Origin of the sequence: Rhizobium sp. BR 317, from assembly GCF_047445835.1 — a bacterium.
GTDB classification, from domain to species: domain Bacteria; phylum Pseudomonadota; class Alphaproteobacteria; order Rhizobiales; family Rhizobiaceae; genus Rhizobium; species Rhizobium paranaense.
This window is the reverse complement of record NZ_JARWLB010000008.1, coordinates 171,239-278,194: the sequence shown is the minus strand read 5'-3', so window position 1 is coordinate 278,194 and position 106,956 is coordinate 171,239. Positions and strand designations below refer to the sequence as shown.

105 protein-coding genes and 7 pseudogenes (1 of these 112 running past the window's edge) are annotated in these 106,956 nt (G+C 59.0%); 63 read left to right on the top strand and 49 right to left on the bottom strand.

Annotated elements, in window-relative coordinates; translation table 11 throughout:
- Positions 1–15 precede the first annotated feature (15 nt).
- The 5 genes from QD357_RS15665 to QD357_RS15645 all read left to right on the top strand — a co-directional run bounded on the left by QD357_RS15665 (position 16) and on the right by QD357_RS15645 (position 3,944).
- Complete coding sequence (locus QD357_RS15665; RefSeq protein ID WP_414124591.1) at positions 16–795, top strand: NAD-dependent epimerase/dehydratase family protein; 780 nt, start codon at positions 16–18, stop codon at positions 793–795.
- Between the two features lie 350 nt (positions 796–1,145).
- Entirely contained in the window at positions 1,146–2,165 is a 1,020-nt protein-coding gene (locus QD357_RS15660; RefSeq protein WP_414124590.1) for a PAS domain S-box protein, read from the top strand.
- A gap of 131 nt (positions 2,166–2,296) precedes the next feature.
- The gene (locus QD357_RS15655; protein ID WP_414124589.1) at positions 2,297–2,782 is read left to right on the top strand and encodes a sensor histidine kinase; all 486 of its coding nucleotides are present in this window, start codon (positions 2,297–2,299) and stop codon (positions 2,780–2,782) included.
- 51 nt (positions 2,783–2,833) lie between these two features.
- Positions 2,834–3,460: a response regulator transcription factor gene (locus tag QD357_RS15650; RefSeq protein ID WP_414124587.1), complete on the top strand. Its 627-nt coding sequence runs from the start codon at positions 2,834–2,836 to the stop codon at positions 3,458–3,460.
- A gap of 268 nt (positions 3,461–3,728) precedes the next feature.
- The gene (locus tag QD357_RS15645) at positions 3,729–3,944 is read left to right on the top strand and encodes a hypothetical protein (RefSeq protein ID WP_414124586.1); all 216 of its coding nucleotides are present in this window, start codon (positions 3,729–3,731) and stop codon (positions 3,942–3,944) included.
- Between the two features lie 195 nt (positions 3,945–4,139).
- Here QD357_RS15645 and QD357_RS15640 read toward each other — a convergent pair whose 3' ends face one another.
- Both QD357_RS15640 and QD357_RS15635 read right to left on the bottom strand, forming a co-directional pair.
- Positions 4,140–4,568 (bottom strand): type II toxin-antitoxin system VapC family toxin, encoded by a 429-nt coding sequence (locus tag QD357_RS15640; RefSeq protein ID WP_414124585.1) that lies wholly within the window; start codon positions 4,566–4,568, stop codon positions 4,140–4,142.
- Positions 4,568–4,822 carry a type II toxin-antitoxin system Phd/YefM family antitoxin gene (locus QD357_RS15635; protein WP_012490196.1) on the bottom strand — a complete coding sequence of 85 codons (255 nt, stop codon included), beginning with the start codon at positions 4,820–4,822 and terminating at the stop codon, positions 4,568–4,570. The genes QD357_RS15640 and QD357_RS15635 overlap by 1 nt, the downstream gene beginning before the upstream one ends.
- Positions 4,823–5,119: 297 nt before the next feature.
- Here QD357_RS15635 and QD357_RS15630 point away from each other — a divergent pair.
- Positions 5,120–5,665, top strand: a pseudogene (locus QD357_RS15630) (IS21 family transposase); the annotation flags it as partial.
- Between the two features lie 9 nt (positions 5,666–5,674).
- On the opposite strand, the gene QD357_RS15625 reads toward QD357_RS15630, so the two are convergent.
- Entirely contained in the window at positions 5,675–6,817 is a 1,143-nt protein-coding gene (locus QD357_RS15625; RefSeq protein WP_414124584.1) for an ISAs1 family transposase, read from the bottom strand.
- Between QD357_RS15625 and QD357_RS15620 the strand changes: the two genes are divergently transcribed.
- From QD357_RS15620 to QD357_RS15590, 7 genes and pseudogenes are all read left to right on the top strand, one after another.
- Positions 6,816–6,974, top strand: coding sequence for a hypothetical protein (locus QD357_RS15620; protein WP_414124583.1), 159 nt, complete (start codon positions 6,816–6,818; stop codon positions 6,972–6,974). The genes QD357_RS15625 and QD357_RS15620 overlap by 2 nt on opposite strands.
- Positions 6,953–7,099: pseudogene (locus tag QD357_RS15615) on the top strand (ATP-binding protein); the annotation flags it as partial. The gene QD357_RS15620 and the pseudogene QD357_RS15615, both read left to right, overlap by 22 nt.
- 89 nt (positions 7,100–7,188) lie before the next feature.
- A pseudogene (locus QD357_RS15610) lies at positions 7,189–7,482 on the top strand (DUF433 domain-containing protein); the annotation flags it as partial.
- A complete protein-coding gene (locus tag QD357_RS15605; protein ID WP_414124582.1) occupies positions 7,479–7,769 on the top strand; it encodes a DUF5615 family PIN-like protein in 291 nt (96 codons plus the stop codon). The pseudogene QD357_RS15610 and the gene QD357_RS15605, both read left to right, overlap by 4 nt.
- A pseudogene (locus tag QD357_RS15600) lies at positions 7,759–9,198 on the top strand (ISKra4 family transposase). Before QD357_RS15605 ends, QD357_RS15600 begins: the two are co-directional and overlap by 11 nt.
- A gap of 174 nt (positions 9,199–9,372) precedes the next feature.
- Complete coding sequence (locus QD357_RS15595) at positions 9,373–10,014, top strand: DUF47 family protein (RefSeq protein ID WP_414124581.1); 642 nt, start codon at positions 9,373–9,375, stop codon at positions 10,012–10,014.
- Complete coding sequence (locus tag QD357_RS15590; RefSeq protein WP_414124580.1) at positions 10,014–11,033, top strand: anion permease; 1,020 nt, start codon at positions 10,014–10,016, stop codon at positions 11,031–11,033. The genes QD357_RS15595 and QD357_RS15590 overlap by 1 nt, the downstream gene beginning before the upstream one ends.
- Before the next feature lie 126 nt (positions 11,034–11,159).
- On the opposite strand, the pseudogene QD357_RS15585 reads toward QD357_RS15590, so the two are convergent.
- The 8 genes and pseudogenes from QD357_RS15585 to QD357_RS15550 all read right to left on the bottom strand — a co-directional run.
- Positions 11,160–12,784: pseudogene (locus QD357_RS15585) on the bottom strand (methyl-accepting chemotaxis protein); the annotation flags it as partial.
- 17 nt (positions 12,785–12,801) lie between these two features.
- Positions 12,802–14,160, bottom strand: a complete 1,359-nt coding sequence (locus QD357_RS15580; protein ID WP_414124579.1) for an ISKra4 family transposase — start codon at positions 14,158–14,160, stop codon at positions 12,802–12,804.
- A 108-nt stretch (positions 14,161–14,268) separates the two neighbouring features.
- Positions 14,269–15,477 carry an FAD-dependent oxidoreductase gene (locus QD357_RS15575; RefSeq protein WP_414124578.1) on the bottom strand — a complete coding sequence of 403 codons (1,209 nt, stop codon included), beginning with the start codon at positions 15,475–15,477 and terminating at the stop codon, positions 14,269–14,271.
- Between the two features lie 3 nt (positions 15,478–15,480).
- Positions 15,481–16,194, bottom strand: a complete 714-nt coding sequence (locus tag QD357_RS15570; protein ID WP_183938362.1) for a gamma-glutamyl-gamma-aminobutyrate hydrolase family protein — start codon at positions 16,192–16,194, stop codon at positions 15,481–15,483.
- 25 nt (positions 16,195–16,219) lie between these two features.
- Complete coding sequence (locus QD357_RS15565; protein WP_183938363.1) at positions 16,220–16,882, bottom strand: amino acid ABC transporter permease; 663 nt, start codon at positions 16,880–16,882, stop codon at positions 16,220–16,222.
- Complete coding sequence (locus tag QD357_RS15560; RefSeq protein ID WP_414124576.1) at positions 16,879–17,538, bottom strand: amino acid ABC transporter permease; 660 nt, start codon at positions 17,536–17,538, stop codon at positions 16,879–16,881. Before QD357_RS15560 ends, QD357_RS15565 begins: the two co-directional genes overlap by 4 nt.
- A 10-nt stretch (positions 17,539–17,548) precedes the next feature.
- Complete coding sequence (locus tag QD357_RS15555) at positions 17,549–18,301, bottom strand: amino acid ABC transporter ATP-binding protein (RefSeq protein WP_414124575.1); 753 nt, start codon at positions 18,299–18,301, stop codon at positions 17,549–17,551.
- A gap of 65 nt (positions 18,302–18,366) precedes the next feature.
- Positions 18,367–19,248: an ABC transporter substrate-binding protein gene (locus QD357_RS15550; protein ID WP_183938366.1), complete on the bottom strand. Its 882-nt coding sequence runs from the start codon at positions 19,246–19,248 to the stop codon at positions 18,367–18,369.
- A gap of 167 nt (positions 19,249–19,415) precedes the next feature.
- Here QD357_RS15550 and QD357_RS15545 point away from each other — a divergent pair, with 167 nt between their 5' ends.
- The 7 genes from QD357_RS15545 (at position 19,416) to QD357_RS15515 (ending at position 25,239) form a co-directional block, all read left to right on the top strand.
- The gene (locus QD357_RS15545) at positions 19,416–20,474 is read left to right on the top strand and encodes a GlxA family transcriptional regulator (protein ID WP_414124574.1); all 1,059 of its coding nucleotides are present in this window, start codon (positions 19,416–19,418) and stop codon (positions 20,472–20,474) included.
- 541 nt (positions 20,475–21,015) lie between these two features.
- Positions 21,016–21,585, top strand: coding sequence for a hypothetical protein (locus QD357_RS15540; RefSeq protein ID WP_414124573.1), 570 nt, complete (start codon positions 21,016–21,018; stop codon positions 21,583–21,585).
- 30 nt (positions 21,586–21,615) lie between these two features.
- Positions 21,616–22,296 carry a hypothetical protein gene (locus tag QD357_RS15535; protein ID WP_414124572.1) on the top strand — a complete coding sequence of 227 codons (681 nt, stop codon included), beginning with the start codon at positions 21,616–21,618 and terminating at the stop codon, positions 22,294–22,296.
- Entirely contained in the window at positions 22,293–23,024 is a 732-nt protein-coding gene (locus QD357_RS15530) for a PP2C family protein-serine/threonine phosphatase (protein ID WP_414124571.1), read from the top strand. Before QD357_RS15535 ends, QD357_RS15530 begins: the two co-directional genes overlap by 4 nt.
- 17 nt (positions 23,025–23,041) lie before the next feature.
- Positions 23,042–23,794 (top strand): phage exclusion protein Lit family protein, encoded by a 753-nt coding sequence (locus tag QD357_RS15525; protein WP_414124570.1) that lies wholly within the window; start codon positions 23,042–23,044, stop codon positions 23,792–23,794.
- Positions 23,795–24,296: 502 nt separating this feature from the next.
- A complete protein-coding gene (locus tag QD357_RS15520) occupies positions 24,297–24,533 on the top strand; it encodes a hypothetical protein (RefSeq protein ID WP_414124569.1) in 237 nt (78 codons plus the stop codon).
- Positions 24,534–24,573: 40 nt separating this feature from the next.
- Positions 24,574–25,239, top strand: coding sequence for a hypothetical protein (locus tag QD357_RS15515; RefSeq protein ID WP_414124568.1), 666 nt, complete (start codon positions 24,574–24,576; stop codon positions 25,237–25,239).
- 188 nt (positions 25,240–25,427) lie between these two features.
- On the opposite strand, the pseudogene QD357_RS15510 reads toward QD357_RS15515, so the two are convergent.
- Positions 25,428–26,432 (bottom strand): annotated as a pseudogene (locus tag QD357_RS15510) (ISNCY-like element ISRtr6 family transposase); the annotation flags it as partial.
- A 202-nt stretch (positions 26,433–26,634) separates the two neighbouring features.
- Between QD357_RS15510 and QD357_RS15505 the strand changes: the two are divergent.
- The 7 genes from QD357_RS15505 to QD357_RS15475 all read left to right on the top strand — a co-directional run bounded on the left by QD357_RS15505 (position 26,635) and on the right by QD357_RS15475 (position 30,629).
- Positions 26,635–26,889, top strand: coding sequence for a type II toxin-antitoxin system VapB family antitoxin (locus tag QD357_RS15505; RefSeq protein ID WP_414124567.1), 255 nt, complete (start codon positions 26,635–26,637; stop codon positions 26,887–26,889).
- Entirely contained in the window at positions 26,889–27,275 is a 387-nt protein-coding gene (locus tag QD357_RS15500; RefSeq protein ID WP_414124566.1) for a type II toxin-antitoxin system VapC family toxin, read from the top strand. Before QD357_RS15505 ends, QD357_RS15500 begins: the two co-directional genes overlap by 1 nt.
- The gene (locus QD357_RS15495; protein WP_183938376.1) at positions 27,272–28,342 is read left to right on the top strand and encodes a site-specific integrase; all 1,071 of its coding nucleotides are present in this window, start codon (positions 27,272–27,274) and stop codon (positions 28,340–28,342) included. The genes QD357_RS15500 and QD357_RS15495 overlap by 4 nt, the downstream gene beginning before the upstream one ends.
- 372 nt (positions 28,343–28,714) lie before the next feature.
- Entirely contained in the window at positions 28,715–28,954 is a 240-nt protein-coding gene (locus tag QD357_RS15490) for a type II toxin-antitoxin system Phd/YefM family antitoxin (protein ID WP_183938377.1), read from the top strand.
- Positions 28,930–29,373, top strand: coding sequence for a type II toxin-antitoxin system VapC family toxin (locus QD357_RS15485; RefSeq protein WP_414124565.1), 444 nt, complete (start codon positions 28,930–28,932; stop codon positions 29,371–29,373). The genes QD357_RS15490 and QD357_RS15485 overlap by 25 nt, the downstream gene beginning before the upstream one ends.
- Entirely contained in the window at positions 29,363–29,497 is a 135-nt protein-coding gene (locus QD357_RS15480) for a hypothetical protein (RefSeq protein ID WP_281397173.1), read from the top strand. Before QD357_RS15485 ends, QD357_RS15480 begins: the two co-directional genes overlap by 11 nt.
- Positions 29,487–30,629 (top strand): site-specific integrase, encoded by a 1,143-nt coding sequence (locus tag QD357_RS15475; protein ID WP_414124564.1) that lies wholly within the window; start codon positions 29,487–29,489, stop codon positions 30,627–30,629. The genes QD357_RS15480 and QD357_RS15475 overlap by 11 nt, the downstream gene beginning before the upstream one ends.
- Before the next feature lie 80 nt (positions 30,630–30,709).
- Here QD357_RS15475 and QD357_RS15470 read toward each other — a convergent pair whose 3' ends face one another.
- The 6 genes and pseudogenes from QD357_RS15470 to QD357_RS15445 all read right to left on the bottom strand — a co-directional run bounded on the left by QD357_RS15470 (position 30,710) and on the right by QD357_RS15445 (position 33,665).
- A complete protein-coding gene (locus QD357_RS15470; RefSeq protein WP_183938379.1) occupies positions 30,710–31,036 on the bottom strand; it encodes a helix-turn-helix domain-containing protein in 327 nt (108 codons plus the stop codon).
- Between the two features lie 18 nt (positions 31,037–31,054).
- Positions 31,055–31,393: a type II toxin-antitoxin system RelE/ParE family toxin gene (locus QD357_RS15465; RefSeq protein ID WP_414124563.1), complete on the bottom strand. Its 339-nt coding sequence runs from the start codon at positions 31,391–31,393 to the stop codon at positions 31,055–31,057.
- 580 nt (positions 31,394–31,973) lie between these two features.
- A pseudogene (locus QD357_RS15460) lies at positions 31,974–32,099 on the bottom strand (DUF932 domain-containing protein); the annotation flags it as partial.
- Between the two features lie 79 nt (positions 32,100–32,178).
- Positions 32,179–32,454, bottom strand: a complete 276-nt coding sequence (locus tag QD357_RS15455; RefSeq protein WP_414124562.1) for a hypothetical protein — start codon at positions 32,452–32,454, stop codon at positions 32,179–32,181.
- 203 nt (positions 32,455–32,657) lie between these two features.
- Entirely contained in the window at positions 32,658–33,239 is a 582-nt protein-coding gene (locus QD357_RS15450; RefSeq protein WP_414124561.1) for a hypothetical protein, read from the bottom strand.
- Positions 33,240–33,269: 30 nt separating this feature from the next.
- Positions 33,270–33,665, bottom strand: coding sequence for a transposase (locus QD357_RS15445; protein ID WP_183938382.1), 396 nt, complete (start codon positions 33,663–33,665; stop codon positions 33,270–33,272).
- Between the two features lie 545 nt (positions 33,666–34,210).
- Here QD357_RS15445 and QD357_RS15440 point away from each other — a divergent pair.
- Positions 34,211–34,372: a hypothetical protein gene (locus tag QD357_RS15440; RefSeq protein WP_246451236.1), complete on the top strand. Its 162-nt coding sequence runs from the start codon at positions 34,211–34,213 to the stop codon at positions 34,370–34,372.
- Positions 34,373–34,446: 74 nt separating this feature from the next.
- Here the strand turns inward: QD357_RS15440 and QD357_RS15435 are convergent, their stop codons facing one another.
- The 7 genes from QD357_RS15435 to QD357_RS15405 all read right to left on the bottom strand — a co-directional run bounded on the left by QD357_RS15435 (position 34,447) and on the right by QD357_RS15405 (position 39,452).
- The gene (locus QD357_RS15435) at positions 34,447–34,806 is read right to left on the bottom strand and encodes a hypothetical protein (RefSeq protein WP_414124560.1); all 360 of its coding nucleotides are present in this window, start codon (positions 34,804–34,806) and stop codon (positions 34,447–34,449) included.
- 210 nt (positions 34,807–35,016) lie between these two features.
- Positions 35,017–35,286, bottom strand: coding sequence for a hypothetical protein (locus QD357_RS15430; RefSeq protein ID WP_183938383.1), 270 nt, complete (start codon positions 35,284–35,286; stop codon positions 35,017–35,019).
- Between the two features lie 60 nt (positions 35,287–35,346).
- Positions 35,347–36,255, bottom strand: a complete 909-nt coding sequence (locus QD357_RS15425) for a homocysteine S-methyltransferase family protein (protein WP_183938384.1) — start codon at positions 36,253–36,255, stop codon at positions 35,347–35,349.
- Positions 36,256–36,414: 159 nt separating this feature from the next.
- Positions 36,415–37,104, bottom strand: a complete 690-nt coding sequence (locus QD357_RS15420) for an ABC transporter permease (protein ID WP_183938385.1) — start codon at positions 37,102–37,104, stop codon at positions 36,415–36,417.
- Between the two features lie 12 nt (positions 37,105–37,116).
- Positions 37,117–37,842, bottom strand: coding sequence for an ABC transporter permease (locus QD357_RS15415; RefSeq protein ID WP_414124559.1), 726 nt, complete (start codon positions 37,840–37,842; stop codon positions 37,117–37,119).
- 12 nt (positions 37,843–37,854) lie between these two features.
- The gene (locus tag QD357_RS15410; RefSeq protein ID WP_414124558.1) at positions 37,855–38,628 is read right to left on the bottom strand and encodes a transporter substrate-binding domain-containing protein; all 774 of its coding nucleotides are present in this window, start codon (positions 38,626–38,628) and stop codon (positions 37,855–37,857) included.
- Positions 38,629–38,672: 44 nt separating this feature from the next.
- Complete coding sequence (locus QD357_RS15405) at positions 38,673–39,452, bottom strand: ABC transporter ATP-binding protein (protein ID WP_183938388.1); 780 nt, start codon at positions 39,450–39,452, stop codon at positions 38,673–38,675.
- Positions 39,453–39,643: 191 nt separating this feature from the next.
- On the opposite strand from QD357_RS15405, the gene QD357_RS15400 reads away from it, so the two are divergent.
- From QD357_RS15400 to repC, 5 genes are all read left to right on the top strand, one after another.
- Positions 39,644–40,126 carry an Lrp/AsnC family transcriptional regulator gene (locus QD357_RS15400; protein WP_414124557.1) on the top strand — a complete coding sequence of 161 codons (483 nt, stop codon included), beginning with the start codon at positions 39,644–39,646 and terminating at the stop codon, positions 40,124–40,126.
- A 484-nt stretch (positions 40,127–40,610) separates the two neighbouring features.
- A complete protein-coding gene (locus tag QD357_RS15395) occupies positions 40,611–41,009 on the top strand; it encodes a DUF488 domain-containing protein (protein ID WP_246451238.1) in 399 nt (132 codons plus the stop codon).
- Positions 41,010–41,320: 311 nt separating this feature from the next.
- Positions 41,321–42,544 (top strand): plasmid partitioning protein RepA, encoded by a 1,224-nt coding sequence (gene repA / locus QD357_RS15390; protein ID WP_183938390.1) that lies wholly within the window; start codon positions 41,321–41,323, stop codon positions 42,542–42,544.
- Positions 42,541–43,569 (top strand): plasmid partitioning protein RepB, encoded by a 1,029-nt coding sequence (gene repB / locus QD357_RS15385; RefSeq protein ID WP_183938391.1) that lies wholly within the window; start codon positions 42,541–42,543, stop codon positions 43,567–43,569. The genes repA (QD357_RS15390) and repB (QD357_RS15385) overlap by 4 nt, the downstream gene beginning before the upstream one ends.
- Positions 43,570–43,952: 383 nt before the next feature.
- A complete protein-coding gene (repC, locus tag QD357_RS15380; protein ID WP_183938392.1) occupies positions 43,953–45,263 on the top strand; it encodes a plasmid replication protein RepC in 1,311 nt (436 codons plus the stop codon).
- A gap of 675 nt (positions 45,264–45,938) precedes the next feature.
- Here repC and QD357_RS15375 read toward each other — a convergent pair.
- The gene (locus tag QD357_RS15375; RefSeq protein WP_414124556.1) at positions 45,939–46,070 is read right to left on the bottom strand and encodes a hypothetical protein; all 132 of its coding nucleotides are present in this window, start codon (positions 46,068–46,070) and stop codon (positions 45,939–45,941) included.
- A 35-nt stretch (positions 46,071–46,105) separates the two neighbouring features.
- Entirely contained in the window at positions 46,106–46,330 is a 225-nt protein-coding gene (locus QD357_RS15370; protein WP_246451241.1) for an IS66 family transposase, read from the bottom strand.
- 676 nt (positions 46,331–47,006) lie between these two features.
- Here QD357_RS15370 and QD357_RS15365 point away from each other — a divergent pair.
- Together QD357_RS15365 and QD357_RS15360 are read left to right on the top strand one after the other, a co-directional pair.
- Positions 47,007–47,915: a GGDEF domain-containing protein gene (locus QD357_RS15365; protein WP_183938393.1), complete on the top strand. Its 909-nt coding sequence runs from the start codon at positions 47,007–47,009 to the stop codon at positions 47,913–47,915.
- A 178-nt stretch (positions 47,916–48,093) separates the two neighbouring features.
- Positions 48,094–49,194 (top strand): heparin lyase I family protein, encoded by a 1,101-nt coding sequence (locus tag QD357_RS15360; RefSeq protein ID WP_414124555.1) that lies wholly within the window; start codon positions 48,094–48,096, stop codon positions 49,192–49,194.
- Positions 49,195–49,234: 40 nt separating this feature from the next.
- Here QD357_RS15360 and QD357_RS15355 read toward each other — a convergent pair whose 3' ends face one another.
- Positions 49,235–50,401, bottom strand: coding sequence for a M20 aminoacylase family protein (locus QD357_RS15355; RefSeq protein ID WP_414124554.1), 1,167 nt, complete (start codon positions 50,399–50,401; stop codon positions 49,235–49,237).
- Between the two features lie 326 nt (positions 50,402–50,727).
- Here QD357_RS15355 and QD357_RS15350 point away from each other — a divergent pair, with 326 nt between their 5' ends.
- The 4 genes from QD357_RS15350 to pepT all read left to right on the top strand — a co-directional run bounded on the left by QD357_RS15350 (position 50,728) and on the right by pepT (position 56,705).
- On the top strand, positions 50,728–52,833 hold the full coding sequence (locus tag QD357_RS15350; RefSeq protein ID WP_414124553.1) for a putative bifunctional diguanylate cyclase/phosphodiesterase: 2,106 nt from the start codon (positions 50,728–50,730) through the stop codon (positions 52,831–52,833).
- A gap of 253 nt (positions 52,834–53,086) precedes the next feature.
- Positions 53,087–54,349, top strand: a complete 1,263-nt coding sequence (locus QD357_RS15345; protein WP_183938397.1) for an adenylate/guanylate cyclase domain-containing protein — start codon at positions 53,087–53,089, stop codon at positions 54,347–54,349.
- A gap of 246 nt (positions 54,350–54,595) precedes the next feature.
- Positions 54,596–55,114, top strand: coding sequence for a DUF992 domain-containing protein (locus tag QD357_RS15340; protein ID WP_183938398.1), 519 nt, complete (start codon positions 54,596–54,598; stop codon positions 55,112–55,114).
- Between the two features lie 358 nt (positions 55,115–55,472).
- Positions 55,473–56,705, top strand: a complete 1,233-nt coding sequence (pepT, locus tag QD357_RS15335; protein WP_414124552.1) for a peptidase T — start codon at positions 55,473–55,475, stop codon at positions 56,703–56,705.
- A gap of 71 nt (positions 56,706–56,776) precedes the next feature.
- Here pepT and QD357_RS15330 read toward each other — a convergent pair whose 3' ends face one another.
- From QD357_RS15330 to QD357_RS15280, 11 genes are all read right to left on the bottom strand, one after another.
- Complete coding sequence (locus QD357_RS15330; RefSeq protein WP_414124551.1) at positions 56,777–57,871, bottom strand: LLM class flavin-dependent oxidoreductase; 1,095 nt, start codon at positions 57,869–57,871, stop codon at positions 56,777–56,779.
- Positions 57,872–57,960: 89 nt separating this feature from the next.
- Positions 57,961–59,844: an MFS transporter gene (locus tag QD357_RS15325; RefSeq protein WP_183938401.1), complete on the bottom strand. Its 1,884-nt coding sequence runs from the start codon at positions 59,842–59,844 to the stop codon at positions 57,961–57,963.
- A gap of 527 nt (positions 59,845–60,371) precedes the next feature.
- Positions 60,372–61,571: an MFS transporter gene (locus tag QD357_RS15320; protein ID WP_183938402.1), complete on the bottom strand. Its 1,200-nt coding sequence runs from the start codon at positions 61,569–61,571 to the stop codon at positions 60,372–60,374.
- Positions 61,572–61,869: 298 nt separating this feature from the next.
- Positions 61,870–62,241: a hypothetical protein gene (locus QD357_RS15315; protein ID WP_183938403.1), complete on the bottom strand. Its 372-nt coding sequence runs from the start codon at positions 62,239–62,241 to the stop codon at positions 61,870–61,872.
- 93 nt (positions 62,242–62,334) lie between these two features.
- Positions 62,335–63,459, bottom strand: a complete 1,125-nt coding sequence (locus QD357_RS15310) for an NADH:flavin oxidoreductase/NADH oxidase (protein ID WP_414124550.1) — start codon at positions 63,457–63,459, stop codon at positions 62,335–62,337.
- 135 nt (positions 63,460–63,594) lie between these two features.
- Positions 63,595–64,551, bottom strand: coding sequence for a S1C family serine protease (locus tag QD357_RS15305; protein WP_183938405.1), 957 nt, complete (start codon positions 64,549–64,551; stop codon positions 63,595–63,597).
- Positions 64,552–64,794: 243 nt separating this feature from the next.
- The gene (locus QD357_RS15300) at positions 64,795–65,211 is read right to left on the bottom strand and encodes an organic hydroperoxide resistance protein (protein WP_183938635.1); all 417 of its coding nucleotides are present in this window, start codon (positions 65,209–65,211) and stop codon (positions 64,795–64,797) included.
- 239 nt (positions 65,212–65,450) lie between these two features.
- Positions 65,451–67,217 carry a cytochrome c biogenesis protein DipZ gene (locus QD357_RS15295; RefSeq protein ID WP_414124549.1) on the bottom strand — a complete coding sequence of 589 codons (1,767 nt, stop codon included), beginning with the start codon at positions 67,215–67,217 and terminating at the stop codon, positions 65,451–65,453.
- 182 nt (positions 67,218–67,399) lie between these two features.
- Positions 67,400–68,722 carry an ATP-binding protein gene (locus tag QD357_RS15290; protein ID WP_414124548.1) on the bottom strand — a complete coding sequence of 441 codons (1,323 nt, stop codon included), beginning with the start codon at positions 68,720–68,722 and terminating at the stop codon, positions 67,400–67,402.
- Positions 68,719–69,459: a response regulator gene (locus QD357_RS15285; RefSeq protein WP_414124547.1), complete on the bottom strand. Its 741-nt coding sequence runs from the start codon at positions 69,457–69,459 to the stop codon at positions 68,719–68,721. The genes QD357_RS15290 and QD357_RS15285 overlap by 4 nt, the downstream gene beginning before the upstream one ends.
- Positions 69,460–69,548: 89 nt before the next feature.
- Positions 69,549–70,601 (bottom strand): alpha/beta fold hydrolase, encoded by a 1,053-nt coding sequence (locus tag QD357_RS15280; RefSeq protein ID WP_414124546.1) that lies wholly within the window; start codon positions 70,599–70,601, stop codon positions 69,549–69,551.
- A gap of 426 nt (positions 70,602–71,027) precedes the next feature.
- Between QD357_RS15280 and repA (QD357_RS15275) the strand changes: the two genes are divergently transcribed.
- From repA (QD357_RS15275) to QD357_RS15265, 3 genes are all read left to right on the top strand, one after another.
- Entirely contained in the window at positions 71,028–72,203 is a 1,176-nt protein-coding gene (gene repA / locus QD357_RS15275; protein WP_183938410.1) for a plasmid partitioning protein RepA, read from the top strand.
- Positions 72,200–73,225 carry a plasmid partitioning protein RepB gene (gene repB, locus QD357_RS15270; protein ID WP_414124545.1) on the top strand — a complete coding sequence of 342 codons (1,026 nt, stop codon included), beginning with the start codon at positions 72,200–72,202 and terminating at the stop codon, positions 73,223–73,225. Before repA (QD357_RS15275) ends, repB (QD357_RS15270) begins: the two co-directional genes overlap by 4 nt.
- A 143-nt stretch (positions 73,226–73,368) precedes the next feature.
- Positions 73,369–73,719, top strand: coding sequence for a hypothetical protein (locus QD357_RS15265; protein WP_183938412.1), 351 nt, complete (start codon positions 73,369–73,371; stop codon positions 73,717–73,719).
- Between the two features lie 55 nt (positions 73,720–73,774).
- Here the strand turns inward: QD357_RS15265 and QD357_RS15260 are convergent, their stop codons facing one another.
- Complete coding sequence (locus QD357_RS15260; protein WP_183938413.1) at positions 73,775–74,281, bottom strand: hypothetical protein; 507 nt, start codon at positions 74,279–74,281, stop codon at positions 73,775–73,777.
- Positions 74,282–74,641: 360 nt separating this feature from the next.
- Here QD357_RS15260 and QD357_RS15255 point away from each other — a divergent pair, with 360 nt between their 5' ends.
- Positions 74,642–76,201, top strand: coding sequence for a B12-binding domain-containing radical SAM protein (locus QD357_RS15255; protein WP_414124544.1), 1,560 nt, complete (start codon positions 74,642–74,644; stop codon positions 76,199–76,201).
- Positions 76,202–76,262: 61 nt separating this feature from the next.
- Here QD357_RS15255 and QD357_RS15250 read toward each other — a convergent pair whose 3' ends face one another.
- Complete coding sequence (locus QD357_RS15250) at positions 76,263–77,303, bottom strand: LacI family DNA-binding transcriptional regulator (protein WP_183938415.1); 1,041 nt, start codon at positions 77,301–77,303, stop codon at positions 76,263–76,265.
- 152 nt (positions 77,304–77,455) lie between these two features.
- Here QD357_RS15250 and QD357_RS15245 point away from each other — a divergent pair, with 152 nt between their 5' ends.
- The 11 genes from QD357_RS15245 to QD357_RS15195 all read left to right on the top strand — a co-directional run bounded on the left by QD357_RS15245 (position 77,456) and on the right by QD357_RS15195 (position 89,031).
- Positions 77,456–78,430, top strand: coding sequence for a sugar ABC transporter substrate-binding protein (locus QD357_RS15245; RefSeq protein WP_414124543.1), 975 nt, complete (start codon positions 77,456–77,458; stop codon positions 78,428–78,430).
- Between the two features lie 118 nt (positions 78,431–78,548).
- The gene (locus QD357_RS15240) at positions 78,549–79,595 is read left to right on the top strand and encodes an ABC transporter permease (RefSeq protein WP_183938417.1); all 1,047 of its coding nucleotides are present in this window, start codon (positions 78,549–78,551) and stop codon (positions 79,593–79,595) included.
- 10 nt (positions 79,596–79,605) lie between these two features.
- Entirely contained in the window at positions 79,606–80,610 is a 1,005-nt protein-coding gene (locus QD357_RS15235; protein WP_414124542.1) for an ABC transporter permease, read from the top strand.
- A 3-nt stretch (positions 80,611–80,613) separates the two neighbouring features.
- Positions 80,614–81,420: an ATP-binding cassette domain-containing protein gene (locus tag QD357_RS15230; protein WP_183938419.1), complete on the top strand. Its 807-nt coding sequence runs from the start codon at positions 80,614–80,616 to the stop codon at positions 81,418–81,420.
- Positions 81,421–81,516: 96 nt separating this feature from the next.
- The gene (locus QD357_RS15225; protein WP_183938420.1) at positions 81,517–82,422 is read left to right on the top strand and encodes a sugar phosphate isomerase/epimerase family protein; all 906 of its coding nucleotides are present in this window, start codon (positions 81,517–81,519) and stop codon (positions 82,420–82,422) included.
- Positions 82,419–83,444, top strand: a complete 1,026-nt coding sequence (locus tag QD357_RS15220; RefSeq protein WP_183938421.1) for a Gfo/Idh/MocA family oxidoreductase — start codon at positions 82,419–82,421, stop codon at positions 83,442–83,444. Before QD357_RS15225 ends, QD357_RS15220 begins: the two co-directional genes overlap by 4 nt.
- Positions 83,445–83,474: 30 nt before the next feature.
- Positions 83,475–84,647, top strand: coding sequence for a Gfo/Idh/MocA family protein (locus tag QD357_RS15215; RefSeq protein ID WP_183938422.1), 1,173 nt, complete (start codon positions 83,475–83,477; stop codon positions 84,645–84,647).
- 81 nt (positions 84,648–84,728) lie between these two features.
- Positions 84,729–85,670, top strand: coding sequence for a sugar phosphate isomerase/epimerase family protein (locus QD357_RS15210; protein ID WP_183938423.1), 942 nt, complete (start codon positions 84,729–84,731; stop codon positions 85,668–85,670).
- Positions 85,667–85,960, top strand: a complete 294-nt coding sequence (locus tag QD357_RS15205) for a putative quinol monooxygenase (RefSeq protein WP_183938424.1) — start codon at positions 85,667–85,669, stop codon at positions 85,958–85,960. Before QD357_RS15210 ends, QD357_RS15205 begins: the two co-directional genes overlap by 4 nt.
- Positions 85,961–86,890 (top strand): TIM barrel protein, encoded by a 930-nt coding sequence (locus QD357_RS15200; protein ID WP_414124541.1) that lies wholly within the window; start codon positions 85,961–85,963, stop codon positions 86,888–86,890.
- Between the two features lie 179 nt (positions 86,891–87,069).
- Entirely contained in the window at positions 87,070–89,031 is a 1,962-nt protein-coding gene (locus tag QD357_RS15195) for an elongation factor G (protein ID WP_183938426.1), read from the top strand.
- Between the two features lie 537 nt (positions 89,032–89,568).
- Here QD357_RS15195 and QD357_RS15190 read toward each other — a convergent pair.
- Positions 89,569–90,462, bottom strand: coding sequence for a LysR family transcriptional regulator (locus QD357_RS15190; protein ID WP_183938427.1), 894 nt, complete (start codon positions 90,460–90,462; stop codon positions 89,569–89,571).
- Positions 90,463–90,567: 105 nt separating this feature from the next.
- Between QD357_RS15190 and QD357_RS15185 the strand changes: the two genes are divergently transcribed.
- Genes QD357_RS15185 through QD357_RS15165 form a run of 5 tightly spaced genes read left to right on the top strand, consistent with a single transcriptional unit; the run spans position 90,568 to position 97,515 of the window.
- Entirely contained in the window at positions 90,568–91,968 is a 1,401-nt protein-coding gene (locus QD357_RS15185; RefSeq protein WP_414124540.1) for a VOC family protein, read from the top strand.
- 10 nt (positions 91,969–91,978) lie between these two features.
- On the top strand, positions 91,979–93,397 hold the full coding sequence (locus QD357_RS15180) for an FAD-binding oxidoreductase (protein WP_183938429.1): 1,419 nt from the start codon (positions 91,979–91,981) through the stop codon (positions 93,395–93,397).
- A gap of 49 nt (positions 93,398–93,446) precedes the next feature.
- Positions 93,447–94,967: an aldehyde dehydrogenase family protein gene (locus QD357_RS15175; RefSeq protein ID WP_183938430.1), complete on the top strand. Its 1,521-nt coding sequence runs from the start codon at positions 93,447–93,449 to the stop codon at positions 94,965–94,967.
- Between the two features lie 17 nt (positions 94,968–94,984).
- Entirely contained in the window at positions 94,985–96,223 is a 1,239-nt protein-coding gene (locus QD357_RS15170; protein ID WP_414124539.1) for a pyridoxal phosphate-dependent aminotransferase, read from the top strand.
- A gap of 17 nt (positions 96,224–96,240) precedes the next feature.
- A complete protein-coding gene (locus QD357_RS15165) occupies positions 96,241–97,515 on the top strand; it encodes an NAD(P)/FAD-dependent oxidoreductase (protein ID WP_183938432.1) in 1,275 nt (424 codons plus the stop codon).
- A gap of 29 nt (positions 97,516–97,544) precedes the next feature.
- On the opposite strand, the gene QD357_RS15160 is transcribed toward QD357_RS15165, so the two are convergent.
- The gene (locus QD357_RS15160; protein ID WP_183938433.1) at positions 97,545–97,790 is read right to left on the bottom strand and encodes a hypothetical protein; all 246 of its coding nucleotides are present in this window, start codon (positions 97,788–97,790) and stop codon (positions 97,545–97,547) included.
- 464 nt (positions 97,791–98,254) lie between these two features.
- Positions 98,255–98,536 (bottom strand): hypothetical protein, encoded by a 282-nt coding sequence (locus QD357_RS15155; RefSeq protein WP_183938434.1) that lies wholly within the window; start codon positions 98,534–98,536, stop codon positions 98,255–98,257.
- A 177-nt stretch (positions 98,537–98,713) separates the two neighbouring features.
- Here QD357_RS15155 and QD357_RS15150 point away from each other — a divergent pair, with 177 nt between their 5' ends.
- Positions 98,714–99,184 carry a MarR family winged helix-turn-helix transcriptional regulator gene (locus QD357_RS15150; protein WP_183938435.1) on the top strand — a complete coding sequence of 157 codons (471 nt, stop codon included), beginning with the start codon at positions 98,714–98,716 and terminating at the stop codon, positions 99,182–99,184.
- Here QD357_RS15150 and QD357_RS15145 read toward each other — a convergent pair.
- The 4 genes from QD357_RS15145 to QD357_RS15130 are packed head-to-tail and all read right to left on the bottom strand — an operon-like array spanning position 99,150 to position 103,748.
- Positions 99,150–99,632 carry a response regulator gene (locus QD357_RS15145; RefSeq protein ID WP_414124538.1) on the bottom strand — a complete coding sequence of 161 codons (483 nt, stop codon included), beginning with the start codon at positions 99,630–99,632 and terminating at the stop codon, positions 99,150–99,152. The genes QD357_RS15150 and QD357_RS15145 overlap by 35 nt on opposite strands.
- A complete protein-coding gene (locus tag QD357_RS15140) occupies positions 99,623–101,968 on the bottom strand; it encodes an ATP-binding protein (RefSeq protein ID WP_414124537.1) in 2,346 nt (781 codons plus the stop codon). Before QD357_RS15140 ends, QD357_RS15145 begins: the two co-directional genes overlap by 10 nt.
- Positions 101,965–102,618 carry a response regulator gene (locus tag QD357_RS15135; RefSeq protein ID WP_183938438.1) on the bottom strand — a complete coding sequence of 218 codons (654 nt, stop codon included), beginning with the start codon at positions 102,616–102,618 and terminating at the stop codon, positions 101,965–101,967. Before QD357_RS15135 ends, QD357_RS15140 begins: the two co-directional genes overlap by 4 nt.
- Positions 102,615–103,748, bottom strand: coding sequence for an ATP-binding protein (locus tag QD357_RS15130; protein ID WP_183938439.1), 1,134 nt, complete (start codon positions 103,746–103,748; stop codon positions 102,615–102,617). The genes QD357_RS15135 and QD357_RS15130 overlap by 4 nt, the downstream gene beginning before the upstream one ends.
- A gap of 185 nt (positions 103,749–103,933) precedes the next feature.
- On the opposite strand from QD357_RS15130, the gene QD357_RS15125 reads away from it, so the two are divergent.
- A complete protein-coding gene (locus QD357_RS15125) occupies positions 103,934–104,386 on the top strand; it encodes an SgcJ/EcaC family oxidoreductase (protein ID WP_414124536.1) in 453 nt (150 codons plus the stop codon).
- A gap of 51 nt (positions 104,387–104,437) precedes the next feature.
- On the opposite strand, the gene greA is transcribed toward QD357_RS15125, so the two are convergent.
- Positions 104,438–104,920, bottom strand: a complete 483-nt coding sequence (gene greA, locus QD357_RS15120; protein ID WP_183938441.1) for a transcription elongation factor GreA — start codon at positions 104,918–104,920, stop codon at positions 104,438–104,440.
- Between the two features lie 369 nt (positions 104,921–105,289).
- On the opposite strand from greA, the gene QD357_RS15115 reads away from it, so the two are divergent.
- Together QD357_RS15115 and QD357_RS15110 are read left to right on the top strand one after the other, a co-directional pair.
- Positions 105,290–106,636: an LLM class flavin-dependent oxidoreductase gene (locus QD357_RS15115; RefSeq protein ID WP_183938442.1), complete on the top strand. Its 1,347-nt coding sequence runs from the start codon at positions 105,290–105,292 to the stop codon at positions 106,634–106,636.
- A 25-nt stretch (positions 106,637–106,661) separates the two neighbouring features.
- On the top strand, positions 106,662–106,956 hold the start of the coding sequence (locus tag QD357_RS15110) for an ABC transporter permease (RefSeq protein ID WP_183938443.1). The gene runs 551 nt beyond the window's last position; the window shows 295 of its 846 coding nt (coding positions 1–295); it begins with the start codon at positions 106,662–106,664; its stop codon lies off the right edge, out of view.

Here is a 106,956-nt window from a genome sequence, read left to right as displayed (position 1 = left end):
CTGGTCGGAGGCCGCGTGACGCTGGAGGCGCGCACGCTGGACGTTGCCGAGGATCTGGCGGTAGATACGGAATTGTGGAAATGGGCGGCACGCGCCAAGCCTGGCTGTGTCGTGTTCTTCAGCTCCAGTGCGGCCTATCCCGTCTCGCTGCAGACGGTCGCCAACCACCGGCTGCTTTCGGAAGACATGATTTCTTTCGAGGCCGCCATCGGCGTGCCTGACCTCAGCTACGGATGGGCGAAACTGACCGGCGAATATCTGATGAAGCTGTATGTCGAGCGCTACGGCCATCGGGCGGTCGCATATCGGCCGTTCAGTGGCTATGGCGAGGATCAGGATCTGGCCTATCCATTCCCGGCCATTTGTCGCCGCTTGCTTAATGAAAGAGGCGCTCCGGAAGTGTTCGTCTGGGGTTCGGGCCGGCAATGCCGGGACTTCATCCATATTGATGATTGCATCGATTTTATCTGGCAAACCAAGGAACTATTGCCGGATGGCGCAAGCCTCAACCTTTCGACCGGCCGGGCTACCTCCTTTATGGAGCTGGCGGAAACCATTGCCCGACAAATTGGCTGGAATCCTGTCGTGAGCGGTCTCTGCGATCGCCCTGAAGGCGTCTTCTATCGCTGCGGCGATACGGCCTTGCAGCGCTCCTACGGACTCTCGCCGCGCGTCAGCCTGGAAGAGGGAATTGCGCGGATGCTCAATCATCTGCGCATGGAGCAGGAGCAGTACGACATCGCGGGTCGATTGTTCCATGCCCCGGGCTTTCACCCCCCCGGTTCGACACACTAATTTGCTTTAGCCTCTTTGGTTGGAATGGCGGTCAAATTAATGGGTGCAAAAAAGTTCTGCCTAAGCGGTTCCGGCTTATAGGCTCCCCGCTTCGCGCACCGATTCTCGACGGACAGGTAGCTCGGATTGACCAAGGGCCCGCCGATGGGCACGCGCGCTGCCAAGAATGGGTTCTTTCAGAAGGCCGATCGGAAGGTGGCGGAGCTGCCCAACCAATTCGGAAAGTGATTCCGCTCAAGCTATTCCGTCACAGGAGACATCATCACGCGCAAAGAGAGTGATGGCCTTCGTTAATTTCGACAAGGGCGACGAGCTGTTGCGCGTCGTGGATCCCTTCTTGAAAGAGCTCGATGATGATGGCTGCCAGTTGCTCGCCTTCTTCGCAATCGCGCGCAACATTCCTTTTGAGCAAAATGGCCACTCTGGCGGGCTGTGTCTTCGCGCCGGGGCGCATTCCGGTGTTGAAGCTGATTGCCTCGCAAGCCGCCAGCACGCTCGAAATCACCGGACTTTACCGCGACCTGGCAGAACGTGAAGCGCGAATAGGCCGGCTTGTCGAAGCGAACATCATCGGAATTTTTATCCGAGAAATCGGAGGTCGCATTGTCGAGGCCAACGAGGCATTTCTTCGGATCGTGGGCTACAGCCGTGACGAACTCTTGGCCGGTCGCCTGCTCGATAAAGAGCTGACACCGCCGGAATGGCGCGAGCGCGACGCCGAAGCCGAGGCCGAACTGAGAGTGACCGGCAGCGCCCGCCCCTTTGAAAAGGTGTACCTGCGGAAGGATGGCGGTCACGTACCCGTGATGATCGGTGAGGCAAGTTTCGAGGAGGCCGGGAGCCAGGCCGTGGCCTTCGTGCTCGACCTGTCCGAGAGCAAGCGAGCCGAGGAGAGGCTGCGAGCAAGCGAAACTCGCTTTCGGACCTTCGTCGACCATGCCACCGATGCCTTTTTCCTCCATACCGACGATCTGACCGTCATAGACGTCAACCGCCAGGCCTGTGAAAGCCTCGGTTACAGCCGCGAGGAATTGATCGGCATGCACCCGCGCAACTTTGACGGAGCTATCGACGAAAAGGCGCTTGTGACATTGGTGGATCGCGTCGACGCAGGACAGCCAATGACTTTCGAAACGCTCCACAGGCGTAAGGACGGAACAACGTTTCCGGTCGAGGTTCACGTCGGTAAATTCCGACAGGAAGAGCAATGGTTTCGTCTTTCGCTGGCGCGTGACATCACCGGCCGCAGGCAAGCCGAGGATGCTATTCAGCTTGCGCGAGCAGAACTTGCCCACGTAAGCAGGCTGACCACAATGGGAGAACTTGTACCCTCCATCGCCCACGAGGTCAGACAGCCGCTCACCGGCTAGTCAGCAGCGGCAATGCCTGCCTTCGCTATCTCGACGCGGATCCCCGTGACATCGTATCCGCCCGTCGCGCCATCGAGCGCATGATCAGCGACGCTTTTCGCGCATCCGAGGTCATCGACCGGATTCGGGCAATGGCGAAGAAATCGCCCGAGCGCAGGGGCCGGCTGAATATCAACGATATCGTGTCCGAGACGATTGCGCTGGTGTCCACGGACCTCGAACGCAGTGCGGTGTCGCTTCGTACAAACCTCTCCGACGGCTTGCCCCTGATCGTAGGGGACCAAGTGCAAATTCAGCAGGTGATCCTGAACCTTATAATGAACGCCAACGACGCGATGGCGGCGATGCCAAAGGGAGCGCGCGAACTCATCGTAAGCACCGAAAAGGCAGCACCCAATGCCATTTTGGTGGCAGTCCGCGATAGCGGCCCTATCCTCGAGCCGGCGAAGATCGCCGATATATTTGAGGCGTTCTACAGTACCAAGCCCAAGGGTATGGGCATGGGCCTGACGATCAGTCGTTCGATCATAGAGGCTCATAAAGGCCAACTCTGGGCCACCGCAAACGCGCCCCAGGGTGCCATTTTTCAGTTTACATTACCAACCGCGGAGAAATAATGGATCCATGTCCGGGGCGCCGCCTGACCGGCGCAAACATTGGGGACTTGGATGAAGGAGATTGTCTACATCATTGATGATGACACATCTGTCCGTGAAGATCTCGGCGATCTCCTGCGCTCGGTTGGACTTGAGGTACTGACATTCGCTTCCAGTCAGGAGTTTTTGGATAGCAAGCGCCCTGACGTTCCGGGCTGCATCATTCTCGATGTAAGGTTGCCGGGGCGTAGCGGCCTGGAATTTCAGAGCATGCTCACTTCCCTTGGAATTGAGCTTCCGGTCATTTTTATCAGTGCCCACAGCGACATTCCGATCTCTGTGCGGGCGATGAAAGCCGGCGCTATCGAATTCCTGACGAAGCCGCTGCGCGAGCAGGAATTGCTCGATGCCGCTTATGCCGGAATCGAACGCGATTGCGCTCGGAGGCAGGAAGTCGCGCTCATTGCCGAGCTTCGGTCCCGCTACGATTCCTTGACGCCGCGCGAGCGCGAGATCATGAACCTGGTGGTCGCGGGCAGCGTCAACAAGCAAATCGCTGCCCAAGTGGGCCTGAGCGAGGTGACTGTCAAAGTTCATCGCGGTCACGTCATGCAGAAGATGCAGGCGAGATCTCTCGTTGACCTGGTCCGGATGGCGGACGGCCTCGGATTGTCGACGAAGCCGTCGTGGGTCAGGTAGGCTCACGCATCTAGACCAAAGTATCGGGCGTCCGCCACGGGTGGATAGTCGGGGCGCCAATTCGGCTGGTCGCTTATCTCATTGGGCAATACGCTCCGAAGGCCGTCGGCTCTATCCTCTTATCAGCTGAAAACTTGCAGAGACAGGACGGACGTTATCGGGTCTCGGTGCAAGAATCTGCACCGGTCCGCGGGTCCCTACCATTGGACGGACGCTCATCATGTTGACGCAACGCGAGTAACCGAAAGACCGAGGAAAGGTATCGTTCATGCAAAACCAGAGATACGCTCTGCAGAAGAACCTCAACATCTACTGGACGGTAATCGATACCGTTTCAGACCGAAAAGCTCTCGTCAATGGCTTCGTTATGGACATGCTTACCGCCGATGAGGCCGAAGAATTGGTCAACACCGTGAACCGTGCAGAATCCCATGCTATCCTTGCGCCCGCCCAGAGGGGGCACCACGATCAAAGACGACAGTAACTCCTCGATCGCCATTCAGCCGACCGCTCGTCCTATAGACTGTGACGAGAGGACGATAGAGGGCGCTCGCACTCTTAAGGTCCCTCGCAGCGAAATGATGTTGAGCACACTGGGCGGAACTGCTCTTCTACATAGTTAGTCCGGGAATTGATGGGCGGATCGAGACTGAAACGATCCGACCCATCAATTCCCGGACTAACCATGCGGCACATCCCACGGATTCACGAGTGCAACTCCCATGCCCTCGAAATCCTTGATATTGCGCGTCACCAGCGTCATGCGACGGGTGAAGGCTGTCGCCGCAATATAGGCGTCATTAATCGGCTTCGGATTTGGCACATGCCATCGGGCCGCCTGGACCGCGGCCCCCTCGTCCAGAGGCAGGATGCGGCCGGAAAACGCGGTGAGAACGATATTCTCCAACCAGTTGCGCAGCACCTCGCCGGCGGCGACATCATTATGCTCCACCAGCCGGACGCCAATCTCCAGCTCATGCAAGACGACGGAGGAAATGAAGGTCTCGGCCGGATCGACGGTTTCGTTCCAGACCACGACGTTGCGATCAGCCCTTCCGCTCGCGACCTTGCGCAGTTCGGACACGACATTGGTATCGAGCAACCACATCAGGACAGGTCGACGGGCTGGGCATGTTCCGTGCGCTGCGGCAGCGGCAAGTCGATATCTTCCGCCCCCGGTGCGGCGAGCATATCACCAAGCGTCCGCATTTTGCCTGTCAGCCGCTTGTACTCGTCGAACGACAAAAGGACATGCGCAGGCCGACCCCTGTCGGTGATGATCACTGGTCCGTCCTTGGTGGCTCGCTTTGCGCGGCCAAGATCCTGATTGAGCTCCCGGCCTGACAGCGTGGTGACGGTCATGACAAGCCTCCAACATTCGTGGTTACGTAACCACATTTAGCCCGCATAGCCCGGAATTGCAAGATGTAGCAGCTCGTCCCCTTTCGGGTTCCTCGAAAGGGGATACGAATATGTTGTCCTGCCCCGCGCGCGTTGCAATCACAATCCAGTCTGTTGTGATTGGCTGCGTGACTGCGGGTTTCACAAAGTGCGGGACAGCGATTTCAGTAAGTCGCGGACAAAATATGCGGCGGATTTACATCGATTTTCGTGAGCGCCGATCTGGCAATTTGTCCTCGTGTTTTAAGCGAGGACCTGATGCGCAGACGGAAGCAAGCGAGACATACTGACGTGAAGGACATCCGATCGATACTGCGGCTGACGTTTGAGCAGGAATTGTCGATACGTGCCGTTTCTGAACGGCTGAAGATGAGCAAGACGTCGGTCTCGACGTATTTGCTGCGGGCTCGAGAAGCTGGGCTTGCCGTGTGGCCGCTGCCGCCTGGCCTGGACGACGACGACGTTCTCGAGCAGCGACTGTTCCGCCGGATGGGACGACCTCCGCGCGACACCGATGAGCCGAATTGGCCGAAGGTTGCCAGCGAACTGAAGCGCAAAGGCGTGACGCTCAATTTACTGTGGCAAGAATACCGTGAGACCCATCCGGACGGATATGGCTACGCCTGGTTTTGCTGCCGCTTTGCCGAATATGAAAGCCGCGTCAAACCCACCTATCGCAGCCGGCACGTTGCTGGTGTTGCGATGGAATGTGATTATGCCGGCCATACGATTCCGATCGTCGACCCGCTGACGGGCGAGATACACACGGCGCAGATTTACGTTGCGGTGCTGAGCCAGGGGAATCGCTTCAGGTTAATTTTGCTCTTGGGTGATGAGGCTTTCGAGATAGTCGTCGTTCAGGTTTGCCTTTTTGCGTCGGACTTTGAGGCTGTGTTTGTCTTTTGGATTTCGCACGAGGTTCATGGCGATGTGTTTGACGAGGGCCATGTTGTGCGGCCCTGAGGCGGTTCGCAATCTGGAGAGGTCGTCGTGGAAGACGACGTCGAGCACCCAATGCAATCGGTTCTCGATGCCCCAGTGAGCGCGGACGGCGGCAGCGAAGGTTTTCGGGTTGAGTTTGGCCGACGACAGATAATAACGCCTCTCGGTCTCGACCTTGCCTGCCCGCTCGGTGCGGCTTTCCACCATGGCGATCATGGCAAGATGGGGAAAGCGCGGCTCGTCGGGATAGCGGCGGTCGGAGATCAGCCAATCGACGTCATGGCAGACGGTGTGCCGGCGCTGCTCGATCCGGCCGTGATCGTTCTCGACGGTTGCCGTGTCCGTTTCGATCATATCGGCGGGCGGATCGGCGAAGAAGCGTGCGACGTCGTCATGGGTGGCGGGCCGGTTGGCCTTGAGGGCAAGCAGATAATCACCGCCGCGCCGCACGATCGTCTCGGCAATGGCCGTCTGCGTGCCCATGGCATCGATAGTGACGATGGCGCCGGTCAGTTCGAGCCGTTCCAGCAGCAGCGGCATAGCCGTGATCTCGTTCGATTTGACGTCGGTCGCTTCTTGACCGAGAACCAGCCGCTGCCGGGTTGCCCAGGCCGAGACCATATTCAGCGGTTCGCGTCCTCGGCTGCGCGCATGCGTCCGACGGGAGGTCTTGCCATCGATGGCGATGACGTCGGGATCGCCATCCCGCAACGCCTCGACCCACGATGTGAAGCAGGATTTGAACAATTCGGGATCAAGGGCGTTGATGACGTCGTTCAACGTGTCGTGGGAGGGCAGACCGCGCTCGAAGGCAAGGAAGCGCCGCAGAAAGTCCATACGTTCCTCGCCCCAAAGCCGGATCTCGACGAAATCCTCCATACCGCTCAGCGTCGCACACAGCACGAGCAGCAGAACCTCCGGCAGCGGGTAAACCACCCGCCAACACTGCCGTGGATCGGAAAGTGCTGAAAAATGATCAAGAATGGCCCGTGAAGAAGTAGGAGAGACTGGCATGAACGGCTCCGTCGATTCGAAGCTCCTCATGAATCACAATCCGACCTACCGGCGCCACAACCAATCAAAGCTGAAGCGATTGCCCTGGGTGCTGAGCGCGTCGCAATTGACGATCGAGGAAAAAGGCATCATGAAATCATTGGTGATGCCAAGATGACCACGGCTCTCCTCGACCGCCTAACTCACCGTTGTCATATCCTGGAAACCGGAAACGACAGCTTCCGCTTCAAAGCCAGGTCGGCCGCAGCAGCCCAAAAGAGAGGAGAAAAACTAATCCCTTGACCAAATCCTGATCCGAAAACCATACTCAGAAGTGGCTCACTTCTCGGTGGAAAAACCGGCTCAGTTCCGCGTGGAAACCAACAGAACGAATGATTGAAAGCGTGAAAGGGGTCGTGGGTGGCGAGCCGGTATTCAAGCGAACCCGTGTTCCTGTGCGAACGATTGCCGCGATGAAGACCCAAGGCGCAAGTACAGCGGAAATCGTTGAGGGCTATCCTTCGCTCACCGAGCGCATGGTGGAACTTGCCGAGATCTGGGTTGCGGCCCATCCCGCCAGAGGACGTCCGAGGAAGCTTTCAGAGCAGGGCCTGAAGGTGAAATCCGTGAAGCGCCTGGTCCTTCGCAACGAGAACGTCCCCAAGACGTCTGGCTCAACCTCGTGAAGTTTCTTATCGATGAATGCCTTCACACGTCTCTCGTGGCCGTGGCTCAAGAGCACGGTCACGATTGTTTCCATGTGAACTGGCTGGGACTGAGTGGCGAGACCGATTGGGACCTGATGCCTCGGATCATCGAGGAAGATTTCACGTTCGTGACGAACCACGCCCGCGACTTCCGGAAGCTCTATGCCAAAGAAGAGCTGCATGCGGGTCTGGTGATTATCGTCCCGCAGGCACTGCCTGTGCTGCAACGAGAATTGTTTGCCCTCATACTGCAGGATCACGATTAAGGGGAAGAACGAGTTCGGTGATGTTTGCCGAAAGGCGGTTCGTATCGACAAGAGTTGGGAGCGTCTGTTTGACGGCGACATTGGTCTGTCGATTGAGGACGGCAAGACAATTATGACGGCGCTGCAAAGCGCAGTCGGAGCCCATGAGGCTGAGACCTACTCCCTCTTCCGTCGGGTTTGCCCGGACTGCCACGCGTTCCGGTCGGTCAAGGACTACACATGACGCCGGATCCGAACCGTCTTCGGCACTGTGGAGGTCCGCAATCCTCGCTGGATGTTGTGCACGGATTGCTTTCCGGGCATGGACGGCGCCTTCGCGCCGCTGAAGGAAATCTGCCCCGATCGAGCGATGCCCGAACTGATGGAGCTGACAGCCCGTTTGGGAAGCATGATGCCCTACCGGCAGGCAGCCAAAGTGCTGGCCGAGTTCCTGCCGATTGAACCCACAGAGACATACGCGACCGTACGCAAGCGGACCATCAGGATCGGCGAACGGCTCAACGACCTGATTGAACGGGAAACATGGAAGGCGAGAGCTCAGACGGATGACCGTCGCCAGCTTGAGATGCAGCTTCCCGGCGATCGTCGCAAGGAATTCGTCATCAGCATCGATACCGCTCATGTTCGCAGCGCCGAGCCCAATGCAGCGCGAAACTTCGAGCTCGTCGTTGCCCGATGCGGTCGCGGAGGACGAGGCGAACCAGGTGGCCGCTATTTCGTCGCCGGCAGCACCGCCCAGCAAGCAATTCGCGATCGCGCCCTCCACGCGCTTGAAGGAGTCGGATATCGCGGCTTTGGCGATGTGACGGTGATTTCGGACGGCGCAGAAGTTCTCAAGCGGGTGCCCCGTGCCATGCCGAAACCTACGACCCATATCATCGACTGGTTCCACATCGCCATGAAGATCCAGCCCATGCAGCAGATTGCCGATCACATCGCGCGATCGCAGCCCAGCCCCATTGAAGCGCTTCCAACCATCGACAGAGATATCAGAGCTGTGAAATGGCGCTTGTGGCACGGCCGCGTGGATCGCGCGATCCGGGATCTGGAGCGGCTCCTGGCGCAGCTGCAGGGATCACGGCAAGTAAGCGAGTTCTCGATCGCACGGCTGCACAGCCTCGGCGTTCAACTCCTCACCTATATCCGCTCGAACTGTGGTGCGATTGTCGACTATGGAAAGCGTCACCGAGCTGGGCTTCGCGTCGCCACAACTCTCGCCGAGTCGACAGTGAATTCCCTCGTCGGCAAGCGGATGGTGAAGAAGCAGCAGATGCGGTGATCGCTCCACGGCGCGAATATGCTCATGCAGGTTCGAACTGCGGAGGCAAATGGTGAACTTCGCGATCGATTGCGGGCACCTTTCCGACAGCCTGAAGCGAACTTGCCACCACTCTTCAAACCAAAACCGCCCCTCCTGCGTGCAGTTTAACCCCAGTGAAATTACCGGTCTCACAGGCGTTACGCGCACACCCTCACCCGTCACAAATCTGTCATAAACCGAAATTCGGCCCTATCTCCTCAAGCAGATAATGGTTACGACACGGTGTCCCGGATAACGGCCGACATCGTTTTTTTTACGCACACCAAAAATCGCGAGGTGCTTATGCTGGGTTGGTTTCGAAGGTTGATGCCACGCGAGGACCGGTTTTTCGACCTCTTCGAACAACATTCCAAGACGATCGTCGGCGCCGCACAAGCACTAGATAGGTTGCTGTCGGGAATAGAGGTCGAGCAGCAATGCGAAGCGATCGTGCGACTGGAAGACCAGGCGGACAATATCACCCACGAAGTCATGCTGGCCGTGCGGCGAAGCTTCATCACCCCTTTCGATCGCGGAGACATCAAGGACCTCATCCAATCCATGGATGATGCGATCGACATGATGCACAAGACGGTGAAGACTATCCGTCTCTTTGAGCAGGGTAGCTTTGATCTCGGCATGCAGGAGATGGGCAAGACGGTCGTCGAAGCCGCCAATCTTATTGCCGAGGCAATCCCATTGCTTGATCGCATTAACGCCAACGCACCGCGACTTTCGGTGATCGTCGAGCAGGTGACCCGTGTTGAGGGCCGATCCGACGAGCTTCACGATCGGGGGCTCAAAGATCTGTTTCGACGGCACGGCGCTAATAATCCGATGGCGTATATGATCGGCAGTCAGATCTACGGCGAGCTGGAAAAGGTGGTCGACCGTTTCGAGGATGTCGCCAACGAGATCAGCGGTATTGTGATCGAGAATGTCTGATGGATGCCACCCTCGCCTTTCCGCTTCTCGTCGGCCTGATCGCAGTCGCCTTGCTGTTCGATTTTCTCAATGGCCTGCATGATGCGGCCAATTCGATTGCAACAATCGTATCGACGCGGGTTCTGAGGCCACAATACGCTGTCTTCTGGGCAGCCTTCTTCAATTTCATTGCCTTCCTGTTCTTTGGCCTCCACGTGGCCGAAACGCTCGGCACCGGCATCATCGATCCGGCGATCGTCACACCGCAGGTGATCTTCGCAGCTTTGATTGGCGCCATCGTTTGGAACGTCGTCACTTGGATATTTGGCATTCCCTCCAGTTCCTCGCATGCTCTGGTCGGCGGCTTGGTCGGAGCGGGTCTCGCCAAAACCGGACTTAGTTCGATCGTCTGGAACGGCCTGCTAAAGACCGCGTCAGCGATCGTCTTGTCACCGATGATCGGCTTCCTTTTGGCGCTATTTCTCATCCTGGCGGTGACATGGATATTCATCCGCCAGACGCCGTTCGCGGTCGATCGATCGTTTCGCTTCCTGCAATTTGTGTCAGCGTCCCTGTATTCGCTCGGCCACGGGGGCAATGATGCCCAGAAGACCATGGGCATCATTGCTGTGCTTCTCTATTCGCAGGGCTACGGCGGCGGCAGCTTTCATGTGCCACTCTGGGTAGTGCTTTCCTGCCAGGCTGCAATGGCCCTTGGCACGTTGTTGGGCGGCTGGCGCATCGTTCATACGATGGGCTCGAAGATCACCAAACTAAACCCGATGCAAGGTTTCTGCGCCGAAACGGGCGGCGCTTTGACGCTCTTCGGTGCCACGTGGCTCGGCATACCCGTTTCAACCACCCACACCATCACCGGCGCCATCATCGGCGTCGGCGCCGCAAAGCGCGTGTCAGCAGTGCGATGGGGTTTGGCGGGCAATATCGTCGTCGCCTGGGTTGTTACCCTGCCGGCGGCGGCGATCATTTCGGCACTGTCGTTTTGGCTGGTAACGGCCGTGGACCAGTTCTTTTTTCTTTGATCCGGGTCGGGCGGTCCGGCAACGCATCGCTATCGGCAACCAGATTTGCTGGGATGAGGACAGGCACGTCGGTCCCGATGAAAGAGTTGCCCTCGCATTGATTGCCAGGCGAGCGTCAACGCTTTCTCAAAACTCCTCCCATGACGAAGCGGCAGTCCCGGTTGCAGCGCGTCCGCCAAAGGCGCCCGCGAGCTTCTGGCTGAGCGCACGCGCCGGCGAGGCGACCGGTTTATTCTGGGGGGTGACAGCGCGTGGCGCCATCTGTGTGGCATCCAGTTTGAAGCGGGCGATCAGCCGGGCAAGATTGGCCGCCTCGTCAGCAAGGCGGTTGGTGGCGGCCGTCGATTCCTCGACCATTGCCGCGTTCTGCTGCGTGACCTGATCCATTTGATTGACGGCGGTGCTGACCTCCGAGAGACCGGTCGACTGCTCTTTTGCCGCCTTTGCAATCGAACGCACATGCTCGTCGACCTTGACAACATGGCCCTGGATCTGCCCAAGCGCTTCGCCGGTCGCCGTCACCAGCTTCACCCCGGACTGGACCTCTGTGCTGGAGCGGGTGACCAGCGCCTTGATGACCTTGGCCGCGTTGGCTGAACGTTGCGCGAGTTCACGCACTTCCTGTGCCACGACGGCAAAGCCCTTGCCGGCTTCACCGGCGCGCGCCGCCTCGACACCGGCATTGAGCGCCAGAAGATTGGTCTGGAAGGCGTCGATGACGTTGATGATCTGGACGATCTCGCCGGAGGCCTGCTCGATCCGCCCCATTGCCGAAACGGCTTGGGCGACGACATGGCTGGACTGCCCGGTTCCCTTCTTCGCCTCGTCAACCATGTGGCTGGCTTCAACTGCCCGCTCGGTCGAGTGCTTCACGGCAACGGTGATCTCCTCCAGGGCGGAGGAGGTTTCCTCGAGCGACGCCGCCTGCTGCTCGGTGCGCTGCGACAAATTTCCGGAGGCGATCCTCATCTCTCCGGCGCCGCCATTTATGGTGTCGACGGCCGCTCGTACCTCACCCAGCACAGTGCGCAAATTGGTCATCGTTGCGTTGACGTTTTCCTTCAGTTCGCCGAATGCGCCTTGGAATTCGCCGCGCATCTTGTCGTTCAGATCACCCTCCGCCAGCGCCGACACGATGCGGCGAGTCTCGGCAACGCCTTGGTCGACGGAGGTGACGAGCTTGTTGACCTGCCCGGCAAAGCGATTGAGGTCAGCATTGTCGTGGTCCTTGGTGATGCGCTGCGTGAAATCGCCTGCAACCGCGGCCGAGACGACCGTGCCGATGCTCGACTGCACGTCGGCGCTCTTTGCCTGAAGCGCTGCCTCCTGCGCAGCCATCTCGCGGATCTTGATGCCGTTTTGTTTGAAGACTTCGACAGCCCGGGCCATCTGGCCGATTTCGTCGGTACGGTCGGCGAACGGTATGTTCGTATCAAGGTTGCCTTGGCGAGATCTCCCATTTTTGCGGTAATCTTGCCGATCGGCCTTGCGATCGCCCGGGAGCCAAATACAGCCGCGCCGATCAGCGTAACGATGGTCAAGAGCCCGATGCCAAGATTGAGGGAGAGGACCAAAGTTGTGGTCGAATTCGCTTCCGCATCGGCATTTGTCGCCATCGCCTTTGCCGCATCCACCCCTTCATCGATCAGCTTGGCCGTCTCATCGGAAATGGACAGCAGCTTGGCCTGAACGTCCTTTTCCTTTGCTTCGAGCGAAGGATCGGTGGCTTTGAGGGCAACCTCCGCCGGGAGTGGAAAAAAGATGGGGGTTAGGCTGCAAGGCTGAGCTTTGCCTGCTTGAGACGACCATCGGCGACGGCGGCTCGGACCTGTAGAACCCGATGAGCGCCAATCGGCGACCAACGCATCTGACGCTTCTTGTTCATGCGGGCATTGACGAGGCTGTTGGCGGCGCTTTCGGCCGGCGAGCTGGATATCGGCAGGCCGGACCAGTATCGCCGACAGTAGTTGGCGATCGAAGCTGCGTTCTGCACCAGGTAGGTGCCAAGATTGTTGATCAGTTCGCATAGACGCCTGAGCCTCCCGGCAGCGTCGCGAAGTCCGGGATGCTGATCCAATTGGGCGAGCATCTGCGTTACGGCTTCGCTTGCCTCCCGGACATATCCGCTCCAGAGGAGATGCCGAAGCCTGGGCACATGGACCGCGACGTTTTGTAGATAGACATCCAGATTTCGCAGATGTCTGATGCCCTCCCAGGCCTGTTCGATGTGCCGCAGCCGCATCGATAGATGAAACCAGTCGAGAATATGCGTGACGGGCTGGCGTGTTGCGCTGAGGACGATACTCTGCAGCCCGACCTCTCCGTCGCTAAAGACAGTGACGTCTCTGCCAGGCAGCCATCCTTGCGCGCGCATCGCCGCGCGAACGATATGGTGTTTGCCGGTAGCGATATTCGGCGCGCCGGCAAACTGACGCGGTGCTCGGCCCTGCGAAATAACCCGTCCCATGGCGACCTCGAAATGCCGGCTTTGATAGCCGGGAGCCGCGCGAATATAGGCGCCATCAATGAAAACGGAAACGGGAGATTTGCCGGCGCGACTGATACGATAGGGGCCTGCGATGTCCCACTTTTCGATCTGATCGGCAACCTTGCCGAGCCGGTTGCTCACGGTTCGATGATTATGGGGCCTTGCGGCCGGCACAAAGATATCAAGCATACGAGCGGCTTCTCGAAAGGACAGACGGGAACCCAGTTCGGCTTGGATGCGCTCCAACTCCGGGGTAGCTCGGCCATTCAACAGGGTCTCGACGCTTCCCGTGCCCAACCTCGCGGTCGATCCGCAGGCACAGCTGCGCCACCGCGGCACACGCACTTGGCAAGATCCAAAGAGTGAATGGATCGTACGGTACCTACGATCATGCACCGAGCGACGGCGGTTACAGTCTTGGCACTTCCGATCTCGCTGGGCGGCTTGATCCGTCTGAAACTGCGTCAGTTCCTGTTGTAGGCGCCGCTGTATCTCCTTGGCTTCTTCGAGGGAGAGGCCAAAATCGTTGAGACGGGCCCCATCGAAAGACCGGTCGACCTTGGCTATTTCGCAACACTGCGACACGCCATCACTACCAACAAGCTCGACCGAGATGATCATCTTTAATTGCGACGCCAAACAAATGTCCCTTCAGAAAAGGCACCTGCTTACCCGGAATTTCTTACCCCCACCTTTTTCCCACTTCCGCAGAACGGGCGCATTCTTACAATTAAATGCCAAACGACATCAGTCTAGGAAGCCAGCAATCCTGCGAGCGGAGCCAAGCGCCAAAGTCCAACCAAGCATGCCGTGACCAACGTTAATGTAGAGCCCGGCCAAGTTGCGCGACGGACCTATCATAGGCCTCGATGAGGGCGTCATCGGCCGCTCGCCGGACCAACGCATGAATTCCCGTCTGTCATCGAAACATCCCGGTAGCACCGATCGGGCGGCGGCATGGAGCACATCGAAGCGCCCGGCATCGAAACCCGCACCCCGACGCTCGATATCGGCCAGTCCGGCGACACGAAAGCGGTCGCCGATCGCCACGAAGGCAAGCTTGCGCTTCACGTCCGTGAGGCTGACGAGCGGTGTATCGGCACATCTGGCCACGGTGAGCGAATAGCCACGTACCGGCTGGATGCCGGCTGCCTCAGGCAGATCGGCCATGAGGCCATGGATCAAAGGGCCGGCGGTGACGACGGCGCGCTCAATCCCGAGAGGTTCGCGGTCTGCAAAGCGCAGAGCCCTAAGCTTTCCTTGCCTCTGTTCGAAACCTGTGACCAGTCGGTTAAAGCAGGTGACGACACCGAGATGATCGACCATATGACGCGTCAGCTGCCGGCAAAAGGCCGCGGCATCGCCCATGGCATCGCCGGGCGTGTAGACCGCACCGCCGATTTCACCTTGATAGTTCCTCAATGCAGGCTCAACCGCCAGGGTCTCCGGCATCGAGAGGACCGATTGTTCGAAGCCGAGCTGCCGTTTGCGTTCCACACCCGGTCTCGCCGCGACAAGGCTGGCTTCATCGGGATAAAGATGCAGCTTGCCCGCCACCCTATAGTCGAAATCGATATCGACTTCGGCCAACAGTTTTGTCATTTCCTCCCGGGACTCCCCGGCAAGCCGGAGGATCGCATCCGTATTTCCGCGCCAGCGCCACCCCGGCGTGTTGGCCAGGAACCGCAAACCCCAGAGAAGAAAATCGGGATCTAGCCGCCACCGGACACGAAAGGCCGGGTCCCGACCGCCTATGATCGTCGGCAGATGGCGCAGCAGGGCGGGGGACGCCATGGCATCGGCATAGGCCCAGGACAGCTGCGCCGCATTGCCGGCGCTTGCTCCCCTGCCCGGCTCGCAAGCGCCATCGATCAACGTTACCTCATGGCCCTCACGGGCCAGAAGATAAGCCGTTGCGACACCCACGACACCCGCCCCGATGACTGCGATCCGCATGGGTCAGAGCCTCTCATGCCGGGCCGTGGAGCGCGCGACGAAATCCTGCAGGATTGCCTGGTCGAAGCGCGTCAGCCCGTATTCCGGATGCCATTGCACCCCGAGGCAGAATGTCGGTGTCAGCCCCTCGAATGCCTCGATAACCCCATCCGGCGCGCGTGCAACAACGCGAAAGCGCCCCTCTCCGCTCAGTCGGTGCAGATGCAGGCTGTTGACCGATGTCTTGGTCTCTCCGAGTAACAAGGCGAGTTCGCTCTTTGGATCGAGCAGCACCGCATGCGCAAGATGATCGGGGATTTCACTCGGCTTGTGTGAAATGACCTCGGCATCCGTCTTCGGCAGAGCGGCGACGAAGGTGCCCCCCAAGAGTTCCCCGATCAGCTGCATGCCGTGGCAGATGCCGAGCAGCGGCTTGCCCGCGTCAAGAACCCGGCCGACCAGCGTCCTCTCGAAGTCCCGCCTCTGGGGCTCGACTTCCACGCCCGGCGTCGTGCCCGTGATCACTACGCCATCGGCAAGGGCGAGCGCGGCGTCGATAGTCTCCTCCTCGTAGGGTAGGATTAGGGGCACCCCGCCAGCCTTGCGGATCGCTTCCATGTAATTGGCGCGGACGACATATTGGCGCTCGCTCCACGGGCCTGGCTGGATTGTCAGATCCGGCGTCATCAGGATCACGGGCAGGCGCGGTACGCCGGTATCTTGGGTCGAAACCGTCATTGTCTTGTCTCTTGCAAGGATGAATTCAGCGGGCGCTCGCAACGGCCAGGCGCCGGGAGAGCAGCGAAAAAGGCCAGGCGATGACGAAATAGCAGAGGCCGACCATCAGGAAGATCTGCAGCGGCAGGAAATACTCGGTCGACATAGCCCTTCCCGTCAGCATCAGCTCGTTGACCGTAATCAGCGATGTCAGGGACGAGTCCTTGAGTAGCGAAACGAAGGTGACGACCAGCGGCGAGAGGATGACCCGCACGACTTGCGGCAGGATGATGAAGACAAAGCTTTGCGCCGGTGTCATGCCGACGGCAAGGGCCGCCTCCCGCTGGCCTTTCGGGATCGCTGCCAGACCGGCGCGGAAAAGCTCGGCCACCTGGGCCGCGAAGGCCAGGGCCAGGCCGATGACGCCGGCGGTGAATGCGTCGAAGGTGATGCCGATCCCCGGCAGGCCGAAATAGAGCAGGAACAGCAACGCCAGCAGCGGGACGCCGCGCACGACCGTAACATAGAGCGCCGCGAACTGGCGCAGCAGTGGCGACCGGGCATTGCGGCACATGGCGAGGATGAGGCCGAGTACCAACGAAAGGACAAATGCACCGATGGACAGAAGCGTGGTAATGCGCATGGCATCCAGCAGCAGCGGAAGCCACTCGGCACCATATTCATCGAAGGGCTGGAAGAAACTGGTCATGCGCTCAATCTCCCGACGCGACGCTCGAGCAGGCGGATAGCCTGCATCAGGGGCAGACCAAGAAGTAGGTAAAGTCCGGCCGCCGTCACGTAGATCAGCGTGGTCTGAAATGACGAGGTCACCATGGAGCGCGCATAGAACATGACTTCGGGTGCGGCGATGGCAGACACGATCGACGTGTCCTTCAGGAGCTGCACGGCATAGTTTCCAAGGGAAGGCAGCGCGATGCGCAGCGCCTGTGGCGTGAGGATGGAAAAGATCGTCTGGTAGGGGCTTAAGCCGACGGCAAGGGCCGCCTCGCGCTGTCCCTTGGGCAGGGCTGCAAAGCCGGATCGGAAGAGGTCACAGGTCACCGCCCCGCCGATCAGGCCGAGCCCCGCGATCGCCGCCGTCATGGGAGACAGGCGGATGCCGATGCTGGCAAGGCCGAAATAGAGAATGAAGAGATGCGTCAGCGCAGGCACGTTGCGCATGATCTCGCAATAGGCATCGATGAAGGCATTGGCGGCGCGGATGTTCGAGAACTGGCGGATCAGCGCGAGCGCGAAGCCCAGCGTCACGCCCAACACCAATGATCCCAGAGTCACGGTGATCGTCACGCCGACGCCGAGCAGGAGACCCTCTAGCACCATGAGGAATGTCGCGATTGCCGTCATGATGCGGTCCTCAATGCCTGATCTTGCGCAGAAAAGCCTGGGTTCTGGCCTCCCTTGGGGAAAGGATCAGATCTCGCGCCGGCCCTTGCTCGACGATCGCCCCTCCATCCAGGAAAAGCACACGGTCGGCGATATCGCGGGCAAAGGCGATCTCATGGGTGACGATGATCATGGTGCGTCCTTCGGCCGCCAGCTCTTCCATCACCTTCAGCACCTCGTGCACCAGCTCGGGGTCGAGCGCGGATGTCGGCTCGTCGAAAAGCATGAGCTTCGGCTTCTGGGCGAGCGCCCGGGCGATTGCCACGCGCTGCTGCTGGCCGCCGGAAAGCTCCAAAGGGGAGGCATCGGCGCGGTGCGTCATGTGTACCTTCGCCAACATCTCCAGCGCCAGTTCGCGCGCGGCCTTGGCGGAGAGCTTGCGGACCTTGCGGGCGGCAATGGCCACATTCTCGGTGACCGACAGGTGAGGCCAGAGATTGAATAGCTGGAAGACCATGCCCATCTCGGCGCGCTGCGGCGCGAGATGGCGATCCCCCATGATCCGGCCGTTGTGTACACCGATCCGCTCGCCATCCAGGCGGATCTCGCCGTCCGATGGCTTCTCCAGGAAATTGAGACAGCGCAGGCAGGTGGACTTGCCGGAGCCCGAAGGGCCGATCAATGCGATCTTCTCCCCTGCCCTCACGTCGAAATCGATGCCTTTGAGGACCTCGACAGGTCCGAAATTCTTGCGCAGGCCCGTTACGCTCAGGAGCGGTGCCACGGTTCTTCCTTTCCGCGATGATGAAGCAGATGGGAGCCCGTCTCGGGCTCCCATCGAACCGGCTCTCAGCCCGAGGTCTTGCAGGAGGGCAGCTTGTAGTCGGCCGGGCGATCGACGCCGGCGCGGAAATTCTCGCCTGCAGGCGTGTACCAGACGTCGTCCGAGAGACCGTAGCGCTCGCCAATGGACTTCATCTCGCAGGTCTTCCACATGTCATTGATGATGGCGTCCACCTGCTTACGCAGATCGTCATTCTTCTTGTTGAAGCCGTAGACGACCTGCCCGAGCCCCGTCAGCAGTGGATAGTTCGGATTGCTGTCGGTGAAGGCCAGGAAGTGCATGTTCCATTGCGGGTTCTGCTTGATGGCATAGGAAACGACCGGCGGATCGCCGATGACGGCGTCAATGCGGCCGGCAATCAGGTCACGCACGGCGGCATCCGCCGTATCGTAGAGCGATAGCTGCAGGCCGTTGATTTTCTTCAGCTCCGGCACGAAGGAGAAGCCGGTGATCGTGCCGACCTTCCTGCCCTCCAGATCTGACAGCTTGTCCCAGCTGGTCTTCGTCGACTGCATGATGCCGTTCTTGAAATAATGGATCGGCTGCGAAAGCGACATGATCTCGGTACGCTTCTGCGTCCATCCCATGGTGCCAAGCATGACATCCACCCGGCCGGACTGCACCGAGGCGATGGTGCCGGACCATTCCATCAATGCCGGCTGGACTTTCAGCCCGAGCTTGTCGGCGATCCGCTGCATGATCTCGCCGTCGTAACCGATCAACTTGCCGTCCTGCCAGCCCGAGCCGGGCATGTCGCCGGTGAAGGCGACCGTGAGCTTGCCGGCTTCCGCCAGCTCTTCAGCCCGTACCATGGAGGAAAATGCGGAAAGGCTTCCGCCTGCCAGCAGCGCGCACACCACCAGCCTTCTCGAAAGAGAAAGTGCCATCTGTCTGATCCTTGATGTCTGAGTTCCCCGATCCGGTTGCGGTGTCCGCCCCGGATACTTGCTTCAACGAGGACAAGCTTGCCACCGCCGTCGCCGATAGAATTTTAAAAAACGGACTTTTTCTTTGAAAATTCGACACGTACAGTGGCAAGGTCCAGGGAGGCACCATGACGTCGAACACGCAGGATACCATAGCCCAGCCGGAGACCGACTATGTCAGCTGGCTCGATGGGCTCTGGGCACAACGGCTCCTGTCCGCGCGCGACCGAAAGCCGGATATTTCAGTGGGCATCCTGCTGTGGCCGACCTTTCCGATGATGTCGCTCACGGGGGTCATCGAGCCTCTGCGGCACGCCGCCGATTTCGGCGACAACTCCCGGCCCCTGCATTGCCGCTGGTCGATCATGGGAAAGCCGGGCCAGTCAGCCGTGGCGAGCTGTGGCATCCGGGTGCAATCCGACGGCGCCTATATCAACCCGACCGACTTCGACTACATCGTCGTCATCGGCGGCCTGCTGCCGCACCTTCGCACCGCGCCGACCTCACACAGGGATTATATCCGCGTGGCCGCTGCCGCCGGCGTGACGATCATCGGCGTCTGCACTGGCGCCTTCGTGCTGGCGCAGGAAGGACTGCTGACCAGCCGCAAAGCCGCGATCCATCCGTTTCATGCCGAGGATTTCCGGATCGCCTTTCCGAACCAGCCGCTCTCCATCCGTGATGATTTCCTGATCGACAACGGGCGCATCACCGTGCCCGGCGGCATATCGATCCTGTCGCTGATGACCGAGCTGATCCGCAGGCATTGCGGCCCCGACCGCGCGGCCAAGGCCGTCCACCAGCTCTCCCTGACCGAGCAGCGCAGCATGAGCGCCTTCGACCACGAGCGTGCCTCCTCCTTCCGCGATGCCGGCGACATCAGGATCCAGCGGGCAATCGTGCTGATCGAAAGCCGCAAGGGACGGGATGTCTCGCCGGAACTGGCGGCGGAAACGGCTGGGCTTTCGCCGCGCCAGTTCGCGCGGCTTTTCCAGGAGCATATCGGCATGACGCCCAAACGCTTCATCCTGGAGACCCGGCTGAGATATGCCCGCTTCCTCCTTGAAAGCAGCCTGATGCCGATCACCGAGATCGCCTTCGAGACAGGGTTTTCGGACTCTGCGCACCTCGCAACAGCATTCAAAAGCAAATACGGTTGCAGCCCGCGGAGCTTGAGAAAGACGTGATTGCTTTCGCTGAAGAGTTTCCACCCCCTACGGGTATACAATCTTCGCCTTGATGGGTTTCGAACCGTTGACCAGTAATTTTGGCAGACGAAACCTCGACAAAACAGCCACTTAGTTGAAATGTCGATATTGTATGATTTTCTTGTGTCGACATGTGGCGTCGTCATCCGACCTTTGTTCCATCATGCCATAATTGCGGTGGCAATCACCCTGGCCAAAGCCGCTAGATTCCTCGGGAAATGTACGCGGTATCTCCAGCTGAAGTGCATTCCGCTTTTCCCGAGATTGTAGATAGTATTTGAGGTTGTGCCAGCGAGAGATGACCAAGCGCATTGCTTCGGCTCAAAATCTGGTCTTAATAGATTCGAAAAAAATATCGCCCCCTCGATCATCACCAGCTTTCACCTTGGCGATGCATTGGTGTGAGTCATATCGAGCCCTTTGCTTCAAGACGATCAATCCTTGGCGCGGCGCCCACAGATTGACAGCACGCATTGCTTCGGGCTAACTGTCCTCAGTCCTAGGACAGAGGACAGTGTTTATGAAGAGCCAAGATATCGTCGTCCTGCTAAAGCTGGTAAGCCTGCAAGAGCAGGAACTCACCAAAGGCATTGATCAGTTGCGATCGGAATCCGTGGTGGGAGACCCGTATTCTGTTCGGAACCTAGAGGCGCTACTCGGGATCAGCAAGACCGAAATAGCGCAGTCGATCAAGCGCAGCGTCGCGTCAGGGATCGCTCGAAAAGACAATGCCAAGAACGAGCCTAGGCCGAGCCGAAGGAACCTGTTCGGCTTCATTACCACCGGGCTAAAGTTCGTCTTCCCCGCCCAAGTTGGGCCGATGCAGCGCGGCGTACCGACCGCTTTCGCCGCACCTATGCTCACGGAACTCCTGATCAGCGGCGGGACGTACAACTACGTTTGGCCCTATGCCAACGGAAGGGAGATGGGGCAGGCGGTGGAGCCGCTCTTCAAGACCGTGCCGGACGCAGTCCTGAAGGACGACGCACTCTATGAGTACCTCGCGTTGGTCGATGCGATCCGGCTCGGGAACCAGCGGGAAGTTGGTCTCGCGACCGACCACCTCAAGTCAAGGATCATGAGCAAATGACAGCGATCCGCGCTCCAACTGCTGGAAATGATGAAAGCCGTTGCCTCGGCCCTTGGCGAAGACCTCCGTTCGCGCCTGGTCCTCGTTGGCGGATGCACGACCGCGCTATTCATCACTGATCCGGTCACGCTCGAGGATGTGCGTGCCACAGACGACATCGACCTGATCGTTGACCTGGCGGGCCTTCCCGCCTGGGCACAGCTCCAGGAAGAGCTTCGACATCGGGGCTTCATGGAGGCCGCTGACGAGGCGGTGATCTGCCGCATGCGTCTCGGCAAGCTCACTGTCAACTTCATGCCGGATGATCCGGCTATCCTCGGATTCGGAAATCGATGGTACGCGGGTGGAATCGAGACGGCACAGCACTACCAGCTCTCGGAAGACCTCGCGATCCGGATCCTGACGCCGCCAATGTTTCTTGCGACGAAGCTCGAGGCCTATGCCGGAAGGGGAAACGGCGACTTGATCATGAGCCGTGACGCTGAAGACATCCTCCTTATTGTCGACGGCAGGGAGGAGCTCCTTGCCGAGGTCACGGCGGCCGACAACGACATTCGAAATTTCATCGCCGGACAGTTTCGTGCGCTCCTCGATCAAGGTGACTTCGACGATTTCCTCGATGGCAATATCCGCGGACCCGCCGGTCGTGTAGAAATCGTCCGGGACAGGTTTGTCTCGATAAGCCATTGTGCGGATGGCCCCGCACAATGAAAATCGAGGCCCGATGGTTGAGCCAAAAAGGAACGCGCACCGACGACAATCGCGACCATGCGGGGATCGCGGGGAGACATGGCGAATTCCTTGCTATCGTGGCTGATGGCGCCACGAACGGCTCGAACAACGGGGGATATGCACGGGCAATCGTCGAAGCTGTCGTCGACTGGTTTGCCGGAACCGACGATGCGTGCGGCCACGAGCTCATGCAAGCCAAGCTCCGGGAGATTCATCAAGCCCTTCGCAAATCGTTTCCAAGGGGTTCCGCCAGCATTATCCTCTTTCACGTAACGGACACAGGCTCCTTGACGGTTCTCCACTCAGGAGATTGCCTTCTTGGCAGGCACGACGGCCAGGTACACTGGCAAGTCACGCCACATACCCTTGCGAACGCCCTGGCGGACATGCCTCTCGATGCCATCGCAAGATCCCCCACGAGGCACCTTCTCACCCAGAGTTTTCGTTCCAGGGAGTTCATGGCCCCAGACGTCCTCGCAGAAAAGAAGGCCAGCGGCACGCTTCTTCTTGCCACCGATGGCTTCTGGGCGGAATTGACGGAAAGCGAGCAAGAAGCCTTCCTTTGCGGCGGCCAGTCAGCTGCTCCAGAGAGAGATGATCGCAGCGTGCTACGATTATGGCTTTCTGCCGAGGAGCCGTCCAAAATCTTGCTGGACGATGGTGGATCGACCAATTTTTACGTGCGGACTCAGGCGCACCAGAAATAACCCAGGAGCAGTAAGTCATGGAAGACGGGACATTTATGGGCGACACGCTGCCGAATTTTTCAGACCTCTTCATTGGCTACGAAGCAAGGATCCAAACGATCTTCGATAGAATTGTCGCAGCGTCGAGCGTTAATCCTCCTCCCAAGCTGGAGTTCACCGAGGAGCACTCGTCGATGCTTTTCAAGTGCAAGCCAAGCGAGGCCTCGGTAACGGCGGACTGGCACGGAATTGCCAGCCTCTGGGCCATGTCGCAGGGCGTTGGCCGCTTGTGTGCAGCGATGTTCAACGCCCGTCGCTCCGGGCAGGCTCGCTTGGATTTCGTGGAAGGTTCGGAGGCGGAACTCGGTTACCATTTCATCCACGAGGCGAGGGCGCTGGTCAAGCCGCGGGGCCACCGATGGAACACCTATTTCCCGAAACCCGACCTCGGGTCAGATAGGTTAATCGCCGGCGACATATTCTTCTTCCGAGCGATCGAATGGATTCTTGCACATGAAGTCGGTCATATCGTTTCGGGCCATGATGATCGTGCCTGGACGGCGCAACAAAGCCGCGATGAGGAGAGGGAAGCGGACCGCTTTGCAACGTGCTACGTGATGGGCGAGCTCGCCGCCGATCCTGGGCGCCAACCAGTGAAAGGCCCTCGCAAGACGAGATCGAGCTCGAGCGTCGGGCGATTGCCGCGGGACTGGGCTTGGTCTGGGTGGCAATTTACGAGGACACGCGAACCCAAGATACTGATATGTATCCCGCAGTGGCCGCGCGAATAGACGACGCCATAACGGGATTCGGCTTGACCGACGATAGCGCGGCATTGGAAATCCTCTCCGACTTCATCAAGGCCTGGATAGATCCAGAGGGGCAATGGCCAGTCGCGCCGCCATCGGACGCAACCGCGAGGTCGGCCATGGATGAGGCTTGCGCGCGGTTGTACGACCATGCACGCGAGGCACGGCAATAATCGCCAGCCGAGCGGCCTTGGCGTCCGGGGAACTATCTTGCTCACGACAAATTCGGCCGCGAGGATCATGTTCGAGACCCATCGGGCTAACGCGCTGAAATTGCTCAACCGCAGAGATATACCAGTCTTTAAAGTAACGGCTGAATTGAGGCCCGCCACAGAATTCCGCACTGCGAAAGTTTCGATCAAATTTTACCGGCTTTCCCGATGTCGCAGAATAGTGCACAGCACCGCCAGCTTCAGCTTTGTTAACAAGCAAGTTGTCGAGTTCTCTCCGGCAGCGATCAGATCACTTAGTCAAGAGTAACGGCATGTCCCCATCGTACTTGTTAAAAAGCCAGCTTTCGGAAAAGCAGATCGAAGCGGATGTGTCGTTTTATCTAGGTTGGTGCTCAAACGAGATGCCCTTTCGGCTTCTTGATATCGACGAGCAAGAAACGGGTGCCGACAAGCTTTTCGACGGTCACCGTACCAATCTACATACAATTCAAAAAGTCGCAGGGTCTGCAGCCGCTTCCTCCGCAACAGCTAAAGCGCCGCGTAGTTGAGGACAAGATGCAATCTGTCCGTCGATTTCGTCGAGACCATATGCTGTCAGACGATCCCACACTCTTTTTTGGTCTTCGCGCTATGGCCGAGCACGCCAGCGATTTTCAGCACAACATACTTCTGGATCATCACAGACCTGAAAGCAGTCACGCGATCTACGTCGCGCCACTACACTTGGACAAGGAGCGCTACTTTGTCGATTTGCTGACCGGCAAGAAGCACCTTGATGACCCCTGGATATGGAAACGCGCCGAACTATTGTCTGATGTCGGGCATCGCGCATGGTTGAGCCGCTACGCCTTCCAGCCTTTTCTAAGGAACCATATTTCGATCGCTCCGCACGAGAGAGTAAGCACACACCGCCACTTCTACGCCTTTAGCGCCTCCGGCGATGAAGTCAGCTGGCATTCGCCCTCTGTAGTTCCAGGGGGGCCCTTCAGGCTATCTGACTTCATGACAAGCAGGGTCCGACAGATGATTGCCGGTACTGGCGATCTCCCCTCGCCCGAACAAGCTCTTGGCGTGTGCGAGTATGTCGCTGAGCAGTACAACTTCGACATTCCCGGTCTGAGCTCTTCAGGGACGGCCTTCGATCGCCTTCGACACTACGGTCGCTGGCTGCATAAAGCGCATGATATCCGCCAAATCCTTCTTTGTGCAGACAGGGAGAAAATCGAGGCAATCCGGGAACGGGTGCATAGCTAGTTTCCGTCCACAAACACGCGTATTTAGGCGCGTTTACAAGGGTTTGTCCTTGGCGGTGAGAGTGGTTTTGGGGCGACGGACAGGATCATGAACGCTTGTGATTGGGCAGTATACAGTTGGCGGCGCTGAGGCGTACGCCACGAGGCCGGCATTGTAGCGACGGCGCAATTCTAAAAGCTGGTCGGAGTTCAGGTCGGTTTGAGGCGGATGAAGAGGACGAGGTTGTAAGCCACGACGGAGGACCAGACGTAGGTCTTGAAGTGGTCAAGGCCCCGCCAGGTGCAGCGTGCCAGGCCGTAGGCACGCTTGAGGCATGATATTCCGGCTTCGATACCGGCGCGGAAGCTGCGCAACTTGCGATAGACCCAATTGCTTCTGACCATGTCCTCGACCTTGAGGCCAGCTTTCTTGTGGAATGCCATGTCGCGAACGCCCCAGGTCTTGGCTGTGGCCAGGTTGCCGCGACTGGCAAAGCCGCCGTCGGCCGCCGCCTGCCGCGGCGCGTTTCCATAGACGGCGATGTGGCGCTCCAGCATCGGCAGCAGCCGCTCGCTGTCGGGCGGATTACCTGCCTCGATCACCAGATCGAGGATCATGCCGCTTCTGCCGGTGGTCAGGTTGAGCTTGTGGCCGTATTCGGTCTCGCGGCTACCTTTGACGATGATATCGGCATGGGGTTCGAACAGGCTTACCAGCTTCTCGCCCGCCGGCAGCTTCTCGCCCGCCAGTACTCGCCGCTCGCTCTGTTTGATGATGCGTTCGATCAGCGGTCGATAGCGGCAAACCTGGGCCTGCCAGAGTTGGACGAGCGGATTGCTCGCCGCTGCCAGTCGCTCGGTTGCCTGCTTCAGGTATGCCAAGGTCGCGCAGGCGATCGCGATCAGCTCACGGTAGAGCCGGACCCGATTGGGCTGACCGCGTGTGAACTGGATCTCGCGGGCACGCTTCTTGGCCGCGCGGCAATGATCGCGCCATGCCAGGCCGGCGCCGACCAAGGTATCTGCCTTCTTCAGCAGGCGCACCATGACCCGCACGGCATCCCACAGCAGGCTGCTGTCGCTCGGTTCGTGCATGAGTGCCGAGGTCACTGTACTGTCCAGCCGCACGACCGTGCCGTCTTCCAGCTTCGCCTGCCGAGCGCTCGACAGCAGCGCCCGATTGATCGCTTCCCAGGTCTCGGGTCGGATCGCAGCTCGTCGACAGGGAATAATGTCCAATAATCTTGCCTTATCGGACGTATTGTGTTTTATATAAGGAATGGCCGTTTTCGCGGTCCTCAACCCCGTTAGCGCATGCTTGCCGGGCTGAGCGTCGCCAGAATTCGCGTCCGCAGGTGTCGCCTGCGTCGCAGGTCATTAGGTAGATTATATATATCAAGGAACCCGGACACCTGCAATGGCGCTGAGCATCAAAGACCCCGAGACGGAGAAGCTCGCGCGCGCGCTCGCTGCGCGCACCGGCGAAACCATCACCATCGCGACGCGGCGCGCGCTGGAAGAGCGCCTCAAGCGTATGGGATCGCAAGCGAAGAAGGCTGCCCTCCTCGACGACATGGAGGCGATGCGGCGACGCTTGAGCGCTCTGCCGGTTCTCGATGATCGCAGTCCGGATGAAATCATCGGTTACGACGACAACGGTATTCCGAACTGATGGTGATCGATACGTCAGCGATCGTCGCGATCTTTTTCAATGAACCGGATGCCCTCTACTACAGCGAACGCGTTGCCGACGATCCCGTCCGGCTGATTTCGGCGGCAACGCTCGTCGAAGCCGCGATGGTCATCGAGGGACGCTTCGGCGAGGCAGGCGGAGCAGAACTCGATCTCTGGCTGCACAAGACCAATCTGGAGGTCGTTGCAGTGACCTCCGAGCATGCTGACCAGGCCCGCCGAGCCTGGCGCCGCTACGGCAAGGGTCGCCATCCTGCTGGCCTGAATTACGGCGACTGCTTCTCCTATGCCCTCGCCGCGCTGACCGGCGAGCCGCTGCTTTTCAAGGGGAACGACTTCAAACAGACAGATGTCGAGGCGGCATGAAGAATAGCGGCGAAATCGTTCTTGAGACGGAGCTGCTGAAGGCTCCGCCCTCCCCTGCCCCGCAGCCGGCGTCCAGCCTACCGGGTCATCTGCAAGATCTCACCGATCGCGCGCGCGGCTATGTCGAGGCGGCCAGCTCCGCCAACACACGCCGCGCCTATGCCAGCGACTGGAAGCATTTTTCCGCCTGGTGTCGGCACTCGAACCTGACGCCCCTTCCAGCCGATCCACAAATCGTCGGCCTCTACATCACCGCTTGTGCGTCCGGCACCGCCGAACGTGGTATGAAGGCCAACTCTGTGTCGACCATCGAACGGCGGCTGTCCGCCCTCACCTGGAACTACACGCAACGCGGCATGCCGATCGATCGAAAGGATCGCCATATTGCCACCGTTCTTGCCGGTATCCGCAACACCCACGCCACCCCACCCCGCCAGAAGGAAGCGGTGCTGCCGGAGCAACTGATCGCCATGCTCGAAACCCTGGATCGCGGCAGCCTGCGCGGCCTGCGCAACCGCGCCATGCTGCTGATCGGCTTTGCCGGCGGCCTGCGCCGCTCGGAGATCGTTGGCCTTGATCTCGGCCGCGACCAGACCGAGGACGGGCGCGGCTGGCTCGAGATCCTTGACAAGGGCCTGCTCGTCACCCTGCGCGGCAAGACCGGATGGCGCGAGGTCGAGATCGGCCGCGGCTCGTCCGATGCAACCTGCCCGGTTATCGCGGTCGAGACCTGGATCAGGTTCGCGCGGATTGCCAAGGGTCCTCTCTTCCGCAGGGTGACGGGTGAAGGTAAGGATGTTGGGCCGGATCGGCTGAACGATCGCGAGGTCGCTCGTCTTGTCAAGAAGACGGCGCTCGCGGCCGGCGTCAGGGGCGACCTCAGCGAAGCGGAGCGCGCCGAAAAATTCTCGGGTCACTCGCTGCGCGCCGGTCTGGCATCCTCCGCGGAGGTCGACGAGCGCTATGTCCAGAAGCAGCTCGGCCATGCCAGTGCTGAAATGACGCGGAAATACCAGCGCCGGCGTGACCGCTTTCGCGTCAACCTCACCAAAGCCTCAGGGCTTTGAGGCCCCCGCCCTGCCTTGCCGTGAAAGCGTTAGGTCAAAATCGGGTGTCCGATTTTTAGCTTACCGCCTCAATTGAAATTGTTAGCTAAAAGCCACAACCGGCGCGAAAAGCCGGCTCAATCAGGGCTGTCATGCTGATTTTTGCAAGATTGTAAGCCATTGAATTCATGGTAAATGATTTGCTAAACGAACTCTATCTTAAAGTTAGTGTTCCATACTTGGTATGACAGCAAGTTATTCGCATCACTTCCGATAAGTATCAATTATCGGAAGTGAGATAGCCAACCCCTTGACCAGATGCCGGCGTGCACCTAATCTCTAGCAGTGGCGGATGGCAAGCGCCGCAAGCCAATATCATCTGGGAACCCACCAATGACCGTCACCGTCAAGGTCGCCGAGGCCAAAACGCATTTGTCCGAACTGCTGGCGCGTGTCGAGGCCGGCGAGGACATCGTCATTGCGCGCGGCAACGATCCGGTCGCCCGCCTCGTCGCCATCGACGAGCGTCGTCAGCGCCTGGCCGCCATCGAGGCGGTTCGTGCGCTACGCGCGCAGGCCAAGCCCGTCACGCAAGAGGAAATTCAGGTGTGGAAGCAGGAAGGCCGCCGCTGATGGCCTTCATCGTCGATGCCTCGATCGCCGGCGCCTGGCTGCTGCCGGACGAGGAAAACACGGTCGCCGAACGGGCGATGGCACGCATGGCCGATGAGGATGCCTGGGCACCAGATCTGCTGCGCCACGAGATTCGCAGCATCCTGTTGAGCGCCGAACGACGTGGCCGGATTTCCGATGACCTCGTCCATTCTGCCTTGGCGCGATTCCGCGGGCTGCCGTTGAAGCTCGTAGGCCCGGGCGACGACATCGAGGTGGTGCGGCTGTCGCGCAAGTATCGTCTCAGTGCCTATGACGCGGCCTCTCTTGCGCTGGCCCTGCTGGAGCATCTGCCGCTCGCCACGCTCGACCGCCGATTGGCGGAAGCCGCCGGCGCTGAAGGGATCCCCCTGTTAGGACCGATCGAGCATGAGCACTAGTCAGTCCTCCGGCCCTCGTTCGCCGCTAGCGGCAGCGACGCTGCCATCCCGCAATTCCAAACTTGCCACCGCTACCCGCAACGAAGGGGTAACGGTGCTCGGCCCGTCCGCCCATGGCGACTGACCGTCAGCGACAAGTTTCGACACGTATAGAGACGCTCGATACGATCGCCGCGGTGCTGCCGATCGACCGGCGCGACAAGCTCGCCGAGTTGTTGACAGACCAGGACGTCGAAACGCTCAAACACCTCGTCAACCGCGGGATGGGCGACAACACGCTCAGGGCGCTGACCTCCGACCTCGCCTATCTCGAAGCTTGGTCGCTGGCGTCGACCGCCGCCCCCCTGCCCTGGCCACCGCCGGAGGCGCTGCTGCTAAAATTCGTCGCCCATCATCTCTGGGATCCCGCGAAGCGGGAGAGCGATGCCGATCATGGCATGCCTGATGCTGTCAACCAGGCACTGAGAAGTGCCGGTTTTCTCAGGTCAACCGGGCCGCACGCGCCCGAAACCGTGCGCCGACGGCTCGCCAACTGGTCAACGCTGACGAAATGGCGCGGTCTCGACGGCGTCTTTGCCTCCCCTGCCCTCAAGACCGCCATTCGTCTCGCCGTGCGCGCCGTGCCGCGGCAACGCCGCCGCAAGAGCGCCAAGGCGGTGACCGGCGACGTGCTGGCCAAGCTATTGTCGACCTGTAGTGGCGACAGCCTGCGCGATATCCGCGACCGTGCGATCCTGATAGTTGCCTTCGCCTCCGGCGGCCGCCGGCGCAGCGAAGTCGCCGGCCTGCGCAACGAGCAGCTGACGGTCGAGCCTTCAGTGAAAAGTGACGATGATGTCCCCCTCCCCTCGCTCTCCATTCACCTCGGCCGCACAAAAAATTCCGGCGCCAGCCAGGACGAGGTCGTCTATCTCACCGGCCGGCCCGTCGACGCGTTGAACGCCTGGCTGGCGGCCGCGAAGATCGATAGCGGCAGTGTGTTTCGGGCGATCGACCGCTGGGGCAATATTTCTCGGCGCGCGCTCGACCCGAAGGCGGTCAATGATATCGTCAAGCAGCGGGTGAAGATGGCGGGGCTGGAGGCTGGGGAGTTTTCAGCGCACGGGTTGAGATCCGGCTATCTGACCGAGGCTGCCAATCGCGGCATCCCCCTACCCGAGGCAATGGAGCAGTCGCGCCATCGGTCGGTGCAGCAGGCATCGACCTACTATAACAACGCGACGCGTAGAAGCGGGCGGGCTACTCGAATGTTGTAGCTGTGGCTCTCTGACATGCACCTGCCCTTCCGGCGAAGATGGCGAGGCTATGGAGTCTCTGCTCTGGTGACGACGGCAGCTCAGACCTTTGAACCGTGCCGCGAGCGCTCCGCGATGCTGGACAGATCAACCTTCTTGCCCGCGACATCCGCAACGATTTTCAACGTGCCGCCGAGCGATTCGACATAATCTCGAAGCGTTGATAGCTTCATGTCGGCCCGCTTCTCCAGTCTTGAGACGTTAGTCTGCTTGAAACCGGTCGCAGCAGAAACGTCTTCTTGTGTTCGCCCAGCAAGTGCCCGCAATTCCCGCAGATTGTGCGCCGTGACGAGCTCGTCGGCACGTTTCGCAACGGCGCGCTGTTCATCCTCAGGCAGCGTCTGCATTAGCTTATCGAGATCATCCATGTCTCTTCTCCAACTCGCTCAAGTGCTCGTCGTACCGTTGTCCGCCAGATCGATCAGCCATTTATAGAAGAGCTTCTGGCTCACACCGCTCTTCGCACCACCGCAGCGAACCACAGCCTTTCGCTCCGGATCGAAGGCGAAAGCGAACCGCCATTGCGCCTTCAACACCTTAACGCGCAGTTCTTTCATGTTCGCGTGTCTGGAGCCGTCGAGGGTGTCGACCTCAGGTCGTCCCAGTCGAAAGCCCTTCTCGCGAAGCAGCACTAAATGCACTAGCAACTCCACCCGGACATCGGCTGGAAGGTCTGTGATCTCGCCTTTGAAGCGGTCATGAAATTCGACCTTCCATTCCGTCATTTCATATCCTGATTGATATAGATACTTTAGGATATATAGTCCACGTCTTCCCTCAAGGCAATAGTTGTTGGCATTTGCTCAGGAGACGTCAGTAACCGATCCTTTACAAGCGTATTTTATCGTTCACTCGCAGTAAAAGACACGCCACATGGCCCGGATTTCCGGGCCATTCGAGCGCCGCAGGAGACAGGCCGCCGGAGAATATCCCGACCTGGTTGTCTTTCGGTTCCCCCTCCAGACAGGGAAAACATCCATGCGACCGCCATTTCTGCTCAAGCGACAAGAGGGTGCGCTCAAGCTCATTCCTCTCGGCGTCCAAAGCCGCCAAGCGTTGCTTGATACGCCTAATCTCACGCTCAACTTCTTCGCCGCTCACCGGTCAAATCGACCGTGCCACACAACTCTCTTTGCGTAGCTTAGAGCAGAGAATGTCCAAAGATAACACGTTCTCGTTCGGTCGAACGAGCTCTTATCATGCCGACCAAATCAGTTGGATTTAATTGGCCTGACGGCAATTAGCACAGCGTGATCGGCACAATCATAAACTCCACATATTCGGTCTTGGCCGACGTCGGCATAGGACCGATTCCGGCGGTCGTCCCTCTTCGGACAAGACCATCTCGATCGCCTTGGCAGTTTCACCTTTCGAGAAGCCTTGGCGACGCGAGAAGGTTTCGCGATCTTCGTCCTTGCGGGCGACGATCCGCGCTCAGCCCTTCCAAACCAGGGCAGCGGCTGATTGCACCGGAGCGATTCTGCCTTCTGAATATCTGGCTTGTGCCGGATCAATCGGCGGGTGCGCCGAGATGAATGACGTCTCCCCTCGACCAGCCTTCGGCGAGGCTCATCAGAAACTCCATCTCCCGTCTTAGCGTGACGGTCCGACTGACATCGTCTGCATGTTCGGTTTCGGCGCGCACGTGATAAAATTCTCCGACCGCAATTCCGGCCAGCTTTCGTTTGTCCTCAAGCGCGGACTTCAAACCGACAAGCTCCTCCTTAACAGCAAAGTAGCGCCGCATAACGGCGATCAAACGCAGGTCGTTTTCTGCTCCATCCATATTAGCACCTTCCAAAATATCCTGATTAGGAAGGAGCAGATTCGCTCGCGTCTGTCACGCCCAAGCCGAGGCGAAGAGTGCCGTAACGGCCGCAGGCCACCCTCATCACGACAAAGGTTCGCTGGCTCAAGCCGTTTTGCATAAAGCGACGGGACGATCCGTGAAGAACGAACCAACGGCGATGATCCACGGAAAACGCCCGGCTAGGCGATGCCAAACCGTTGCAGCATCGCGATCAGCCTGGCGTTCTCAGCTCGGAGTTTCTCCGTCAACATTGCTCTGAGCCGTCTGTTCTCGGCCTCGAGGGTCGCTAGATCGGCCGGAGTGACGATATCCGCTCTGGCAAGGCCAACGTTGATGGCAGTCTCGGGCATCGAAGCGGTGGGACCTGCTGCAGCGATGACGTTCGGCCGGCGAGTGTTGTTTCCCTCAGCACGTGGAGGCTTTGATTTCGGCGCGGCGTCACCGGTCGGCCGCACCGACGGTTCGGTTGCCGGTGGCGCTTCCGCGGTGTCCTTGTTCTGAGACTTAGCTTGGTCTTGGCTGTCGGTTGGACCAACGTCGTCAAAGACCGGTACCGACGGAGCCGGTTCCAGCGGGATGTCAGGGCAGCCCACCGAAGGCGGTTCTAACGGCAATGGAGCGCCAGATGGGAAGGACGTTTCGCTCTCGATCTCCTCTACCAACGCTTTGAGATCCGTGTTGCCCCAGATTGAGTTGGTTTGGGTCTTGAGCGGCCGTCGATTTGTTTTGTATTCGACCACGAAATTGCGATTAGGTTTCATTCGGTGCTCGGCATGACCGTTTTGAGTTACTTAAAGGCCCAGCCGCCGGCGGAGCTCCGCATTCTCGGCACGCAACTTCTCGGCCAGCAGCTTTCGCAGACGAGCGTTCTCCGCCTCGAGCTCTGTGAATTCGGCCAGATCGTCGACTTCGCCAGCAGGCGTCGCCTCGACCTTATCTGCCGACTTGGCTGCCTTCTTCCATTGATAATAGGTCTGATCGGAAATCCCGAGGCTCTTTACGGCATCCTTCAGCGTCGTACCGTTTGCTAACTGAGCGTCGATCTGACCAAGCATCTCGACCTTGTCTTGGCCGCTGTACCGTTTGGATCTCGTTCGCGAGGCCTTGCCAACAGCAGGTGTCGGTTCAGCACTCGTCTTCTTGCGCCGAGATTTCGTCGAATTCGTCGAAGGCGCAGGTCCAGACATTGCTTGCGCGCTCGCCGTTTCGGCGCTCACAATCTGTTCTTCGTTAGCCAAGGGTATTTACTCCAGCAGTGGATGTCCTTGTCCGCTGTTACTCATCGCAAGTCAAGTGAAGCAATAGGCCAATCGATGATCCGCGCTCGATGTCGAAAATCGTACCACGCAATTCAATGCCGCTTGTACAGCTTCTGATTTATCTCTGCTTCGTCCCTATTAATTAAAAGCGGAGAAACGAACGGCTTTTCACGAAACAACTTCTTCTCGTGTATGCCGCTGCTTCTCAAGCCCCTGACTGACTTCGGCCGTTATGCTCGGCGGAAACGGGATATTGCCGCAAGAATCTAGGATATCCTCAGCTGCCTAACAGCCGCCATCCTCATTCCGTCATCCGGATGGCTATGGCGATATCCAAGGGCGTTCTGTTCAACCAACCGTCGTTCGTCGGTGATGGCAAAAATTGTATAAAACAGTTCATCTAATAATCGAACCCATCACGAAAATAAATCGATGGAAGTGAACCCAAATGTCTGGAACTGCATGCGGCCTTCGTGATCATCATCCCGCAGGTGCTTCCTTTCCTGCAGCGACAATTGTTTGCCCTCATTCTGCAGGATTTGGTTGGGGCGGAGGATATCGTCAACGAAGTCATCGAAGTGACAGATGGAAATGACAGTGCGATTCTCACTCGCTATTCGCTTCCCGACACATAGTCGCTCCTGCTGAGTAAAAACCCACTTTGCTTCGATCCTCGAAAGCGCAATTCGCATCTTTAGCGATCCGACGCTTAGGCTTTTCTCGAGCTTTCGGCGGCGCCCTCCTGAAGAGGGCTATCGCTCCTGCCTTCGTTCGTCGTCGAAGGACGGCCCGTTCCCTCCAGGCACAGCACCCCGGGGAGTCGTTTGGATAAACGCGAACTCGCTGCGCCAATGGCAAGCTGCCGCTCTTTGTCCAACTGGTCAGCCTGAAACGACGAACCCGTTGTTCTCCTCGGTTTCGCTACCGATGGATCAAGCGCCGCCTTGAGGTCAGCGAGCGCGGCCGCACCAGCCTTAGAATCATTCACTTGCCCGACGCCACCCGCATCAATCGCAACGCCGCCGACCTCAGCCACCATGTTTGCCGCAGCCGAAAATTCCAGATCCAATCGGTTCGTTTCGTCTTCCGGGAGATCGAAGCCGTCAGACCCGCTGCCAAATCACCGCTCGCCTGGATCTGCAGCTTCATGCCGCCGCCCAACGTGCCCCGGAAATCACCTTACGCAGCGACCCGACCCAGGCCAAAGCCTGCTCTCGTGACTGCAATCCCTTGCGGCCGAACAACCCCCGTGTGCTCCCCCCTGAGGTCAGCAACCGTCTCAGGTGCCACGCGCAGCCGAGACAGGATCGGCAATCGGCCGGTCCTCGGTGGCCGCGATTGCAGAGCTGTGCCGGTGCATGAACAAGGTAGGTTCAACAAAGACGGCTTTCGCATGCTCCAGGACGACCGGATCATAGTCGATGTCTTCGGTCTCCCCTTTCTCGACATGCGCCGCCGGCACTTCCGAAGCTGGTTCGAGAGGCTGCCGCGTGAACTGCGACCATTCCGGGCGTCCGTGTAGAAAGTTGAGCTTGTTCAGCACCGCCACGCTTTGCATCCTCGTCCCAATTCGGATCCACCCAGACGGACGCCTCAGGCCGTGCGCGTATCAGCCCAGCAATGCCTGTCTGAGCCGGTGAATATGGCCGGTGCCGATGCCGCAGCAGCCACCGACGATCGTTGCGCCTGCTTCAACCCATGAACAGGCGAAGCGCGAATAGACATCGTCATTCAGATCGTCGCGGGTGTCGTGCAGGCCCTCGTTGGCAGCAGAATCGCCTTGCTCGCCTTCGAAGGCGTTGGCATAGACGCCGATTTCGAGCGTAGCACCTTTACCTTTGAACACCCGGGCTGCGGTTTCGACTGCCGGCCGCATCACTTCCGGCTTACTACAATTGAACAGGAGCACGCTTGCTCCCGAAGAGGCAGCCCAGATCGCCGCATCCTCGACCCGTTCGCCGGAGCGCAGTTTCGGTTCGCTGCCGTTTCTCTGCGTCGCATTATCCGCGAGCGTAAACGAGATCCAGAACGGCTTGCCGGTCGCCGCAACCGCGGTGCGTACGGCTTCTCCTTCCGCGACCAGGCTGAGGGTTTCGCCGAGCCAGACATCGATATAGGGATTGAGATTTTCGACCAGTACCTTGAGATAATCCTGTACGCGCGAAGGATCGAAATTCTCCGGTTCATAGGAGCCGAAGATCGGCGGCAACGAACCGGCGACCAGCACCTTGCGATCGCTGCAGGCATCGGCTGCTTCACGCGCCAGTTGGCCCGAGCGCGCAATGAGCTCTGCACCTTCCTTCCGGAAGCGCTCGTCGCCGATATGGAAAGGCACGAGTGCGTAGCTGTTCGTCGTGACGACTTCCGAGCCGGCGGCGATGAATTCCTCATGCACCTTTCGGACGATGTCGGGCGAATTGATCAGCGCCAGCGCCGACCATTCCGGCTGCTTCAGTTCGGCGCCGAGGCGCATGAGTTCGCGGCTCATGCCGCCGTCAAGAATGCGGAGTTTGCTCATAAACGGATCTCCCAGAATGGATTAGGCGGGTATCAAAGTCTGGCCGCACGATTCCTGTATCGACGGCCGGCGGTTCCAGATCGGACGGTCGGTCTCTGCGAGTTCGGCAGAAGCCTTCAAGCAGCCGTGAGGGCATGGCCTTCCTTTTGCATTGTGGCGTTAGCGTCGCACCGGCACCTGCGCCTCCAGGCGGCGGAAGGTTCGGGCGATGATGGCCGTTAGAATGAGATAGAAGACCGTGACGACGATCAGCGGCTCATAGACGAGCAGCGTGTCCTGACGCACCTTGCTGGCGACGGCGTAGAGATCCATGACCGTGACGGTAAAGGCCAGCGGTGTCGCCTTGAGCTGCATGACGATCTCGCCACCGATTGTCGGCAGCGCAATACGAATGGCGCGTGGCAGCCAGATGCGCCGCGTCAGCGTGAAGGGACGCATGCCGAATGCGCGGCCGGCCTCCAGCTCGCCCTTCGGAACGGCAAGCAAGGCACCGCGGAGCACCTCCGCCTCATAGGCCGCATAGTTCAGCGTGAAGCTCACAGCCGCGAAGAAGAAGCCCTCACGCAGGATCGGCCAGAACAGGTTCTGACGGATGCCCGGGATCATCGGCAGCAGCGATCCGACGCCGTAATAGAGAAGCCAAAGCTGGATGAGCAGGGGCGTGCCGCGGAAGAAAGTGCAGTAGGCGCGAGCGGCATATCGCACAACTGGACCACCGCTGACCTGCGCGAAGGCAAGGCCGATTGCGAGGATGAAGCCGAAGACGACCGAGATTACCAGCAGCGATATCGTTTGCCCCGCGCCGGCCAATAGAAGCGGCCAATAGGAGACGATCCATGAAAAGGTCATGTCGTGCGCTCCTCAGGCGAGCTTCGGCTGACCGCGCCGCAGCCGGCGTTCGATCAGGTTGAAGACGACGTTGGAGGCGAGGGTGAGCGCGAGGTAAAGAAGGGCAGAGGCGAGAAAGAAGATGAAATAATGCTTCGTGCTCGCCCCGGCCAGGCGTGTGGCGAGCGCCAGCTCCTGGTAGCCGACGACGGCAACCAGCGCGCTGTCTTTGGTGATCGACATCCACAGATTGGCAAGGCCCGGCAGGGCGTTCGGCAGCAATGCGGGAAGCACGACACGGCGAAAACGTAGCGTGGGGCTCATGCCGAACGCCTTTGCCGCCTCGATCTGACCGACAGGGATGGCGAGGATCGCGCCTCGCAGCACTTCCGTCATGTAGGCACCCTGCACGAAGCCGAGCACTGCGACTGCGACCGCGAAGCCGTTCATCTCGAATGTGGGCAGATTGACGGCGGCCAGAAGCCGGTTGAGCCCATCCGTTCCGGCATAATAGAGACCGACGATCAGAATGAGCTCCGGAATGGCGCGGATCGCTGTCGTGTAGAGATCAAGTATCAGGCAAAGCGGCCTGTTGCCGGAAAGCTTGCCGAGAGCGCCTGCAGTGCCGAGCACCAGGCCGATCAGAAAAGCACCGGCGGAAATGGCAATCGTGGAGGCGGCACCCGACAACAGCACGCCCCCCCATCCTGGCGGATAGGGGGAAAGCAGCTCCAAAATGGTTTGCTGGGTGGCCACCATCGTTCGGTTCGCTTATTTCGCGCCATAGATGTCGAAGTCGAAATACTTCTTGGTGATTTCGTCGTACTTGCCGCTGGCGCGGACTGCCGCAATCGCCGCGTTGAGCTTCGCCTTCAGCTCTGTGTCTTCCTTGCGCAAACCACCGGAAACGCCGGCTCCAAGGATTTCCTTGTCGTCAGCCACATCGCCCATCTTGGCGCAGCAATCCTTGCCGCCATCGCTTTTCAGGAAGGCATCAAGAGCAAGAGAATCGCCGAAGACATAGTCGATGCGACCGGCTGCCAGATCCTGAAACGCCTCGTCGAGGGTTTGGTAGGTCTTCTGCTCTGCGACGTTGGCAAAATACTTCTTGTAATAATCCGACTGGATGGTGGACACCTGAATGCCGATGGTCTTGCCTTTCACGTCATCGGCAGTTGCACCGGGCTTTCCATCCTTCGGGCCGATCAGTGTGCTGGGTGTGTTGTAATATTTGTCGGTAAAGTCGATGACCTTGGATCGCTCTACGGTATTGGACATCGACGACCAGATCACGTCGAACTTCTTGCTCTGAAGGGCCGGAATGAGGCCATCCCAGGAGAGCTCCACGATCGAGCATTTCTCCTTCATCTGCTCGCAAACGGCGTCCATCAGATCGATTTCCCAGCCCTGCCACTTGCCCGAAGCGTCTTTGGCGAAGAAGGGCGGATAAGATTCGTTCATGATGCCGAAACGAACCTCGGCCTGCGCAGTGATAGTGGAAACGACAAGCGTGGCGCCGGCAAGAAGGATGGGCAGCAGTTTCATTGGCAGAAGTCTCCAGATGAGGTTGTTTGTGATGGCGGTGTGGATCAGTGGACGAGCATTCCGGTGAATTCCCGGCACCGGGCGCTGAGGGGAGTATCGAAGATCTGTTTCGGCGGCCCCTCCTCCTCGATCCGCCCCTGATGCAGGAAAAGAACGTGGCTGGAGACATCGCGGGCAAAGCGCATCTCATGCGTGACCAGCAGCATGGTTCGGCCCTCCTCGGCGAGGTCGCGGATGACCTTAAGCACTTCCCCGACCAATTCCGGGTCCAGCGCCGAGGTTGGTTCATCGAAGAGCATCACGGCGGGATCGACGCAAAGCGCACGGGCAATTGCGGCTCGCTGTTGCTGGCCTCCGGAGAGGAAGGCGGGGAAAGCATGGCGCTTTTCGTAGAGGCCGACCTTGTTGAGCAGAGCTTCCGCCTTCTCGACAGCCTCGCGGCGCGGAACGCCCAAGACATGCACCGGGGCTTCAATGACGTTTTCAAGCACGGTCCGATGTGCCCAGAGATTGAAGCTTTGGAAGACCATGCCAAGACCGCTGCGCAGCCTCTCGATCTGCCGCCAGCTCTTCGGCTGCATCTGTCCGCCGCGACTAGGTTTCCAGGCGATTTCCTCGCCATTCACAACGATGCGTCCACGATCCGGTATTTCCAGTAGGTTGATGCAGCGAAGAAAGGTGCTCTTGCCGGAGCCCGAGGAACCAATGATCGAAATGACATCGCCCTTGCTGGCTTTCGCCGAAACACCTTTAAGGACTTCATGCTGGCCAAAGCTCTTGTGGAGATTATCCACCTGAAGTGCTTGGAGGGACGGTTCTGTCATGCGTGGTTCCAGTGAAAAGCAATTTGCGGAGAATATCGCTAAGACACGCTGTTTTTGCGCGCAAATTCTGATCATTTTGGGTAAATTATGCAGAAATTCGTTTCTAACGCATCAAATATGACGCAATGCCTATCTCAGAGGGCAAATTAGCCACCAGCAAATTAGCCACCAGAAGGACCGAAGGAACAGATATGGAAAGACTGGATCGTTTCGATCGCGATATCCTCGACATCGTCCAGCGCGATTGCCAGCTCACAGCGGAAACCATCGCCGAAAAGGTCGGGCTTTCGACCTCGGCCGTGCAGCGGCGGCTGAAACGTCTCCGCGAAGACGGGCTTATCAAGGCGGAAGTCGCCATCGTCGACCGAAAGGCGACCGGCACGCCGATGGTGTTCATCGTCGGAATGGAAATCGAGCGCGACAATTACGACGCCTTGGCGAAGTTCCGCATTTGGGCGGAAAAACAGGATCACATTCAGCAGGTCTATTACGTGACCGGGGCGGTGGACCTGATTGCCATCGTCACCGCCTGCGACGTCGAGCACTATGACGACATCGCAGCTTTGATCATGGCGGAAAATCCGCAGATCCGCCGCATGCACACCAACGTCGTGTTGCGCGATGTTAAACTCGGCATGTTTGTGCCGCTGACGGAGGACGATCGCAGTCAGTAGAGTTTAGTCGGCTAATCATTGGCTCTTCGGCTGGGCGGTTCTAACCGCCTTTAGATCGTCGACATCAGCCTATCGTGGGACTCGCTGTGAGCTTCAATTTCGCTCAAATTCTCGACCACCCAGCCTGCTAGATGACATTGCGGACGAAATCTGGACCCTCGTCACCAAGCGGGATCGCCCGGAAGCGATTCTGCCGCCACTACCCCACGCCTAATGGCACGTTAAGGCGAATGCGAGCTTCTCCTGCGATAGTCTCCACAAGCAAATTTCGCCATCACCGTCAGCTTCTCGCCAGCGGGAAGCTGACCTTTCCTTCTTTTTGGGGCCGGGAGACCGCATTCGATAGATCGAACTTCACTGGAAGCAATAATCCTACTCGCAGACCTGGACTTACAGCCGATGGCAGAAAACGCGGATATATAGAATTCGATGGCGATTGCCGCGCGAATGGTCGCAGCCTATGTAATCAGGGATACGCTCTGAAATGGCGGTGGCTTTCGGAATGGCTCATGCGCTTCTAAAGCTGAAACGGGTATATGACGAACCCTCGAACGAAGATGGTCGAAGGGTGCTTGTCGATCGGTTGTGGCCGCGCGGCCTTTCCAAGAAAGATGCGAAACTGACCGACTGGATCAAGGACGTGGCTCCATCGCGGGAGCTCAGGAAGTGGTTTGGGCACAGGCCGGAACGGTTCACAGACTTTCGAGAAAAATACCGGCAAGAATTGGCGTCTAACCCGGCGGTGCAGGCACTGCTCCATTTCAACGATGAACCGGTGACATTGGTGTATGGCGCCAAGGATCCGGATCACAACCACGCGGTCGTGCTTTTGGAGTTTCTGAAGGGGCTGGAGGATCGTGGCTCGTTAGCCAGCGAAATTTGAACCGGAAAGAGGGAATGACACCTGGCGATCGAGTCGGAGACGAGTCGCGACTCAGCATAATATTGGAGACCAGTTCGAGCCGTTCGAACGCACGCGGTTCTACCTATGCGAAAGTTCTAACCCAAAAGGCAGTTTCATCGGGCGGAGCGTCTAACAGGCCGAGAACACAGCGAAAATCGTGATTCGTTTCTTAGCCGGGAAATGGCGTTAAGATGGCGCTAACCTGATTTTGCTGGACGAAAACACAGAATCATGTCCTTTGTTAGCGGGTGGTGGCCGATAGAACGAGTGTAGGCCGCCAAGAGGGACAAATGGCGCTAACAAAACAAACCGAGCAGGAGAATGCTTTTCCCGAGGATGCTGCGACGAAGATCGTCCGGCATGCCGGCATGCTTTCGAACCAGCTCCAGGCTTTGCGGGCCCGCATGTATCCGCCGAAGGCGGAAAAAAGCCTGCGACATTTCATGACGAATGAGGTCTCCAAATTGACCTCCATTCCCGACTCGACTCTGAAGCTATTGTCCAATGAAGGCCGCGGGCCGGTTCCGAGCCGGCTTGAAAACAATCATCGCGCCTATACGCTGCAGCAGATCAATCAGTTGCGCACTATGTTCGCCGAGCAGAAGCCCTCGGATGCACTGCGGTTCCTGCCTTATCGGCAAGGCAATGAGCATCTTCAAGTGCTCGCCGTCGCGAACTTCAAAGGCGGTAGCGCCAAGACGACGACCAGCGTCCACCTCGCACAATATCTCGCACTCCACGGCTATCGTGTTCTCGCGATCGATCTCGATCCGCAAGCCTCACTCTCTGCGATGTTCGGTTTCCAGCCCGAGATCGACGTGCAAGCCAACGAGACCATCTATGCCGCCTTGCGGTATGACGACGAACGTCGTCCGATGAAAGAGATTATCCATCGGACCTACTTCGATGGCATCGATCTCATTCCGAGCAATCTCGAGGTTATGGAATACGAGCACGAGACGCCTCGCATTCTGGCGCAGCGATTGGGCAGCCGCGAAGGCATGTTCTTCGAGCGGCTGAAACTCGCCTTGGACGAGGTCAAGCATCGTTACGATGTGGTTATTCTCGACACGCCCCCTTCCCTCGGCTTTCTGACGCTTGGCGCCATTCACGCTTCGACGGGTATGCTCGTCACTGTCCACCCGGCAATGCTGGACGTATCGTCGATGAGCCAGTTCCTGTTGATGATGGGCGACCTCATCCAGGTTCTCGGCGAAAGCGGTGCTGTGTTGAAGCAGGATTTTTTCCGCTACCTCATCACCCGCCATGATCCGAACGACCAGCCACAATCGCAGGTCGTGGCCATGCTTCGTCATCTTTTCGGCGACGATGTCATATTGCCGACGGTGGTTGAAAGCACGGCCGTTGAGGCCGCGGGGCTTGCCAAGCGAAGCCTGTATGAATTGGAGATGGGTCAGGTCGGCCGCGATACGCATCGCCGTGCGCGCGATGCTATGGATGCAGTCAACGATGCCATCCTGGACTTGATCAGAAGCAGTTGGGGACGGCGATGACGAAGTCCCCAAAAAGATCATCGCTAGCCGCGAGCTTTGGACTGCTCGCAGCTGATATCAATGCCGATACGCAGAAGCCCGCTGAACAACAGGCGCCTGCTTCGGCGCCTGCACGCGTGGGCGCCGGCGTCATTGGCGCCGCCCACAAGGCCATTAGTGACATTAGGGGCGAACGCGACCGGCTTCTTGCCTTGCTCGAGGCAGGCTCAGGGGGCTCGACCGAGATCGATCCGAGTTTGATCGATCCCTCGCCCTTTCCTGATCGGCTTCCTGACGACAATGACGGATCGTTTGCCGGATTCAAGAAGAGCATCGAGGAAGATGGGCAGAAGATTCCCATCCAGGTGCGCCTTCATCCGACGTTGACGGGTCGGTATCAGGTGATCTATGGGCACCGCCGTTTGCGTGCCGCGCGTGAGCTTCAGCGTCCCGTCAGGGCGTTGATTTTGGAAATGTCCGATCGAGACCTTGTTGTCGTTCAGGGTATCGAGAATGCTGCGCGCCAGGATTTGAGCTGGATCGAACGAGCGCTTTTTGCATGGCGCATGGACGAAGCCGGCATCCGCCCAAAAGACATTTATGCGGCGCTCGGGATAGACGATGCCGAGCTCGCGCGTATGCGATCCGTCTATCGTGTCGTCCCTCTCGACGTTATCGAGGCCATTGGCAGAGCGCCAAAAATCGGACGCCCACGATGGGTCGAATTCGGTGGGTCGTTAAAAGCCAGACCTGATGTACTTAGGGTAATCAGAGAAACCCTGTCATCTGACAGGGTTTTGCACTTGATGTCGAATGAGCGATTCAGCGAGGCCATGGGGATGTTGAAAACCCCCACGGCCCGCTCGACTGGTCGCGATATTCGTGATGGACACGGCAAGTCCCTGGCAAGGCTTCAGATTACGAAAAAGGAGCTTAAGCTTGTGCCCGAGACTAAGCGAGGCATCCGGTTTGCAGCCTTCTTGGAAGGTGAAATACCGGCGCTAATCGCAAAGTTCGAGGCGGCTGACAAACAGGATGATGCATAAACCCTGTCAACTGACAGGGTTTTATCAACGCGTTCGCGCGGACTTGGAAAAACTTATCAACGGAAGAAGCCCTCACGGCGAACCATTTGAGAGCCTTTGTATTCTTGTAGCGAAGATATCATTGCTCTTTTGCCGCGACCTTCGATCTGTTTGGTATCCGCTAACCAGCGGAAATAACTCGGCCAAACGCCGGGAAACCATGACTGAAACGAAGAGAGAAAGGTAAGCGACGGCAAAAAGAAAAGGCCCCCAAACGGCGAACCATTCGAGAGCCTTTGCATTCTTGTAGCGAAGATATCAATAGCTCCCCCCGAATCAGTTGTCAATGCATCGAAGTCGTTTCGGTGGCCGTATTCGCTTTGCCTGCGATCAGAGGCGAAGATATGAACAATACGAATTTCATAACGACGCCGTTTGGGCGGCGATCGATGACACTTGGCATGTTGTCAAATCAGTATGACGCCAAGGATATTGAGCCGGGGAAATCCATCGACAAATGGAAACTGTTTCGCGCCCTTTGCGAAGCCAGAAATGTTTACGGAATTTCCGATCGCGCTCTTGCGGTCTTAAACGCGCTGCTGAGCTTTTATCCGGAAAATGCCCTATCGGAAGAAAACGGTCTGGTGGTTTTCCCCTCCAATGCGCAGTTGTCTTTGCGGGCGCATGGCATTGCTCCGGCGACGCTCAGACGTCATCTCGCCGCTTTGGTGGCGGCAGGATTGTTGATCCGGAAAGACAGTCCGAACGGCAAGCGCTATGCACGGCGCGATCGCTCAGGTGAAATCGACGAGGCTTACGGCTTCAGCGTAGCGTCTCTCATCGCACGCGCCGATGAAATCTTTGCCCACGCCGCAGTCATCGTTGCGGATCGTCAGCGCTTGCGCATCACCAAGGAGCGTTTGTCGATTTGCCGCCGTGACATCACAAAGCTGATCGAGACCGCGCTCCAGGAACAGGCCCCGGGAGACTGGATGATGATCCAGGCGACATTCCAGTCGATGGTAGAAGCCATACCGCGCGCGCCGCATATCCGCGATTTAGACAGCGTTCTCGAAGAACTGGAGATGCTCCGCAGCGAAATCGTTATCCGTTTGGAAAAACAGCTGGAAACGCAAAAACAAAGCGCCATAGAATCCCAAACTGAGCGCCATATACAGAATACAGATCTTAAAAACATTCTTGAATCTGAACCAGCCACCAGCACGCAGCCGGTTCAGGACTTCATGCCAGACCACACCGACAATGGATCCAGCAGCGAGAAAGATTCATATCGCCCTTCCGCATCCATGGACGACAAACGTCGATTAACCGTCTCCGAAGGGTCTATCATCCCTTCTGTTCAACCGCTGAAGTCTTTCCCCCTCGATCTTGTGATCCAGGCTTGCCCCGAAGTCGTGTCCTACGGTTACGGCGGTAGGGTCCAGAGTTGGCGAGACCTCATGGCAGCGGCAACCGTCATCCGTACGATGTTGGGCATCAGTCCGTCCGCTTACCAGGATGCTTGCGATATCATGGGGCCCCAAAATGCAGCAACCGTCATTGCCTGCATGCTGCAGAGGGCTGAGCATATCAATTCCGCAGGCGGTTATCTCCGCAACCTGACACAAAGGGCACAACGTGGTGAGTTCGCCATTGGCCCAATGTTGATGGCTTTGGCGCGCTCGCACAGCTCGATAGGGCGAGATGCGGCATGAAACACCTCGTCCCACGTATCCTAGTAAAAATCCGGCTGAATATGATCTCTGCCAACAATCTCGGAACCGCGCGTCCTCAGATCTCTGGAGAGAGCGTCGCTACAGCCAAGCATGACGAGACATGAGAGCCTATTATGCGATGAAGATATCGGGCGGTGAGTTTGAGACCAATCGGCGAAGACGCCGTGCGCCTCTCCCACCAGTCGAGAGAGCCAAAGCTTGAATATGGAAAGGACATTTACATGAACCAACGCGAGCCCTCGAAGGAAAGAGGATCTTCGGCTCCTCGCGATCGCCGCTTAGATACCGTTCGGCACCACACCGGCGCCAAAAGATCAGCTATGTCACCTATTTCACTTTGCGTTTGGGCGCTATTATAGTAACCTCCCTCTCGTCAAATCGATCTCAAATCAGCGCTTTGCGCGGCTAGAGATCGCTTCCATCCCAAACATCCAAGTTGATCGAAATAAGCCCCAAAAGGGGAATAACGAGTGACGGAAGCTAAAGCTTAGATTATTTCCGTTTGGCAGCTTAGCTTAAATTTAACAGGCATTTAGCCCAGGCGATAATTTGCATCCGCACCGGGTAAAAGGGGCACGTGGGGCAGATTTGGTGGCGGTGCCGGTTGATTGGGTAACGGTGGTGGCGCAGCCGGGCCGAAGCGGCCCCAAGTGCTCAAGCCCGAGCGAGAATGATCGCCGACAGGGGCGGAACCGGTTGGCCGACGTTGACGATACCAAGCCGGTCACCGAGATAGTGGTAAAAGGACAGTCCAAGCTCCTGGCAGGTCTTCATAAGACCAAGCATGACGTCGCCCGCAACACGGCCATCCGGGCGACAAACTACGTTTGCGCTGGGCTCATCGTGCCGCCGGAGATCTTTCGCTTCGTGACAAAACTCCGCAGAGCATTTTGGGATGCATTGGTGTGCAGCGGAATCTCGGGATGATCGAGCACCTTGAGCAGCTCGTTCTTCCTTCGATGCAGCCGCTCAAGCAGCTTATCCAGTGCCTCATGTGCGCAGGGCGAAGATCCGGTCGAACCGTCGTCGGAAGGCAGGAGCAGCATGCGGTGAGGGCCTCTACTTCCAGGCCTTCACCGCCTTGTAAAACCGCCAGACGAGATCGCGAATAAGTGCGAGGGATCGCTCCTCCTTGGCAGTGGCCGGCATAAGCTTTTGCAGAAGACGTTCGGCGTGGATCCAACACAGCGCGTGATTGCCGACGCGGAACTGGCCGGCGTCGTCAGCGTATCGGCATGCTCGGGGGAGGGGAGCCGTTTCGTCATGACAGATTCGAATCGTGATTTGCCCCGATCCGGAATCCCCGACCTCAGCCGCGTCCCTCAACGGGCCCGGTTATGCACACTTCTATGCTCGTGTACTGAAACGCTGCCACCGATTTTGCCCCACGTACGGTAAAAGGGGCAGATTTGGCGGCTCTCGCTTTTGGTTCAGAATTTCATTGAAGCACCCTTTCTGCGACCAGCGAACCGCAACAACCGATTCCGCTCGCGGAAAGAGGTTGCGCTCCCTAAATATTAAGGCTTTTCAGCTATTTCCTCCGATAGCTTGTAAGGACGTAGGCCAGGGCATGGTGCCGCGGTGACCGGCGCACACGTTCAGTCTTGAGCTAAAAGCGTCTATGCCAAACTAACCTCGATGCGGAGGGACGGTGTGTACGGAGGGCTGACAGCATTGCGGGAAGACCATCGAAGCCAGAGGAGTAGCCATATCGAGGCCCCTTTGTTTTCTCCGGAACAGTGGCTCGACTCCCTGACGCCAGTCGCTGCTTGGCGACTGCTGATCCTCAGCTTAATCTGTGTCGCAAGCTTGGATTGGCTTTTCCAAGCCAGCGGCATCCACAATGTCGGTCTGCTTTATATGCTGCCAATTTGCGTTGCGTGCTGGCGTTTCGGTTTCAAAACTGCGATCGGCGTCGCGGTAGCGGAAATCATGTTGTCGACTGTAACCTTACTGAGAGCTTCCGGTCATCTGGACGCGAGCGCGATGGTCGAGCTGGCAATGCAGCTTATCAAGTTCGGATGTGTGGCTGCTGTCGTGTCGCGCTTCCGGCAAAGTTTCGACCGGGAACGCTTCCTTGCACGGCGAGATTGGATGACAGGAATTTTAAACAGGCAGGAGTTCCAACGTCAGGCTGAAGGAATGCTAGCATCGGCAACGACACGCAAGCAGTCTTTGCTACTTGCCTATTTCGATCTCGATGGCTTCAAGGCCGTTAATGATCAGTTCGGACACCAAGCAGGAGACCGGCTCCTGCAATGCCTTGCAGAAAAGGGGAAGTCACTAATAGGCTCGGAGGATTGTTTCGGGCGGATGGGCGGCGACGAATTCGCTGTGCTGATGGAGCTGGCAAAGGCAGAGTGCGCCCTGGAAGTGACGGAGCAGTTGCATGTGGGATTCACCGCGGCATTGGAGAGCACTGGTCACAGGGTTACATGCAGCATGGGCGCGGTGGTCGCCCTCCCGGGTGACGGCGCTTCGCTGCACGAGCTGATGCGCCACGCTGATCAGCGCATGTATGCCGTGAAACATGACACCAAAGCTGGCTTCAGCTTGGCAGGCCATGCTCCTCAATTTGACTTTGACCCCTTGCTGTCTCCAAGACAGCAGACATGTTCGCATCAATCCTGAAGGTGATCGAGGAGTTCATCTCGAATTGGTCTCTTGGTGATAGATTGAACCGCCCGCAGCATGACAACGATGCAACGCGAAGGGACAGGGCGCTCGTCCTTTTCGCTACATTTCAATTGGCGAAATTCTGTGTTTAAACCTTCTTCCAAGGTGCAATACGTGGCCTTGGGGGACGAAGATGCGGCGCTTGACGCCTGTTGCTGTGTTTCTTTCGCTTTTTGCCGCAGCGATATCCAGTGCTTCGGCAGCCGAGCTTCTCTACAGTGATTTCAGCTTGCCGGTGTTAGATCAGAGGCAATGGTGTTCCTGCCAGATCGACGACAAAAATACGCCGGTAACATTCTCCGCCAATCCAGCCGAGAAGAAGGATTATGTTGCTGGAATCACCGTCAACGAGTCCTCACTTGGCGGCAAGAAGTGTGAGCCCGCCTGCGAAGTGCCGCAGGAGACGGTGACTACGCAATACAACTTCGTGGCCGATTTCAGCAGACCGGAGTTTCTCGGAACGAATTTCTTTGCGAAAGCGAAACCGATATGGGCGCCAACGGCGGGCCAGCCCGATCGCTATTGTAACGACGCCGCCTGGAGCCGGGTCAAGGCAGCCAACCAAGAGAACGAATGCATTCAGCGCGAAGAGCTTCGTTTGCAAAAACCGTTCTTTCGAAGATCCGATGTGCCACTCGTCTATTCCTTCCGCTTTCGCATGCCGAAGGAGGTTTTGAACGACAAGGATTCCATTCGCTGGATAACGGCGCAATGGAAACAGGAGCCCATCAACGGCAAGTATGGTCGGGAGTTTGCCGGCTGGTCACCAAGCCCGTTCCTCGCCCAGCGCTATGACGACGGCATCCTGCATGTCACGGTTCAAGATGATATGTGCAGGTGCCTGATCGTCTCTGCGCTCGCCAAGGGCAGCAATCTCGCCTGGAAAAACGGAACGCCGCAATATTGCCAATCCATCCGGCCGGAGGACAGCGACGGCAAGGGTTGTACGCCCGATTTGAAAGTGGAGTATGGGCGTGATCCGATCCTGTCGACGCCAGCGGGGAAATGGGTCGAGATGCGTTATCGTGTGCAGGCCGGCCGTGATGGCAAGGCTTTCATCGAGATCCACCAGGATGGCAGGTTCATTGCCAGAGTAACCGGCAAGATCGGGTATGAGCCCGACCCATCCTCTCCGCCGATGACCAAGTTTAAGATCGGCCAGTATCGCGACTACATACCGTCCTCGGATACGTTGGAGCTGGACTGGATCAGGATCAAGACCGCCCGGAATTGAGGCGGCCCCTTTTGCCAGAGGTTAATGACGATCGAAGCAGCTACGATAGCTGCTGCGCAACCAGGGCGGCCCAATAGTCGATGCCGTAAGCGATCGCATTGTCATTGAAATCATAGGCCGGATTATGCAGATCGGCGCTGTCGCCGTTGCCGAGCCAGATGAGTGCACCGGGCCGCTTTTCGAGCATATAGGAGAAGTCCTCCGAGCCCATCGTCATCGGCCAGTTGCCATTGACGCGCTCAGTGCCCACAACGCTGTTGGCTGCGGCGATCGCAACCGCGGTCTTCTCGGCATTGTTGACGGTCACCGGATATCCCGGACGCCAGTCGATTTCGGCCTGCGCGTCATGGAGCTTCGCTGTCCCCGTCACCACTTCGCGAAACCGTTGTTCGACGGCCCGGCGCGTCGCCGGCAACATCGTCCGGGCCGTGCCGCCGACTTCGACTGCGGGAGGAATGACGTTCAGCGCTTTCCGATCGCCGCCGCTGATGAAGGTGACGGAGATGACGACAGGGTCGAACGGATCGGTAAAGCGCGAGACGATCGATTGGAGCGCGACAACGACATGCGACGCGACGAGCACGGGGTCGCGGGCAAGATGCGGCGAGGCCGCATGACCGCCTCGTCCGTTGATGGTGATGACGAAACGATCACCGGCAGCCATCATCGGGCCGCTGCGGATGGCGAACGAACCGACGGCAAGCCCCGGCTGATTGTGCATGCCATAGACTTCATCGATGCCGAAACGATCGAGCAGCCCCTCCTCCAGCATGACGCGCCCGCCACCGCCGCCCTCTTCCGCCGGCTGGAAGATCAGAACGATCTTGCCCGCGAAATTGCGATCGGCGGTAAAGCGTTTGGCGGCGCCCAGTAGAATGGCGGTGTGGCCGTCATGTCCGCAGGCATGCATCATATTCGGTATCTTCGATGCATAGGGCAAATTCGTCTGTTCGGACATCGGCAGAGCGTCCATGTCACAGCGAAGCGCGATTGTCTTGCCACTGCCTCGGCTGCCCGTGATCACTGCCACGACCCCAGACTTGGCCATCCCCGTCACCACCTCGTCGCAGCCAAACGCCTTCAGCTTCTCCGCCACCATCGCCGATGTGCGTGGCAGATCGAATAGCAGCTCAGGATGTTGGTGTATCTCGCGACGCCAGGTCTTGGCCTCATCCGCTATGACGCGCGATGCTTCGGACGGGTTCATGAATAGTCTCCTTCAGAAGGGTCTTGCACTGGCGCTCAAATCGCCGCCGTGCCGGCGGAGCTGATCTGCATCAGAGATAGCGATGAGCAGCACACGAGTACAGTCACCTTTTGCAGACGGGCAGAGAAGCGGAGGTGAAATGCGATGCGAACCGGAACGTGCCGCCAGGGATCCTGAATGGTATGATGATTTCAAACTGAGGGAGGGTACCGGTTCTCATAGGTGCACTCGTCCCCTAATTGCTGCCTCATCTTCACCAGAATGAAAGAAACGGAAATTAGAGAATAAAGCTAAGCATACCTTTGTATCTCGAAAGCTGTTAGGCGATGATGACCGTATTGGGCTGTATAGTCAGCAAACATGATATCTGGCTGGTGATCGTTGCCGCAATTGTATGCATCGCGGGCTCCTGGGTTATCATCCGCCTATTCGACCGAGCAGCCAGCACGACCGGTGTACAGCGGATCGGATGGCATCTTCTGACGACGGTCGCGGCCGGTTCCGCGATCTGGTGCACGCACTTCATAGCGATGCTGGCCTATTATCCGGATGTGCCTGTGGGCTTCGATCCGGTCATGACCATTATGTCGCTATTGATCGCAATGGTCGGTGTTCAACTAGGCCTTGTTGTAGCGGCGAGTGGCCTAACGCAGATTGCACCGGCCGTCGGAGGCGCGGTCGTCGGCCTTGCGATTGTCGCGATGCACTATACCGGCATGATGGCCTATCGCGTGCAAGGCATCGTTTCGTGGGATAAGCCTTACCTTGTAGCGTCGATCTTGCTCTCTGTCGTGTTTTCCGGCTTGGCCCTGCATTTCGCGATGCGCCGTGCCTCTCGCAGCGATAAATATAGTGCGACGGGCGTTCTCGTTCTGGCGATCGTCAGCATGCATTTCACCGGAATGACGGCGTTCCGTGTTTCCCCAATGCTGATCGACGGCACTTTTTCGAATCCGGCAGCTCTGCAGGCGCTTGCACTGGCCGTTGCCGGGGTTGCGTTAATCATCGTCGGCGCGGGGCTTGCCAGCTATCTCATAGATAACAGCATGCGCGCAGAGTCGTATGAACGACTTCGGCACATGGCCATGAATGATAATTTGACGAACCTGCCGAACAGGGCGAGTTTCAATGATCATCTCGATCAAGAACTCCGCATTGCCGACGAAACAGGAGGTAAGGTTGCGCTGATTGGCATTGATCTCGACCGTTTCAAAGAGATCAACGATCTTCGCGGTCATGCCACCGGCGACGAGGTGCTGAAGATCCTCGCGCGGCGCATGAGCAACCTTCTGGGTGATGGCGAGTTCGCTTCCCGGCTCGGCGGCGATGAATTTGCCGCCATTTATCGCATGCGGCACCAGGCCGGCCTTGCCGATTTTCTGGCGCGTCTCGAAGCCGCTCTCTTCGAGCCCGTTCGCGTTGATGATTATGAGGTCGTCCCGGGAGCCAGCCTTGGCGTTGCCCTCTACCCCGATAATGCCGACAGCAAAGAGGCTCTGATCAATAACGCAGATCTCGCCATGTACCGCGCCAAGACGGACGTCACGCGAGCGGTTTGCTTTTATGAGCAATCGATGGATGAAACCGTCAGGGCTCGCCGGACTCTGGCAAGCGAGCTTCGGCAAGCAATCGAAAACAACCAGTTGGATATTCACTACCAGGTGCAGACGTCCATCTCGACCGGCGAAGTCTGCGGATATGAGGCTCTGCTTCGCTGGGAGCATGCGCAACATGGTTTCATCCCACCTTGCGACTTCATCCCGCTTGCAGAGGAAAATGGCCTGATCCAGCAAATGGGGGAATGGGTGCTGCGAACCGCCTGCTCCAGGGCGGCGTCCTGGGAGCCTCCCTACAAGGTTGCTGTCAATCTTTCTCCGGTTCAATTCGCGCACACCGATCTGCCGAAGCTGGTCCTCGAAATCCTGATTGAAACGGGACTGCCAGCCGATCGATTGGAACTGGAACTGACGGAATCGACCATCTTCGCCGATCGGGAGCGCGCACTGCATATGCTCCGCCAGATCAAGGCGCTCGGCGTCAGCATTGCTCTTGACGATTTCGGGACGGGGTATTCGTCGCTCGATACGCTGCGCTCCTTCCCTTTCGACAAGATCAAGCTCGATCGCTCCTTCATGAGCGAAATCGAATCCAGTCCGCAGGCCAAGGCGATCATTCGTGCTGTGCTGGCTCTCGGCAAGAGCCTCGATATTCCAGTGCTCGCCGAAGGCATCGAGACACAGGGCCAACTTTCGCTTCTGAGCGCGGAAGGCTGTGATGAAGCACAGGGATATTTATTGGGTCGCCCGGTACCTCTGCATCAGATCATCACCAGCGGCCAAATCAGCCTGACGAGCTCGGAGTTTTTGGCAGGAAAGGCCACGACAAAACGTTCGCAGGAACCGGCGGTTCATGCTGCCGCTCGTTCGGCCTGACCAGAGGCCTTCCGGCCAAGATTGCGAAAAGCAGGCACACAGGCCAACCATCTCGCTCTTAACAAACGTCAAGCTCGATCTTATCTGCATCGAATACGCCGCGTGCGAAGGCGATATACCTTCGCGCCGCGGTTTATAAAATCGCCGGCTGAAGCCGATTGTCGTTCCAGGCAAATGACAATCGGCGTATATTCGCGCTTCGGCGTGGATCGTTGCGCGACAACAGAGACCAGCTATTCGTGGGGTATGGATAATGCAATTTTCACCGGAAGCGGCGGCCCGCTCGCATGTCGAGAGCCAGGGTATGTGGCCGATAAGGCGGAGTGATATCCTTGATTGGCTGATGCATGACACCCGCGACCAACGCTTCATCGACAATATCCTCGTGGATTTGTGCGAGAGGCTGCGGGCCGCGGGCATCCCCGTCGCAAGGGCGACGATGCATTTCAGAACGCTTCACCCGCAGTGGCTCGGCGCACGAATCCTCTGGCGCACGGGGTTGAAGGAGGCGAACATCAGCACCTTCAGCTATGGCGTCGAGACGACGCCGCAGTTTCTGGCAAGCCCGATCAACGAGATCTTCAATGGTGCCACCGAGGTCCGGCAGAACCTTGAAGAGCTGGATAAGGCCGATCGGCCGGCCTATTCGCTTTACGAGGAAATGCATGCCGAGGGATTGACCGACTATATCGCCTGGCCGATCTACCATACGCTCGGCAAACGCCATATCGTCACCTTCGCCGCCGACATACCGGGCGGCTTTACCGAAGAGCACGTCACCTTCCTGAAAGACCTGTTGCCGGCCCTGACGCTGGTAAGCGAGATCAGGCTGAAGAACATCCTGGCCCGGACGCTTCTGCGCACCTATGTCGGGCCGCATGCCAGCGAGCAGATCCTGGCGGGCGCCACGACCCGCGGCAGCGGCACCACCGTCGGCGCGGCCATACTCATCTGCGACCTGCGCGACTTCACGACGATTTCGGACATGTGGCCGCGCGACGACGTCATCGATCTTCTGAATGGCTATTTCGACGCGATGTCGGAGCCGATCGAGAAGCATGGCGGCGAGATCCTCAAATTCATGGGTGATGGATTGCTGGCGATTTTTCCGCTGAGCGACCCGATGGCCTGCGCCAATCTTCTCCAGGCGATCAGCGAGGCGGAGGCTGCGGTCGGCGCATTGAATGAAGAAAATAGCCGGCAAGGCCGCGAGGTGCTGCGCTATGGCGTCGGCGTGCATGTCGGCGATGTGATGTACGGCAATATCGGTTCGCGGACCCGCCTCGATTTCACCGTGATCGGCCCGGCCGTCAATGTCGCTTCGCGGCTTGAGACGCTGACTAAGGAGGTCAAGCGGCCTGTGCTGTTGTCCAAGGCTTTCGTCGAGATGGCGGGCTGTGAAATCGAGATGGAAAGCCTCGGTGCCTTCCCTCTCAAGGGACTTGGCGAACCAGTCGACGTCTTTGCCTTCGCGACGAATGGCAACAGCTCAGCGCGCCATCAAGCCCGGTCGTAATATCGCGGCCAGGACGCCTGCTCGAGCCGATTGTCGCATGTCGAGATGTGATAACGCGGATCGCAAAACGTGAAGCGTCTGGGGCTTTTGTCTTTTTCGTAATCGCTTATATTATGAATGGGATAACTACGATAGCCGCCTCAATTTTGTGGGATCGTTCTGCAAAGACGGACGTTAGTTAGAGCCGACTCAACGGCTCGACGAGCGGGGTGCCTTGCGCCCTGAATACTCTGACAGGAGAGAAAGATGAAAAAATTACTCGCGACGGCATTTTCAGCAGCATCATTGATCGTCATGGGTGCGGCGGCGGCGCACGCGGCCGACCTGCAGACCACCTACCGGGAGCCGGACGAGCGCAACGGCGTGAAGATCGGCTATCTCACATGCGACATCGGCGGCGGTGTCGGCTATGTGCTCGGATCCGCCAAGGAAGCCGATTGTGTTTTCCGCTCGACCGTCGGAAGAGAGCGTATAGACCATTATAGCGGTGCGATCAGAAAATTGGGCGTCGATCTCGGCTTCACGACCCGCAGCCGCCTTGTCTGGCTCGTCTTTGCTCCCACAGCCGGCTATCATCATGGTGCGCTGAGCGGCCTTTATACGGGCGTTACCGCCGAAGCGACCCTTGGTGCGGGCGTCGGCGCCAACGTCCTTCTCGGCGGCTCCTCCGGCTCCGTCCATCTCCAGTTAATCAGCGTGACCGGCCAGCTCGGGCTCAATGTCGCCGCTACCGGTACGTCGGTGACGCTGAGCACGGTAGAATAATCTCCACTGCTATTTTCGCCCTGGGCGTATGCTCCTTCTCGAGGAGGATACGTCCGGGACATGATTTACAGGATAAATGATGGCCGCAGGTTTCGAAGCGTGGCCGTCACGCAGCAATCGCATTCCGTACCGCCTCCTGCGGGAGAGCACGCGCAAAAGCAGAGTCCTGGATGCCGACGGATGCGGGACGATTAGGCTCAATTAATTGAGCCGGCTAATCATGGTATTGAGGACCGGGCGCGCAAAACCGGGTTGCCGCACCGACAAAACGCCTCAGCGGAACGAAAATGCATTCACGATCAAACCTACGGGGGCTATAGCTGAGTTATCGCCGATAGGCACATTGGACCCAAAGCTCATGACTGATACCGTTACCGACCGCTTCCTTCGTTATGTCGTTGTCGACACCCAATCGGATCCCAAGTCATCGACGCAGCCCTCCACGGAAAAGCAAAGGAATCTTGGCCGCATCCTGGTCGAGGAATTGCTGGCGATCGGCCTTTCCGACGCGCATCTCGATGAGCACGGCTATGTCTACGCAACCATTCCCTCCAATGTCGATAGGCCGGTCCCGGTCATCTGCTTCTGTTCGCATATGGATACCGCGCCCGACTTCACCGGAACGAACGTCAAACCGCAAATCCTTCGAAATTATGGTGGCGGTGACATCCAGCTCCCAGGCGAGCCGCAACAGATCATTTGCGTCAGCGACAATCCGGTCCTGCGCGACCAGATCGGCAACGACATCATCACGTCAGACGGCACGACGCTGCTCGGCGCCGATGACAAGGCCGGCCTTGCGGAAATCATGACGGCAGCGCAATTCCTCGTCGACAATCCGGAGATCAAACATGGAGCGATCAAGCTCCTGTTCACGACGGACGAGGAAATCGGGCGAGGGGTCGACAAGGTCGATCTGACGAAGCTCGGCGCCGAGTTTGCCTACACCGTCGATGGCGAAACGGCCGGCCATATCGAGGATGAAACCTTTTCTGCCGACGGTGTCGAAATCACCATTCAAGGTGTGGCCATCCATCCCGGTTTCGCCAAGGGCAAAATGGAGAACGCCATCAAAATCGCCGGCGACATCATCAGCCGACTGCCGAAGGATATGGCGCCGGAGACGACAGAGGGCAGGGATGGCTTCGTTCACCCGACCGGCGTGACCGGTTCGATGGAAAAGGCAGCCCTCGGCTTTATCGTCCGCGACTTCGACGACGGCGGTCTTGCCAGCAAGGAGACCATGCTTGAGGCGATCGTAAAAGAGGTGATGACGGACTATCCCGGCTCCACCTATTCCTTCAGCGTCAAGCAGCAATACCGCAACATGAAGTCCATTCTCGACCGCCATCCGGAAATCGCCGACAACGCCATCGAGGCCGTCCGGCGCGCTGGCATGACCCCTGTACGCGGCAGCATCCGCGGCGGCACCGATGGTTCGCGGCTGTCGTTCATGGGCCTGCCCTGCGCCAACATCTTCGCCGGTGGCCATGCCTTTCACTCGCCGCTCGAATGGGTCAGCCGGCAGGATATGGAGAAGGGCGTCAAGACGCTTGTCGAATTGGCAAAGATCTGGGCGGAGCGGGCTTAAGCGCCTAGCAAACGCAATGGCGGCGCTGTTTCGTCCTCGTCAGGTGTCGTCATATCGATGACGACGCCTTTTCATTCGACGCGAAGCCCCGCCTTTTTCAAAAGCGGGATGACTCGATCGCAAAAATAGGGCAGTTCCTGCGTGTAGTTGACGAAGGATAGGGCGATGCCGGCATAGCCTTGGGCTGATATGGCGATCATGTCCTCGACGATTTTTTCCGGCGTGCCAATCAGGGGATAGCTGCCGGCGCCACCGGCAAAGCGCTGGCGGTAGCGGTCATAGGCATCCCTGTCATGCGATTGCGAGAACTCTTTCTTGCCGGCCATATGCTGATCGACGGCGGCGTGATCGGCCATGATGACGGCGTAGCGGGTGTAATAGTCCTCCGCCTCCTGCTGGGTCTCGCGGCAAACCACATGGCAGACGGTGTAGACGCCGACATCCCTGCCTTGCTTTTCCGCCCGTTCAGCTATGTCGATGACGTGTTTCCCGGCATCGGCGATCTCGGTGAAGGTGGTGAAAAGATAGTCGCAGTTTGCTGCCGCAAAGTCGCGGCCCGGGCCACCGAAAGCTGCGTTCATCGTCACCGGCCGCGGTGTCTGCAGGCTCGCCGGACGGCTGACGGCTTCCTTCAATGTATAGTAGGTGCCGGCGTAGTCCACGGGTTCATCGGAGGCGTAGACCTTTTCGACGATCTCCAGCCATTCTGCCGCCTGATCGTAGCCCTTCTCGACCAAGGGAACGCCGAACATGCCGAATTCTTTCGGGTTCCAGCCACAGACGATGTTGAGGCCGGCCCGGCCCTGGCTGATGTGATCGACGGTCGCCAGCGACTTGGCGGCATAGAGCGGATGCACCAACGGCACATGCACGGTCATGAACAGGCCGATCTTCTCGGTCGCTGCCGCCAGCGCCGCCGCCCAGGTGAAGGTCTCGAACGACCATTCGCGCACCCGGTTTTTGCCGCCGAAGCCGCGCCAACGGGCAATCGGTAGAAAGAATTCGAGGCCCGCACGATCGGCGATCTGGGCTGCAGTCAGATTGTCCTGCCAGCCGGCGGCCCAGCGTTCCGGCACATCGGTGATCGCCAGCCCGCCATCGGCATTGGCGGAGAACACGCCAAGCTTCAGCCGGTTCGGGCCCTTTAGCGGATGCGTCTTGTTCATTTTTCCCTCGCCGGCAGCGACTGCAAATTACCAAACGTCAGGTACAAAAAGCCCGGCGGGATGTCTCGCGCCGGGCTTTGTTTGCGTTGCTATTGGATGGCGTTGAGGTCAACGCCCTTGGTGTCGCGGATAAAGATAAGGCCAATGACAAGGCTCATTGCCGCAACCGCGATCGGATACCAAAGGCCGTAATAAATATCGCCCTTGGCAGCGCTCATCGCAAAGACCGTTGCCGGAAGCAGGCCGCCGAACCAGCCGTTGCCGATATGATAGGGCAAGGACATGCCGGTATAGCGGATACGGGTCGGAAACATCTCGACCAATATCGCGGCAATGGGACCATAGACCATGGTCACATAGATAACGAGAATGGTGAGAATGGCGATGGTGAGCGGCCAGTTTACCGCATTGGGATCGGCGACCATTTTAAACGCACCGCCGTTCGGTATGGTGTAGACGGCCATTTCCGTTGCCCCGGCCGCTTGTTCCGCCGTGAGCAGCTTCGCCTTGACGAGATCGGCCACCGGAGTGACTGTCTTTTCCCCGGCACGGATCGTCGCGGCATTGAGGTTGAGTTCAGAGTTTGCGGCAATGAAGCTATCCAGCTTGACATCCGGTACCTTGGCCGGATCGCGGGCGAGCGGGAAGCCGGCCTTCTGTAAAGCAAGGTTCAGATCATGTGTGAACGTGGCGGTCTTTGCCGCAGCGTCCGCGCCCGCGGCGACGGCATCGAATGAGGTCACGGTCGTATCGGCCACCGTTACCGTTGCCGGCTGGCCGGCCGGGCCAGCGACGATGACATAGGGGACGGAGCTCTTCGACAGGAATGACGTCGCGATATCGCAGGATCTGTTGAATTTCGCCGTTCCGACCGGGTTGAACTGGAAGGTGCAATCGCCGGGCGCTGCGGTGACGGTGGCGCGGATCGTCTGCTCTGCCTGGGCGAGAGCCGGGTTTGCCGCGCGGGTCAATGCGTTGAACAGCGGGAAATAGGTCAGGATCGCCAAGGCAAGGCCCGCCATGATGATCGGCTTGCGGCCGATCTTGTCGGATAGCCAGCCGAACACGACGAAGAAGCCGCTGCCGATCACGAGGGCTATGGCGATCATGATATTGACCGATTGGCCATCGACCTTCAGCACGTTCTGCAGGAAGAACAGCGAATAGAACTGGCCCGCATACCAGACGACGGCCTGGCCGGCCGTGAGGCCGAAAAGTGCGAGCAGAGCGATCCTGGCGTTCTTCCACTGTCCGAAAGCTTCCGACAGCGGTGCTTTGGAGCCCTTGCCCTCTTCCTTCATCTTTTGGAAGGCCGGGGATTCACTGAGCGATAGCCGAATCCAAACGGAAATGCCGAGAAGGACGCAGGACAGGACGAAGGGGACACGCCAGCCCCAATCGGCAAAGGCGCCTTTGCCAAGCCAATTCTGCACCACCAGAATGACGATGAGCGACAGGAAGAGCCCGAGCGTCGCCGTCGTCTGAATCCAGGATGTGTAATAGCCCCGCCGGTCGTTGGGCGCATGTTCGGCGACATAGGTGGCGGCGCCGCCATATTCCCCGCCGAGTGCCAGGCCCTGCAACAGGCGCAATCCGATCAGAATGATCGGGGCAATGATGCCCCAACTGGCCGAACCCGGCAGGACGCCGACCAGGAAGGTCGACAGGCCCATGATCGTGATCGTGACTAGAAACGTATATTTGCGGCCGACGAGATCGCCGATCCGTCCAAAGACCAGCGCGCCGAACGGCCGGACGAGAAAGCCTGCCGCAAAAGCGAGCAGCGCGAAAATATTGCGGGTTGCCTCCGGATAATCGCTGAAAAAGGCCGCACCGATGAATGTGGCCAGAGAACCATAGAGATAGAAATCATACCATTCGAAAACAGTTCCGAGCGAAGATGCAAAGATCACCTTCTTCTCTTCCCTGGTCATACCCCGACCAGAAGCTTCACCCACAGCAGTGGTTGCCATTCTTATTCCTCCCAGTTGCACCAAGGATATGGACGCCAGAACCGTGCATATCCTCCCATGTTGGCATTACGCTTGGTTTTTCGGTCGATCGACGGCAAGCCAAGCGCCGGTGAACGCCCCCGGATTTCCTCCCCCCAGAGGTCACGCACCTGATGCACGAGAGAAGTGTTGACCAAAAATTGAAAAATGCAATGCCAACAACTTGCCTCCACCGTCTAAAACTGTGTGTAAGGCGGTGGGAGGGGTAAGGTATTCCTGCAAAAGCGATAGCCTCGGATCGCCGAGATCGCCCGCAAATCCATTTCGTCAATTCCGGATTGGACGGCGTTAAAATCCGGATTGGACGAAACAAAAATCCGAATTGGACGGAATACCCCTTTGCCTGAAGAAGCTAGCCGACAGCCCTCTTCATTTTCGACCAGAACGAGGTTGATCCTGCCATTCGGCGAACGGCTCTATGCGGCCCCCATCTCATGTCTATGGGGACCGTGATCGTTTCAGTCACATGCGTTGGCGCCGCGTTCGGACTACGCCGGTTGAAGTCCGACGCGCCGTAACGGCGGAAAGGCGAGCGCGATGGCGACTGCACCGAGGCCGACCATGGACGATCCGATGAAGAGCCAGGAATAGTTCGCGAATGTATCGAAGATCCAGCCGCCCACCAGCGGACCGAACGCCATTCCAATGCTCGACAGCATCGTTGCCGCGCCGAAGACGGTGCCGATGACGCGGGGGCCGAAATATTCGCGTGCAAGCACCGCATAAAGCGGCATGACCCCGCCATAGGCGCTGCCGAAGATGACCGCGAGCGCGTAGAATTCGTCAAGCTCGCTGACGAGGAGATAGGTCGCGAGAGCTGCCGCCTGCACCAGTAGACCCGCGACCAGGACTGGCTTGACGCCGACCCTGTCGGCAAGCGTGCCATATAAGAGCCGGCCGCCGAGCCCTGCTAGCCCTTCGACGCTGTAGATGCTGACGGCCGCCATCGGTGCCACGCCACAGATCGTCGCATAGCTTACCATGTGGAATATCGGCCCCGAATGCGCCGCGCAGCAGGCAAAGAAGGTTCCTCCGAGAACGAGAAATTGCGGCGATCGGAATATCTGCCCGAGCGGTACGCTGGGACCTTCGGCCGCGGAATCGGCAGCCGAACCACCCGCAGCAACCGGCGGGCGTCGCACAAGCAGTGCCGCCGGCACCAGCAGTATCCAGGCGAGACAACCGATGAGCATCATGGCGGTCTGCCAGTCATAGGTCGAAATCAGCCAGCGGGCGAATGGCGAAATCGTCATCGGCGCAACGCCCATGCCAGCGGAGACCAGCGAAACGGCGAGGCTGCGGTTTTCCTCGAACCATGCGGTGGTGGCCGCGATCATCGGTGCGAAGAATGCGCTGGCGGCGAGGCCCACGAGAATGCCATAGGTCAATTGAAATTCGAGGAGCGATCCGGCGCGGCTCGCCAGCACAAGCGCAAGGCCCAACAGGACTGCGCCTGTCAACACGACGATGCGAGGCCCGAAGCGGTCGCTTGCCGCGCCCCACAGGAAACCACCGAGACCCATCACCAGAAAATTGAGCGTCATCGCGCTCGCAATGCCCGCATGCGACCAATTGGTGGCCGTAGCGATCGGCATTTGAAAGATAGCCAGTGAAAACATCGCGCCAAGCGCAACACAGGTCATCAGCGCGCCGGCGGCCACGATGACCCAACGATAGGAAACGTTCATATCCGCTTAACCCCTCTATTTGTGCGATCGATCTTAGTGCGGCATGGACGGCCCTCGTCCGTGGCCGTCCATTCCCTTAAGACGCTCGAACCGGCGCGATTTCGACATGCTCCTTTCATTTTTATTCTTGAGCATGCGACTGGGGTGATCGCAGATCAATTCATATAAGAGCATGGCCGCCGAATAAGCGCGAATTGGCCTCGCGGTGCCCCTAGACCTCTCGGTCGGCAGCATCGATGATTTCGATTTCGCAGATATTATGAACTGCGGTCTTCGCTTGTCCGCGTCGCGAAGCCACCTATTTCCAATTCTCGCGCCGCCACTCCTCCACGCGCTCATCCATATCGATGCTTCCCCTTTCAGCCAGGATATTCAGCGCAGCGTCGTGCTGCTCCTTGTTCACTTCCTGCACGGTCAGCAGGACGCCACCGCGTCGAAGCGCCTCCGCGTAGTTCTTGCGTTGCTCTTCCGTAAAGAAGAACCCGGTCAGGGCGTCGATAAAGCCGATATGATCGATTGGCGGTACATCGGGCCGGTTTCCGGGCGTCATGGTGATGGCATCTTTCGGTATGCCGGCCTCTATGAGTTCTTCGGATGCCTTTTCGGCGTCGGCCTCGTCGTCAAAAAATGCGCTGAGCGCATGCGAACCGGGTCGTCCTGCGATTTCCATGGTGTTTCTCCGTCGCTATAGCCTGATGGCATAACGACGGCGACAGTGCGCAGTTCCCGCTGCGGCCGTGATGAGAAGACTGGATGCCCCTCGTTACGCGCGGGTGGCGGTACCGCCCAGCTCGAACAGGTCCTTGAATTGACGCGGCTGACTGCGGAGATATTGATTGGGCGCCCGCACCTGAGCTCCCAATTCGGCCGCTGCGTGCCATGGCCAACGGGGATCGTAGAGAATGGCGCGCGCCAGCGCGATCATGTCGGCATCCCCGGTCGAGACGATCGCTTCTGCCTGCGTCGGCTCGGTGATCAGCCCGACGGCGACCACCGGCATGCGAACGGCAGCCTTGACGGCGCGGGCAAGCGGCACCTGATAGCTCGGCCCGATCGGAATCTGCTGCGCCGGGTGAAGGCCGCCACTGGAGACGTGAATCGCGTCGCAGCCGCGGGCATCGAGCTCCTTGGCGAAAGCAACGATCTCATCGAGGGTCAAGCCGCCTTCGACCCAATCCGTACCCGAGACCCGCATGGTGAGCGCTTTATCGGAGGGGAAGGCGGCGCGCACCGCATCGAACACCTCCAGCGGAAACCGCATCCGGTTCTCCAGTGAGCCGCCATATTCGTCCTCTCGCCGGTTCGAAAGCGGCGAGAGAAACTGGTGCAGGAGATAGCCGTGGGCTCCGTGAAGCTGGATGAAGTCGAGGCCAAGTCGACCTGCGCGGACGGCCGAGGCCGCGAAGGCATCGCGAATCCGCTGCAACCCGTCACGATCCAATGCAGTCGGCGGAACGCGCCCCTCGGTAAAGGGAATGGCGGAGGGCGCCTCCGTCTGCCAGCCATGCGGCGTGCCCGGAGCGATCTGCGCGCCTCCGAGCCAGGGGACTTCGGTCGACGCCTTGCGGCCGGCATGGCTCAATTGAATTCCGAGCGGCATGTCCGACCACCGCCGGATGCCCTCAAGCGTCCTGCGCATGGCCGCTTCTGTTTCATCATTCCACAGCCCGACATCCGCCCAACTGATGCGGCCTTCGGGAAGAACGGCGGTTGCTTCGATGGTCAGCAAGGCCGCTCCCGAGAGGGCAAGCTGGCCGAGATGAATGAGATGCCAATCGTTCATGCATCCATCCTCAGCCGAATATTGGCACATGGGCGCAATGACGATGCGGTTGGCCAAGTCGAGATTGCGAACGCGAAACGGCGTGAAAAGGGCGGGTTGGGCCATGATAGTGTCCTTTGTGCGGTGGAGCGCGTCCACATGGTTACGTGGAAAAATAGGCTCTTCTCAACATTCTCCACCGACCGTTCGTTGCCGGTCAGATCAACTGAACCGGCCGGCGTTGTCATTTTCCTCGGATGCCTACGACCGGGCAACCGGCAGCAAGATCCGTTTCTCAATTCGGCCTGCGACTGAGAAGACGAGCAGGTCGGTGTTTTGACCGATCCTCTCGCCGCCCATCAGCCTTACGATGTCGTCGACACCACTGACCGGGGTGCCGTCGATTGCCAGAATATAGTCGCCGTCCCGCAAGCCTGCGCGCTCGGCAGGACCGCCGGGTTCGACGCGTCTGACGCGCACCGAGGTTCCCTGGCCCGTCCCGGCCTCAAGGGCAATCCTCCGCGGCAGCTCGATCGTATCGCCGGCGATGCCGATGAAGGCACGCCTGACCTGGCCGTAGCGCAGTATTTCCGAAACCACGAAGTTCGCCGTATTGGAAGCGACCGCGAAGGCGATGCTCTGCGCGCCCTGGATGACGGCCGTATTAACCCCGATGACCTCGCCACTCGACGATACCAACGGCCCTCCGGAATTGCCGGGATTGAGCGCGGCGTCGGTCTGAATGACGTCATCCATCAGGCGTCCGCTCGCAGATCGCATCGAGCGACCAAGCGCTGATACGATACCGGCGGTCACCGTCCATTCGAAGCCGAGCGGATTTCCGATGGCGATGGCGATATGGCCCCTGCGCAGACGCTTGGAGTCCCCAAGCCGAGCCCAGGCGCCGACGCCGGAATTCGCTCGGATGAGAGCGATGTCGGTGTCGACGTCGCGTCCGAGCACGCGTCCTTCGGTGACGGAACCGTCAGGGGTGGTGATGCGGACGATCTTGGCGTCGTCGACGACATGGTTGTTGGTGACGATCAGCCCGTCCGGCGAGACGGCAAAGCCGGAACCATGCCCGCCCTTGCCGCCAACACGCTCGATCCGGCTGACCGCCGGTCCAACCGCCTCCACCGCACTTGCTATGGATTGAGAATATGCATCGATCAGTGCCCCGTCGTCTGCGGGCACAATGTTCTTATCTATGAAACCCATCGTTTGATCCTCAAACAGCGGCGCCCATCGTCGCTGCCGCCGGCGACCGATCACAGGGGATGCCCTGGTTCGCCATGGCGCTGTAGTGAGAATTAGATGGATGGGCGTCGGCTTGCGTTCAAGGCGGGACACTTGCTGCGGAAAGCTTTGATCGCTGCCAAGACTTATTCAATCGCACGCCGGCTGTTGTGCCGGCGTGCGATGGTCATTCTATCGCTGCAGCGATTGGGAAGGCAGATCGGGTCAGACCACGTTGATCACGACGTCTATATTGCCGCGCGTGGCCTTGGAATAGGGGCAGGTCTGATGCGCAGCCTCGACGAGCGCCTGAGCCACATCGCGCTCCAAGCCCGGCAGGCTGACATTGAGACGAGCTTGCAGGAAATATGCGCCGTCGATGAGGCAAAGATCCACCTCGGCGTCGATCGCCGCATCAGCCGGAACGGCGACCTTCATCTTGCCGGCGGCAAGCCCGATTGCACCTTCGAAGCAGGCCGACCAACCGGCAGCGAACAGTTGCTCCGGATTGGTGCCGGCGCCAGAGGTGCCGGGGGAGGAAAGCTTGATGTCCAGGCGGCCATCGGAGCTGCGCGATGCGCCGTCGCGGCCGCCGGTGGTGTGGGTCTTGCCGGTATAGAGTACCTTGCCGGTCTGGGTCATGATGTCGGTTCCTTTGATGTCTTTGATGGCGCCCTTATGCGGGCAATGACTGCTCACCAGCCATTGCCCGCATAAAGCAGTGTCGACGTATCCGGCATGTGTCCTGATCGAGCCGAAGTGTAACGGAGTGTGGGGTGCCGGCGGCTTTGTACATTGCCGTACAAAGAGGGCGGCGGGCGGTTGCTAATTCCGGTTTCCGCGCTGCCGCCGCAGGACGTCTCGCTGCATCGTCCTGCTCCTCATCCAAAGGTGAATACGTAGGCTTCGACACCGGGATCGAGGAAGCGGACCGTGAAAGTCCGCTCCCCGAGATCGCCGGCTTGGCGCACGAGCTGATAGAGGCGTGTTTCAGTGATTGTGCCGTTGCCCTCGGCGTCGGTGTCGGCGCCATGGCTGGCACCCGGCGCCTTGCCATCGACTGTGACCTGAAACCGCACCGGCTTGCCATCGGCACCGGGGCCGAGAACAAGGTGCAGGTCGCGGGCGCTGAAGCGATAGGTGATGCCGCCGCCGGCCTTGTTCAGCGTCGCTTGTTCGGGACCGATGGTCCAGTTGCCGGAGAGGCCCCATTCGTTGAGACCGGGTTCACCGGTCGTATAGTTCTGGGCGGCATTCCCGTTCAGACCCTCCGGCGATACGAAGTTCGAGGCTTCCTTATAGCCTATGTAGGTCTCGCCGGATCTGATGTTGCCGAGATCGGGTGCAGCCTCAGCGCCTCGCGCATTCGGCGTGACCATGCTGTTTTCGGGCATCTCGCTGCCGGCGTCCGCCAGCAGTTCCTGGATGACCTTTTCGGAGGTATCGTATTCGCCCTCCCCGAAAACATGGTGCCTGATCTGCCCTTTGGCGTCGACGAAATAGAGTGCCGGCCAGTAGCTGTTCTGGAACGCCTGCCAAATCCTGTAATTGTTGTCGATGGCGACGGGATAGCCGATGTCGAAGTCCTTGAGGGCTTCCTTCACGTTATCGACGTTCTTCTCGAAAGCGAATTCCGGTGCGTGCACGCCGATGACAATCAGCCCCTGATCCCGGTATTTGTCCGACCAGGCTTTGATGTAGGGGATGGTGCGGATGCAGTTGATGCAGGAATAGGTCCAGAAATCCACGAGCACGACCTTACCGCGAAGCTGCTCGGCGGTCAGCGGCGGCGAGTTCAACCATGTAACAGCGCCGTCAAGCGAGGGAAGCCGACCCTCGACGGGAAGTCTGCTTTTGAAGCCAGGCTTGGTGGCGGCCATCATCGGTGTGTTGCTGGCCACCATCGTCGCCGTGGAGTCCGGGCGATCGGCGTTGAAATGATCGAGAACGGCCTGCTCCAGCGTCGAGGTGCTGGCGTAGGACAAGTGCGCCAGAAATCCCGTGTCGAAGCCAAGCGCGATCGCTGCGACACCGGCGAGGACCGCCGCGCCGAGGGCCTGGCGCAGTCTTTCGCCAGATCCGAGCGAATTTTTCATGGCCGCGAAGATCCGGCTGCCAGCCAGAAGGGCGGCGGCGAGCGATGTTGCCGCACCTGCCGCATAGGCAAGAAGCAACAGAGTGGTGCGGGCATTCGCTCCCTGAAGGGCGGCACTCGTCAGGATCAGGCCGAGGATAGGGCCGGCGCAGGGCGCCCACAACAGCCCGGTGGCGATGCCGAGAACCAGAGAACTTCCAACCGTGGAGCAGGAATGCTGGCCGGGCGAATTCAGCAGCCTGTTTCCCAAGGCAACGATCGGCCGGGTCAGGATTGTAGCAATCCGCGGCGAGACGAGGGTTACACCGAAGACGGCAAGCAACGCGAGGGCGGCGTAGCGGCCATTTTCGTTGGCATGGATAGCCCAGCCGCCGCCGATGGCCGCAAGGGTCGCGACTGCGGCAAAGGTTATCGCCATGCCAGCGAGCATCGGCAGGCCGCTTCTGACGAAGGGCTGACCGGCACGGGCAAAGACAAAGGGAAGAACCGGGAGAATACAGGGGGTGAGGATCGTCAGCACGCCTCCGAGATAGGCAATGACAAGTAGCGTCATCTTCGTTTCCTTTGAAGGGATTGATCGGGCGCCAAGGCGCAATGGCCGACGAGCAGCCATTGGCCGCATAAGGGGAAGCGGACGTATCCCCCATGTGTCCCGATGAGGCGAAAGTGTAACGAAGTGTTGGAAGGGAGCGGGCCGCTACGTTGGGATACAAACGTAGCGTGGCTTTCAGCTTCTCAGCGGATGGAGATTTCCGCCGACAGGCCGCCGCCCTCGCGATTGCGCAAAGTGAGCGAGCCGCCAATCGCCTGAGCAAGCTGTCCGGCGATCGCCAATCCCAATCCAGTTCCCCCGGTTCCCCGGCTCCGGGATTGTTCAAGCCGGAAGAAGGGCTGCATCACCGCGTCGAGCTGATCCGCCGGAATGCCGGGACCGCGGTCGAGCACCTTGATAAGGATCGCCCCGGTGCCGTCCTTCTGTACGGATATCTCCGCCGTGCCTGCGAATTTGAGCGCGTTGTCGATGAGGTTTGTCAGGATCCGCCGGAGGGCATGCGGCCGGGTAACAACAGCGCCGTCGATCTTGTCGGCGACCATCACCGCTTTGCCAGTGTCCTGATAGTCATAGGCAAGGCTCTCGACGAACGAGCCGATATCAATGCGGGAAGGTTTTTCGGTATTTCCGTGGGCGCTGCGGGCATAGGCTACCCCCTCGTGGACAAGGCGCTCGATTTCGGCGAGGTCCTGCACCAGCTTTTCTTTCTCCGCGGAGTCTTCCGCGATTTCGGCCCGCAGCTTCATGCGCGTAATCGGTGTCTGAAGATCGTGCGAGATCGCCGCGAGAATCTGCACCCTTTCCTCCAGATAATGGGCGATCCGGTCGCGCATCGCATTGAAAGCGCGTGCGGCATGGGCGACTTCGCTTGGCCCCGCTTCTGCGAGGCGCGGTGTCTTCTTGTTCGGATCAAGAGCGTCGGCGGCATTGGCCAGGTTCACAAGCGGCCGGATCGCCTGCCGGACGACAAGCCAGGTACAGAGAATGAGAAGACCGAGCTGCAGGAGAAGAACGAAGGGCAGCCATACGGCCATCGGCATGATGGGTGCGGGATTGACGTCGATCGTCAGCGGATTGCCGTCGCTGAGGGTCAGATGGGCTTGGAGGCGCTTGCCGTCACCCGGTATCGACACGAAGCTGAGGGGAAAGCGCTTGCCGACGGCGTCTTGTATTCTTCCGGCAATCTGCCTGCCCTGCTCCGTCATATCAGGCACGCCCGGAAGGCCCGGGCCGAGGACAAACCGATAGGTTCCGCGATCGAGGCGATCCAGCCAATCGGCACGTTCGGCCGCCGGCAGGCGATCGAGAACAGCGATCGAGGTCGCCACATCGCTCTCCAGCGTGTTGAGCATCACAGTCTTGGCGGAGATGTAGCGTTCCACGAACTGGACACTGAAGGTAAGCCCCTGAGCGATCATCAACCCGGCCAGAAGGATCAGGAACAGCCTTGATCCCAAGCTGCGTGGCCAAGGCCGGAAACCTCGAAACCCTGAGACGTCGCTCATCGGCGCAACTCGGATATTTCGACCGGCATTGCGAAAACATAGCCTTCGCTGCGGACCGTTTTGATATAGGCGGGCTCGCGGGCATCGTCGCGGAGGCGCTGGCGAAGTCGGCTGACCAGCAGGTCGATAGACCGGTCGAACAGCTCGGCGTCCCGCCCCTGTGTGAGGTTCAAAAGCTGATCACGGTTGAGGACGCGTTGCGGATGATCGACGAAAACGCGGAGCAAGCGATATTCCGCGCCGCTGAGCGCAATCGCCGTTCCTTCGCGATCGAGCAGATGTCGGCCGGTCGTATCGAGCTGCCAATCGCCGAAGGACAAAAGCTGGCCGACTTCCGTTACCTGCAGATTTGGTGGGAGCATGCGGGTGCGGCGCAGGACCGCCTTGATGCGGGCCAGGAGCTCGCGCGCGGCAAAGGGCTTTACCACATAATCGTCCGCTCCCATTTCCAGGCCGATGATACGGTCCGTCTCGTCGTTGCGTGCGGTCAGCATCAGGATCGGTGTCGACTTGTGCTTGCCGGCGCGCAGCTCGCGACAAAGAACCAGACCGTCGTCGCCCGGCATCATCACGTCGAGGACGATGAGATCGACGGCATTTGTTTCCAGAAATGCCCGCATATGCCGGCCGTCTGCGGCGACGGTGGTGCGCAGCCCGTTCTTTGTGAGATAGCTCGAAACCAGCTCACGGATTTCACGATCGTCATCAACGATCAAAATGTGGTCGATGTGATCCATCGTCGGGTGGCCTCTTCTGTCCAGAACGGCGCAACAGGACGTCGCCGGCAGCGGTAGTCTATACCAACGCCGGCGCCCTGCTCGGAAGATCAGAATCTATCCACGTCGATGATTGCCTGGGCGAAAGCCTGCGGTGCTTCCTGCGGCAGGTTGTGGCCGATGCCGCCTTCTATGGTCCTGTGCTCGTACTTGCCCGCGAACTTATTGCGATAGGCTGCGGGTTCGGGATGCGGCGCGCCATTCGCGTCACCTTCCATTGTGATCGTGGGTGCGTTGATGACCGGAGCCTTTGCCAGCCGCTTTTCCAGATCGTCATACTGCGCCTCGCCTTCCGCCAGGCCCAGCCGCCAGCGATAATTGTGAATGACGATGGCGACGTGATCCGGATTGTCGAAGGATGCGGCGGTGCGTTCGAAGGTCGCATCGTCGAAATTCCACTTCGGCGACGCGATCTGCCAGATGAGTCTCGCGAAGTCGCTCCGGTATTTGGCATAGCCTTCCTGGCCGCGTTCCGTGGCAAAATAATACTGATACCACCATTGCAGTTCTGCCTTCGGCGGCAGCGGCTTCTTGCCGGCTTCCTGGCTGCCGATCAGATAGCCGCTGACGGAGACCATGGCCTTGCAGCGCTCCGGCCACAGCGCCGCAAGAATGTTGACCGTACGCGCGCCCCAATCGAAGCCGCCAAGGACCGCCTTTTGGATCTTCAGCGCATCCATCAAGGCAAGGATATCGGTAGCGACGACCGACTGCTGGCCATTGCGGACGGTGTTGGCTGAAAGAAAGCGCGTTGTGCCGTAGCCACGCAGATAAGGAATGATCACCCGGTAGCCCTGAGCCGCCAGCAAGGGCGCAACGTCGACGAAGCTGTGGATGTCATAGGGCCAGCCATGCAGAAGAATGACCGGCGGACCATCAGCCGGGCCGGCTTCGGCATATCCGATATTCAGCAGGCCCGCATCAATCTGTTTGAGAGGACCAAAGGATGTATTCGTTCCCGGCTTGATCGCGGGCGGGGCCGTCGGCTTGGTCTGCGCGGACTGTGCTTGCGCAACGCCGAACAGGCCGAGTTGTGCGGCGGTGATGGTCATGGCGGCGGTACCAAAGAAACGGCGGCGATGATGGTTGATATCTTCGGACATTAATCTCTCTCTAATATGGCTTCGGGTCGGCATGAAGAGACCGCCTCCGTGTATCTGCGATGTGTCGCGATACCCTCGGCTTTGAATAGGTATGTAGCCTTCAGGGCTTCAGATACAATTGGCTACAAACGATGGCGTGATGCGCGAGGGGAAATCGGTAAATGATGCGTTAGCCGTGGCGCTACGTTGCCAAGCTTGCTCGTCGCCCTGCGATATTCCCCGCGGGGAACTCCTCCCTCTCGTTTGGGATATCCAAGCAAAAGTTCCCCGCGGGGAACACGCGCGGTTGCCGCCGGCGATAGAATCGCGCTACCGCATTATCTACGCCAAATGTTTGTAATATCGGCATTCAGCGTAATTACGGGATTTTTTATAAAACGTTAACCATCCAGGCGCTTAGTAGGCTTGCCAAAATGGGAGAGTGTGGTGACACGACATCTGAGCAGCCTCGCCTTCATGCAGACATTCTCTGCGAAGCTGGACGTTGCACTGGGCAATCTTAGCCTCGCGCAATTCCCCCCGAATGCCCGCCGCACGATGCGCAAATTCAGCTCCTCCGAAGTTGCCGCGCTGCTCAACGTCACCGAAGCCTATATCAGGCAGATTTCGCTGAAAGAGCAGGGGCCATCTCCCGAGGTCGCAAACGGCCGGCGCCTCTACTCGATGGAGCAGATCCTCGAGCTCAGGATGCACCTTGCGCAAAACGGCCGGAAGAAGTGGATGAGCCCGCGACGTGTCGAGGGCGAACAGTGCCAGATTCTGGCGATCACGAATTTCAAGGGCGGTTCCAGCAAAACCTCAACCACGATCCATCTTGGCCACTATCTGGCCTTGAAAGGGTATCGCGTGCTTGCCGTGGATCTCGATCCGCAGGCGTCGTTGACCAGCCTTCATGGAAGTCTGCCCGATTTCGATTACCGTGATGGCGATACGCTCTATTCGGCCATTCGTTTCGAAAATCCCGTTCCCACCGAGCAGGTCATTCATCAGACCCACATTGCGGGTTTCGATGTCATCTGCGCCGGTCTTGAATTGACGGAATTCGAAACCGCCGTTGCATTGGAAATGCGCAAATCCGGCGGTACGAGCTTCCTGTTGCGGGTTTCGCAGGCATTGGAGCAGATCGCGGATCGCTACGACATCATCTTGATGGATTCGGCACCGTCGCTGAACTTTCTCACCCTGTCGTCCCTTACGGCGGCGACGGGCGTTCTGATACCCGTTCCCGCTCACATGCTCGATGTCGACTCGACAGCAAAATTCCTCGAGCTTGCCGGGTCCTACATGCAGATCCTTGAGCAGGTGGGGACCTCGGCGCAATGGGATTTCGCCAAGTTCCTGATCACCAAATTCGAGCCGAACGATCACCCGCAAGCGAATATGACGGCGCTGATGCGGCAGGTATTTGGCGACGATCTTCTTTTGAATGCGGTGATCAAGTCGACCGCCGTCGCAGATGCATTGACTTGGAAGCAGAGCCTTTACGAGGTGCAGCGGGCCAGGTTCTCCGCGCCGAAGACCTATGACCGGGCAATTGAATCGATCAATGCCGCGAATGCCGAAGTCGAAGAGCTTCTCTGGAAAGCATGGGGGCGTCAATGAGCAGAAAAGATTCCAAGGGCATGTTCGCAAACGTCCTGGTCGGGCTCGCGGAAGAAGCATCCACGCCGCCGCTCGCGACATCGCCGTCGCCGCATCTCCTCAAGGTCGCCGCCGGCGTTCGACAGCTTCAGGAACGCGGTGAACTTGCCGATAAGCTGTTGCGGAATGCGGATCATATTATCGAACTGGATGTAGATGCGGTTTTGCCGTCGCAAATCCGCGATCGGTTCGACGGTGCTTACGAAACCGACCGGTTACAGGATCTCGTAGAGTCGATGCGAGAGCATGGACAGACCACGCCTGGCCTGGTTCGACCCATCAGCGGGGAGGGAGGCAAATTTCAGATCGTCTTCGGCCGGCGCCGTCTTGCGGCCGCAAAGCTTCTCGGCATCAAGTTCCGGGCGATCGTCCGTGATCTTTCCGATGAACAGGCGATCGTCATCCAGGGCGAAGAGAATGCCAATCGCGATGACCTGTCCTTCATCGAGAAGTGCGTTTTCGCCCTCAGTCAGGAAGAGGCAGGGTTTAAACGCGAAGTGATCTGCGCCTCGCTGGCGACCGGAAAATCGCACATCTCCGAGATGCTCCAGATCGCAAGAAGCTTCCCAAAAGCAGTTCTGGCGGGCATTGGCGCCGCTCCGGAGACCGGGCGGCGGCGCTGGGCGCAGTTGGCTGAGCGTTGGAGCGCAAATGCCGATGCTAGAGGGATCGCGGAGCGCATTCTCACGGGATCGGATGTTCAGCCGCTTTCCAGCGACAACAGGTTTGCCGCCGTGCTGAACGCGGTCTCCACTGCCAAGGAGGCTTCTCCAGCCGCTGTGGACCATGTCCAAGAAGTTGTTTCCAAGGGATTGACCCTTGCGGTGGTGAACTATGCCAAGGCGGGAACCAAGCTCACGTTCACGAAGGCCGTCCCGGACGATTTCGTCAAATATCTGCTGCATCGAATCGAGGGACTGCACGAGGAATATCTCGGTGAAACTCAGAAGGCGCAGGACCAAAGCAAGCGGGAAACTCGATAGATCTGGACATAAGGCGGCGAGGGTGCTTGGCTGAGCATATTTCGACGAGCTAGAGCAATTCCACGATAAGTGCGTGAGCCGCTTTCCGTCTGGGGTTGCGTAAAAACAATAAGATAGAGCATTTGACGGGATAACGAAACGACATGGCGCCGGAAACGGACGATCAAGAGAAAATCGATTCGACCTTTCGCAACGGATCGTTGACGGCCGTCGGAATCCTTGTCGGTTTCTCGCTGAGCTTCATCAATCGCTGGGTTTCCGGTCCGAACGACTGGAGTCGCATCGACATCCTGCCGATGACGGTCATGGTGATCGGCATTGCCGTGCAGGTGAAAGTCTTCGCCGATTTACTGGCAAGGGATTCGCTGCTGGTGGTCAAATATGACCGCGCGCGCCGTCTCTTTATGATCGGGGTGATCATCGTGGCGGTCGGCATCGCAATCGCTCTCGTCAACGATGTTCTTGGCATCAGCAGTCAGAAAATGCTTGGCTAGACTGCTTGCTGGCGGGCTGAAAACATGTCTTTTCACGCCCGATCCGGCTGCCGCGCTACAGCCGGCGAAGCGCGATCTCGCTTGTTATGATCGATTTGCCGGTGCCCGGATCGCGGTCGATCGTTCGCAGATTGAGGCTATTGCCGCCGACTTCCTGTATCGTCATATTCGCCGTGCGGTCGCCATTGACCTCTTTTGCCCAGCGGACGGCAAGATCAATGGTATTGCCCTGGCGTTTTCCGGACAATCCAGAACGTCCCCCTGACGGGCCGACATAGACGCCGCTATAGCGCGCGCCATTCACCTTGAGATCGGCAGAGATCGCGCGGCTCACGACGAGCATGCCCCGGCAATTGCCGCGCATGGAGAGGGAAGGCCCGGTCGCCGTCAAAGCGAAGGTACATGCAACGTTGATCGGTGACGTTCCGATCCGACGGATGACGGTTCCTTTGCCAGTCCATTTTCCCTGCAGGGATTGCAGGAAATTGCTCTCGTCTGCGGCAGCCAAAGTTGGCAAAAGGCCGATTGACGTAATCAGGAGGACACGAGCGAAGCACGACATGAGAGAACCCCCGAAAGACGAATTTCCCCGAACGCCTATATGTCCGTATAGTTCCTTGCATTTTGAACGCAGATACCGGTCGTTATCGACAATGGCCCGGAAAGACGCAGCGGGCAAGTTGTACTACCCTTTCGGTTCCCAGCCGTGGTAAATTGAAATTGCCTCGGCAATGCGGTCACTACTTTTTACAGCTTCCTCTAATTTAATTTTGAGCTCATTTACGGCTGCTAATACTGCGCTCCGCGGTGCGGAGCGTGGTGCCGTTCCGTTTGGGGTAGGGCGACCAAGTACCAAGGCAAACGAAAAAAGCCTTAGCAGAATACCGAACTAGGTCTTCCAAGTCATGGAGCGGTGGGTTCAATGGCTCATATCATCATCATCAATCCGCGTTTCGAAACCTCCTATTGGGGCATGGAACACGCGCTTCCGTTGTTTGACGTAAAAGCGAACCTTCCGGTCGCCTGCCTGCCTCTGCTGGCGGCGCTCACGCCTGCCGAACACACCGTTACGCTTGTGGATGAGAATGTCGAGCCGATCGACTACGATCTCTGCGCGCAGGCCGATATCGTCGCGCTCACGGGCATGATCGTCCAACGGTTTCGGATGAAGGAAATCTTGACCGAACTTAAGCGGCGCAATTGTTTTGTGGTCGTCGGCGGACCGTGGGTTACCGTCAAGGAGGACTATTTCGACGGGCTTGTCGACGTCACGTTCATCGGTGAGGCCGAGGAGACCTGGCCGAAATTCCTGCTCGAATGGGCAGAGGGCCGTCATGTCAGGCGCTACGAGCAATCCGACAAGACGGACATGAGCAAGGTGCCGATCCCACGTTTCGATCTGTTGAAAATGGATGAATACGCGCTCGGCAGTCTCCAGTTCTCGCGGGGCTGCCCGTTCACATGCGACTTCTGCGATATCATCGTCGTGTTCGGGCGAAAGCCACGGATCAAGACCAGCGCACAGATCGTCGCCGAGATGGAGGCATTGCTGTCAGCCGGAATGGATACGGCATTTATCGTCGACGACAATCTCATCGGCAACAAGAAGGCGATCAAGGAAGTGCTGCGCGACGTCGTGGCCTGGCAGGAGCGTAATCATTACCCGATGACCTTCCTCACCGAAGCCTCGATCGATCTGGCCGACGATGACGAGCTGATGCAGCTCATGGTCGACGCTAATATCCGTATTGTCTTCATCGGCATCGAGACGCCGAACGAAGCAGCGTTGCGCGAAACCAAGAAGCTCCAGAATCTCAGAAAAGGCGGGACGATGCTGGAGAAGATCCACACCATCCAGCAGACCGGGATGGAAGTGTGGTGCGGCATGATCTTGGGTTTCGACAGCGACGACACGACGATCTTCGACGCCCAACGCGTCTTCATCAAGGATGCGCGGATCGTCAACGCCATGATCGGCATGCTGGCCGCCATTCCGAAGACACCGCTTTATACGCGCCTTGAGAAGGAAGGACGGCTGGACCACGACGATCCTCCGGCCTTCGGCACCAACGTCATTCCCCTTAATCTCAGCCGGGAAACCCTGCGCGACGGCTATCTTTCCGTGCTGAGCGATCTTCATCAGCCCGCCGCCTATCTCGACAGGCTCGACGCGCTCTATCTCGATGCCCGTATTCAGCCGGAGCGGACGCGCCTGCGCCATCTGCGCCGCCATCCTCTCCGCCTGATTGCCTTAAATCTGACGTGGGCGTTCGAGGCCGCGGGTATTTTCACAAGACTGATGCGTCGGGTTCAGGATCCGGAGTTGCGAAATATCTATCGCCAGCGCTTCTGGAAACTGCTGTTGCGCCGTCGTTCTCCGGTGATCCTGCAGATCTATGCCATCAAATGTGCCATGCATTATCACGCGCACAAAATGGTCCAGCAGATGCGATCCGGCGGCGACATCGTCAATTCCTTCTGATTGGTACCCGACGGGGTAGGGGAGGGCAGCCGATAGCGGGTTTGCGCCCGCTGGCGTGTCATTACGTCCAAACACTTTCGGGTGTCAGGATATCGAACGGGACGATGCGTTGTTCGATGGATGCCGTGTCCTTGTATTCCACACGGCGCAGCATCACTTCGATCAATTCCTGCGGCATCTTATCGAGCGGATGGCATATCGACGCGGTTATCAATCCCTCGTTCAGCCCCTTTCGCGTCTCAGGTCCGATGTCGCGGGAGATGACGTGAATATTCTGCCGCCGCTCCGGAGGCAATTCACGCAGCGCGCGCAGAACCCCGGAAATGCCGCCTCCGTTCACAAAGAGGCCCCTCAACTCGCTTTCCTCCTCGACGAGTTTGTGAACGATCTCATAGGCGTTCTGCGGCTCCTCATAGGTCAGAAGAGAGTCGCTGATGATGAGTTCCGGCGCATGTTCGCGCATGTAAGCGCGGAAGCTCGCATCCGAAATGTCCTGGCATTGGTAGCGGTTGGTGCCGATCAACGGAAATACCTTTCCGGGCTGGCGAGCGGTCTTATTGATGAACCAGGCGGCGGTTCGTCCAACTTTCCAATTATCGGTTCCGACAAATCCCGCCCGGCTGGCGGCCGATAGGTCCGTCACGAATGCGATCACAGGCACCCCTTTGCTCCGCAACTCATCGATCGCTTGGCTGACTAACGGGTGATCCGCAGTCACCACCGCAATGGCGTCGGCTGTTTCACCCATCTTCAACAAATTGGCAGATACGGCCTCGGGGGAAAGATCGTCCTCAAAGACCACTTTGGGCTCGATCATCACATCGCTGCGCCGCAAAGCGGATGACGTCAAAGCCTCAGCCCACATTTGATAGAGGGGCCGATGCGATTGCTGCATCAGAAATCCAAGCTCCCGATGCGGCAGGTTATCACGCTTGCGTTCACGCAGCGCCCCGAGGCCATAAAAGCCAATTGCGTCGGCAGCCTCCAAGATACGATCGGCAGTATCTCCCCTGACGGTGCCAGTTCCGTGAAGCAGCCTGTTGATCGTGGAAAGGCTTACATTCGAAGCCCGAGCGAGATCAGCAATGGTTGGTCTATTCATACGGCGACCCCGGAATGCGTCATTCATGAATGACATGTTTTGGAACTAAATGCGTGATGGTGAAGTATTACAGTTTCGCTTTGGCATCTCAAGTATTAAACGTCATGACGCATTAAGTGGCCCTCATTTGGGAAGGGTTCTGGGAGGAAGACATGAAACGCATGAAGTTAATCGGCGCGGCTATCCTTACGACCGTCGCTTTGAGCCTTGGCGCGTCCACGGCGTTTGCCGCCAAGATTTTTGTCGTGGGTGGCAAGCCGGATGATCCGTTTTGGTCGATCGTCAAGCGCGGTGCCGAAGATGCGGGTCTCGTGGTAAAGCAGCAGGGCGGCTCCGTTACCTGGCTCGGTCCGCAGAACTACGACAACCTTGGCGTCGACGCAGCCGAGCTTATTCGCCAGGCCATTTCGCAGGGAGCCGATGCCATCGTCGGGCCGGACTGGGTTCCGGAAGCCATGGATCCCGCCTTCAAAGCCGTCGTCGACGCAAAAATACCCTTGATCATCTACAATGCCGGTGGCGTTGCTGCGGCTGATCGCCTGGGCGCCATGAACTACGTCGGAAGCGACGACTACAAGGCGGGCGTTGCGGCCGGCGAGTATTTCGCAAAGCACGACATTAAGAATCTGGTCTGCATCAATACACTGCCGGGTGCTGCGAACATCGAAGCTCATTGCCGCGGCATGACCGATGGAATCAAGGCGAAGGGCGGAAAGGGCGACACGCTCCCGTTGCCGGCGACCTCCTTCGGCAATTCCACTGCCGTGGCGCAGGCAGTGAAAGCCTATTTGCTTCAACATCCCGATGTTGGTGGTGTCTATACGATCGGCAATGTGGATGCGAACTCGGCCATCAACGGCATCATGCAGGCCGGCAAAGTTGGCAAGATCAAAGTCGGTGGTGTGAACATGGATGAAACCATCTTGAACAACATCAAGTCTGGCACGCAGATGTTCACCATCGACCAGCAGGGCTACCTGCAAGGCTATCTCGCCGTTTCGATCCTCAACGGCAAGGTCAACAATGGTTTGACCGTTCCGACGCGTGAGATCTTGACCGGCCCCGGTATCGTCGATGCGTCCAACGTCGACGCCACGATGGCGGGTGTCAAAAACGGCGCTCGCTGAGCGACGAAGTCACGTGGCTGCCCGGCCCAATATGCCGGGCAGCAAACCGAGCGCCAAACACGAATGATCGCTTGATTAGCGCTATCCGGACACATGCCAATTTGGGAGGGAGGAACCAATGGTCTCTGCCGTACAATCCAAGCCGACCGCAGTTCCCGCCAGTTCAGGTCTGCTGCGATCCATGGGACAACTCGTAAGGCGGCCAGAAGCCGGCTCCTTCATCGGAATGATTGCGGGTTTCGTTTTCTTTGTCGTGTTTGGCGGGGAGACATTTGTTTCCGCCGCCGGCTTTGCCAGTTGGCTGAACATCGCCGCAGAAATCGGAATCGTCGCCCTACCGATCGGACTTCTGATGATTGCCGGCGAGCTCGATTTGTCGGTAGGTGCGGTGATCCCGGCGTCTTCGCTGACGGTCGCAGTGATATCCGGCCACTATGGTGCGCCTGAATTCGTGGGCATCCTGGCAGCGCTTGGAATGGGGCTGTTTGTCGGCTTCATGAACGGTTTTATCGTCCTTCGCACGCGCGTTCCTTCTCTCATTGTCACGATCGGGGTCATGTTCGCGGTCATGGGGCTCACCCTGGGCGTTTCGGTCCTGCTGACCGGATCAACGAGCACGGCGATCGTGCCGAGCGCGACTTCGAAGGCCCTGCTCGGCCAGTTCGTTGGCGGCATGTTCGAGGTGACGATTTTCTGGTGGCTCGGGATCGTCGTGGTTCTAGCCTACCTGTTGCATGTTTCGCGTTTCGGCAACTGGATCTATGCCCTCGGAGGCGACCGGATCAGCGCACGCAACGCCGGAATTCCCACCGAACGCCTGACCATTTCGCTTTTCATGATCAGCAGTTTTTGCGCAGCCTTCGTCGGGGTATCGCAGGCGATGGTCTATCAGAGCGCGCAGGTCGCGGGCGGACAGTCCTTCATCTTCAATTCGATCATGTGTGTCGTCATCGGCGGCGTGCTGCTGACCGGAGGCTTCGGATCGATCGTCGGCATCGTCTTCGGCACCATCACTTTTTCGATGGTCAACCAAGGCATCTATTTCACCGGGTTCGATCCGAATTTCGGCAGCGTCATCATCGGAGCACTCCTGTTGATCGCCGTGCTCATGAACGACACGTTCCGGCACATGGCACTCTCCTACTCAACCAAGAAAAAGAACTGAGGGCGGTGCGATGAACACTTTTTCGCTCGGAAATCTTCTTCGCCGGCCCGAAGCCGGTTCGGTGATAAGCCTCGTCGCGGTCATCCTGTTCTATGTCATCTTCGGCGGCGTCGCGCTCGGCAGTCTTTTTGGTGCTGCCAGTTGGGTGAACTTCGCCGCCAATCTCGGGATTGTGGCCATTCCCGTCGGAATGCTCATGATCGCCGGCGAGCTGGATATTTCGATCGGTGCAATGATCCCCGCGGGCTCGATGAGCGTCGCCATCGTGTCTGGCTACTATGAAATGCCGATCGTCGTCGGGATCTTGGCCGCTCTCGGCGTCGGTGTCCTGGTCGGGTTGGTCAACGGTATCCTTGCGGTGCGGACGTCCGTGCCCTCCCTGATCATCACCCTCGGCACCCTGGTCGCAATGCAGGGCCTCATCCTCAGTGCCTCGGTGCTGCTGACGGGCAATGCAAGCGTCGCGCTTACCGCGCCCGAATGGAGCAAAATGGTCTTCGGTCAGCTTCTGGCTGGCAGCTACCAAGTGATCATCCTGTGGTGGCTGGCGCTGACGGTCGTCTATGTTTTCGTCATTCACTTCACTCGCTACGGCAACTGGATTTTCGCCATGGGCGGAGACAAGGTGAGCGCCCGCAATGCCGGCATCCCTACGCGCAAGCTGACCATCTGGCTTTTCGTGATCTCTTCGACCAGCGCTTCCTTTGTCGGCATGTGCGGAGCGATCCTGTTCAATTCGGCCCAAGTGTCCGGCGGCATGAACTACATTTTTAACGCCGTTGTATCGGTCGTCGTTGGCGGCGTGCTCTTGACCGGTGGTTTTGGATCGGTCGTCGGGATCTTTATCGGCACTCTGACCTTCGCAGTCGTCAGCCAGGGCATCTATTTCACCGCGATCGATCGAAACTGGTCCAGCTTGATCATCGGCATCATGCTGCTCGTGGCCGTCTTGATGAACAATACCTTCCGCAACATGGCGTTGACTTATGCGCGCCCTAAGAAAGGCAAGGACTGAGCCATGACGAAACCGGTTCTGGAACTCAAAAACGTCAATAAGTCCTTCGGGCCGATCGATGTCCTGCACGACATTTCGCTGAAGGTCCATTCCGGAGAGGTCCTGTGTCTCCTCGGGGATAATGGCGCGGGAAAATCGACCCTGATCAAAACGCTCGCCGGCGTGCACAAGCCTACCTCCGGACAGATCCTCATGGACGGCCAGGAAGTGCTCTTCGACCGTCCCAAAGATGCGGCCGATCGCGGTATCTCGACCGTCCACCAGTTTGGCGGAACCTTTCCGCTGATGAGCATCGGTCGCTCCTTTTTCGTCGGCGTCGAGCCCACCAAGAAATTCGGTCCGTTCACCATTTTCGACCGCAAGACGGCAAACGAAGTGGCGGTCAAGGCCGTGCAGGAATTCGGTATTACCCGCATCGACGATGGCGACCGGCTGATCGGCGGGCTGTCGGGCGGTGAGCGCCAGTCGCTCGCCATCGCGCGTGCGGTGCATTTCGGCGCCCGGGTACTGATCCTGGACGAACCGACTGCGGCGCTGGGCGTGAAGGAAGCCGCGCACGTCCTTCGGATCGTGCTGGAGGCACGCAAGCGTGGTCTCGCGGTGATCTTCATCACCCATCAGGTCATGCACGCGATGACGGTCGGGGATCACTTCGCCGTCCTCATACGCGGAGCGTTGGCTGCGGATTTCCGCAAGGGCGAGAAGAGCCGCGAAGAAATTACCGATCTGATGGCTGGCGGGGAGGCGATGGCCGAACTGGAAGCTGAGATCGAAGCTCACACGAACCGTGAGCATCCCGCTGTGGCCTGACCCGCTACCGAAGCGAGCCACCACCAGAAGATCAACACCGGCTTACCCGCTCTTGCGGGTGAGATCGCCAAGCGCAACCTTTTTTGGGTGACCATCATGAAAATCGCTCTCGACCCCTTTATGCACCGCCATCTAAGCCTTGAAGACCTGCCCGCGAAGGTCAAAGAACTTGGCTATGATTGGATCGAACTATCCCCGCGCGGCGACTTCCTTGAATGGTTCAAAGCGCCGCGCGTGTTCCCCGACCGGATCAAATCGTTCAAGCGCGCGCTGAAAGATGCCGATGTCGGCATCGCATCCCTGCTGCCGATGTATCGTTGGGCATCCAATGACGAGGCAGAGCGCCAGGCGGCGGTCAAGCACTGGAAGCGTGCCATAGAGATCGCCGTCGAGCTGGAAGTGGATGTGATGAATTCCGAGTTCGGGCGCGGGCCGCATCCGGACAAGGGATCGTGCTACTGCTGCCATACCGGATCGATGATCGAAGCCTGCGAGGACGCGTGGTGGCGCTCGATGGAAGAGCTGGTGCCGATCTTCGAAAAGGAAAACATTTCGCTTCACGTCGAGCCGCACCCGGAAGACTGGTGCGAAACGCTGCAGCCAGCGCTCGACATTATCCGCACGGTGAACTCGAAGAACGTCAAGTTCCTCTATTGCGCCCCGCATACCTTCTATTTCGGTGACGACACCAAGGCGATGCTGCGCGAGGCCAAGGATGTGCTTGCGCACGTCCATGTCGGCGACACGTTCAACCATAAGGCCTCATCCGGCCTTCGCTACATTCTCAATCCGCCCGGCACGCAGGCTCGCGTCCATCAACACCTGAACATCGGCCAGGGCGAGGTTCCCTGGGATGAATTCTTCGGCACGCTGGCCGACATCGGTTTCGACGGCGTCATGACCGCCTGCGTCTTCGCTTGGGAGGACAAGGCCGACCACTCCGGCAAATTCATGCGCTCGGAAATGCAGCGCTTCATCGACAAATATTGGGGGGCGAAATGACCCTTAAAGTCGGTGTCATCGGAACCGGGATGATCGGGCAGGATCACATTCGCCGCCTGACCAAGGTCCTGTCGGGTGTCGATGTGGTCGCTGTGAACGACATTGATGTCAAGCGAGCAGCATCCGTCGCGCCGGGGGGAGCCGTTGTGTTCGAAACGGCGGGGGATCTGATCCGTTCGGAAACCGTAGAGGCGGTGGTCATTTGCTCTTGGGGGCCAGCCCATGAGGCGCAGCTTCTCGACTGCATTGCCGCCGGCAAGCCGGTCTTCTGCGAGAAACCGCTCGTCACCACCGCGGCGGCGGCCCGCCGGGTGATTGAGGCGGAAGTGGCTTTCGGGCGCCGCCTCATTCAGGTGGGTTTCATGCGGCGCTTCGATGGCGACTACAGGCGCCTCAAGGCGGTCATTGACAGCGGGAGCCTTGGCACCCCGCTGACGTACCGCTCCGTCCATCGCAATGCCTCCGTGCCTGCCGGCCTCTACACATCGGACATGCCGCTCAATGACACGCTCGTTCACGACGCGGATATTTCGCGATGGCTGTTGTCGGATGAAGTGAAGGGCGTCGAAGTACGGCTTCCACGACGCTCTTCTCGAGGCGGCGATCTGCGTGATCCGACCCTGGTGCTCCTGCACCTGGCGTCCGGGGCGCTGGTCGATGTCGAAATTTCGGTCAACATTGCCTATGGCTATGATATTCGCGGCGAAGTGAGCTGCGAAAACGGGGTGGCAAGCCTCCCCGAGCGCCCTTCCGCAGTCATCCGAGACCAGCACGGTGTTCGTCAGCGCGTACCGGAAGATTGGCGCGAACGCTTCATCGATGCCTATGACCAGGAGTTCCGCGAGTGGATTGCCGCTGCGGGACAAGGGACGACGACCGGACCAAGCACCTGGGACGGCTATGCCGCGACGCTGGTTGCGGACGCCGCGCTGCGCGCCGCGGAAACTGGCGCATTCCAACCCATCACAATGGTTGCAAAGCCTGGACTCTACGACACCGCGATCGCCCAGGCGGCCGAATGAACTGAATTCCCGTTTAAGAAAGATGATCTCATGATCAATGGAGAAAGAACCATAAGACGCCCTCTGCGTTGGGGCATGATCGGCGGCGGGCGCACCGGCCAGGTCGGTTACAAGCACCGTACCGGCGCGCTTCGCGATGGTACCTACAGGCTTGTCTGCGGGGCCTTCGACCTTGACGCTGCGCGCGGTCGGGATTTCGGTGTGAACCTCGGCGTCGACGCGGACCGCTGCTATGCCGACTACAAGGAACTTATCGCCAGCGAGAAAGCGCGCGAGGACGGTGTCGAGGTCGTCTCGATCGCCACGCCAAACTTCACGCATTACGAAATCACCAAGGCGTGCCTGGAGGCAGGGCTCCATGTGATCTGCGAAAAGCCGCTGTTCTTCACCGTTGCCGAATGTGAGGAAATCGAAAGGCTTGCGGAGAAAAAGGGCCTGATCGTCGGCGTGACCTACGGCTTTACCGGCCACCCCCTCGTTCACCAGATGGCCGCGATGGTCAAGAAGGGCATGCTGGGCGAAATCCGCATCGTCGACATGCAGTACACCCACGGCTTCAACTCTGGTGACGATGTCGGTGCGGGTGAAGCGGTGAAATGGCGGACCAATCCGAAGACGGCAGGCGCGACCTTTGTTCTCGGCGATATCGGCACGCATCTCTACTACCTGTCCGAAGTCGTGCTGCCGGATCTGAAGATCGAAAAGCTGCTCTGCGACCGCAAGGCCTTCATCCCGACCCGCGCGCCGCTTGAAGACCACGCCACGGTGCTCATGCATTATGACAATGGCGCTCGCGGCCGTCTCTGGGTGTCTTCGGTGAACGCCGGCAATATGGGGTCGCAACGCTATCGTTTCGTCGGCTCGAAAGCCTCGATCGAGTGGTCGGACTCGCATCCAGATCAATTGATTTATGAAGTTCAGGGCGAGCCGAACCGGACCCTTCATCACGGAATGCCATACCTCGAGGAAGAAAGCCTCGCGATCGATCGAATGGGTGCATTGCACACAGAAGGTCTCGGCGATAGCTGGTCGAATATCTACCTGTGGATCGCACAGGCGATTGACGCGAAGAACCGCGGTGACGAAGCCTTCCTGAAAACCCATCAATACCCGGGCATCAAGGCCGGCACGGAGGGTGTTCGCTGGCTGGAGAATTGCGTCCGCTCGGCCGATGCGGGCTCTGCCTGGGTCGATTTCAAATAGCAGGAACCGGGGGCGCGTTGGATATCCTCCCATCCTCCTCCCGAACGCGTCCCCAACACTCTCAGCAAGAAAGACAAAGCCATGAAACTATCCATTTGCACCGACGTGATGGGCGACCTTTCCTTCACGGATATGCTCGACAAATGCGTAAAGCTCGGCGTCGAAGGCATCGAAATGACCGGCGGCGGCTGGTCGCGCGCACCGCATTTTCGGGCCGACGAACTTTTGGCCGACAAAGGGCTTCTCAGGACCAAGCTCAAGGAAATCGAAGCCCGCGGTCTGGAGATCGCGGCACTCAATTGCTCGGCGAACCCGCTCGATCCGGGCCACATGGGCCAACGCCATCGCAAGGAGGTGGAGCAAACCATCCGTCTTGCCGGCGAGATCGGTATCAAGACGATCGTAACGATGTCCGGCCTTCCGGAAGCCGCTCCTGGCGACATGGTGCCCAACTGGCTCGTCTATACGAAAAGCTGGCCCGAGGAGGTGCCCGAGCGTGATCGCTACCAATGGGAAGACCGCGCCTTCCCGCTCTGGCATGATCTGGTGAGGCTCGCCAAGGAGGTTGGTGTCGAAAAATACGCGCTTGAGAACTTCTCGGCGATGCTCGTATGGAACCCGGAGACCCTCTTCCGCCTACGCAACGAAGTTGGTCCGATGGTCGGTATGAACCTCGATCCCAGCCATCTGTTCTGGAAAGGTGCTGATCCCATTGCCGGCGCGCGCGCCTTAGGCGCTGCAATCCATCATTGCCACGGCAAGGACACTCGTATCGAACGAGGACTTGCGGATGTGAACGGTCTCCTGGAACTCAAGGAGGTGACCGACGTCGCCAACCGCTCATGGAACTATGTTGCCGTCGGTGCAGGGCATGACCTGCAATGGTGGAAGGAGTTCTTCTCGGTTGTCCGTATGGCTGGGTACAACGGCTGGGTCAGCCTTGAGATGGAAGATTTCACCATGTCCACCGAGGCCGGCATCCAATCTTCCATCGATGCCCTTCAGGCGACGATCAGCCGATGACGGCGCCTTACAAGTTCATCATCACGATCGAACTTCTTCCAGGGACGCGGGACGACATCCTCGCCCGCGCGCCCGAGGTGCAAGCTGCGACGAGAGCGGAAGCTGGTTGTCTCGCCTATGACTTCTTTACCTGCACTGACGATCCGGACCGCCTGATCTTCGTGGAGGCATGGAAAGACGAGGCTGCCCATGCCGAGCACCTCTTCCAGGAGCATACGCAACGCTTCATCGCGTTCCACGAACAATTCCATCGTTCTTCGACCTTCGAGACGATCAACGCCGAGACTTGAATGTCCAACCCGATCACCATTACCACCGCTCCCTGCTGCTGGGGCGTCGATGACGTGAATAACCCGCACCTGCCTCCTTGGGAAAAGGTGCTGGACGAGGCGCAAGCCGCCGGTTTCGGCGGGCTTGAGCTTGGGCCTTACGGCTACCTGCCGCTCGACCTCGGTCTTGTGTCGGAAGCGTTGAACAAGCGCGGACTGCGGATCGTGGCGGGCACGATCTTCGACGATCTCGTTTCGCCCGCAAACCGCGCCAATCTCCTTCGTCAGACCGATGAGATCTGCTCTCTCATAACGCAGTTGCCGAAACCGGAAAAGCATTCCCGGCAGCGCTTCCAGGCACCCTACCTAACGGTCATGGATTGGGGGCATGATGAAAGGGACTACGCTGCCGGACATCCCGACCGTGCCCCGCGACTCGACGATGGTGCGTGGAATGGCATGGTGGAAAATATCCACGCCGTCGCCGCACTTGCTCGCGACAAATACGGCGTGCGGGCAACGATCCATCCGCATGCCGGCGGCTATATCGAGTTTGCCGATGAGCTGGAGCGTATCGCCGCGGACATCCCCGCCGATCTGGCTGGCCTCTGCCTCGATACCGGGCACATGGCCTATTCGGGCATGGACCCCGTTGCCACCCTGCGCCACTACTGGAATCGCGTCGACTATATTCATTTCAAAGATATCGACGCCAAGGTCTACCAGGAGGTCATGGGCGAGCGCATCCGATTCTTCGAGGCTTGCGCCAAGGGCGTCATGTGCCCGATCGGCCGCGGCTCGATCGATTATCCGGCAATTCGCGCGCTTCTGACCGAACTCGGCTACGGCGGCTACATCACCATCGAACAGGAACGCGATCCGCTTAATACCGGCAGCATATTGGAGGATCTGGCCGCCAGCCGGACGTTCCTGGCGCGTGTCGGTTTCTGAAAGCTAGGAGATTTAGAGAGGCGCTTCCGATATGTCCTCCAACTTGCGTAGATCTTTACCCAATCTCGCTGATATGGACGGTATCTCAATAAGAAAATTGAGCCTCTGGCGCGTTGCCGCGGTTCGGGGCATCCTGTGGTGGCCGAAAATTGTACTTTATGGCAGTTGGAGGAATACCGATGCGCTGCTTTACCGTACTTGGACCCTCGCAGACCGGAAAATCGACGGTCGTTGAAAAGCTCAGCTCCCTGGAGGGACCGCCGCGAAAATCCAGCTCCCCTTACGGGCTGAACCTCACGGAATTTACCTTTGCAAACGAAACCTGGTGTGCGCTGGACGCGCCGGGACCTAATGAAGCGCTGGCGCATGTGCAGCACGCGCTTCTTGCCAGCGACGCCTGCATCCTATGCATTTCACCGGCGCCCGAAGAGGCTGTGCTCGCCGCGCCCTATCTGCGCGTGATCGAGGCGTCGGGAACGCCCTGCATCCTCTTCGTCAACCGGATTGATGAACCGCGAGGGCGGCTGAGGGATGTGATCGCAGCGCTTCAGGATTATGCCAATCACGCGCTTCTGCTTCGCCAGATTCCGATCCGCGAGGGGGACAGGATCGTCGGTAGCTGCGATCTGATCTCGGAGCGGGCGTGGCGCTACCGGGAAGGTCAGACCTCGGCGCTGATCGCAATCCCCGAAAGTACCGCCGAGCGCGAGCAGGAAGCGCGCACCGAGCTGCTGGAACATCTCTCCGAGTTCGACGATTGGCTCCTCGAGGAACTGATCGAGGATCGAGAGCCGGCCAGCGACGCGCTTTATGCCATCTCATCGCGGGTTCTCAAGGAAAATAGGGTGATCCCGGTCCTGATCGGTGCCGCAAGTCACGGCAACGGCATGATGCGGCTGATGAAGGCTCTGCGCCACGAAGCGCCGCCGGTCGCGGCCCTTCGTCAGCGTCTTGCCCGTGCCGGCGCTGTCGACGAAGGAAAGCTGACAGCCGTAAGCTTTCATGCCTATCATCGTCAGAACATCGGCAAGACGGTGCTGGTGCGTGCGCTTGGTGAGGGACTGCGGCAAGGCGCATCGCTCGGCGGTTCGAGCCTCGGCCCCGTGCAGGATCCGGCAAACGGACGATCCAATGCGGCGGTCGCACCTGCGCCGGGGGATGTCTTCGCGGCGGTCAAGTCCGACCACCTGCCCGTCCCTTCGCTTTTGACGTCAGACGCCACGGTCGCGCCGCCTGAGTGGACGGAGCCACCCACGCCGATGCTGGAAAGGATCCTGATTCCGGGCAGCGAACGTGATGAAAACAAGCTCTCCGAAACGCTGGCAAAACTTTCCGAGACGGATCGCGGCTTGATCGTCTTGCAGGAGGAGGGCACTGGCGCCCAGCTCGTGCGCGCCCAGGGGCCGGTGCATCTGCGCGATCTCTGCCGAACCCTGGCGGATGTCTTTCATATCGACGTGACCGATCGGACGCCCAGCCCGATCTACCGCGAGACCATCGCGAAATCATCGGATGTTCATTACCGCCATCGCAAACAGACCGGCGGCGCCGGGCAATTCGCCGATGTGAAGCTGAATATTCATCCCAACGCGCGTGGCCAGGGTTTCACCTTCAACGAAACGGTCAAGGGCGGTGTCGTTCCGCGCAACTACATTCCTGCCGTCGAAGCGGGCGCGCGCGAAGCGATGGAGAAAGGGCCGCTCGGTTTTCAGGTCATCGATGTCGGGGTAACCCTGTCGGATGGCCAGCACCACGCCGTCGACAGTTCGGAACACGCCTTCCGGACCGCGTCGAAAATGGGTGTGCGGCAGGCGCTTTCCGAAGGATCGACTGTCTTGATGCAGCCGATCTTCCGCAGCGAAATCCACATACCATCGGTCTATTCGGGTAATCTCGTCCAGATCGTCTCCGCGCTCAAGGGGCAGGTTCTCGGCTTTGACCGGGATGAAGCGTCCAAGGGATGGGACATCTTCCGCGCACTCGTTCCGGGCAGCGCACTCGACGATCTGGCGCGGGCGCTGCGCTCGGCGACGCAGGGCATCGGCTATTTTTCCAAGGCCTTCGATCATTTCGAAGAGCTATACGGCAAGGAGGCTGACGCCGTCATCAGGGCGCACGAGACCGCGCGGGTCGAACACTGAAGCTATGTAGCGGCCGTGGATGGTTTGGCTGGCCCTCGCTTATTGAGCGAAGCGCCAGCCTATCCGCGGCTTCGAAATGGACGAGCCGACATCGGTCGCATTTCCCTTAATTTATATCATTGTATGATGTATGATGAACTCCGGAAACAGGTCCGACTGCTCGGGCCGTCGTCAGGCGAATGGTTCTGGGTGCAATCAGGTGGCTGAGATGCTGCTGTTCAAAACGACTAGGCTGGGTTTGAGACAAGGCGATGGGCGGCCCAGTAACGGTAAACCGGTGGGCACGCTGAAGAAATCGTACGCTCCCCTGTCGGCGCTGATTTTCACAAAGGATCTACGAAATATATCGCCTGTCGGGGGGACACTGGGAGTAATCCTCATTCCCTTTCTTATAGTGCTGTTCTCGGTTGTCGCTGGTTTTGCCGTCGCAATGCATATGAGCGGCCAACCCGGTTATTCGGCGAGAGTGAACATGTCGCCGCCGACAATGTCGGAATAGTCGATCGTGGCGCCAGAAATCTGGTTGGCATCGAGCTTTCAGGAGACCTGGTTGAGCAGCCACTCCTGAAATCTTTTTGTCGTCAACGACTGCTGTTTCATTTCGGGCGTCACGATGTAGTAGTTGTTGGTGGTGGCCATCGGCCTATCCCACGCAATTTGAAGGCGCCCCGAAGCGATCTCCTCTTCGATCAGATATTTCGGAAGCAGGGCAAAACCCAGCCCGAGTATCGCCGCCTCGATGACCATGCTGAACTGATCGAACCGGCTTCCGTGATAGGGACTGACCCCCTCGCAGCCGTTCAACTGGAACCACTCGGCCCATAGTCTTGGCCGCGTCGCCAAATGCAGGAGCGGCCCTCGTTCCAAATCCTCTGCCTGGGTGACGGAGAACGAATTCAACAGGGACGAGCTGGCAACGGGCACAATGATCTCACTGCAAAGGTAGGTACAGGTTGCATGCGCCCAAACCGGTTGTCCATAGTGGATAGCAAGATCGAAATCCTCCAACGTCAGATCGAACGGCTCCGAGCGCGAGGCGATGTTCAAAACCGTGTTTGGATTGTCTTTCAGGAAATCGGGAAGACGCCGAAGAAGCCAACGGTTTCCGAATGTCGGAAGCGTGGCGATGGATAAGACATTCTTGCCATCCGAAGAAGCCATCGCCCGCAACACCATTTCTTCGGTGCGTGCCAAAATCCGTCTTACTTCCGGCAGCATCGCCTTGCCGGCCGAAGACAGAACCACGCGTTTTCTGATCCTCTCGAACAGATTGACGTGCAATTGGTCCTCAAGCGTCCGGATCTGACGGCTGACGGCGCTTTGAGTAAGGTTCAGCTCCAGCGCCGCTTGCGTAAAGCTTCCATGGCGTGCTGCGCACTCGAATGCCTGGAGAACAGCTAGGTCGGGGATCACGGAACGGCTTAGGTTCATTCCTAACTCGCATCAACTAGGTCAGATTCGTCGCAAGATCGCTATCGGCTTTCGGAATATCATGAAAATCAAGAATGAATAATCCTTTTGCTGAGGTGCGACGCGATGACAAATGCGAGCTTCGTCAAGGCCGATACGATCCGTTCGGATTTTTCTGCTGCCATGTCCGCCATGTATCGCAAGGAGGTGCCGGCCTATGGCACCCTGATGTCGCTCGTGGCGAGGGTGAACGATGAGGCCCTTGCCGCCGATCCGCTGTTGAAGACGCGCCTGGAAGCAACGGATTCTCTCGGCCGCATTTCCGAGGAGCGCCACGGCGCCATCCGTCTCGGCACTGCGCATGAGCTCGCGATGATGCGCCGTGTCTTCGCGGTCATGGGCATGCATCCAGTCGGCTATTACGATTTGTCGACAGCCGGCGTTCCGGTCCATTCAACCGCCTTCCGCCCGGTCGGCGACGAAAGCCTGCGGCGTAATCCTTTCCGTGTCTTCACGTCATTGCTCCGCCTCGATCTGATCGCCGACGAGGTGCTGCGCAAGGAAGCCGCCGAAGTCCTCTCGGCCCGCGAGATCTTCACGGACGAGGCGGTGCGGCTCGTCGAAAAGGCGGAACGGGACGGTGGCCTCGATGTTTCCGATGCAACACGGTTTGTCCAGGAAGTCTTGGAAACCTTCCGCTGGCACGATCGCGCCATCGTCAGCGCCGGCATGTACAAGCGCCTGCATGATGCCCATCGGCTGATCGCCGACGTCGTCTCCTTCAGGGGACCGCATATCAACCATCTGACCCCGCGCACGCTCGATATCGATAAGGTTCAGGCGTTGATGCCGGAAGAGGGAATTGCGCCGAAAGCGATCGTCGAGGGACCGCCGACCCGCAAGTGCCCGATCCTGCTGCGCCAGACCTCTTTTAAGGCGCTGGAAGAAGCCGTTTCATTCGCCGGTGAACACGGCACCTGGCAAGCTGGCTCGCACACTGCCCGTTTCGGCGAGATCGAGCAGCGCGGCGTAGCGCTGACGCCGAAGGGGCGCGCGCTCTACGACAAGCTCCTGAACGACACACGTGCCCGTGTCCGCCCGGCCGCCGACGGTTCCAACGCTGGCGAATATGAAGCGGCACTTACTGACGTCTTCCAGGCATTTCCGGATGATTGGAATGGCATCCGCAAGGCCGGTCTCGGCTATTTCAGTTACTCGTTGACGGAGAAGGGCAAGGCGGCCGCCTCGCATCGAAATGCCGACCTTGAAACGGCAATCGAAGACGGCCTCGTTCAGTTCGATCCGATCGTTTACGAGGATTTCCTGCCGGTCAGCGCCGCTGGCATCTTCCAGTCGAACCTCGGCGATGACGCAGCGCAGGAATTTGTCGCAAGCCCCAATCAGGTGATGTTCGAGCGCGACCTGGGCGCCTCGGTTCTCGATGAGTTCGCGCATTATGCAGCCATCGAAAGGGCGTCTCTGACAATGTGCATGACTGTCGTCAACATGGCTGCCGCAGCGGAGTGACGGGCGACCGATGATCGAGGCACGGCACATCGAAGCACTCAAAAGCCTGCTCGGCGAAAAAGGTCTGCTCACTGCGGCAGCCGACGTCGCGGCTTACGAGACCGGTGCACGCTACGATCGCGGAAGAGCGTCCTTCGTAGCGCGTCCCACCTCTACGAAAGAGGTTTCCACCGTTATTGCCTATTGCGTCAAAAACAACATCGCGCTCGTGCCGCAGTCGGGCAACACAGGACTCGTCTCGGGCTCGACGCCCGACGACAGCGGTTGCCAAGGCGTCCTCAGCCTCGATCGCCTGACCGGCATCTACGAACTCGACCGGGTAAATCGTACCGTGAAAGTCGGCGCTGGTCTTCGCCTCTCTGACCTCAATGGGAAACTAGGGGAAAGTGGCCTCTTCTTTCCGATCGACCTCGGAGCGGACCCGCTCATCGGCGGCATGATCGCGACGAATACCGGCGGCTCGCGATTCCTGCGCTATGGCGACGTGCGCCGCAACACGCTCGGCCTGACGGTCGTGCTTGCAGACGACAGCGGCACCGTCCTCGATCTTTCGTCGAGCCTGCGCAAAAACAATACGGGCGTCGATTGGAAGCACCTTTTCATCGGCACGTCCGGCGCCTTCGGCGTGATCACCGAATGCGTGCTGAACCTCGAATCGGCACCGCGTCAGACCGCGACGGCTTTGCTCATGCCCTCCTCGGGCGAGCAGGTTCCAGCCCTTCTCGTCGCAATGGAGGAAGCGCTCGGCAGCTACCTTTCCGCCTTCGAAGGCATGTCCGGCAATGCGATCCGCGCAGCACTCGATCATGTGCCGTCGCTGCGCAATCCGTTTCAGGGCAGCATCGTGCCGGAATTCGTGATCCTTGCGGAGATTTCCCGCTCCAACCTGCCACGCGACGGTGAGCAGCCGCTCGACGGCGTGCTGGAAGAGGTGCTTGCTGCCCTATGGGAACGTGAGGATGCTCCGCTTGCCGATGCTCTCGTCGGCCCGCCACACGAGATATGGGCTTTGCGTCACGCACTATCGGAAGGCGTGAAACATAGCGGACGGCTGATAGCCTTCGATCTATCCTTCCGCCGCGGCGACATCATGCGCTTTCTCGCCCAAATGCGGGCAGAAATGCCCAAGCACTTCCCCGGGATAACGATCTGCGACTTCGGCCATATCGGCGACGGTGGCGTGCACTTCAATCTCGTCGTGGCCAAAAACGACCCGAGGCTTGCCGAGCCTGGTTTTGATGTGGCGTTGCGCGAATGGGTTTTTGCCGTTGCGGTCGAAGAGTTCGGCGGCAGCTTCAGTGCTGAACACGCGATCGGTCGCAAGAACCAGGCCTTTTACGACAAGTACACCCCGGCCGAGATCCGCCTGTTGGCATCCGGGCTGAAAGCAATCACCTCACCTGGCCCGATGGGCGCAATGACCTTCTGAAATTTGCCCTATCCGCGGCATTCCAAGACAGCAAGAATGGAGACAGATCATGACCATCGACGTGAAAACGGAAACCGCCCGCCTTCTCGACAAGCTGGGTGTTGATCGCGCCGCCTGGAGCACCGGCGACATGGCGTCCCACAGCCCGGTCACGGGCGAAGAGATTGCCAGGGTGAAGACCGTCTCCGCGGCTGAAGCCGGCAAGGCGATCACCGCCGCATACGAGGCTTTCAAGGCATGGCGTCTCGTGCCTGCGCCGAAGCGCGGCGAACTGGTTCGCCTTCTCGGCGAAGAATTGCGTGCCGCCAAGGCCGATCTCGGCCGCCTCGTCTCGATCGAAGCCGGCAAGATCATTTCGGAAGGTCTCGGCGAGGTGCAGGAAATGATTGACATCTGCGATTTCGCGGTCGGTCTGTCCCGCCAACTCTACGGCCTGACGATCGCGACCGAGCGCCCTGGCCATCGGATGATGGAAACCTGGCATCCGCTGGGTGTCGTCGGCATCATCTCGGCCTTCAATTTTCCGGTCGCCGTCTGGTCGTGGAATGCGGCACTAGCGCTCGTTTGCGGTAACCCCGTCGTGTGGAAGCCTTCGGAAAAGACACCGCTGACGGCGCTTGCCTGTCAGGCAGTCCTCGAGCGCGCCCTTGCCCGTTTCGGCGATGCGCCGAAGAGCCTGAGCCAGGTTCTGATCGGTGATCGCGCCATCGGCGAGGTCCTTGTCGATCACGAGAAGATCGCGCTGGTTTCGGCCACCGGCTCCACGCGTATGGGCAGGGAAGTCGGCCCGCGCCTCGCCAAGCGTTTCGCCCGCTCGATCCTCGAGCTGGGCGGCAACAATGCCGGCGTCGTCTGCCCCTCTGCCGATCTCGACATGGCGTTGCGCGCCATCGCCTTCGGCGCCATGGGAACGGCTGGGCAGCGCTGCACCACGCTGCGCCGCCTCTTCGTGCATGAGAATATCTACGATCAGCTCGTTCCGCGCCTGAAGAAGGCCTATGCGAGCGTTTCGGTGGGTAATCCCCTGGAAACCAGCGCCCTCATCGGTCCGTTGATCGACAAGGCGGCCTTCGACAACATGCAGAAGGCGCTGTCGGCAGCCAGGGCTGAGGGCGGCTCCGTCACCGGCGGTGAGCGCGTTGCCGCTGCGAGCCAGGACACGGCCTACTACGTCCAGCCAGCGATCGTCGAAATGCCGAAGCAGGCAGGCCCGGTGCTCGAAGAGACCTTCGCGCCGATCCTCTACGTGATGGAATATTCCGACTTCGACCAGGTGCTCGAAGAGCACAATGCCGTCGCGGCCGGTCTGTCGTCGTCCATCTTCACGCTGAACATGCAGGAAGCCGAGCGTTTCCTGTCGGCCGATGGGTCGGATTGCGGCATCGCCAATGTCAATATCGGCACTTCGGGCGCTGAAATCGGCGGCGCATTCGGCGGCGAGAAGGAGACCGGCGGTGGCCGCGAATCCGGCTCGGACGCATGGCGCGCCTACATGCGCCGCGCCACCAATACCGTGAACTATTCGAAGGCCCTGCCGCTTGCCCAGGGCGTCTCCTTCGACATTGAATAACCAGCGGTATCGAGCTCATGGCTATCAACACACGGTCCCAAATCGACGCGATGAGCTTCAGGCCGGCCTCGCGTATCGCGTCGATCGGCGTCTCGAAGATCCTGCAGATCGGCGCGCGTGCCAATGCGATGAAGCGTGAAGGTTTTCCGGTCATCATCCTGGGTGCCGGCGAACCCGATTTCGACACGCCCGATAACGTGAAAGAAGCCGCCAAGGCGGCGATCGACCGCGGTGAGACCAAATACACCGCGCTCGATGGCACGCCGGAACTGAAGAAGGCGATCGCCGCGAAATTCCAGCGGGAAAACGGCGTCGACTACACGCTCGACGAAATCACCGTCGCGACCGGCGCAAAGCAGATCCTGTTCAATGCCTTCATGGCAAGCATCGATCCGGGCGATGAGGTCATCATTCCCACGCCCTATTGGACGTCCTACTCGGACATCGTGGAGATTTGCGGCGGCGTGCCGGTGCTGATCCCCTGCGATGCTGAAGTCGGTTTCCGCCTCAGGGCCGATCAGCTCGAAAAGGCGATCACGCCCAGGACGCGCTGGGTGCTACTCAACTCGCCATCCAATCCATCAGGTGCCGCCTATAGCGAAGCCGACTACCGGCCGCTTATCGAGGTGCTGCTTCACCATCGCCATGTCTGGCTGATGGTCGACGACATGTACGAGCACATCGTCTATGACGGCTTCAAGTTCGTGACCCCGGTCGCTATCGAACCGTGGCTGAAGGAGCGCACGCTGACGATCAACGGCGTCTCAAAGGCCTACGCGATGACCGGCTGGCGCATCGGCTATGCCGGCGGCCCGAAAGCGCTGATCAAGGCGATGGCGGTCATCCAGAGCCAGGCGACGTCCTGCCCCTGTTCCGTCAGCCAGGCGGCTTCTGTCGAGGCGCTGAACGGCCCACAAGACTTCCTCAAGGGACGTCAGGCGAGCTTCAAGCACCGCCGCGACCTGGTGGTCTCCACCCTCAACGCCATTCCGGGCATCACCTGCCGCGCCCCTGAAGGCGCTTTCTACACCTTCGCCGGCTGCGGTGGCGTGATCGGCAAGACGACTCCCAAGGGCAAGCGCATCGAGGCGGATAGTGATTTCACCGATTATCTGCTGGAAGACGCCCATGTTGCCGTCGTCCCCGGCTCCGCCTTCGGACTGTCACCCTATTTCCGGATTTCCTATGCCACCTCGGAGACGGAGTTGGCCGAAGCCTTGCGCCGGATCTCGGAGGCTTGCTCGAAACTGCAATGAAAGAGGCGGAAGGCAAGATGACCGCAGAATCCATTCTTTGGCGTGCAAGCGCACGTGAACATGGTGACACCCTACCGCTGGATCGCGATCAGACGGTTGATCTCGTCATCGTGGGGGGCGGCTTCACGGGATTGGCGGCGGCGCTCGAGGTCGCTTCGCGCGGGGCTTCGGTCTGTGTTCTCGAGGCCGAGACGGTCGGGCACGGCGGTTCTGGCCGCAATGTCGGATTGGTCAATGCCGGATTGTGGTTGCCGCCCGATACCGTCGTTGCTCAGATGGGAGAAGCACCTGGTCGTCGCCTGATCGATGTTCTGGCGGATGCGCCGCGCAGGGTCTTCGGCCTGATCGAACGGGAACAGATCGATTGTGAAGCGACGCATCATGGAACCTTGCACCTGGCGCATTCCCAATCGGGACTGCGGGATCTCGAGGAACGCCATCGCCAGGGCAATCGCTACGGCGCGCCGCTGAAGCTGCTCGATGCCACGGAGACAGCCCGGCGCACGGGATCAACCGCCTATCATGGCTCTTTGCTCGACCCGCGCGCAGGCACGATCCAACCTCTGTCCTACTGCCGTGGACTTGCGCGGGCCGCTCAAAAAAAGGGAGCGACAATCCACAGCAAGTCGCCCGTCTCCCAGATAAACCGGCGGAACGATCTCTGGGTCGTAGAGGCGAATGGTCATACGGTAAGGGCAAAAGCGTTGCTCTTGGCGACGAATGCCTATCAGCTTGGCATTAAGGCGCCTTTCAACCCGCAATACACGCCCGTGAGCTACTGCCAGTTCGCCACGGAGCCCATGCCGGAACCAGCACGCAGCCAGATATTGCCGCATGGTGAAGGCTGCTGGGACACGGCGCCCGTCATGTCCTCATTTCGAGTCGACCGTTCCGGGCGGATGATCGTCGGTGGCATCGGCAACACCGAGGGGCCGGGCGCTGCTGTCCACCGCGCGTGGGCCAGACGCAAACTTCGAAAGCTGTTCCCGGCGATTGCCAAGCTCAAGTTCGAACATGTTTGGCGCGGCAGGATCGCGATGACGGACGACCACGTGCCGAAAATCATCGCATTCGGGCCCAATGCCTACGCATGTTTCGGCTATTCCGGCCGGGGCATCGGGCCAGGCACCGTATTTGGCACGCAGGCTGCGATTGCGCTTCTCGATGGTCATCCCGATGCACTTCCGATCGCTCCAATCGAGCACTACGCGGAACGCTTCAGCAGTATCAAGGCCACCTACTACGAGTTCGGTGCGACATTGATGCACCTGGTCTCTCCGGCTCCTCAATAGTTGGCTAAGGGATTGTGCAGTTCGAAGCATCATTCAGCGTCCGCGGACGCTTGACTGCGATCGATATGTAAGACGATCTTCTCGGGACGTTCGCCATCCTTTTGCAAGAGAATGATCACGGTGCATTTCTCGGCGCCTTGGCGAAACGACAGTAGCCGGCCTCCCGTCTTCGACCGGATATGTTCCACCACCTCGGTGCAGTCCGCCAAGTGATCCATTGAAGGCGTTGGCCGCAGCGTCTGTGCCTGCGCCGACGTCGTCAGGATCGAAACCATCGCCAAGGCGTTCCAAAACGAGTTCATATCATCCCGGCACCTTAAAACGGGCTGGACATGCCGCTCGTGACCTCGACAGCATAATTCCTGCCTCTGCTCTGCTCAACATCTTGGCAAGGCGTCAACGCCAGTCCGGTTGAGTGTCAGCGTCCACTGGTCCGAACCGCCCTCGTCGTGAACATAAACCGATCGGCCATCGTTTTCAGCGACTTTGAGCAGCATCACCACCCAATCCGACGGCGCTTCTCCTGGAAGCTTTTGCCGTTCGAGCCACCGAATGAGAGATCCTAAGTCGCCATGGCCCCTTTTGGGTTCAAAGCCTGGCCGATAGAGCGCCCAGAGATAAACGGTCACATGGTCCTCTTTATCGTGTGCCGTTGCTGGCGTGTGATTGCTAAATATTCGATGCCAAAGCCCCTGGCACCCCGATTACGAGAGAGATTCAAGACGGCTGAATACGCGAATTAGGCTTGCCTTCGGATGGGCCTGGCGGGATCCAGATCCTGGATTTCCCCAGCCGATCCGCTCAATAGCACATCTCCCCCCTTATTGATCAGGTTGCCTTGGATCGTTCCGCAAACTATCGCGGCCGCGCCCTTCTCGACAATGAGATCGTGGCCAATGCTTCCGTGGAGTTCGAACCGTCGGCCGGCGGGAACTGTTAACGAGCCCGCGATGGAGCCAAAGAACCGCACGTCGCGATCCAATACGATTGATCCATCGATATTGACGTTGAGATCGTCCAAGCGATGCCCCTTTTCGTCTCGGAGTTTTGGGATAAGGTTCGCGGGCGCTGCAAGTGGTGGCACCCTGGCGCAGGTGGACCTGGCCTAAGCGCTCAGCGTCGCGCGCCCGCGAACGTCCTCCCAATACGGACGCCATGAAAATATATCATGTTGTGATATAAATAAAGGAAAATGTGCATGCCCTCAGGAAAGCGGTCCAGTCGATCAGACGAAAACCAAATCGAGACCAGCCGTCCCCTGGATCCGGGCATCTACAAAGGTCTTGCAGGTGTAAGGCTCGCCATGCGATCATTTCTTGCGTTCAGCGAAGCTGCGGTTTCTGAGGCAGGGGTAACTTCCCAGCAATATCAGGCGCTGTTGGTGATCAAGGTCGCGCCGGGAGGCCAGATCATGGTGCGCGAACTCGCCGATCAAATGCTTCTGCAGCATCATGGCGCAGTGCAACTTGTGGACAGGCTCGCGACAGCAGGATTTGCCGTCCGCATTCCCTCGGCGGAAGACAAGCGAAGCGTGCTCATCGGCCTCACTCCCAAGGGAGAGGAGTTGGTCGAACGCCTGGCAAGAACCCATCTGAAAGGAATGCTGGCCAATGAACCGCTGCTCGTCGAATCCCTCAAGAGACTCCGGCGCCTTTCGAGGTTGGGCTAATTGCAGCGTCCCCGGTCAGTCTCTGCAGCTCGAGAAAGAGAAAACGGGTCTCCAGCAGGTTGACGATGCGCAGGACCGTTTCGACGGCGTCCAGCGGCTTGACGAGAAAGTCCTTGGCGCCCAGCGACAAGGCCCTGCGGCGTGTGGTAACGGACACATCCGCCGTCAGCACAAGGATCGGAACAAAGCTGCGCGGGCCGATAAGGCGCGAAAAGGCCTCCAGCAACTGAAAGCCGTCGATGTGCGGCATCATGAGGTCGAGGAGCACAATATCCGGCTGCAGGTTGCGGAACATGTCGACTGCATCACGCGGATCAACCGTCGCAGTGATCCGTCCGAAGCCCTCGCGCTGCAGGAGGCGCGTCAAGAGTGCGATATTAGCCGGCTCATCGTCGACGACGAGGACCTTTGCGTCGGCTGGAATGTCAATAGTCGTGTTCAGTTGCATGCGATATCTTCCACGGTCTTCATGAAGAGGCGCAAATCGAGCGGCTTGGTGAGATAAGTCGTCGCCTCGGCCGCCAGCGCCTTCTGGCGGCTTGCCTCCGTGGCATCGGCGCTGATGACGATGACGGGGATGGCGCGCGTCTTGGCGTCGCTGCGCAATCTCTGAAGAACGTCGAGGCCGCTCATATCCGGCAAGTCGAGATCGAGGAGAATGAGATCCGGCCGATGCTGCATCGCCAAGGCGAGGCCCAATTCGCCTAGCATCGCCGGCATGACATCGCAGCCAAAATGGCGCGTCATCACATTCTCGATTAGACTGAGACTTTGCGGATTGTCTTCGATGCACAGCACGTTGGCGAGCTTATTGTCGCTTGCTCCCAGTGCCGTTACCTGCATCGGCGGCACGTCTTCCAACGCCCCGTTGTCGATGCCGATGGGCAGGCGCACCGAAAATCTGGTGCCCTGCGGCGATGTTTCCACAAGTTCAAGGCCGCCGCCCATCGCTTCCATGAGATGTCTGGACAAGGCAAGACCCAGCCCGGTGCCCTCTGTCGCGTTGCGATCCTTGCCAAGCCGCTCGAACGGTTGGAACAGGCGCCCCACGCCATCGGAGGAAATACCTGAGCCGGTATCGCAGATATCGATCGTCAACATCTGCGGTCCATCGATGCGGCCAACAATTCTGACCTCGCCACCGGGGCGGTTGAATTTGATGGCGTTCGACAAGAGGTTCAGCAGAACCTGCAACAACCGCCGGCGGTCGGCAGCAGTGAATATCTGCCCGAGTTGCCTGTCGTCGAGATGCAAGTCGATATTCCGCGCCTCTGCCAAGGGACGGGCGAGTGCCATGGCCTCCGCCAATAGGCCGCCGACGTCGATTGTATCGAGCGACAGCTCCATCCGCCCGGCTTCGATCCTCGCTATGTCAAGGACTTCGTCGATGAGGCTCAACAGATGCCGGCCGGCTGTCAGGATTTGCTTGACGGATAGCTGCGCATCGGGATCCTCTGTGTCCATTTCGAGGATCTGGCCAAAGCCGAGGATCGAATTGAGCGGCGTACGCAGTTCATGGCTCATGCGTGACAGGAACTCGCTCTTGGCCTGACTGGCGCGCTCGGCCTCCCGGCGTGCGGCCTGTAGGGCTTCTTCGGCCTTCTTGCGGTCGGTCATGTCCCGGGTGATCTTGGAGAAGCCGCGTGAGTTGCCATGCTCGTCCTTCAAGGCGGTAACGACCACGTTGGCCCAGAATGGATCGCCATCCTTGCGAATGCGCCAACCTTCATCCTCGACCCGTCCGAAGGCCACCGCTTGCGCCAGCTCCTGAGCGGGATGCGTCTGGCGCGTGTTCTCCGGGTAGAATTTGGAAAAATGCGTGCCGATCGCCTCCTGCGCCCCATAGCCGGTGATACGTTCGGCACCAACATTCCAGCTCACGACATGGCCTGCTTCGTCCAGCCCGAATATGCCGTAATCATGCACACCGTCGACCAGCAGGCGAAAACGTTCCTCACTTTCGCGCAAGGCGTCCTCGCGTGCCTTCAGCAGGTGGCTTGCCTCCTGCAAGGCTTTCGCAAGCTCGCCCACTTCGTCGCGAGCAGCCGGGATTGATCCGAGTTCCTGTCCGCTGGCCAGCTTGTAGGCGGCTTTTTGCAACGACGCCACGCGTCGGACAATGCCGTTCGACATCAGCATGATGGCGCTGACGCCGCCGAGCAGGCCGAACAAGGCACCGAACAACGTGATCCATTGCGATCGATCGCGAATGGCGTCCGCCTCACCGGTGCGCACGGCCAGCAGAAAATCCTCCCGCGCGCGCATCTCGTCGATCTTGGTTCGAAGCGTGTCCAGCAGCGCCTTGTTTTCCACGAGGGTCTTGCGGATGTCGTCGCGGGCAGCTTGTCCGAACTGACCGCCGGCGTCGCGCAAGGCGCTGAGGCCCTTGAGCTTCTGATTTACCAGCGGCTCCATTGCGTCGAGCCGGGCGAGCTGCTCGCTATCCCTGATCCGCGGCCGCATGCCGGCAAGCACGCCGGGCAGTTCCGCACTCGCCTTGTTGAAGGGCGCCAGAAAAGCCTCGTTGCCGGTCAGCAGAAATCCGCGCACGCCGGACGCCGCTTCGGCAAGCAGCGCGTGCAGCTCGAGGATGTCGGACTGAATGGCAAGGGTCACCCGCACGTAGTTTTCCGCCTGACGGCTTTCCCGGTCGGCGAGGAACACCGATGCCAGCGCGATCAGAAAGCAGATCAACGGCACGGCGATGGCGATCAGACCCTTATGGGCGAGCGGCTGGTCCAAAAACAGCTTGGAGATGGGAGCGAAAATGCGTTGAGCGATCATAGGCTTTGCCGATCCACCAGGCCGGCCCTGACGGCCACGACGGCGGCCTGCGTCCGATCGGCGACACGCAGTTTGTTGAGAATGCGCTCGACATGCACCTTGACCGTGCCGGGCGAAATCGCAAGCGCCTTGGCGATCTCCTTATTCGTCTCGCCGGTTGTCAGCCGGACGAGGATCTCGCGCTCACGCACGGTCAGGCGTTCGATCGCGCCGTCGGCGGATGCTTCGGGAGCGACGCGACGCAGCAGGCGGCGCATCAGATCGACATTGAAAAAGGACTGGCCAGCGGCGACATTGGCGATCATCCGCAGCAGCTCTTCGCGCCGGATATCCTTCAGGGCATAGCCGCTGGCTCCGGCCTTGATGGCGGCTTCCAGATAGTCGACGCTATCATGCATCGTCAGCATGATGATGCGGGTTTCAGGCGATTTGACGCGTATCTGCGCTGCCGCCTCCAACCCGTCCACGCCGCCCATTCGTATATCGAGAAGAGCGATATCCGGTTGGAGATTTTCGGCCAGGGCAACAGCGGACAGGCCGTCTGCCGCTTCCGCCACGATTTCCAGATCGTCAGCGCTCGCAAGCACGGCAATAAGACCCGACCGGGCAAGTTCGTGGTCGTCTGCAATCAATATTCTGTAGCGCTTCAAGGGGATACCTTTATGGAGGCTGGAATAGGCGCGCGTGCGACGACGGCGGTTCCTTCGCCGGAAACGGAGCGGATGGATATCGAACCGCCGATCAGCGTCATTCGTTCGCGCATGGCGGACAAGCCGACACCTCGTCCTTCTTTCTTGTTGACAGGTGCTTCCGCGCCGCCGCGACCATTGTCGGCGATGGAGAGGGTGACAAATTGCGGATCGTCCAAGGAAAGTCGCAGCTCAATTTGGCTGCAGCCGGAGTGCCTAACCGCATTTGCCAGGGCTTCCTGCGCCACTCGGTAAAGGGTCACCTCCAGCACGTCGGACAGGCGGCGACCGTTCAGATCGGAGTGAAAGCGAAGCTCGATAGCCGCCATGCCGTCAAGACGTGCGCGAAGTGCTGCCTCGAGACCGAGGTCATCCAGCTCCGCCGGCCGAAGGGCGGCGATCGCGTCTCGAACCTCTCGGATCGACTTTTGAACGATCCCGATCCCATTTTCGATCGCTTGCCTGGTCAATTGTGTGTCGCCGATGGCAACGCCCGTCGCCTCCAGGTGAAACAGCAGGCTTACCAAGGACTGGGCGACGCCGTCGTGCAGGTCATAGGCGACCCTGCGCCGTTCCTGCTCCTGCGCGCCGATCATCACCTCGACCAACCTGGCGAGGTCCTGCTCCCGGGCCTGAAGATCGAGCGTCAACCGTTCGCGATGAGCGCGCTGTCGTTCCGCCGCGAGAAAAACGGCGAGTTGGTCCGCCACGATCTGGATTGCTTCGCGATCGTCTGCGCCGATGGGGAAAGCGAGACGTGACAGTTGCAGCGCCAGCGGCTCACCGCCCATCCAGGCCCTGCCGACGATTAGCTGGGCCGACGGATCAGCAGGGGCGCCGTAAGCTGCGTGCGCGGCCGGAAACCGCCAGGCATCGCCGCTATCGGTACGGATCGTGGCCATGTGCGCCCCGGAAAAGCCGGCAATGGCGGACAATGCCTCGCACATTGCGACGTCCAAAGAGTTGCGGTCCAGCAGCGTGCGCACGTCCACGATCAGCCGCAGACGGGCGGCCTTGGCTTCCGCATCGCGATAGAGACGCCGCAATTCGCGAATGGGAGGTGATATGCTATCGTGGCCTGCGTCTTCCACGGATTCCTTGCCCTTTAGAAGTTCGACTTGTTCCTAGATAGCAAGCCATCCGCCAAAATGCATAGGCCATTCGGCATATGCGATTTTGGCCATTCGGCAGACGCGACATTGCAGGCAACAAACCATCTCTGGGTAGTCGGCATGAAAATCGCCGGAAAAGACAAAATCGATTGATGGAGATTAAAATGAAAAAATATCTGCTTGCTGCTTCCGTGATTGCTCTTATGGCGACGTCGGCTCTGGCTGAAGAATGCGCGCCGATCACCAAACCTCAGGTGGAGCAGTTGTTTGATCGCTGGAACGCCTCCCTGGCGACGCTCAATCCTGAAAAGGTCGTCGAAAACTACGCCCCTGACGCCGTCCTGCTGCCGACCCTGTCGAACAAGCCGCGGCTGACGCAGGAGGAGCGCAGGGAATATTTCGTGGACTTCCTGAAAAAGCACCCGCAGGGTAAGATCAACAGCCGCACGATCAAACTGGGCTGTAACGAAGCGCTCGATACCGGCATCTACACCTTCACCTTGAAGGGCGGCGCCAAGGTGCCGGCACGCTACACCTTCACCTACGAATTTAAGGACGGCAAGTGGCTGATCTCCTCGCACCACTCCTCGGCCATGCCGGAGAAGCACGCGGGTTAAGCGGCCTGAGGCGGGGACACCGGCTATTCCGGTGCTCCCGCAGGGGCACATCTAAGCGATCGATACGATCTCCAGCTCATGCTCGCCGACCATGACGGCATCGCCGACGAATTTCCCCATGAGAGACTGGGCGACCGGTGAAACGTAAGAGATCGTCCCCTGTTTGGGCTCGGCTTCGTCTTCTCCGACGATGCGATAGGTCTGCACTCGCCCGTCATCGCGGCTGAAGGTGACCGTGCTGCCGAAGACGACGGTCTCGTTGGATGCCGGGGCTGCTATCAGCTCGGCAGTGCGAACCCTCTCGGCGAAATAACGCACGTCGCGAAGCGGTACTGCCGTCTGCCGCCGCCGCTCATTCACATCCTCGACTGCGCTTGCAGCTTCGTACTGTTCGCGAGCTTCCTGAAGCGCGGCATTGAGTGCCTTCCATCCCCCTTCGGTGACGAAGTTGGGATGGGGCGAGATAGCACGGTCGGGAAGCTGCGTTTCAGCAGCCGTTTCCGCACTTTCCTCTTTTGTAAACGCGACAGCCAAAGCAAGCTCCGAAAAGTAAGCGATCCTCTACAAGATCATATAGTCGGGCTATTGCGAAAACCAAGACGACAGCGACAGACCCCTGGGGAAAAGGCGACGTCAGCTTGATAACAGACGTTCTCGTTGAAACGGCATCTGGCACTTACCGATGGCGGATCCTTCGAGACCTGACGCACTCATTCTTGGCGAGCGAACAGTTCGCCGCTTCGGTGGGCGACGAATCCCCCATTCCTGCAGCTTCTGGAAAAACTTTCTCCATCAGACCGAAGGCTGCAAAATATATAGCCTATTAAATACATCGATTATATCGCAATACTTAAGCATAACGGGTTCGTGCCCAGCCAAAAACCTGCAATGTGGAGAGGAACGATGAAGAGACAGATCAAGCTCGGTGCATTTCTCCCCGGCGGCGGACAGCATATCGCGTCCTGGCGCCATCCCGACCAGCCGGTCGACGGGGCGGTCAATCTCCAGTTCCACATAGAGCTCGCGCAGGCAGCCGAACGGGGCCTTTTTGATGCCTATTTCCTGGCGGACGGGCTTGCTATCGCCTTCGGCGGCGGCATCGAGGGCGGCAATGCCAGAGTGGTGGGCTTCGAGCCGGTCACGCTGTTTTCGGCATTGGCACCATTTACCAAGCACATCGGCTTTATCGCGACGTCATCGACGACCTATGAGGAGCCTTACTCCGTTGCGCGCAAGTTCGCCTCGCTCGACCTGATCTCCGGCGGGCGTGCCGGCTGGAACGTTGTCACCACCGCCACCGAAGCCGCCGCGCGGAATTTCAATCTCGAGCGGCAGCAGCCTCATGCAGCCCGCTACAAGCGAGCGGCCGAACATGTCGAGGTCGTAAAAAAGCTCTGGGAAAGCTTTGACGATAACGCGTTCATTCGAGATCGCGCAAGCGGCGTCTATTTCGACGTAAACAAGGTGCACCGCACCGATCATCGCGGCGAACATTTCAAGGTCGAAGGGCCATTGAATGTCCCGCGTTCGCCGCAGGGTCATCCCGTCATCGTGCAGGCTGGCCAGTCGGACGATGGGCGGGGACTTGCAGCCGCCAGCGCGGAAGTGATCTTCACGGCACACCAGAAGCTCGAAACCGCTCAAGAATTCTATCGTGACATCAAGGCGCGGGCGCGGGGCCTCGGTCGCGATCCCTCGCATGTGCTTATCATGCCGGGCGTTTCGCCCTTTGTCGGCCGCACGGAGGCGGAAGCACGCGAGAAATACGAGCAGCTCACGAGCCTGATCATCGAAGAGGATGGGCTCGCGCTGATCAGCGCGCTCACCGGCGGCGAACTGGATCTTAGGGGCGCCGATCTCGACGGTCCGCTGCCGCCGGCGCCGCCGACCGAGGGCATGAAGAGCCGCCAGGAGCTGATCCGGCGCATTGCGGACGAGAACAATTTCTCCATCCGGCAGCTTTACCAGTGGATCGCTTCGGCACGTGGTCATTTCACTATCGTCGGCTCCGCGGTCCAGGTCGCGGATACCCTGCAGGAGTGGTTCGAAAACGAAGGCGCGGATGGTTTCAACATCCTGCCGCCATGGCTGCCCACCGGCCTCAACGATTTCGTGGAACTCGTCATTCCCGAGCTGCAGCGTCGGGGCCTGTTCCGCACCGCGTATGAAGGCAAGACCCTCCGCGAAAATCTGGGCCTGCCTTTCCCGCAAAATCGATGGGCTGCCGCCTATACCGAAGCCGCCGAATAACTGAGACATCATAGGGGAAAAGCTCATGGCGCTTGAAACGGAACAGCAGGCTCTCCTGGGGAGCTATCGCGAAACGTATATCTGGCCGGGCAGGCTGGCACGGGAAGCAGGGGCTCTGTTGCGCGGTTTCGTATCGCGCTACGGCCTGATCATTGTTTTTGTCGCGCTCTGGCAGATTTCACCGTCTCTCGGCTGGAGCAACCCCGCGGTTCTTCCGCCCCCCGATGCGATCCTGCGGGCGCTCTGGAACGGGATCAGCGGCGGCCCGCTGCTCGGCGACATCGCCATCAGTCTCCAGCGCGCCGGTATTGCATTTGGTG

Bases quoted from the DNA above. Each gene is read 5' to 3' on its own strand.
- QD357_RS15660 (WP_414124590.1), top strand. From the start codon at position 1,146: ATGATGATGGCTGCCAGTTGCTCGCCTTCTTCGCAATCGCGCGCAACA.
- QD357_RS15655 (WP_414124589.1), top strand. From the start codon at position 2,297: ATGGCGAAGAAATCGCCCGAGCGCAGGGGCCGGCTGAATATCAACGAT.
- QD357_RS15650 (WP_414124587.1), top strand. From the start codon at position 2,834: ATGAAGGAGATTGTCTACATCATTGATGATGACACATCTGTCCGTGAA.
- QD357_RS15645 (WP_414124586.1), top strand. From the start codon at position 3,729: ATGCAAAACCAGAGATACGCTCTGCAGAAGAACCTCAACATCTACTGG.
- QD357_RS15640 (WP_414124585.1), bottom strand. From the start codon at position 4,568: ATGTGGTTGCTCGATACCAATGTCGTGTCCGAACTGCGCAAGGTCGCG.
- QD357_RS15635 (WP_012490196.1), bottom strand. From the start codon at position 4,822: ATGACCGTCACCACGCTGTCAGGCCGGGAGCTCAATCAGGATCTTGGC.
- QD357_RS15620 (WP_414124583.1), top strand. From the start codon at position 6,816: ATGAACGGCTCCGTCGATTCGAAGCTCCTCATGAATCACAATCCGACC.
- QD357_RS15625 (WP_414124584.1), bottom strand. From the start codon at position 6,817: ATGCCAGTCTCTCCTACTTCTTCACGGGCCATTCTTGATCATTTTTCA.
- QD357_RS15595 (WP_414124581.1), top strand. From the start codon at position 9,373: ATGCTGGGTTGGTTTCGAAGGTTGATGCCACGCGAGGACCGGTTTTTC.
- QD357_RS15590 (WP_414124580.1), top strand. From the start codon at position 10,014: ATGGATGCCACCCTCGCCTTTCCGCTTCTCGTCGGCCTGATCGCAGTC.
- QD357_RS15575 (WP_414124578.1), bottom strand. From the start codon at position 15,477: ATGCGGATCGCAGTCATCGGGGCGGGTGTCGTGGGTGTCGCAACGGCT.
- QD357_RS15570 (WP_183938362.1), bottom strand. From the start codon at position 16,194: ATGACGGTTTCGACCCAAGATACCGGCGTACCGCGCCTGCCCGTGATC.
- QD357_RS15565 (WP_183938363.1), bottom strand. From the start codon at position 16,882: ATGACCAGTTTCTTCCAGCCCTTCGATGAATATGGTGCCGAGTGGCTT.
- QD357_RS15560 (WP_414124576.1), bottom strand. From the start codon at position 17,538: ATGACGGCAATCGCGACATTCCTCATGGTGCTAGAGGGTCTCCTGCTC.
- QD357_RS15550 (WP_183938366.1), bottom strand. From the start codon at position 19,248: ATGGCACTTTCTCTTTCGAGAAGGCTGGTGGTGTGCGCGCTGCTGGCA.
- QD357_RS15545 (WP_414124574.1), top strand. From the start codon at position 19,416: ATGACGTCGAACACGCAGGATACCATAGCCCAGCCGGAGACCGACTAT.
- QD357_RS15540 (WP_414124573.1), top strand. From the start codon at position 21,016: ATGAAGAGCCAAGATATCGTCGTCCTGCTAAAGCTGGTAAGCCTGCAA.
- QD357_RS15535 (WP_414124572.1), top strand. From the start codon at position 21,616: ATGAAAGCCGTTGCCTCGGCCCTTGGCGAAGACCTCCGTTCGCGCCTG.
- QD357_RS15530 (WP_414124571.1), top strand. From the start codon at position 22,293: ATGAAAATCGAGGCCCGATGGTTGAGCCAAAAAGGAACGCGCACCGAC.
- QD357_RS15525 (WP_414124570.1), top strand. From the start codon at position 23,042: ATGGAAGACGGGACATTTATGGGCGACACGCTGCCGAATTTTTCAGAC.
- QD357_RS15520 (WP_414124569.1), top strand. From the start codon at position 24,297: ATGTCCCCATCGTACTTGTTAAAAAGCCAGCTTTCGGAAAAGCAGATC.
- QD357_RS15515 (WP_414124568.1), top strand. From the start codon at position 24,574: ATGCTGTCAGACGATCCCACACTCTTTTTTGGTCTTCGCGCTATGGCC.
- QD357_RS15505 (WP_414124567.1), top strand. From the start codon at position 26,635: ATGGCGCTGAGCATCAAAGACCCCGAGACGGAGAAGCTCGCGCGCGCG.
- QD357_RS15500 (WP_414124566.1), top strand. From the start codon at position 26,889: ATGGTGATCGATACGTCAGCGATCGTCGCGATCTTTTTCAATGAACCG.
- QD357_RS15495 (WP_183938376.1), top strand. From the start codon at position 27,272: ATGAAGAATAGCGGCGAAATCGTTCTTGAGACGGAGCTGCTGAAGGCT.
- QD357_RS15490 (WP_183938377.1), top strand. From the start codon at position 28,715: ATGACCGTCACCGTCAAGGTCGCCGAGGCCAAAACGCATTTGTCCGAA.
- QD357_RS15480 (WP_281397173.1), top strand. From the start codon at position 29,363: ATGAGCACTAGTCAGTCCTCCGGCCCTCGTTCGCCGCTAGCGGCAGCG.
- QD357_RS15475 (WP_414124564.1), top strand. From the start codon at position 29,487: ATGGCGACTGACCGTCAGCGACAAGTTTCGACACGTATAGAGACGCTC.
- QD357_RS15470 (WP_183938379.1), bottom strand. From the start codon at position 31,036: ATGGATGATCTCGATAAGCTAATGCAGACGCTGCCTGAGGATGAACAG.
- QD357_RS15465 (WP_414124563.1), bottom strand. From the start codon at position 31,393: ATGACGGAATGGAAGGTCGAATTTCATGACCGCTTCAAAGGCGAGATC.
- QD357_RS15455 (WP_414124562.1), bottom strand. From the start codon at position 32,454: ATGGATGGAGCAGAAAACGACCTGCGTTTGATCGCCGTTATGCGGCGC.
- QD357_RS15450 (WP_414124561.1), bottom strand. From the start codon at position 33,239: ATGAAACCTAATCGCAATTTCGTGGTCGAATACAAAACAAATCGACGG.
- QD357_RS15445 (WP_183938382.1), bottom strand. From the start codon at position 33,665: ATGTCTGGACCTGCGCCTTCGACGAATTCGACGAAATCTCGGCGCAAG.
- QD357_RS15425 (WP_183938384.1), bottom strand. From the start codon at position 36,255: ATGAGCAAACTCCGCATTCTTGACGGCGGCATGAGCCGCGAACTCATG.
- QD357_RS15420 (WP_183938385.1), bottom strand. From the start codon at position 37,104: ATGACCTTTTCATGGATCGTCTCCTATTGGCCGCTTCTATTGGCCGGC.
- QD357_RS15415 (WP_414124559.1), bottom strand. From the start codon at position 37,842: ATGGTGGCCACCCAGCAAACCATTTTGGAGCTGCTTTCCCCCTATCCG.
- QD357_RS15410 (WP_414124558.1), bottom strand. From the start codon at position 38,628: ATGAAACTGCTGCCCATCCTTCTTGCCGGCGCCACGCTTGTCGTTTCC.
- QD357_RS15405 (WP_183938388.1), bottom strand. From the start codon at position 39,452: ATGACAGAACCGTCCCTCCAAGCACTTCAGGTGGATAATCTCCACAAG.
- QD357_RS15400 (WP_414124557.1), top strand. From the start codon at position 39,644: ATGGAAAGACTGGATCGTTTCGATCGCGATATCCTCGACATCGTCCAG.
- QD357_RS15395 (WP_246451238.1), top strand. From the start codon at position 40,611: ATGGCGGTGGCTTTCGGAATGGCTCATGCGCTTCTAAAGCTGAAACGG.
- repA (WP_183938390.1), top strand. From the start codon at position 41,321: ATGGCGCTAACAAAACAAACCGAGCAGGAGAATGCTTTTCCCGAGGAT.
- repB (WP_183938391.1), top strand. From the start codon at position 42,541: ATGACGAAGTCCCCAAAAAGATCATCGCTAGCCGCGAGCTTTGGACTG.
- repC (WP_183938392.1), top strand. From the start codon at position 43,953: ATGAACAATACGAATTTCATAACGACGCCGTTTGGGCGGCGATCGATG.
- QD357_RS15375 (WP_414124556.1), bottom strand. From the start codon at position 46,070: ATGCTTGGTCTTATGAAGACCTGCCAGGAGCTTGGACTGTCCTTTTAC.
- QD357_RS15370 (WP_246451241.1), bottom strand. From the start codon at position 46,330: ATGCTGCTCCTGCCTTCCGACGACGGTTCGACCGGATCTTCGCCCTGC.
- QD357_RS15360 (WP_414124555.1), top strand. From the start codon at position 48,094: ATGCGGCGCTTGACGCCTGTTGCTGTGTTTCTTTCGCTTTTTGCCGCA.
- QD357_RS15355 (WP_414124554.1), bottom strand. From the start codon at position 50,401: ATGAACCCGTCCGAAGCATCGCGCGTCATAGCGGATGAGGCCAAGACC.
- QD357_RS15350 (WP_414124553.1), top strand. From the start codon at position 50,728: ATGATGACCGTATTGGGCTGTATAGTCAGCAAACATGATATCTGGCTG.
- QD357_RS15345 (WP_183938397.1), top strand. From the start codon at position 53,087: ATGCAATTTTCACCGGAAGCGGCGGCCCGCTCGCATGTCGAGAGCCAG.
- QD357_RS15340 (WP_183938398.1), top strand. From the start codon at position 54,596: ATGAAAAAATTACTCGCGACGGCATTTTCAGCAGCATCATTGATCGTC.
- pepT (WP_414124552.1), top strand. From the start codon at position 55,473: ATGACTGATACCGTTACCGACCGCTTCCTTCGTTATGTCGTTGTCGAC.
- QD357_RS15330 (WP_414124551.1), bottom strand. From the start codon at position 57,871: ATGAACAAGACGCATCCGCTAAAGGGCCCGAACCGGCTGAAGCTTGGC.
- QD357_RS15325 (WP_183938401.1), bottom strand. From the start codon at position 59,844: ATGGCAACCACTGCTGTGGGTGAAGCTTCTGGTCGGGGTATGACCAGG.
- QD357_RS15320 (WP_183938402.1), bottom strand. From the start codon at position 61,571: ATGAACGTTTCCTATCGTTGGGTCATCGTGGCCGCCGGCGCGCTGATG.
- QD357_RS15315 (WP_183938403.1), bottom strand. From the start codon at position 62,241: ATGGAAATCGCAGGACGACCCGGTTCGCATGCGCTCAGCGCATTTTTT.
- QD357_RS15310 (WP_414124550.1), bottom strand. From the start codon at position 63,459: ATGGCCCAACCCGCCCTTTTCACGCCGTTTCGCGTTCGCAATCTCGAC.
- QD357_RS15305 (WP_183938405.1), bottom strand. From the start codon at position 64,551: ATGGGTTTCATAGATAAGAACATTGTGCCCGCAGACGACGGGGCACTG.
- QD357_RS15300 (WP_183938635.1), bottom strand. From the start codon at position 65,211: ATGACCCAGACCGGCAAGGTACTCTATACCGGCAAGACCCACACCACC.
- QD357_RS15295 (WP_414124549.1), bottom strand. From the start codon at position 67,217: ATGACGCTACTTGTCATTGCCTATCTCGGAGGCGTGCTGACGATCCTC.
- QD357_RS15290 (WP_414124548.1), bottom strand. From the start codon at position 68,722: ATGAGCGACGTCTCAGGGTTTCGAGGTTTCCGGCCTTGGCCACGCAGC.
- QD357_RS15285 (WP_414124547.1), bottom strand. From the start codon at position 69,459: ATGGATCACATCGACCACATTTTGATCGTTGATGACGATCGTGAAATC.
- QD357_RS15280 (WP_414124546.1), bottom strand. From the start codon at position 70,601: ATGTCCGAAGATATCAACCATCATCGCCGCCGTTTCTTTGGTACCGCC.
- repB (WP_414124545.1), top strand. From the start codon at position 72,200: ATGAGCAGAAAAGATTCCAAGGGCATGTTCGCAAACGTCCTGGTCGGG.
- QD357_RS15265 (WP_183938412.1), top strand. From the start codon at position 73,369: ATGGCGCCGGAAACGGACGATCAAGAGAAAATCGATTCGACCTTTCGC.
- QD357_RS15260 (WP_183938413.1), bottom strand. From the start codon at position 74,281: ATGTCGTGCTTCGCTCGTGTCCTCCTGATTACGTCAATCGGCCTTTTG.
- QD357_RS15255 (WP_414124544.1), top strand. From the start codon at position 74,642: ATGGCTCATATCATCATCATCAATCCGCGTTTCGAAACCTCCTATTGG.
- QD357_RS15250 (WP_183938415.1), bottom strand. From the start codon at position 77,303: ATGAATAGACCAACCATTGCTGATCTCGCTCGGGCTTCGAATGTAAGC.
- QD357_RS15245 (WP_414124543.1), top strand. From the start codon at position 77,456: ATGAAACGCATGAAGTTAATCGGCGCGGCTATCCTTACGACCGTCGCT.
- QD357_RS15240 (WP_183938417.1), top strand. From the start codon at position 78,549: ATGGTCTCTGCCGTACAATCCAAGCCGACCGCAGTTCCCGCCAGTTCA.
- QD357_RS15235 (WP_414124542.1), top strand. From the start codon at position 79,606: ATGAACACTTTTTCGCTCGGAAATCTTCTTCGCCGGCCCGAAGCCGGT.
- QD357_RS15230 (WP_183938419.1), top strand. From the start codon at position 80,614: ATGACGAAACCGGTTCTGGAACTCAAAAACGTCAATAAGTCCTTCGGG.
- QD357_RS15225 (WP_183938420.1), top strand. From the start codon at position 81,517: ATGAAAATCGCTCTCGACCCCTTTATGCACCGCCATCTAAGCCTTGAA.
- QD357_RS15220 (WP_183938421.1), top strand. From the start codon at position 82,419: ATGACCCTTAAAGTCGGTGTCATCGGAACCGGGATGATCGGGCAGGAT.
- QD357_RS15215 (WP_183938422.1), top strand. From the start codon at position 83,475: ATGATCAATGGAGAAAGAACCATAAGACGCCCTCTGCGTTGGGGCATG.
- QD357_RS15210 (WP_183938423.1), top strand. From the start codon at position 84,729: ATGAAACTATCCATTTGCACCGACGTGATGGGCGACCTTTCCTTCACG.
- QD357_RS15205 (WP_183938424.1), top strand. From the start codon at position 85,667: ATGACGGCGCCTTACAAGTTCATCATCACGATCGAACTTCTTCCAGGG.
- QD357_RS15200 (WP_414124541.1), top strand. From the start codon at position 85,961: ATGTCCAACCCGATCACCATTACCACCGCTCCCTGCTGCTGGGGCGTC.
- QD357_RS15195 (WP_183938426.1), top strand. From the start codon at position 87,070: ATGCGCTGCTTTACCGTACTTGGACCCTCGCAGACCGGAAAATCGACG.
- QD357_RS15190 (WP_183938427.1), bottom strand. From the start codon at position 90,462: ATGAACCTAAGCCGTTCCGTGATCCCCGACCTAGCTGTTCTCCAGGCA.
- QD357_RS15185 (WP_414124540.1), top strand. From the start codon at position 90,568: ATGACAAATGCGAGCTTCGTCAAGGCCGATACGATCCGTTCGGATTTT.
- QD357_RS15180 (WP_183938429.1), top strand. From the start codon at position 91,979: ATGATCGAGGCACGGCACATCGAAGCACTCAAAAGCCTGCTCGGCGAA.
- QD357_RS15175 (WP_183938430.1), top strand. From the start codon at position 93,447: ATGACCATCGACGTGAAAACGGAAACCGCCCGCCTTCTCGACAAGCTG.
- QD357_RS15170 (WP_414124539.1), top strand. From the start codon at position 94,985: ATGGCTATCAACACACGGTCCCAAATCGACGCGATGAGCTTCAGGCCG.
- QD357_RS15165 (WP_183938432.1), top strand. From the start codon at position 96,241: ATGACCGCAGAATCCATTCTTTGGCGTGCAAGCGCACGTGAACATGGT.
- QD357_RS15160 (WP_183938433.1), bottom strand. From the start codon at position 97,790: ATGGTTTCGATCCTGACGACGTCGGCGCAGGCACAGACGCTGCGGCCA.
- QD357_RS15150 (WP_183938435.1), top strand. From the start codon at position 98,714: ATGCCCTCAGGAAAGCGGTCCAGTCGATCAGACGAAAACCAAATCGAG.
- QD357_RS15145 (WP_414124538.1), bottom strand. From the start codon at position 99,632: ATGCAACTGAACACGACTATTGACATTCCAGCCGACGCAAAGGTCCTC.
- QD357_RS15140 (WP_414124537.1), bottom strand. From the start codon at position 101,968: ATGATCGCTCAACGCATTTTCGCTCCCATCTCCAAGCTGTTTTTGGAC.
- QD357_RS15125 (WP_414124536.1), top strand. From the start codon at position 103,934: ATGAAAAAATATCTGCTTGCTGCTTCCGTGATTGCTCTTATGGCGACG.
- QD357_RS15115 (WP_183938442.1), top strand. From the start codon at position 105,290: ATGAAGAGACAGATCAAGCTCGGTGCATTTCTCCCCGGCGGCGGACAG.